Here is a 110,036-nt window from a genome sequence, read left to right on the forward strand (position 1 = left end):
CGCTCGACTTGCATGTGTTAAGCACGCCGCCAGCGTTCGTCCTGAGCCAGGATCAAACTCTCCAAACAATGAATGGTTTGATTCCCAACCAAAAAGGAATCCGTCAAAATATGACGGGGTTTGTGCATCATGCACTGGCTTTTAACACACTGTTGAGTTCTCAAGAAACGGACGCTTCGGGGCGTTTCGTTCCTTTTACATTCTCGCACCCCCTCGAATCCGTGTCAAATTGACTCGAACCCTTGAAAGGTGGAGGAATGTCGCCGGACCTCGCCGGCTCCATAAGATTAGCAGCGCCTCAGAGTGCTCACGCCGCCTTCACCCGACCGTGCAGGCCACAAATCGATCACGGCCGACCATAGACTCCCCACGTGAGCAGCTACACGCCGCCAGTGGCGAAGAAGATCCCGGCTGAGCGCGTTCATCACGGCGACACCGTGATCGACGAGTACGCGTGGCTGGCCGGCAAGGACGATCCCGACACGATCTCCTACCTGGAGGCGGAGAACGCCTACCTGGAGCAGGAGACCTCTCATCTGACGGAGTTGCGCGAGCGGATATTCCAGGAGATCAAGGACCGCACCCAGGAGACCGACCTGTCGGTGCCGAGCCGCAAGGGCGCGTGGTGGTACTTCACCCGCACCGAGGAGGGCAAGCAGTACGCGGTGTCGTGCCGGGTGCCCGCGGACAGCGAGACGCCGCCCGACATCACTCCCGGCGAGCGCCTCGACCAGGAGCAGACCCTGCTCGACGGCAACGAGCTGGCCGGCGACAGCCCGTTCTTCTCCATGGGCACCAGCTCGGTCTCGCCCGACGGCACGATGCTCGCCTACTCGACCGACTTCAGCGGCGACGAGCGGTTCACCCTGCGGTTCAAGGACCTGCGGACGGGCGAGCCGCTGCCCGACGAGATCGAGGGCATCTTCTACGGCGGCGCCTGGTCGGCCGACGGCTCGACGTTCTTCTACACGCGGGTGGACGACGCGTGGCGGCCCTTCCAGGTCTACCGCCACACCCTGGGCACCGGCGAGGACACGCTCGTCTACCAGGAGGACGACGAGCGCTTCTGGGTCGGCATCGGGCTGACCAGGAGCGAGCGCTACCTGGTGCTGGGCGCGGGCAGCAAGATCACCAGCGAGGTGCGGATCCTGGACGCCGCCACCCCGTCCGGCGAGTTCCGGCTGGTGCGGCCCAGGAAGACCGGCGTCGAGTACGGCGTCGAGCACGCCGGCGACTTCTTCTACGTGCTGCACAACGAGAACGCGCGCAACTTCGAGCTGGCCACCGCGCCGCTCGACGACCCGGGCGCGTGGACTCCCCTGATCCCGCACCGCGACGACACGCGCCTGCTGGAGATCGACGCGTTCGCCGGGCACGCCGTGCTGCACCTCCGCCGTGACGGTCTCACCGGACTGCGCGTGCTGCCGCACAACGGCGAGCCGCCGTACGAGATCGAGTTTCCCGAGCCGTTGTACGACGTGGGGCCGGCGGGCAATCCCGAGTTCGAGACGAACCGGCTCAGGCTGGCCTACACGAGCATGGTGACCCCGGCCAGCGTCTACGACTACGACCTCGTCGAGCGTCAGCTCATCCTGTTGAAGCGGCGGCCGGTGCTCGGCGGCTACGACTCCGACGACTACGAGCAGTTCCGCGAGTGGGCGACGGCCGAGGACGGCACCCAGGTCCCGGTCTCGATCGTCAAGCGCAAAGACTGCACGCTCCCCGCCCCGACGGTGCTCTACGGGTACGGCAGCTACGAGACGTCCATCGACCCGGCGTTCTCGGTGCCCAGGCTGTCGCTGCTCGACCGGGGGTTCGTGTTCGCCGTGGCGCACGTGCGCGGCGGCGGCGAGATGGGCCGTCAGTGGTACGAGGACGGCAAGCTGACCAGGAAGAAGAACACGTTCACCGACTTCGTGGCGGTGGCCGGGCACATGAAGCGGGTGGGCTGGAGCTCGAAGGTGATCGCCCGCGGCGGCTCGGCGGGCGGGCTGCTCATGGGCGCGGCGGTCAACCTGGCGCCGGAGGAGTTCGCGGGCGTGGTGGCCGAGGTGCCGTTCGTCGACGCGCTCACCACCATCCTGGACCCGTCGCTGCCGCTGACCGTGATCGAGTGGGACGAGTGGGGTGACCCGCTGCACGATCCCGAGGTGTACGCCTACATGAAGGGGTACACGCCGTACGAGAACGTCGACAGCAGGACGTACCCCCCGATTCTCGCGATCACCAGCCTGAACGACACCCGGGTGATGTACCACGAGCCGGCCAAGTGGATCGCGCGGCTGCGGGCGACCGCGGCCGGAGGGCCGTTCCTGCTCAAGACGGAGATGGGCGCCGGCCACGGCGGGCGCAGCGGGCGCTACGACGCCTGGCGGGAGGAGGCGTTCGCGCTCGCCTGGATCATCGAAAGGGGCACGGCATGACCTATCTGGCGGATCCGTCGCGTTACGAGCGCCAGCCGTACAACCGGAGCGGGCGCAGCGGGCTGAAGTTGCCGGCGGTTTCGCTGGGGCTCTGGCACAACTTCGGCGACGACCGCCCGGTGGCCGGCTCGCGGGCGATCCTGCGCCGCGCCTTCGACCTCGGCGTGACGCACTTCGACCTGGCCAACAACTACGGCGTGCCGTACGGGTCGGCGGAGCGGAACTTCGGCCAGATCTTCCGTCAGGACTTCGCCCCCTACCGGGACGAGCTGATCATCTCGACCAAGGCCGGCTACGACATGTGGCCGGGACCGTACGGCGAATGGGGCTCGCGCAAGTATCTGCTGGCCAGCCTGGACCAGTCGCTGCTGCGGATGGGCCTGGAGTACGTCGACGTCTTCTACAGCCACCGGCCGGATCCCGAGACGCCGCTGGAGGAGACGATGGGCGCCCTGGACCGGGCGGTGCGCTCGGGCAAGGCGCTGTACGCGGGCGTCTCCAACTACTCGGCCGAGCAGACCGCGCAGGCGGCCAGGATCATGCGGGAGCTGGGCACGCCGCTCCTCATCCACCAGCCGTCCTACTCGATGATCAACCGGTGGATCGAGGACGGGCTGCTGGACGTGCTGGAGGAGGCGGGCGTCGGCTGCATCGTGTACTCGCCGCTGGCGCAGGGCCTGCTGACCGACCGCTACCTGGAGGGTGTGCCGTCCGACTCGCGGGCGGCCACCAGCCGGTTCCTCAGCTCCGACCGGATCGACAGGGAGCTGGCCGGACGGCTGAACGAGCTGGCCGCCCAGCGGGGGCAGACACTGGCCCAGATGGCGCTGTCGTGGACGCTGCGGGACCCGCGGGTGACGAGCGTGCTGATCGGCGCGAGCAGCGTGCGTCAGCTGGAGGACAACGTGGCGTGCGTGGAGGGCCCGGCGTTCACCGAGGACGAGCTGAAGGCCATCGACGCGATCACAGGGCCTCGTGCCGCTGGAGGTAGGTGAACGACGCCCAGCCGGGCAGTACCGGCAGCCAGAACGTGAGCAGCCGGTAGAGCAGCACGGCCGAGGTGGCCAGTTCCCAGGGCACCCCGGCCACGGTCAGGCCCAGCGTGAGCGACGCCTCGACCGCGCCCAGGCCGCCCGGCGTGGGCGCGGCCGAGCCGATCGCGTTGGCGGTGAGGAAGACGACGGCGACCGTGGTGTAGCCGAGCTCCCAGTTGAAGGCCCGTACGCACGCGTACAGGCAGAGCACGAACGCGAGCGTGATCATGAGGGTGCCGATGGAGCCCTCGGCCAGCTTGCGCGGCGACTGGAGCACGTCCAGCAGCCGGGGCAGCACGTTGGAGAACAGCCGCCGCATCTGCCGGGTCACCAGCCGGCGCAGCGGCGGCACCCCCAGCAGCACCACGACCAGCAGCGCGACCGACAGCAGCGCCACCACCAGGCCGCGTGAGGGGGTGAACGTGCTGGCGGTGTTGGAGCCGGTGATGTAGGCGAACAGCAGCAGCAGCCCGATGTGGAAGGCCAGCATGACGAGCTGCGAGGCGCCCACGCTGGCCACCGCGAGGGCCGGCGCGATGCCGCGTTTCTGCAGGTAGCGGGTGTTGATGGCGACGCCGCCGACGGCGGCGGGCGCGACGAGCTTCACGAACGAGGCCGCGAACTGCACCAGCGTGGTCCGCCACAGCGGCAGCGTGTCGGGCACGAAGCCTCTGAGCATGAGCGCGGCGGCCACGAAGCTGACGAACGAGGCGGCCAGCGCCAGCACCGACCAGGCCCAGTTGGCCTGGGTGACGACCTGCACCAGGTTGACCTGGCTGAGCTGGGAGAGCAGGAAGTAGGCGGCGAGCGCGCTGGCGATGATGGTGACCAGGGTGCGCGGCCGGAACCGCTCCAGCCGGATCTCCTCGACCGTCACCTCGGGTTCGAGCGCGACGATCTGCTCACGGATGCCGCCGAGCAGGTTCTTGTCCTTGGCCAGGGCCGAGCGGGTCTCGCGGGTCAGCGCGATGCGCTGGAGCATCGGCATGGCCGCGGCCAGCGACTCGGTGCCCATGACCGCGTTCGCCGTGTGAACCGCCCGCTCGGGGCCGACCCGCAGCGACAGGTAGACCAGGAGCTGGGCGATGTCGAGCCGGAGCAGCAGGTCGCCGGCGGCGATCTCGCCGCTGCGGGCGTCGGTGAGCACGACCCGGCCGGCCTTGTCGAGGTGGATGCCCTCGCCGGTGAGGCGCCGGTGCGCGAGCCGCTGGATCTGCAGCAGCGACACCTGCTCCCAGATCTGGTGCAGGACGTCGTCGTCGATCTCCTCGGAGGGCACCTCGTCGAGCGGCCTGGTGTCGAGGTGCTCGTAGGCGAGCAGGGCCGCCTCGGTGCCGATCTCGCTGGTGCCGAGCAGCCTGGGGGTGCTGGCCCCGGCGGCCTGCGCGGCGTAGGCCATCAGGGCCTCGCGTTCCAGCTCGGCGCGGAGTGAGCGGATGGCCCTGCGCCGGGTCTCGGTGCTGAGCCGGAAGCGCCGCCACAGCCGGTACGGCAGGCCCGCCACCTGGCGGTCGCGGTCGAGCACGGTGACGTCGAGCCGGGCGCCGTCGGCGAGGCCGACGGCGTAGCGGCGGCTGCCCTGGTGGTCGTCCTCGATGCGGCGGGCGGAGACGGGCTTGAACGACAGCTTGCGCAGCGCCGCCACCACCGCGTTGCCCGGCGGCCTGGTGTTGGGGCTGCCGACCCCGTACAGGGTGGCGTAGCCGATGGCCATGCCGACCAGGACGGTGACGATGGCGCCCGGCAGGGTGATCTGCCTGCCCGAGAAGAGGGCGAGGACGTAGAGCGCGATCACCGTCCACATGAGGGCGCGCCAGGTCGGGCGGCGGGAGACGCGCACCGCGGTGGTGTAGGCGAGGACGGACGTGAGCAGCGTGTTGAGCGGCTCGATGTCACGGCCGCCGGTGAGGAGCTGGCTGAGGTCCTCTGCGTGGCCCGCGACCAGCCACTGCCCGATCAGGAACGCGCCCACCATGCCGACGATGGCGGCCACGAGCCCTTCGGCGACGCGCAGGCCGTCACGGTGGAAGACGCGCTCCACGGCGAAGGCGACCGGGACGATGAGCACGGCGGCGCCGCCGATGAAGGTGGCGACCCGGCTGAGCAGCGGCACCAGGGTGGTGCCCTCGGTGACGTCCCGCTCCAGCCCGTACAGGGTCTGCTTGGCGACCAGCGCCAGCAGGATCACAGCGGTCAGCGCCGCCAGCGTGGCGAGCAGGCGCAGCAGGTCGGAGGGGCGGCGCAGGCGCTGCGGCAGCAGCGGCTCCACCACGTACACGTCGAGGTCGTGGCGCGCCTCGGTGGCGGGCGGGTTCCCCTCGGGAAATCCCTCCGCATCTTCACGTTCTCTGATTTCGGCCACCGACAGCGATTCTGCACCTTCCACGCGAGACCGTACGTTCTTGCGGCCCTAGTGTCCCGAATCGTCACTCAAACGAGCGCACCGGGTAGTGAGCCTCTTGCCCGTAGTCTGGTGCTTATGCCAGGTGAACTGAGGGTTCTGGGAGCCTGCCCGCTCGATTGTCCTGACACCTGCTCCTGGGTGGTCACCGTGCGTGACGGCGAGGCCGTCTCGATGCGCGGTAATCCGGATCATCCTTACACCCGGGGCGCGCTCTGCGTAAAGGTCAATCGCTATCTGGAACATTCCAGGTCCGCGGATCGCATCCGCTACCCCATGCGGCGGGTGGGGCCGAAGGGGTCCGGCCGGTTCGAGCGCATCAGCTGGGACGAGGCTCTGGAGGAGATCTCCGTACGGCTGCGCGGCATCGTCGAGGAGCACGGCGGCCAGGCGATCTGGCCCTACCTCGGCACCGGGTCGCTCGGTTACCTCCAGGGCTGCGAGGGGGTGGCCGGACGGCGGTTCTGGAACATGCTGGGCGCGTCCCGTCACTGGCTGAACATCTGCTCGTCGGCCGGCAACAGCGGACTGATGCTGACCAACGGGACCCCGGGCGGCATGGACCCGGAGAACTTCGCGCAGGCCAAGCTGATCCTGCTCTGGGGCACCAACACGCTCACCAGCGGCCACCACCTGTGGAAGTTCATCCAGGACGCGCGGGCCGAGGGCGCGTACGTGGTGGCGATCGACCCGATCCGCACCCGCACGGCCGACCAGGCGGACGAGCACCTGGCCATCCGGCCCGGCACCGACGCGGCGCTCGCGCTCGGCCTGCTCAACGTGGTGCTGGCCGAGGGCGCCCAGGACGAGGAGTTCCTGGCCGCGCACACCGAGGGCTGGGAGGGTTTCCGCGAGGAGATCCTGGCGTACCCGGTCGAGCGGGTGGCGGAGATCACCGGCATCCCGGCCGAGGCGATCCACAGGCTGGGGACGCGCCTGGCGCGCACCCGGCCCACCGCGATCCGCGCCACCATGGGCATCCAGCGGCACGCGGGCGGCGGCACCGCCCTGCGCACGATCGCCGCGATCCCCGGCGTGACCGGCGACTGGCGTCACCCGGGCGGCGGCGTGGCCTACTCGACCAGCGGCCACGTGCACCTCGGCATCGACACCCGCGACGACCTGCTGCCCGGCCCGGTGCGCACCCTCACCATGACCCGGCTCGGCTCGGAACTGGCCGACCCGGACTCGGTCAAGTGCCTGTGGGTGTACGCGGCCAACCCGGCGGGCTCGACCTCCGACGGCAACGCGGTGCGGGCGGGCCTGGCCCGCGAGGACCTGTTCACGGTGGTGATGGAGCAGTTCCCGACCGACACCGTCGACTACGCCGACATCGTGCTGCCCGCCACCATGCAGACCGAGCACGTCGACCTGCACGCCGGCTACGGGCACCTCTACCTGCTCTGGAACGAGCCCGCGACGCCCCCGCCCGGCGAGTGCCTGTCCACCACCGAGACGTTCCGGCGGCTGGCCGCCCACATGGGGATGACCGAGCCGTCGCTGTTCGCCTCCGACCTGGAGCTGGCCGAGGAGCTGCTGTCGAGCGGCCACCCGTCGCTGGAGGGCGTCACGCTGGACCGGCTGCGCAAGGAGGGCTGGGTGCGGATGAACTACCCGGCGCCCTTCGCCCCGTTCGCCGAGGGCTTCCCCACCGGGTCGGGCCGGATGCGCTTCCCGCGGCCCGGCAAGGCGTACGTGCCGTCGCGGTCGTCCCAGGGCGGCGACGGGCTGGTGCTGATCACCCCGGCGGCGCACACGTTCCTGAACACCACGTTCGGCAACAATCCGGAGCTGCTGCGGCGCGCGAAGGACCCGGTGGTGCTGGTCAACCCGGCCGACGCGGCGGCGCGCGGGCTGGTGGGAGGTCAGCGGGTGCGGGTGCGCAACGCCGTCGGCGAGTTCCTCGCGGACGTGGAGGTCAGCGACCGGGTGGCGCCCGGCGTGGTGGCCTCGCCCAAGGGCCGCTGGCCCAAGCTCAGCCCCGGCGGCGCGAACGCCAACGCGGTGGTCGAGGAGCGCGACGCCGACCTGGGCAGGGGCGCGGTCTACCACGACAACCGGGTGGAGCTCATCCCCTGTGCCGCTCCATGAACGCCAGGATCCGGTCGATGACCTCGTCGCTGTAGGGGCTGCGGAAGAGCTCCGAGGCGTGCAGGCTCTCGCCCGCGATGACGTGGATCTGCCGGTCGGGGGCGAGGGTGGCGGCGTTGTGTGCGGCGTTGAGGTCGTCGGCGCCGCCGTAGGTGTCGTTCTGGCTGCCGACCTGCAGCAGCGGCACGGTCAGCTCGGCGGCGTCCCCGGCGTCGACCGCGCCTGACAGGGCGATCACCCCCGCCGTGCGGTCGCCGAACTTCGTCGCGGCGGGGACCGCGGTGGTGGCGCCGATCGAGCCGCCGACGAAGAACACCCGCTCGGGGCCTTTCTTGGCGAGCCTGCGCGCCATCGCCAGGGCGGCGTCCTCGGGGCGGGCGTCGAACTTCCTGGCGTAGAGCAGCACCTTGTAGCCGGCGGCGACGAGCCGGTCGGAGAGCGGGCGCCAGGTGCACACGTTGCCGTTGTTCTCGTAGGAGATGACCACGCCGGTCTCGCCGTCGCCGGTGATGACGCCCGGCAGGTCGTCGTCGCCGTACGTGAAGATCTCGCCGTCGTCGCGGGTGTAGCAGCCGCTCACGTTCGGCCCTTTGGCCTTGGTCTTCGTGGGGGTGGGGGTGGGGGTCGGCGTGGGCGTGGACGCCTGTGGCGCGGCTCCGACCGTGCTCCCGGCCGTGCCCCCGCATGCGGTCAGCGCCAGGACGAGCGCCACCGATCCCGCGATCCGCCGCATCATCACTCCTCGAACTATGTCTAAACTGACATAACTCTCGGGACAATACCCTGGGGAGACCATGACCTCAACGCTGGGATTCGCGATCCTCGCCGTGCTGGCCCGCGGTGAGCGCACCGGGTACGACATCGCCGCTTCCATGCGCCGGCCGGTGTCCTACTTCTGGACGGCCGGCCACAGCCAGATCCACGCCGAGCTGCAGAAGCTGCTGGCCGGCGGCCTGGTCGCGTACGAGACGGAGGCCGGCCCAGGGCCGCAGGACAAGAAGATCTACCACCTGACCGGCGCGGGCACGGCCGCGCTGCGCGGGTGGATCATCGAGCCGCCGCGTGAGCGGCCCGAGCGCGACGAGCTGGTGCTCAAGACGTACGCCGCCGCGCTGGCCGACCCGGCGGCGCTGCGCGACCTCTTCGCCGACCAGCTCGCCAAGCACGAGGCCCGGCTGGCCGAGTACGAACGCGAGGAGCGGGCCATCGGCGGGCCGCCCGGGTTCGGCGACCCGCGCTGGGGCAACTACGCGACGCTGCGCTGCGGCCTCGGGTACGAACGCCACCGGGCCGAGTGGTGCAGGTGGATGCTCGATCAGATCAGCGCGAGCTTGTAGCCCTCGTGGGAGGCGGTGAAGCCGAGCGAGTCGTAGAACCGGTGCGCGTCGGTGCGCGACTTGTCGGAGGTGAGCTGCACCATCGCGCAGCCCCGGGCGCGCGCCCGGTCGATCCCCCACTGGATCATCTTGCGGCCCAGCCCCTGCCCCCGGGCCGAGGCGGCGACCCTGACGGCCTCGATCTGGCAGCGCTCCGCGCCCAGCCGTGACAGCCCGGCCAGGTAGGTCAGCTGCATCGTGCCGACCACCTTGCCGTCGTGCTCGGCGACGATCAGCTCGTCGTACGGGTCGGCGTCGATGCGCTCGAACGCGGCCCGATAGCGCGGGTCACCGGGGTCGCCCTCGCGCTCGGCCCCCAGCGGGTCGTCGGCCAGCATCGCCACGATCGCGGGCACGTCCTCCGCGCGTGCCGGGCGGAACAGCAGGGACAGGACGTAGTGCGACTCGGGGATCTCCGGGCGGGACGGCAGGCCCATGGTCCTGCCGCTGGGCGTGAACCCCTTGCCCGCGTACAGCGCCCTGGCGGCCGTGTTGTGGTCGACGCACCACAGCTCGACCTCGTCCACGCCCACCTCACGGGCCCGCCCGATCGCGGCGTCCACCAGCCGGGAGCCGACCCCGCGCTTCCTGGCCTCCGGTGCGACCCACATGGCCAGCAGGTGGGCCCTGCCCTCCTCGACCCGCACGCAGACCAGCCCCGCGTCGCGGCCGTCCACCACGGCCACCCGCCACCAGGACCCGGTGAGCCGCTCGATCCACTTGTCGGGGGTGAACCGGCTCTCCCGCTCGTACGACGACCCGAACGCGTCGGGGGTGTCCCGCAGCGCCCGCAATCTGATCGTCTTCAGCCGTTCCCATGCGTCAGGGCCGAACTGCTCGATCGTGGCTTCTCCCATGGGGCGCATCATGTCAAGGACCTCGTACCAGGGTCGAAATCAGGGCTGCGCCCCTGCCAGTTGTGGGCGGGATTCCGTTCACGTTAGCCGCGTAGGCGGGAGCGTCTCCGAGACCCCGAGAGCCACCAGTCCGGGCGTAGGTGCCGGGCGGTGGCTCTCGTGCTGTCCGAGACATCACGGAGGGCCTCCCGTGGCTATCCGAGCAGGCGGGCGGGCAGGAATACCCGCACCTCGTCCACCGTGCCATCGCCGGGGAAGTGCCTGGCAACCACGCTCAGGGTGTGAGTGGGCGCGGTCTGGTACGACTCGATCTCAACATCGGGATCGGTGAGCAGGTCCGTGAGGATACGCAGCAGATCGGCTCGTCCGAGCCCGTGGTACGCGAGTGCTTTACCCATGCAATCAAGCTATCTGCGGCGGCTGGGCAGGGTGCGCACCAGCGTGGGGGGCCTGGAGGGTGCCCATGTGATGTCGTAGACCTGGACGTCGCCGTACTGCTGGTCGCCGATGTGACGGTCCAGCCAGCCGTACGCCTCGTCGATGTCGATTGTGAGCATCTGCTCGACCGGATCGACCTCGCCAATCTGGTAGACGCGCGCCAGGTAGGCCAGCGAGTGCATGAACTCGGCGACGACGAGCGTCGCACCGTCGATCGTGAGCTTCATCTGTGACGGGGGTCGGATCATAGGCCCAGGTTAGGCCCTCGTACATACTCGTTCAAGCTCGTTCATACTCGTAGCCGCATGATGATGCTCTGACCTGCTTGTCTACGGTTGAGCTGTGATCGAGTTGCGGGCTGACCAGCCGAAATGGAGGCAGGTCGCGAACATCCTGCGTGAGCGGATCGAGTCGGGCGAGTACAAGCGTGGTGTGCCGCTGCCGTCCGAGACCGCCATCGTGCAGGAATTTGGCATTGCCCGTGGGACAGTTCGGAAGGTGATCGCACACCTGCGTGATGAGGGCCTGATCTACACCGTTCCGCAGATCGGTTCATTCGTCGGCCCACCGCCCGAGGACTGATCTTTTGCCGTAAATCGGGGGCATGATCCACTGGGGGAGCACGCACCGTGCCGAGCGCACCAGGCTCACCCGGTGCTGATGCGGCCCCAACACAGCACCTCGAACCAGGCCGGACGCGGATCTGCTCGAAGCCGCTAGGGGAGACCTCACCACTCTCTTCTAGGAGAACACTGTTATGAATCCCGCAGAGCGCTACCACCAGGTCGTGAACCGCCTCAGGGACGTCGCCGCCGAGATGGAGCGACTGGGCGAAATCGAGAACCCCACCCTGTCGGACAGGGAGCGGTTCGACGAGCTGGTCGATGAGTTCGAGAGGCTCGACACCGAGCAGAAGAACATCCGACTGGAGCACATCCGCAGCGCTGGCCGAGGCGGCAGCGGCCTCAGGACGGAGCGCGGCGTGGCCGACTACGACGGCGACCAGCCGGGTGGCAGCACCCGCGACAAGGCCATGCGGGCGATCGAGCGATCGGACCTGCCCGCCGAGGCGCAGGAGAAGGCCGAGGGCCTGCTCCGCGAGGGCAACGCCGTGCACCGGAACCTCACCGAGCGATGGATCGCCACCACCGGCAACCCCGCCTACCTGGGCGCGTTCGCCAAGCTCATCAACGACCACGAGCGCGGCCACATGCTGTTCGACCGGGAGGAGCAGGCCGCGTTCACCGCCGTCCAGAATCTGCGCTCGGAGATGCGCGCCATGGGCGTCGGCACCGATAGCGCGGGCGGATTCATGGTGCCGTTCACCCTGGACCCCAGCATCCTGCTGACCAGCGACGGCAGCGTGAACCCGCTCCGGCAGATCAGCCGAGTCGTGCAGACCACCAGCGGCCAGTGGTCGGGCGTGACCTCCGCAGGCGCGACGGCGGAGTGGACCGACGAGCACGAGGAGTGGGCGGAGACCACCCCCGCCCTGGCGCGGCCGGACATCCCCACCCACAAGGGCAACGCGTTCGTGAAGTGGTCGTTCGAGCTGGCGCTGGACGCCCGGAACCTGGTGAGCGAGCTGCGCACCTTGGTGGTGGACGCTGCCGACCAGCTCATGGCCACGGCCTACACGACCGGTTCGGGCGTCAACCAGCCCAAGGGCATCATCACCGCCCTGAACGGGACCAGCGCCGAGATGGGCCCGGTCGCGGCTGAGACGTTCGCCGCTGGCGACGTGTACGCGGTCAAGCAGGCGCTCGCCCCGAGGTGGCAGCCGCGTGCCAGGTGGATGGCGGCTGGGTCGATCATCGACACGCTGGACCAGTTCGAGACCGCCAACGGCTCGAAGCAGTTCGAGGGCGTCGGCACCGGCACGCTGCTGCGCAAGCCGATCCACGAGAGCAGCAACATGGACGGCAACTTCGACCCGGCTGTCACGGAGGAGAACCACATCCTCGTGTACGGCGACTTCAGCAACTTCGTGATCGTGGACAGCATCGGCACCACGATCGAGATCGTCCCGGTCCTGTTCGGGCCGAACCAGCGGCCCACTGGCGAGCGCGGGATGCTGATGTGGTTCCGCACCGGATCGGATGTGGTCAATCCCAACGGGTTCAAGATGCTGAACATCGCCACCACCGCCTGATGACTTGGCGGGGGTGCGCTGACTCGCCCCCGTCAGGGCCAGGGGCTGGCTACCCCTGATGAGACCCCCTGGAGCCGGGGGTCGCTCTCCTTAGAGGGGGGCTCGCTGTGGTGGGCGGGTCTCCCTCGCGGGGGGGGTGATGGCTGACACCCACCCCCCGCCTCTTCCAGTCCTACGGTTACGGAGACACCATGAGAAACCAGCCCCACGAGCCTGGGGGCACCAGGCTCAGCTACCGGCCCAGCGGCATTCCGATCGCACGCGGAGACGCGGGCGCGTACCAGTCCGAGGCCCAGGCCGCAGCCGAGGCAGCCGCACTCATCAAGTTCGGTCGAGACACCGCGCCACACGCGCAGGCCAGCCCCGACTCCGTTGTGGTCGATGTCGGCTGCCTGACCGACGACGAGCTGACTGAGATGCGAAAGCTGATGGGCCGGATGGCAGGAGCCCCCTCGGCCCACCTCACCGGATTCGGGAAGTTCACAGCCCGGCTGGCGGAGTCGCTCAAGCTGGCCGAGGAGCGGCGCGCGTGGACGTGGATCGAGTTCCTGTACGACGAGGCCGCACCGCCCGACTGGGACACCGCCGTCGTAGCGCTGCTGGAAGGGGAAGGGGAGGGGTGACAACGGGTCAGGACGACCTTCGTTGGTAACCCCATGCAGTTCTTCTTTTTCTCTCGGGGACCGGGGGGATCACGACACGTTTGCCGGCCGCAACGACACGTGATCCCTCCGAAGCCGGAGCGGGTGCCGGAGGGCACTCCGTAACGGGCATGACCCCCGGTCAAGCGGGTTCCAGGTACTTGTGGGCAGGTAAACCGCCATGGTTCTATGGGTGGCGTAGCAGGGCAGCGACTGAGCCCCCTTGGGCCTGCAAACCGACTGTCATGGGGAGCCGCTAAGGCTCCAGGGCGACGAACGAGCGCGTGGTTCGTCAACACCAGGTCACCCGCTACCCCGTCGACCTCCGTTGAGATGACTCCGGAGGTACGTCGTGTCTACGACGCGGCTCGTGTTCTCGCCGTCCAAGTTCGCAAACATGCTCACCGAGACCGGTGCCACCAAGCTGGGGCTGGCTCGGAAACTGTGCGGCAGTTCCAAACGAACCACCATCTGCAACGCACGTAACCAGATCGCCTGGTGGGCCAACGGCAAGGTTACGCCGAAGCCCGCCACCGTCGAGCGGCTGGCCAAGCTCCTCGACTGCGACGTCAAGGACCTGTGCGTCGAGGTGGACCTGTGAGCGCCAACTGGACCTACGAGCCGGACGAGGCTCGGTATCGCGCGCTCCTCAGGGTCCTGTTTGCCCCGGAGTCAAGCGAGCAGGCCCCGGACACGGATCGGGGTGAAGCCGCGTGAATGCCCACCCGCGCAACTCCACCCCAACTGCCGTCGAGACCGCCGTAAGATCTCATGATCATTCCACCACGGCGGACGCCCCTGTGTCAACTCTGGTTGACGTCAGGTTGGCGCTCAAGAACTCCGCCAAGGACCTCGCCCGTCGAGGGATGTTCATCCTGACGGTCGGCAGACAGGCGGATGGCTCGCCCGACAAGAAGTCGTTCGGCAAGTGGAACAAGGACCAGTTCCCTGGGCCGACCTCGCTCGACACGATCGAGTACGAGATGTCGTTCGGCAACAAGTGCGGCATCTGGGTCCGCGTACCGGATGAGTGGGTGGTGGTCGATCCGGACTCCGACGAGGCCGTCGAGTACTGGACGGAGAGGCTCGGGAGCATCCTGGAGAAGGCAGCCGTCAGCCAGCCGCCCCACGGCAGGCCCCACTGGTGGTTCAAGCTTCCGGAAGGCTGCCAGGGCGTGTTCCGCTGGTCGGCTCCGAGCACCAACAAGAACAACATCCGGTTCGACGTGCTGGGTCAGCGCCGAGGCGGGGTCATGGCTCCGCCGTCCGAGCACCACAAGGGCGGCAACCGAGCGTGGATTCGCCCCCTCGACGAGGCCAAGGAACTGACGCACGACGAGGCCGCGTTGCTGTCCCGCCACACACTGCCGGGAGCCCCCGAACGTGCGGGCAAGGAAGTCACCCCGCTCGGGCCACCCCGCGCGCCGAAGTACACCAACACCGAAGGCAGCAGCTTCGGCAAGCGTCAGTTGGACGAAGTAATCAAGACGCTCAAGAAGGTGTGGAAGGCCGACGACGGCACGTTCAACAACACCCTCAACGCGTGCTGCTTCAAGCTAGGGCAGTACGTGGCTGGCGGCGAGCTGGCCCACGAGTACGCATACGACGCGCTGACCGACCTGCTCGATGAGCTGGGCGCACCCCGTAGCGAGTACCGAACCCGCGACTCGGGCTACTTCGACGGCTTCGACCGACCGAGTTCCAGCATCGCCTACGACTCGGACTTCTTCGGCTACCTCAATGGCGGGGACACGAAGCAACTCCTCGTCGCGACCCTGGCCGAGGCGATCGTCAAGGAAGGTCCGATCGGGGTGGGCGTCAACGGCCACCTCTGGGCCTACCGTGACGGCGTCTGGCGGATCGACAAGCACGCGGTCAGGACCCGAGCGGCCAAGCTGCTGGACGAGGCGTTCCGGGTCAGGCACGCGGTTGACGTCGAGGCGATGATTCGGGCCACCGCGCCTGAGATCACCTGCGACCCGGTTAGCGAGTGGATCAACTTCCGGAACGGGCTCCTCGACTGGCGGACCGGGACGCTGCACCCCCACTCGCCGGACGTGCTGTCCACGGTCCAGCTCCACACCGAGTGGGACCCGGAGGCGACCTGCCCAGAGTTCGACAAGTTCCTGGCGAGCGTCATCCCCGCCGACATGATCGACATGATGTGGGAGCTGATCGGTTACCTGATGTACTCGGGCAACCCGCTCCACAAGGCGGTCATGCTGCACGGCTCGGGTCGCAACGGCAAGGGCACCTGGATTCGGATGATCAAGTCGATCCTCGGAGTCGAGAACGTCACTGCGGTGACCCTCCAGGCCCTCAACATGGAGCGGTTCGCAGCGGCCAGCCTGTTCGGCAAGATCGCGAACATCGCAGGTGACATCGACGGCACCTACCTGGAGCAGACGGCCAAGTTCAAGGCGATCACGGGCGAAGACGTGATCACGGCGGAGTTCAAGAACAGGGACGCGTTCGACTTCACGCCCTGGGCGGTCCCGGTATTCAGCGCCAACAAGGTCCCTGGATCCGCCGACGTGACGACGGGCTACATGTCGAGGTGGGTCGTTATCCCGTTCCCCCACGACTTCACGGGTCGGGAGGACCGAGGGCTTGACGCCCGACTCCAGACGCCCGAGGAAATTCGCGGAATCGCGGCCAAGGCCATCCCCGCTCTCCAGCGGCTGATGCAACGGGGCAACTTCGACGAGCCACCGTCCGCCCATGACGCAATGCGCGAATTCAAGCGTCGGACAAACCAGGTTGAGACCTGGCTGGACGAGTGCTGCGAGCGGACTCCTGATGAATGGGCCGACCGGGTGTCGTTCTACGACGCTTACCGGAGGTGGGCCGAACACGGTCGTTACGGCGTCCTCAAGGCTGCCGAATTCTACGACCGGATGCGTGGCGCAGGGGTCGAAGAGGCCAAGCGGAAAGGCACCCGAGGATTCAAGGGCGTCAAGGTAATAAACGACCACGACCGCACCGCGCCTTATCGGAATACCTGGGAAGCCAAGCAGGCCACCCCCCGTGCCTAGGGGGCTGCCCCCCACTGCCCCCCGCGCAGTGTTCTCACCGGGCACGCTGCGGCTGGGGGGCAGGGGGGGCAGCTACGGCCCCTCCCCGCTACGTGTAGGGCGATCGGAGTAGCAGAGCCGCCCCGGACAGCCGGGGGTGGGCGGGGGCAGGCCCCCCCTGCCCCCCGCTGCCCCCCAGGCCCAAATCGTCATCAGGAGAAAAGCAAATGAGCGAAATAGACCGCGTAGTCGAAGCCGTCGATGGCTGGGTCGATTGGACCTGCGACAACAAGCCGTATGCATTCAGCCTTCAGGACCTGCTCGTAATCATCAGGAACCCGGACCTCGCCGAATACGTCGTCAATAACCTCGACGTAATCGACGACCCGGAAGTTCGCCGGAACGCCCCATCCACCCGGATATCCGCCCCGGATACCACGGATATCCATATGGATGATCCGGTGGATACCGCCCCGGACGGGGTGGCCAAGCTGGTCGAGCTAATTCGATCGGGCGAGACCCCCACAATCGCCGACGTGCAGCGCATGTTTGGCAAGCCGTATACGACGGCGCAGCGGTGGCTCGCCAAGGCCAAGAAGCAGGCAGCCGAAAACCAGCCCATCCCGCTCAGGAGGAAAGCGTAATGACCACGTACAAAGTCCGACCGCCGTTCGGCTGGTGGAACCCCATGAAGCCCCGGACCACCCTCACCGACGACAGTCACATTCTCGCCACCGTCACGCCAGGTGCCGGACAGAGCGATCTGCAAGACCTGCTGATTTCGTTCGCGGCCCGCCCGCTGAACTGCGTGCGAGGCCGATACCTGGTCCTCGAAAAGGCTCAGATGGAGCCGCTCATCAACGCGTTCGACTGCCTGGGCCGACTCAATCGGCTGGAATTCCGCAGGCTGCCCGAAAAGGCGTGAGCGAGGGGTGTGCCACCCCCTGTGCCTGGGGGTGTGCCCGGCACCGCCCCGGCACCCCCCGAGAGGCCCCAGGGCACAGGGGGTGGCACACTCCCAGGCCCAGGCCCACGGGAACCACTCCGCCCCCGGTCGGAGGGGGTAGCCCGCCGTATAGCCCAGCCCGTAGCCCGAGCAGTCCCCGCAGGCCCTCCCAGGCCCCACGGGCTAGGGGGGTGGCTACCCCCTGGGCTACGGCCTTATAACGGGCGATTTCAGAGAAATTGTGTGAGGCAAATTCGAAATATTTGGATGGGGATATGACGGAAAACGCGCGGGTTCGGCTCTCCTGGGGTCAGGGGTCCGTTCCCATTCAGCAAATCGACGGAGCCCGCGAGGCGCTCCAGGCGCTATTCGGATTCTGCCCTGAATTCGAGGCGACCGACACGCGCGGCGTGTGGCTCGTGGAGCTGCCCGCCGAATTCACCGGATTCCCGTTCCTCACCCTCACTGCTGGCGTCTTCACCCTCACCAAGGAGCACTGAAATGGCCAAGACCACCGCCCCCGCCAAGAAGGTCGTCGAGCCCACCCCGTGCCTGTGCGGCTGCGGCGAGAACAGCAAGGGCAAGTTCCGCCCCGGACACGACGCGCGGCTGTGCAGCCAGCTCGCCAAGCGGGTCGAGGCCAAGGAGCTGACCCGAGCCAAGGCGCTGGCCGAGGCGGGCAAGGCGAGCGACGCCCTGAAGAACAAGCTCGCGAGCATGCTCGACAACCAGGCCAAGCGGCTCAAGGAGAAGGGCGACCGCGCGGTGGCCCGCGCCCAGGCCAAGGCAGCTCGCGCCGCTGCCCGGAAGAGCGACGAGAACGTTGCGGAGTAGCCCCCACCCCCACCACCGGACCCCGGAGCCCGCGCGGCAACCGGGGTCCAGCCCTATGTCAGGAGGCAGAACATGAGGGCAGCCATCTACGCCAGGGTCTCGACCGAGGACCAGATCGACAACACGAGCCTGGACGACCAGATCCGCATCTGTCGGCGATACGCCGAGGAGCGGGGGTGGTCCGTCGTCGCGGTCTACCGTGAGGAGGGGTTCACCGGCACCCGTCAGCAGCGGCCCGAGTGGTCCCAGCTCATGAAGCACGCGGCGGCCCAGGCGTTCGACGTGGTGGTCGTCATGAACTGGAAGCGGTTCGCGCGCAACGCCCGGATCGGGCTGAACATCAGCTACGAGCTGGAGGAGCTGGGCGTCGGGCTGGCCGTGACCGAGCTGAACATCGACACCACCACCCCCCAAGGCAGGTTCCTGCGGCTCCAGTTCCTGGGGCTGGCCGAGCTGGACCGCGACAGCGTGGTTGAGCAGCTCGCCAAGGGCCAGCACGCCAAGGCGCGACGGGGGCAGTGGCCCGCGAGCCCGAGCGCGCTGCCGTACGGTTACCGGCTGGAGGGTCAGGGACGGGACAACCGGGTCGTGCACGACGAGGCCGAGGTCGCGATGCTGCGGATGGTGGTCGGCTGGATCGTGGACGAGGGGCTGACCCGAGGGCAGGCCGCAGTCCGGCTCAACGCCGAGGGCTACCGCCAGAGGAACGGCAACCCCTGGCACTACGACAACCTCAGGGACGTGCTGCGCAAGAACCGGGGGCTAGTCGGCGAACTGGTGTGGGGTCGGGGCAGCAAGTACGGCCAGCCGATCACGATCCAGGTCGAGCCGATCATCACCGAGGAACGGTGGGTGGCCCTGCAACAGGCGATGAGCCGACGCACCCGCCACTCGACCCAGGTGCGCCCGTACCTGCTCAACCGGGGACGGCTGGTGTCGCCGTGCGGACAGCCGTACGGAGGGCTGTTGCCGTCCGGCTGCAAGACGCGGGTCTACCGGTGCAAGGGCAGGAGATGGACGTCGCACGGTGCCGTGAAGTGCGATTGCGTCAACCAGGCGTGCGAGGCGATCGAGCAGCGGGTGTGGGCCGAGGTGCGCGACCTGCTCGGGCGACCGGAGCGGCTGATGCGGCTGGCCAGCGACTACTACGCCGACCGCGCCGACCGGGTGGAGGCCGAGCGGTCCGAGCTGGACCAGATCGAGACGCAGCTCGCCAAGCTGGAGCGGAGCCTCGTGGACGACGTGGCCGAGTACCTGAGGCAGCGCGTCCCGGCTGAGGTGGTCAAGGCAGCGGCCGATCGCATCCGCGAGGAGATGGCCGAGCTGCGGGGGCGCAGGGCGGAGCTGGTGGCCCGCGTGCAGGACGCCAACGGCGAGTCGGAGCGGATGCGTGCGCTGATCGAGCTGTCGGAGCGGGCAGCCGAGCGGCTGGCGGGCATGACCCCGGAGGAGCAGGCCGAGGTGGTCGAGTTGCTGGACGTGCGGGTGACCGTGCTGGACAACACCCGGACGCCCAGGCTGCGAATCGAGGGAGTCGTGCCGTTCCCGGACTCAACCACTGGGGGAACAATCAGGGTGCATCCCCGATGTGGACAAGGGACGCAGGACGGCACGCTGAGGACATGAACGAAATCACGCGACGCGACGAAGTGTCCCTGTCCGGCGCGGCGCTGCGCGGGGCGCCGTGGAAGGCCGCCGCCATCGGCGGCGGCGCGGTCTCCGCGGCGAGCTTCGGCAGCGGGCTGATCACCGGCGGCGGTGACCTGACCTGGGCGCTCGGTCTCGGCATCGCCCTGTTCACGCTGATCGCCGCCATCGGGGCGGTGGCCAAGCCGAACGAGGGCGACCGCGTGACCCGCCAGGCCCGTCAGTGGGGGCTGCGCCACCCGTGGAGGTTCGCGCTGCTGCCGGCCGGCATCGCCGCGGTCCTCGACTATCCGGTGCAGCTGGTCTTCGACGGCGACGGCGTCTTCGGGGCGGCCTTCGACGCCGGGTGGCACGGCCTGCTCGTGTACGTCATCGCGGCCATCCTGACGATGACCCTGAAGGGCCGCGTCCTGACCCGATGACGTCTCACGCCTCGCGCTCGGCCTGGCTCCGGCACACGCAGAATTCGTTGCCCTCCGGGTCGAGCATCGTGACCCAGCCGCGGCCCTGGGCGTCGCGGTGGTCCTCGTACACTGTCGCGCCGAGCCCGAGCAGCCGCTCGACCTCCTGCTCGCGGGTGCTCCCCGCGGTGGCGCTGACGTCGAGGTGCAGCCGGTTCTTCACCGACTTGCCCTCGGGGACCTGGATGAAGAGCAGGAACGGGTAACTCTCCGTCTGCAGCATGACCTCGTCGTCGCCCGGCTTGTCGCCCTCGCCGAGGGGGAGCCCGAGCGCCTCACCCCACCAGGTGGCGAGTCGGTACGGGTCGGCGCAGTCGACGCTCACACATTGGATCTCGATCACGGCGTCCACCCAATCGCGACACGGTCAAACCCGTCAAACGGGTTTAGTCCCACCAGATGGTGACCCAGCGGTCGCGGGGCAGCGGCCACATGCCCAGCTCCAGCGCCGTCCGCCCGACCTCCTCGCGCCTGGACGGATCGAGGCAGATGCGGTGGCAGGCGCTCGCCGCCAGCTCCTCCAGCGAGTCGAACCGCTCCAGCGGCGACTCCCGCTCCTCCACGTGGACGTCGAACCCGAGCGCGGCGGCCAGCGCCACGCAGTCTTCGGCGATGGGCCGCACCGGGCGCACGATGCCGTGGAAGTGCTCCCACAGCGGCGAGATCCAGCTCATCGGGTGGCGGTTGGGCAGCTCCAGCACCACCCTGCCGCGGGTGCGCTCGTCCAGGGCGAGCAGGAAGCGGTCGAGGTCGGGCACGTTGTAGACCACGTGGGCGGCGACCGTCACGTCCGCCTCGGGCACCCGATCCGCCACGTCGGGCCAGCGGCCCTCGATCGTGGTGACGGGCACGCCCAGCTTGTCGGCGCGGGCCGCGAGCTCCTCCAGCATCTCGCCCGAGAGGTCGACCGCGTACAGGTGGCCGATCCGCTCGCGCAGCGGCAGGGACACGGCTCCGGGGCCGGAGCCGACGTCGAGCAGGGTGCCGCCGGCGGGCAGCGCCTCGGCCATCCGGGTCAGCGTGGGGCCGTCGTCGGGCTCGGCCAGGGCCTTGTCGGTGCGGGTGGTGAAACGCGTCAGCGGATAGGACCAGGGATCCGCCGGGGCGGCGGCCAGGATCTCCTCCGGGATGGCCCAGGATTCCAGGCGCTCTCGCCAGAGCGCGGCGAGTTCATCGGCGTCCATGGAGTCGAGCATGCCATGCGTAGCACGGGTTACCCGCGGGTAGCATTCCTAGTAGGGTTACTGGCCAGTACATAACGCACCGGGTTCAAGGAGAGCTGCGACCATGGGCCACTACAAGAGCAACCTTCGCGACCTCGAATTCAACCTCTTCGAGGTCTTCGGGCGACGTGAGATCCTCGGCAGCGGCCCGTACGCGGAGATCGACGAGGACGTCGCGCGAGGCATCCTGGAGGAGGTCAACCGGCTGTCCACCACGGTGCTGGCCGACTCCTTCGAGGAGGGCGACCGCAACCCGCCCGTCTTCGACCCCGCGACCGGTTCGGTGACCCTGCCCGAGCGCTTCAAGAAGTCGTACCAAGCGCTGATCGACGGCGGCTGGGCCCACCTCGACCTGCCGCAGGAGCTGGGCGGCCCGGGGATCCCGCGTAGCCTCGCCTGGGCGGCGGCCGAGATGGTGCTCGGCGCCAACCCCGCGCTCTACATGTACGGCGCCGGCCCCAACTTCGCCTACACGCTGTGGAAGCTGGGCACCGCCGAGCAGAAGCGCTTCGCCGAGCTGGCCATCGAGCGCAACTGGGGCGCCACCATGGTGCTCACCGAGCCCGACGCGGGCTCCGACGTCGGCGCCGGGCGGGCCAAGGCGGTCCAGCAGCCCGACGGCACCTGGCACGTCGAGGGCGTCAAGCGCTTCATCACCAGCGCCGAGCAGGACATGACGGAGAACATCTTCCACCTGGTGCTGGCCAGGCCCGAGGGCCACGGCCCCGGCACCAAGGGCCTGTCGATGTTCCTGGTGCCGAAGTACCACGTCGACCTGGAGACCGGCGAGCTCGGCGAGCGCAACGGCGTGTACGTCACCAACGTCGAGAAGAAGATGGGCCTGAAGGTCTCCACGACCTGCGAGCTCACCTTCGGCGAGAAGCACCCGGCGATCGGCTGGCTGGTCGGCGACGTGCACGAGGGCATCAAGCAGATGTTCATGGTCATCGAGCACGCCCGCATGATGGTCGGCACCAAGGCCATCGCCACCCTGTCCACGGGCTACCTCAACGCCCTGGAGTACGCCAAGTCCAGGGCCCAGGGCGCCGACCTGACCCGGATGGCCGACAAGACCGCGCCCCGCGTCACCATCACTCATCACCCCGACGTGCGCCGCGAGCTGATGCTGCAGAAGGCGTACGCCGAGGGCATGCGGGCGCTGGTGCTCTACACGGCCACCTTCCAGGACGCCGTGCAGATCGACCCGGACGACCGGCACGCGCAGGAGCTGAACGACCTGCTGCTGCCCCTGGTCAAGGGCGTCGGCTCGGAGCGCTCGTACGAGCTGCTGTCGCGCTCGCTGCAGACCCTCGGCGGCTCCGGGTACCTGCAGGAGTACCCGATCGAGCAGTACATCAGGGACGCGAAGATCGACTCCCTGTACGAGGGCACGACCGCGATCCAGGGCCTGGACCTGTTCTTCCGCAAGATCCTGCGCAACCAGGGCTCGGCCGTCGGCAAGCTGCTCGCCGAGATCGACGAGTTCGCCGCCTCCGAGGCCGGCAACGGCCGGCTCAAGGAGGAGCGCAAGCTGCTCGCCGAGGCCGCGGCCGAGGTCAAGGCCATGGGCGACACCATGGCGGGCTGGGCGCTCGGCTCGATGGAGAAGCCCGAGGAGGTCTACAAGGTCGGCCTGAACACCACCAGGTTCCTGCTCGCGCTGGGCGACCTGGTCATCGGCTGGCTGCTGCTGCGCCAGGCCGAGGTGGCGCTGGCCAGGCTGGCGGACGGCGAGGACCCGTTCTACCAGGGCAAGGTGGCCGCGGCCGGGTTCTTCGCGCAGACCGTGCTGCCGCGCCTGGCCACCGAGCGCCGCATCCTCGACGGCACCGGCCTGGAGCTCATGGAGCTTCCGGAGGAGGCTTTCTAGCCGATCCCGCCCAGGCGATCACCCCGGACGCCCGTTCCGTATGCGGAGCGGGCGTCCGGCGTGTCGTGGCGAGGTAGTGATCGCCCATACTCGGGTATGACCGTGGGCGTACGCACTGTTTGCCACATGGAGGCCGTGATGGGTGTCGGGGTCAGCATCTTCTTCCTCACGCTCGGCGCCATCCTGAGGTTCGCGATCGAGCCCGACGTGTTCGGCGACAGCGTCCACATGGACGTCATCGGCCTCATCTTCATGATCGTGGGCGGGGTCGGCGTCGTGCTCAGCATCGTGCTGGCGCCCCGGCGCGGCCGCACCTCCGAGGATCGGCTGATGCACCGGGAGAACCACCCGCCGGAGATCTAGAAGGCGAACTGCACGGCGGCGCGGGTCCCCAGGATCGGCTTGATGTGGTCGGCGATCACGGCCTGGTGCGCCGGGTGGTCGCGGTAGACCACGTAGCCGGCCTCGTCGTCGAAGTCGGCCACGACGGCGAAGTCGTAGTTGCCGGCGTTGATGCCGGCGTCGGGGCCGAACCGGTAGGAGCGGATCTGCGGGATCTGACCGGGAAGCTCGCTCAGCTCGGCCGCGACGGCGGCCTTCTGCTCCTCGGTGGCCTCGGCTGACCAGGTGAACAGCACCACGTGACGAATCATGGGCAAACCCTATCGACAACGATCAGTCGTGCCGTTATTCTCAGATCGAGATTGACTCACTCTGAGAAAGACTTCGGTGCATGGAAGAGTTCCTCGCCTCGTACAACCCCAGGCTGTACGCGCCGGTCGCGGTGACCGTCGACGTGGTGGCGCTGACCATCCGCGACCGGCGGCTGCACGTGCTCATCGTCGAGCGCGGCGCCGAGCCGTACGCGGGATCGTGGGCGCTGCCCGGCGGGTTCATCAGACCCGACGAGGACCTCGCGGCGGCGGCCGTGCGCGAGCTGGCCGAGGAGACCGGGCTCGACACCCGGCCCGCCCACATCGAGCAGCTCGCCAGCTACGGCGACCCGGCACGCGACCCCCGCATGCGGGTCGTGTCCGTGTCCTACCTCGCCTTCGCCCCCGACCTGCCCGACCCACGGGCCGGCTCCGACGCGGCGGCGGCCGCCTGGCACCCCGCCGACGACCTGCCCACGCTCGCCTTCGACCACGCCCGGATCCTGGCCGACGGGATCGAGCGGGCCCGCGCCAAGCTGGAGTACACCCCGCTGGCCACGGCCTTCGCCGGTCCCACGTTCACCGTCTCCGAGCTGCGGCTGATCTACGAGACCGTGTGGGGCACCCGCCTGCACGCCGGCAACTTCCACCGCAAGGTGCTCTCGGTGCCCGGGTTCGTCGAGGGCACCGGCGAGACCACCGAGACCGGCGGCGCCCGCGGCGGCCCCCGCGCCAAGCTCTACCGCGCCGGCGACGCCCGCCTCCTCCACCCGCCGCTGCTCAGGCCGGCGAGGGAGGAGGAGATCCGCTGACCCGCGGATCGTCCCCCGCTCCGCCTTCGAGAAAGGACCCGACATGGGAAGCGGAATCTGGTCCACCGACGTCTACACCGCGGCCGCCCGCTACCGGGCCGCCACCGGCGCCAGCGCCTTCGCCTACAGCGACGGCGGCGCCACCACCACCCACCCCGCCCTCGACCCGTACGGCGTCGTGCGGGAGAGCCGCGACTCCGCCGAGCACCCCGACTCGCTGGCCATCGCGGTGCTCTTCGACGTGACCGGATCCATGGGCCACGTGCCGCGCACGCTGCAACGCAAGCTGCCCGGCCTGCTCGGGCTGCTGCTGCGCAAGGAGTACGCGCGAGACCCGCAGATCATGTTCGGCGCCATCGGCGACGCCTACTGCGACCGGGCGCCGCTGCAGGTCGGGCAGTTCGAGTCGGACAACCGGATGGACGAGCACCTCGGCCGGATCCTGCTGGAAGGCGGAGGCGGCGGCCAGAAGCGCGAGTCGTACGAGCTGGCCATGTACTTCATGGCCCGGCACACCTCGATCGACTGCCACGAGAAGCGCGGCAGGCGCGGCTACCTGTTCATCATCGGCGACGAGCTGCCCTACCGGAGGCTCGACGGGACGATGGCCCGCGACCTCATCGGCGACGAGAACCCCGGCGACCTCCGCGTCGAGACCATCGTGACCGAGGTGACCAGGAAGTACGACACGTACTACATCCTGCCCGCCGGGGCCAGCTACGCCGGTGACCGCGAGGTGCTGCGGGAGTGGCGCCGCCTGCTCGGCCAGAACGTGCTGGAGCTCGACGACCTCAGCGCCGTCTGCGAGACCATCGCGCTCACCGTCGGGCTCGGCGAGGACGCCGTGGACCTCGGCACCGGCCTGCACCACCTGGCCGACGTGGGCTCGACGGCCGGGCCGTCGGTGTCCAGGGCGCTGGCCGGGCGCGGCCGGGGCGGGCGACCGGCGCTGAGACCGTGACCGGGCACGTCATCGTCGTCGACCTCGGCCACGGCGACTGCGGCAAGGGCACGGTCGTCGACTGGTGGTGCGCCGAGCGGCGTGTGGAGGCCGTCGTGCGCTTCAACGGGGGCGCGCAGGCCGGGCACAACGTGGTGCTCCCCGACGGCAGGCACCACACCTTCGCCCAGTTCGGCTCGGGGACGCTGCGCGGCGTGCCGACGCACCTGTCGCGGTTCGCCGTGGTGGACCCGGTGGCGCTCTCCGCCGAGGCCGCCCACCTGGTCTCCATCGGCGTCCCCGACCCGTACGGGCTGCTCACCGTGGACCGCGACGCGCTGCTCGCCACCCCGTACCACGTCGAGGCCGGGCGGCGGCGGGAGCTGGCGCGCGGCGCGGACCGGCACGGGTCCTGCGGGATGGGGGTCGGCGAGACGATGGCGTTCGCGCTGGACCACCCGGACCTCGCGCCGGTCGTGGGCGACTGCGAACGGCCGCGCGTGCTGGCGGCCAAGCTGGCCGCGGTACGGGAGGCGCTCGGGTGCGCCGGGCCGCCGGTGGCCGAGTGCGTGGCGGTCTACCGCGCGTTCGCCGGGCGGGTGGCGCTGACCGGCGACGCGCACCTGGCAGGGGTGCTGCGGCGGGGGACGGTGGTGTTCGAGGGGGCGCAGGGCGTGCTGCTCGACGAACGGCACGGCTTCCACCCGTACACGACCTGGAGCACCACCACCTTCCGCAACGCGCTGACGCTGCTCGGCGGGGCCGGGGCGGTGCGCGTCGGCGTGCTGCGCACCTACACCACCCGGCACGGGCCCGGGCCGCTGGTCACCGAGGACCCGGCGCTCGGGCCGCCCGAGCCGCACAACCGGTTCGGGCCGTGGCAGGGGGCGTTCCGGACCGGCCACTTCGACGCGGTCGCGCACCGGTACGCGCTCCAGGCGGCCGGCGGGTGCGACGTGCTCGCGCTCACCCACCTGGACGCCCCGGTGACGCGGATGTGCGTCGGGTACGCGGGAGGTCCGCCCCCGGTGCTGGACGACGGGATCGGGGTGGCGGACGGGCTGGCTCGGCAGGCCGCGGTGGGGGCGCGGCTGCTGCGGGAACGGCCTGTGTACGGGGACGCGGTGGACGACTGGCCCGCGGCGGTGTCCGGGGCGCTGGGGGTGCCGGTGGGCATCGGGTCGTGGGGGCCGACCAGCGACGACAAGCGGGTCCTGGCCACGCTGCCCGGGTGACCGCCGGTCCGGGGCCGCCGCGGCGGCCCCGGAGGCCGGGTCAGCTCCAGGCGATCATGCGGAGCGGGTCCTCCAGCATGGCGCCGACGTCGCGCAGGAACATCGAGCCCAGCTCGCCGTCGACCACCCGGTGGTCGAAGGAGACGGCCAGCGTCGTCACCTTGCGCACCGCCAGCTCGCCGTCGACCACCCACGGCATGTCACGCACCTGGCCGAAGGCGAGGATGGCGCTCTCGCCCGGGTTCAGGATCGGGGTGCCGGTGTCGACGCCGAACACGCCGACGTTGGTGATCGTGATCGTGCCGCCGGCCATCTCCGCGGGCTGGGTGCGGCCCGCCCGCGCCGTCTCCGCCAGCTCGTTGAGCGCGCGGGCCAGGTCGGGGAGCGGGAGCCGGTGGGCGTTCTTGATGTTGGGCACCAGCAGGCCGCGCGGGGTGGCGGCGGCGATGCCAAGGTTCACGTAGCGCTTGACCACGATCTCCTGGCTCGCCTCGTCCCACGCCGAGTTGATCATCGGGTGCCGGCCGGCCGCCACCAGGACGGCCTTGGCCACCAGCAGCAGCGGCGAGACCTTGACCTCGGCGAAGTCGGGCATCGCACGCAGCCGCCGGACGGCGGCCATCGTCTCCGTCACGTCCACCTGGAGGAACTCGGTGACGTGCGGGGCGGTGAAGGCGCTGCCGACCATGGCCTGCGCGGTCATCTTGCGCACGCCCTTGACGGGGACGCGTTCCTCGTCCTGGACCGTCTCCTGGACGGGCGGCGTCTCTTCCCTGGCCGCGGCGGCGTGCACGTCCTCACGGGTGATCGACCCCTGGGGGCCGCTGCCGGTGAGGGTGGTGAGGTCCACGCCGAGGTCCTTGGCGAGTTTGCGGACGGGCGGCTTGGCCAGGACCGCCACCCGGGCCGGGACGTCCGGCGCCGGGGCGCTCACCGGCTCCGGCGCTCTTACCGGCTCCGGCGCGGGGGTGCTCACCGGCTCCGGCGCGAGGGGCCTCTCGGCGACGCCGGGGGCGCCGGAGGTGGCGGTCCTGTCGGGGTTGGCGACCGGCGTGGCCGCGATCGTGGCGGGGGCGGGCGTCTTGCGGGGGCGGCGCCGGGTCGTGCCGGTCTTGACGCCGTAGCCGACCAGGACCGCCTGGCGCTCCTCCTTCGGGGCGGGGCTGCCGTGCGCGCCGGGCTCGACCGCGCCCTCCTCGGGCGGGTTGGGGACGAGGTCCTCCGCCAGCGCCTCCTGGTGGCCGGGTTCCTCCTCCTCCGGCGTGTCGACGGCGATGAGCGGGGCGCCCACGTCCACCGTCTGGCCCACCTCGGCCAGCAGCTCCAGCACCACGCCGCCCCACGAGATCGGCAGCGCGACGATGGACTTGGCCGTCTCGACCTCGACGACCTCCTGGTTGAGCTTGACCTCGTCGCCCGGCTGGACCAGCCAGCGGACGACCTCCGCCTCCGTCAGACCCTCGCCGACGTCATGGAGCCTGAACTCGCGTCTCATCTGCACGGACCCCCTTTCAGTACGCGAAGGCGCGGTCGACGGCGTCGAGCACCCGGTCCAGGTCGGGGAGGTAGTGCTCCTCCAGCTTGGACGGCGGATAGGGGGTGGAGAAGCCGCCGGCCCGCAGCACCGGCGACTCCAGGTGGTAGAAGCACCGCTCGGTGATCCGCGCGGCCAGCTCGGCGCCGAACCCGTTGTTGACCGGCGCCTCGTGGACCACGACGGCCCGCCCGGTCTTGCGTACGGACTCCAGCACCAGCGGCTGGTCGAGCGGGTTGAGCGAGCGCAGGTCGACGACCTCCAGGGAACGGCCCTCCTCCTCGGCGGCCTGCGCGGCCTCCAGGCAGGTCTTGACCATCGGGCCGTACGTCAACAGCGTGGCGTCGGTGCCGGGGCGCACCACCAGGGCGCGGTCCATGGGGGTCCACCAGCCGGTGTCGCCGGTGTCGACGTCGGCCTTCTCCCAGTAGCGCCGCTTCGGCTCGAAGAAGATCACCGGGTCGTCGCTGCGGATCGCCTGCTGGATCATCGCGTAGGCGTCGGCGGGGTTGGAGCAGGCCACCACGCGCAGACCGGCGGTGTGGGTGAAGTACGCCTCCGGGGACTCGCTGTGGTGCTCGACCGCGCCGATGCCGCCGCCGCACGGGATGCGCACGACCACCGGCAGCTTGATCGCGCCCAGCGAGCGCATCGGCATCTTGGCCAGCTGGGTGATGATCTGGTCGGTGGCCGGGAACACGAACCCGTCGAACTGGATCTCGCACACCGGCCGGTAACCGCGCAGCGCCAGCCCGATCGCGGTGCCGATGATGCCGGACTCGGCCAGCGGCGTGTCGATCACGCGGTCCTCGCCGAAGTCCTTCTGCAGGCCGTCGGTCACCCGGAACACGCCGCCGAGCTTGCCGACGTCCTCGCCCATGATGAGGACCTTGGGGTCGTCCTCCATGGCCTTGCGCATGCCTTCGTTGAGCGCCTTGGACAGGCTCATCACGGTCATCTCTCGAACCCCTCCAGGTACGCGGCGTACTGGGCCCGCTCCTCGTCGATCAGCGCGTGCGGCTCGGCGTACACGTGCTCGAAGATGGCCGTCGGCTCAGGGTCGGGCATGGCCAGGCACCGCCGGCGCAGGTCGGCGCCGAGCTGGTCGGCCTCCGCCTCGACCTCGTCGAGGAACGCCTGGTCGGCCAGCTCGTTCTTGAAGAGGTAGGCCTTGACGCGCTCGATCGGGTCCTTGAGCTTCCACGCCTCCAGCTCGCTCGCCACGCGGTAGCGGGTGGGGTCGTCGGTGGTGGTGTGGGCGCCCATCCGGTACGTGAACGCCTCGATGAGCATGGGGCCCTGGCCCTCGCGGGCGTTCTTGAGCGCCTGGCGGGTGACGGCCAGGCACGCGAACACGTCGTTGCCGTCGACCCGGACGCCGGGGAAGCCGAACCCGGAGGCCCGGCGGTAGAGCGGGATGCGGGTCTGCTTCTCCAGCGGCTCGGAGATGGCCCACTGGTTGTTCTGGCAGAAGAACACGACCGGCGCGTTGAACACGCTGGCCCAGATGAACGACTCGTTCACGTCGCCCTGGGAGGTGGCGCCGTCGCCGAAGTAGACGATCGTGGCGGCCGTCGCGTCGTCGCGCTGGATGCCCATGGCGTAGCCGACGGCGTGCAGCGTCTGGCTGCCGATGACGATCGTGTAGAGGTGGAAGTTGTGCTCCTTGGGGTCCCACCCGCCGTTGTTGACGCCGCGGAACAATCCCAGCAGCTTGATGGGGTCGACGTCGCGGCACCACGCCACGCCGTGCTCGCGGTAGGTGGGGAAGGCCATGTCGGCGTCGGTCAGCGCGCGGCCCGAGCCGATCTGGGCGGCCTCCTGGCCGAGCAGCGAGGCCCAGATGCCGAGCTCGCCCTGTCGTTGCAGGGCGACGGCCTCCAGGTCGACGCGCCTGACGAGCACCAGGTCGCGGTAGAGGGACCTGACCTCTTCCGGCGTCAGGTCAATGTCGTAGTCGGGGTGCTGGACCCGCTCGCCCTCGGGGGTGAGGAGCTGGACGAGCTCAGGGGGTGCTTCGGCACCACGAGAGGCGTCGGTGGTCACGTGCCACTCCTGTGCGGTCGGGGCCGGATTCGGTGGGGTTGCCACCTGTGGCCGGCCTTCGGGTGCGCCGGACCATGTGATGGTGGTTCGGACGCGCTTGGGGCCATCGTGGCAGACGTCACAGCCCTTCGCGCAAGCCCCATGCCCTCCCCGTTCCCCGCGTTACGGGGGCGAACACGCGCCGGTAGGCTGTGGTTTGCCAACAACGCCGTACCCAGGAGGAACGCAGTGGCGCGCGTGATCGTTGACGTGATGCTGAAGCCCGAGATCCTCGACCCACAGGGCCAGGCCGTCGCCCGCGCGTTGCCCCGGCTGGGCTTCTCCGGGGTGTCGGCCGTGCGCCAGGGCAAGCGCTTCGAGCTGGAGCTCGACGGCCCGGCCGACGAGGCGGCCATTGCGGATGTCCGAAAGATGGCCGAGACACTTCTGGCCAACACCGTGATCGAGGACTTCACGGTCAGAGTGGAACAGTAGGACAGCACATTTCACATGTGCTTTGACGTGGATAAAGGCGGATTCCGGCGTGCCGCAATGCCACGGGCGGGCCAACAGTAAATAACAACCGCGTGATTTTGCGGTTAGCCCCGATTTCACGGGGAAACCTACTCCAGGTGACATTCCGGAGCCCGGAGGAGTCCGGTGGACATTGAGTTCTCGTTGGCACTGCCCCGGGATGCAATCGGCATCCCGATGGTCAGGCGAGTGCTCGGCGATGCGATGCGTTCGCTGAACGTGAGCGAGTCGTGCATCGCCGACATGCTGCTCGCTGTCTCCGAGGCCTGCTCCAACGCGGTCCGGCACGGCGGCCCCGCCAACCGCTACGAAGTGACCGCGTCGATCGGCTACGGCCGCTGCGACGTCCGCGTGGCCGACAACGGCGGCGGCCTGCCGTCGATGCCCCTCCGGTTCCCGCCCGCCGACACCGAGAACGGCCGCGGGCTGCTCATCATGCGCTCGGTGGTGGACGAGATCTCGTTCGGCATCACCCCCGGCCGCGGCACCACCGTTCACCTGCGCAAGCGGCTCGACTGGGAAGACGAGGCCGACACCCGCTCCCGCGAGCTCGCCGCGGTCTGAAAGATCGGCTTCGCGCCACCCCGGCTCAGGCTGTGTTTCCCGGCGTGCTCCGCCATCAAAGTATGGTCCTCGCTCCGCTCGGGCGTTCCACCGTGCCGGGCTGCGCCCGGCGGCTAACGCCGACCGGTCCGAGTCGTGAGCCTCGATGGAGTGGTCACCTCGTTGACCATGGCGCAGGCGGTCCCGAGAAGGGTTGGACCGGGACGTGGGCACACCCGCACGGCCCTCGTGGGATTTCGACGACCAGGTCGACTTCACGCTGATCCCCGCTCCATCGCTGCCGCACGCCCGGCAGGCCACCCCAGGCATGCCCATGGTTGACATGTGACCTTTTGGTCACCTATTTTGCCGTAGTGAGCGAGGACGACCTGGTTTTCAAGGCACTCGGCGATCCGACCCGCCGGTTCCTGCTCGACCTCCTGTTCGCCCGGGACGGGCGGACGCTGGGCGCGCTGGAGGCCGAGGTCGAGATGACCCGGTTCGGTGTCGCCAAGCATCTGCGGATGCTGGAGGACGCGGGGCTGGTGGTAGCGCGCCGATCGGGGCGGGAGAAGCTGCACTTTCTCAACCCTGTGCCGATCCGGTTGATCCACGACCGGTGGATCGACAAGTACACCGAGCGCTCCGCGGCGGCGCTCGCCGATCTCAAGCAGGAACTGGAGCGACGAACCGTGTCATCAACCACCGACACTCCGGACGACAGCGCGATCATCCAGGTCTACCAGGTGTACATCAAGGCGACCCCGCAGGCCATCTGGGAGGCCATCACCACACCCGGATGGACGGCGAAGTTCGGCTTCCAGTCACCCGTCGCGTACGAGCTGCGTCCCGGCGGCTCCTTCCGCGCCATGGCCAGCGACGCCATGAAGCAGCGCGGGGCTCCCGAGGTCGTGCTCGACGGCCAGGTCATCGAGGCCGATCCGCCCTGGCGGCTCGTGCAGACCTGGCGGGCGTTGTTCATGGGCGAGGACTTCACCCGCCTGACCTACGAGATCGAAGAGGACGGCGCAGGCGTCTCCAAGCTGACCGTCACCCACGACGTCACAGGCGCGCCCCGCACCGGGGACCAGAGTGCCGGTCGCATCCCCGAAGCCGGCGGCGGCTGGAACCAGGTCCTCAGCGACCTCAAGACCCTGCTGGAGACCGGCCGCTCCCTCTACGGCTGAGGCCCGGTGACTCCTTCCCATGACGACGACCACAGGAGCCCCCTTGTCCACTGACTCCCCCACCCCCGCCGTTCCGGCCCGTGCCCTTCTCGCCTGTGGCGTGGTGGCCGGCCCGCTCTTCGTCCTGATGATCGCCGGCCAGGTGCTGACCCGCGACGGGTTCGACGCCCGCCGTCATCCGCTCAGCATGCTGAGCCTGGGCGAGCACGGCTGGATCCAGACCGCGACGTTCGTGGTCTGCGGGTTGCTCGTGCTGGCCTCTGTCGCCGGCCTGCGTCGCGTGTTGGAACCTGGGACCTTGGGCCGGACCTGGGGCACCTGGCTCCTGGCCGGCTACGGGGCCAGCCTGATCTGGGCCGGGATCTTCCCCACCGACCCGGCTTACGGGTACCCGCCGGGAACCCCCGACAGCGCTCTCCAGGTGAGCTGGCACGGCCTGCTGCACTCCTTCGCCCCTGTCGGGATGGGACTGGCGCTGAGCGTGGCGTGCCTGGTGTTCGCCCGCCGGTTCGCCCGCGAAGGCCGGCGCGGCTGGGCGGCCTACAGTGTCGTGGCCCCCGCCACGTACCTGGTCCTGGGGTTCGCCGCTTTCCCCACGCAGGACTTCCGGCTCATGCTGGCCGGTGGCGCGGTGATCTGGACCTGGGCCGCCGCCCTGTGCCTCACCACGATGACCCGACGTCCCGCCCTCGCCGAGCGCGGACAGGAGTCGCGGACCCGATGAGCGAGCAAGCCGTGGACGAGTACGTCGCCACCAGGGTCCCCGTCACCCACCGGCCCACCGTCGAGGCCCTGCGCGAGCTGATGAGACAGCATGCGCCCGACGCCCGGGAGATGATCGCCTACGGATCGCCCGCCTGGCGGGGCGACAGGATCCTGGCGATCATCAGCGCCTGCAGCACGCACATCACCTTCGCCTTCGACCGCGGAGCCGAGTTCGCCGACGCCCATGGTCTGCTCCAGGGCGCAGGGAAGAGAACGCGGCACGTCAAGATCAGAACTCCGGAGGACCTCGACCACGACGCCCTGCGCGATTACATCCATCAGGCCGTCGAGCTCGACCGGCAGTAAGACCGCCGAGCGTGCTGCCGAAGGCTCCCAGGCTCTCTCAGGGTCGCGGGGTCCCGGGATGCACGGTGGCCCGCCCGGCCCGGTCGAGGGCGGCACGCGCGCGGATCGCGCCGTCATGGGTGAGCACGTAGTAGTGCCGGGCGCGGCGGCCCTCCGCCAGGCGCTCGGCCGGGGCCTCCTCGCGCCGTTCGAGCCAGCCGAACTCGCGCTCCAGGCGGGCGAGGATCGGGTAGACGGTGCCCGGGTGCTGACGTGTCTCCTCGCACAGTTCCAGCCCGTAACGGCGCCTGGCCGGATCCGCCAGCATCACTTCCAGCACGAGCATGGCGGGCAAGGTCATGCGCGGGCTGTCGGTCATCGTCGCATTCTGTACGCACAGCACGGGGTGTGCCAGGGGTGGGCCGGTGACATCCTCCTGTTCGGGCCGGAAGCGCGGAGGGTGATGAGGAGCATGGGGCCGTACCCGATAACCTGAGGTGACCGCCGCCCGCCATGGAGATGGCGGCTGCGCAACTCCTCGGAGGGGACAACAGTCATGAGCGCTGCCCGTGTGGGCGTAGTGACGTTTCCAGGCACACTCGACGACCAGGATGCCGCCAGAGCCGTGCGCCTCGCGGGCGGGGAGGCGGTGCCGCTGTGGCACGCCGACCGCGATCTGAAGGGGGTCGACGCGGTTTTCCTGCCGGGCGGCTTCTCGTACGGCGACTATCTGCGGTGCGGGGCCATCTCGCGGTTCGCGCCGCTGATGGAGGAGATCGTGCCCGCGGCGCGGGCGGGGCTGCCGGTGCTGGGCACCTGCAACGGGTTCCAGATCCTGTGCGAGGCTCACCTGCTGCCGGGCGCGCTGACGCGTAACGCCTCGCTCCACTATGTCTGCCGTGACCAGCGGGTGCGTATCGAGACGTCCGGCACGGCGTGGACGAACGCGTACGAGCCGGGCCAGGAGATCACCCTGCCCGTCAAGCACGGCGAGGGCCGCTACGTGGCCGACGCGGAGACCGTGGCCGAGCTGGAGGCTTCCGGTCGGGTCGTGGTCCGCTACGTGGGCGGCAACCCCAACGGCTCGCTCAACGACATCGCCGGGGTCCGCAACGAGGCGGGCAACGTCGTCGGCCTGATGCCGCACCCGGAGCACGCGGTCGAGGAGCTGGTCGGCGCGCCGGGCACCGACGGTCTCGGCTTCTTCACCTCCGTTCTCAAGAAGCTGGTGGACGCATGAGCACCGACTCCGTCAGCCGTGCGGCGGCCACCCCCGACGAGCCGATGCCCTTCGCCGAGCTGGGCATGAAGCAGGACGAGTACGACCGGGTCCGCGAGATCCTGGGCCGCCGTCCGACCGGCTCGGAGCTGGCCATCTACAGCGTCATGTGGTCCGAACACTGCTCCTACAAGTCGTCGAAGGTGCATCTGAAGCAGTTCGCCACCAAGGCGCCGCATTCCGACGCGCTGCTGGTGGGCATGGGCGAGAACGCCGGCGTGGTCGACATCGGCGACGGCTGGGCCGCCACGTTCAAGATCGAGTCGCACAACCACCCGTCGTACGTCGAGCCGCACCAGGGCGCCGCGACCGGGGTCGGCGGGATCGTCCGCGACATCATGTCGATGGGCGCGCGCCCGATCGCGGTGATGGACTCGCTGCGGTTCGGCGGCGCCGACCAGGTCGACACCCGCCGGGTGCTGCCGGGCGTGGTGGAGGGCATCGGCCACTACGGCAACTGCCTGGGCCTGCCCAACATCGGCGGGGAGGTGGTCTTCGACCCGTGCTACATCGGCAACCCGCTGGTCAACGCGCTCTGCGTGGGCCTGCTCCGCAAGGACCAGATCAAGCTGGCGACCGCGCCGGGGCCGGGCAACAAGGTGGTGCTGTTCGGCGCCTCGACGGGGCCTGACGGCATCGGCGGCGCGAGCGTGCTGGCGAGCGCGACGTTCGAGGACGAGTCGCAGGCCAAGCGGCCGGCGGTCCAGGTGGGCGACCCGTTCATGGAGAAGCTGCTCATCGAGTGCTGCCTGGAGCTGTACGCGGCCGACGTGGTCGTCGGCATCCAGGACCTCGGCGCGGCCGGGGTCTCCTGCGCCACCACCGAGCTGGCCGCCAAGGGCACCGGCGGCATGGACGTCGACCTCAACCTGGTCCCGCTCCGCGATCCCTCCCTGCGCCCGGAGGAGATCCTGATGAGCGAGTCGCAGGAGCGGATGATGGCCGTGGTCCGTCCGGCCGACATCCCGGCGTTCATGGCGATCTGCGAGAAGTGGGACGTCCCGGCCACGGTCATCGGCGAGGTGACCGACACCGGCCGGCTGGTGATGACCTGGGACGGCGAGGTCATCGTCGACATCCCGCCGGGCACCGCGGCCGACGAGGGCCCCGTCTACGAGCGCCCGTACCACGAGCCGTCGGGCCAGGCGGCGCTCAACGCCGACACCCCCGACCGCCTGGAGCGGCCGTCCGACCTGCGGGCGACGCTGCTGCGGCTGCTCGGGTCGCCCAACCTGGCGTCGAAGGAGTGGGTGACCAGCCAGTACGACCGGTACGTACGGTCCAACACGGTGCTCGCGCAGCCCGCCGACGCCGGCATGCTCCGCGTCGCGGAGGACATCGAGGGCGCCGAGCCGACCACCCGCGGCATCGCGCTGGCGACCGACGGCAACGGCCGTTACGCCAAGCTCGACCCGTACGCGGGGGCTCAGCTCGCGCTGGCCGAGGCGTACCGCAACGTGGCCGTCACCGGCGCCAGGCCGCTGGCCGTCACCAACTGCCTCAACTTCGGCTCGCCGGAGGACCCCGAGGTGATGTGGCAGTTCGCCGAGGCGGTGCGCGGCCTGGCCGACGCCTGCCGCGCCCTGGGCGTGCCGGTGACCGGCGGCAACGTGTCCTTCTACAACCAGACCGGTGCGACCGCCATCAACCCGACCCCGGTGGTCGGCGTGCTGGGTGTGATCAACGACGTGGCCAGGCGGGTGCCGACCGGCTTCACCGGCGAGGGGCTGCGGGTGGCGCTGCTGGGCGAGACGCGGGCCGAGTTCGGCGGCTCGGAGTGGGCGCACGTCGAGCACGGCCACCTGGGCGGCCTGCCGCCCGAGGCGGACTTGGAGGCGGAGCAGGCGCTGGGCCGGGTGCTGGTCGAGGCGGCCGGGCGGGGCCTGCTGGCGGGCTCGCACGATCTGTCCGACGGCGGTCTCGCGATCGCGCTGGCGGAGTCGTGCATGGCGCGCGGCGTCGGCGCCGAGGTGACGCTGACCGGCGACCCGTTCACCGAGCTGTTCAGCGAGTCGGCGGCCAGGGCGCTGGCCGTGGTGCGGCCGGAGGCGTTCGACGAGCTGGCCAGGCTCTGCGCCGAGCAGGACGTGCCGTGCTACGGGCTCGGCGTCACCGGCGGGACGTCGCTGGTGGTCGAGGGCGTGCTGGAGGTGCCGGTCGAGGAGCTGCGGGAGAAGCACGCGGCCACGCTGCCGGCGCTGTTCGGCTGACCCGTCGTACGAAGAAAGGGCCGGTACGCGCCCCGTACCGGCCCCTTCGGTGTGTCAGGAGCTCTTCTTCAGGCACACCACGAAGACGGTGCCGCTCGTCTGGCCCTGGCCCTGGATCGTGACGGTCCAGGTGCCGGAGCCGGTGGGGGCGCTGGCGATGACCTGCGTGCCCGAGCTGACGGCGAAGCCGCCGCCGGTCGCCAGGTCACCCTGGTTGCAGTTGGCGCTGGCGCCGCTGCGGGAGAACTGCTGCGTCTTGGTGTAGGTCGTCAAGGTGACGGAGCCCTTGCCGTCCTTGCCGTCCTTGCCGGGCTCGCCCTTCTCGCCCTTCGGTCCCTGAGGGCCGGTCTCACCCTTCGGGCCGGCCGGGCCCGTGTCGCCCTTGGGGCCCTGCTCGCCCTGCTCCCCCTTCGGGCCGGACGGCCCGAAGTCGCCCTTCGGGCCCTGGACGCCCTGCTTGCCCTGGGGACCGCGCAGGCCGCGCGGACCCTGGGCGCCGGTGTCGCCCTTGGGACCCTGCGGGCCGGTGTCGCCCTTCGGGCCGGAGGTGACCGCGGTCTGGGTCACGGTCTCGCCGCCGCCGATCTTCATGCGGATCTCGGTCGTCCGGCACTTGGCCGTCGGGTTGACGATCCGGACGTACCGCGTCTTCTTGTGCACGCAGGCGGTGACCTCTCCGGCCGCCGCCGCGGTGGTGGCAGAGGAGGAGGCGGCTGCGGCGCCGCCCACGGTCAGGAGCGAGGCGGCAAGCGCGCCCACCGCGGCCACGCGCAGAATCTTCATCGTTGGTCCCTCTCGGATACGGATTACTCGTGATTCACACGCTTCACACGTTCCACAGGATTACCTGTTCACATAACGTGTCGATTACGGAACAGAACGTGACATGGAGGGCTGACGTTACTTGACTCGTCAAGAATGTTGATGCCGGTAAAAGGACGCATTGGCAGGCCCCGTACCGCGTGGATAATCGGGGGGTGCCGACACCCGCGCCCTACCTTCCCCCCGCCACCCAGCCGGTGCGCGGGGTGGTCTGGGTGATCCATCTGTCGCTGCCCCTGCTCGGGTTCTGGCTGCTCATCGCGCAGCCGCACCTGAACGTCGAATGGCAGCACAACCCCAGCCACTTCTGGATGATCGTGATCGTCGCCGGGCTGAACGTCGGGCTCGGCACGCTCATCAGCGAGGCCTCGCGCCGGCGGCAGGACGCCCGCCTGTTCCTGGTCTCCATGGTGTTCATCAGCAGTGCCGGTTTCTTCTTCCTGCACGGCCTGGCCACCCCCAAGGTGATCCTGCCGACCGGGTCGCTCGGGTTCGACCTGGGGCAGGCGGTCGGGCTGACGATCGCCTCCGGGTTCGCGTTCGCCTCGGCGCTGCCGCTGGGCGAGCAGGCCGCGGGGCGCGTCTTACGTGCCCAGCACCTGATCCGGGGCGTGCTCTTCGGGTTCATGGCCCTATGGGGCCTGGCCTCGCTCATCCCCGACATCACGCCGCTCAGCCGGCCGCCGCTGACGGACCCGGTCGCCTGGCTGGTGTGGCTGTCGGTGCCGGGGCTCATCCTCTACGCGGCGGCCAGCATGATGATGTTCGCCCTCCACCGGCGGCGCCCGTCGCCCATGCTCATCAGCCTGATCACCGCCTACGCGCTGCTGGCCGAGTCCATGGTCGCCGGGATGCCGCAGCTCAACTGGCACCTGACGTGGTGGGAGTGGCACGTCCTGCTGACCTTCGCCTTCGCGTTCGTGGCCTACAGCGCCTACCTGCAGTTCAGGCGTGAGGGGTCGAGCGCCGGCCTGTTCGACTCGGTGGCGCTGTCGGCGACCGTCCGGCGCATCCAGCGCGACTACGACCGCGCGCTGGAGGAGCTGGTCGAGCACGTGCGCCGGGGCGAGCCGCTGGCCGCCGCCCGGCTGTCGGGCAAGTTCCGGCTGAGCGAGGGTCAGGCCGCGGTGCTCGACCGGGCGAGCCGGGCGCTGGCCGACGAACGCGAGCTGTCCGAGCGGCTCGCCGCGCTGGTGGACGTCAGCGCCCAGACCCGCGTCGGCCTGCCCGAGCAGGAGCTGCTGGCCACCGCGCTGGAGCGGGTCAGGCAGGCGTACGGGGACGTGCGGATCGGCCTGGTGGCCGACGGCCGGGCGCAGATCGGCTCGCGCACGTACGAGTTCGCCGGGCAGTCCCCCGTGCTGCGGGACGACCGGGTCGCGTTCCCGCTCACCGTCAAGAACCGGCTGGCCGGAGTGCTGGAGGTGCCGGTCGGCCGCACCGCGCAGGACGAGGCGCTGGCCGCCACCCTGGCCGGGCAGCTGTCCATCTCGATGGAGAACGCCCGGCTCTACGGTGAGCTCAACACGCTCTTCCGCCAGTACATGTCGCCCGACGTGGCCAACGCGCTGCTCGCCGACCCGTCGCAGGCCGAGCTGGGCGGCCAGGTCAAGGAGCTGACCGCGCTCTTCGCCGACCTCAAGGGGTTCACCACGTTCTCCGAGCGGGTGGCGCCGGGCGAGATCGTGGAGATGCTCAACCGCTACCACACGGCGGCGGTGCCGTGCATCCTCGCCAACGGCGGCACGATCGTGCAGTTCGTCGGCGACGCGCTGCTGGCCCTGTTCAACGCCCCGGCCACGCAGGCCGACCACGCCAAGGCCGCCTGCCGGGCCGCGCTGGCGATGCAGCGGGCCGCCGCCGAGGTGGCGGAGGAGATGGCGTGGAAGCGGGTCGACCAGGAGCCGTGGCCGACGTTCCGGGTCGGGGTCAACACCGGGCCGGCGCTGGTGGGCAACATCGGCAGCCCTGAGCTGCGCGGATTCAACGCGATGGGCGACTGCGTGAACGTGGCCTCCCGGCTGGAGTCGCTGGCCGAGCCGGGCACGGTGGTGATCGGGGCGGCCACGCTGAAGGCGCTCGGCGAGGGCGTCACCGTGCGGCCACTGGGCAAGCTGAGCCTGAAGGGCAAACAGGAGCTCGTCGAGGCGTACGTTCTCACGACAATGCGATAGCTACAGCGCTCTTCGTACGGACATAATCGGGCGCATGAAGGCAGAGTCCGGCGAGTTCCTCTCCATGCTCACCGACGATGAGATCGAGGCCCTGCGCGCGGCCGGCCGGCCGCGCAGGTGGGACCGCGGGACGACGGTCATGTCGGAGGGCGACACCTCCGACTGGGTGCTCGTGCTCACCGAGGGCCGGGTCAAGGTGTCCTCCCACACCACGAGCGGCACCGAGGTGGTGCTGGCCGTGCGCGGGCCCGGCGGGCTGCTGGGCGACATGTCGGCCATCGACGGCTCCCCCCGTTCGGCCACGGTGACCGCGCTGGAGCCCATCTCCGGCATCGTGGTCCGCGACTTCGCCGGGTTCCTCCAGGCGCACGGGCGGATCGCGGTGCTGCTCATGCAGATGGTCACCGGCAGGCTGCGCGACGCCGACCGCAAGCGCATCGAGTACGGCGCGTTCGACACCACAGGCCGGGTGGCCACCCGGCTGATCGAGCTGGCCGAGCGCTACGGCGAGAAGACCAACAGCGGGGTCCGGGTCGCGCTGCCGCTGTCGCAGGACGAGCTGGCCGGGTGGACCGGCGCGTCCAGGGAGGCGGTCAGCAAGGCGCTGCGCACGTTACGCGACCGGGGGCTGATCGAGACCGGGCGGCGCCGGGTCGTCATCCACGACCTGGAGGGACTCAAGAAACGCGCTCGGTGAACTGCATTCTAGAATAACCTTCACCCGGCTGACCGCAGGCGTACGTCGTACGTCATAGTGGAAGGCATGGTCGCCGTCACCCCCGATCAGGCCCGGTTACGTTACGCGTGGCGCGTGTGCTCGGTCACCAGTCTGGGGCTGATCCTCATCGGCATGGCCGGCAGCACGCTCAACGTGGCCCTGCCGACCGTCGTGCGGCACTTCCACGCCACCCCGTTCCAGTCGGGGTGGATCCTGCTGGCCTTCCTCCTGACCAACACCGCGAGCCTGCTGTTCTTCGGCCGGGTGGCCGACCTGATCGGCCGGCGGGAGGTCTACCTGACCGGGTTCGCCCTGTTCACCCTGGCCTCGCTGCTCGCCGGGTTCTCGCCCGACGTGTGGTTCCTGGTCGGCATGCGGGTGGTGCAGGCCGTGGGCGCGGCGATGATCCTGGCCAACGGCACCGTCATCATCACCGAGGCGTTCCCGCCCGACCGGCTCAGCCAGGGCATGGGCGTCTACATGGGCACCCTGTCGGTGGCGCAACTGGCCGGGCCCACGCTGGGCGGCCTGATCGCGTCCACCGCGGGCTGGCAGTGGATCTTCTGGGTGAACGTGCCCGCCGGGCTGCTGGCCCTCACCTGGGGGGCGATCACGCTGCGCAAGATGCCGCGCGGGCCCAGGCGGCCGGTGGACGCGCTGGGCAACGCGCTGGTGTTCGCGGCGCTCTCGGCGGTGCTGCTGGCCCTGTCGGAGGCCGGGTCGAGGGGCCTGGGCAGCCCGCTGGTCCTGGCCGGGGCGGGCGTGTTCGCGGTGCTGGTGCCGTTGATCGTGCTGGTGGAGCGGCGGGCCGCCCATCCGGTGCTGGACCTGCGGTTGTTCGGCGGGCGGATGCTGGCCTGCGCGAACCTGGCCTCCTTCTGCAACGCGATCGCCAGGGCCTCGCTGATCCTCGTGGTGGCGCTCTACTTCCAGGCGGCCCGGGGGCTGGACGCGTTCGAGGCCGGGCTGAGCGTGCTGCCGGTGCCGGTCGGCATGGGGCTCGCCTCGCCGATCGTGGGCGCGCTCGGCCGGAAGGTGTCACCGTACGCGCTGTCCATCGGCGGGGCGCTGATGAGCTCGGCCGGGCTCGGCGCGCTCCTGCTGGCGACCGACCCGGGCACCCCGTACTCGGTGATCGGGCTCGGGCTGTTCGTGGCCGGCTGCGGCAGCGGCACGTTCCTGACGGGCAACACCACGCAGGTGATGGGCGCGCTGCCGAGCGGGAGCCTGGGCGTGGTGAACGGGTTCAGGCTGATGGTGATGAACGTCGGGGTCGTGCTCAGCGTCGGCCTGTCGCTGAGCGTGCTCGGCAGCGCGGTCGGCCCGCAGGTGCGGGCCCAGGTGTACGCGGGCACCCTGTCACGGCTCTCACCGGTGGCGCTCGACCAGCTCATGGCCGGCTTCCAGCGGACGTACGCGGTGCTGTTCGCGGTGGCGCTGGCCGGCGCCGCGCTCGCCGCCCTGGCCCGCTCGCCTCGTTAGCGCCTGGCCGCCAGGGCCTCGACGCCGGCCAGGATCAGGTCGACGCCGAACGTGTCGTACAGGTGTGGCGAGTTCTGGACCATGGGACCGGCCATCGCCACGAGGTTGGGGTAGCGGTCGGCGGGGAGCGACTCGATGGCCAGCCGCTTGACCCGGACGATCTCCGCGACCTCTTCCGGCGTGCGACTGGCGTCGAAGTGGACCGGGGCGTCGGCGATGGAGATGGCGCCCTGCAGCAGGTATTTCGTGATCAGGCAGCTCTCCTCGGGCGTGAACCCGGCGGACGCGGCCAGGCCGAGCGTCTCGTCCCAGACGGCCAGGAAGGCCGGCACCTCGGTCTGGTTGATCTGCTCCAGCACGTTCTTGGCGCACGGGTGGGCGCGCAGGGTGCGGATCAGCCTCTCCATCAGGTCGCGCAGCCGGTCCTGCCACGGGCGGTCGTCGGCGGGGCGGAAGGCGAAGCCGGCGATGAGGTGGCCGGCCATGCCGATGAGCAGCTGCTCCTTGTTCTTGAAGTGCCAGTAGAGGGCCATCGGAGTGACGCCCAGGTCGGTGGCCAGGCGCCTGATGGTCACCGCGTCCAGCCCCTCGGCGTCACCGATCTGCAGGGCGCGCTCGATGATCGCGTCCGCGGAGAGTTTTCCCATCACGGTTGACAACTATACGCTGTACACGTTCTCCTATACGGCGTACAAGTACTACGTATAGGGGGCAGACGATGGAGCGACGATGGGTCGCGCTGGGCGCGGTGACGCTCGGCACCTTCATGACGTACCTGGACAACAACGTGGGGAACGTCGCGTTGCCGACGATCCAGCGCGACCTCGGGCTGACCCTGTCCGGGCTGGAATGGATCGTGAGCTCGTACATCCTGGTCTTCGCCGGGCTGATGCTGGTCGGCGGGCGGCTGGCGGACGTGTTCGGGGCGCGGCGGGTGTTCCTCGCCGGGCTGGCCGTCTTCACCGCGGCCTCGCTGGCGGCGGGGCTGGCCGCCTCGGGCGGGGCGCTCATCGCCGCCCGCGCCGTCCAGGGCGTCGGCGCCGCGCTGCTCACCCCGACGGCGCTGTCGCTGATCACCCAGCTCTTCCCCGAACCGGGCGAGCGGGGCCGGGCCGTCGGCGTCTGGAGCGCCGCGGGCGCGCTGTCCATGGCCCTCGGGCCCGTCACCGGTGGCTTCATCAGCGAGAACCTGCACTGGGGCTGGATCTACCTGATCAACGTGCCGATCGGGATCGCGACCTCCGCCCTGGCGCTGTGGGCGGTCCGGCCGGCCTTCGCCCGCGTCCGGCGTGGCCTCGACCTGCCCGGCCTGGCCACCTCGGCGACCGCGCTGCTCGCTCTCACGTACGCGCTCATCGAGGGCGAGGCGGCGGGCTGGACGTCGGCGCCGATCCTGGGCGCGTTCGGCCTGGCGGCGGCGGCCGGGCTGGCGTTCGCGGCGGTGGAGGCGCGGGCCGCGGAGCCGATGATCGACCTGTCGCTGTTCCGGTCGCGGCGGTTCACCGGCGGCACCCTGACCAGCGGCATCTGGTCGTTCGGCGTGTTCGGGATCTACTTCTTCAGCGCGCTGTGGCTGCAGAACGTGCTCGGCTTCACGCCCACCGAGGCCGGGGCCGCGTTCGTGCCGATGGCGCTGCTCATGGGCACGGTGGCGGTGCTGTCCTCGCGCGTCAGCGCCGCGCTGGGCATCGGGCGCACCGTGGCGCTCGGGATGGCGCTCAAGGGCGCCGCGATCTTCATGCTCTCCGGCATCGGCGCGGACGGGACGTACGCGGACGTGCTGCCGTGGTTCCTGATGTACGGGCTCGGCGGCGGCCTGCTGGTGCCGCTCACCGCGGCGGTGCTCGACGGGATGCCGGCGGGCCGCTCCGGCGTGGCCTCGGGCGTGCTGAACGTGTCTCGGGAGGTGTTCGGGCTGCTCGGCATCACCGTGCTGGGCGCGGTGCTGACCGCCAGACAGGCGGCCAGTGGCGGCGCGCCGCTGACCGCGTTCCTGGACGGCTACCAGTTCACGCTGGTGATCGCGGGAGGCGTGCTGCTCGCGGCCATCCCGGTCGCCCTCCACACGCTGCGCGCGGACCGTGCCGAGCCGCCCGTCGCCGAGCCTCAGGCGGCGACGGCGGGCTCGGCGAACTGAGTGCGGTACAGCTCCTCGTAGCGGCCCCCGGCCGCGAGCAGCTCGGCGTGCGTGCCGCGCTCGATCACCCGGCCGTCCTCGACGACCAGGATGACGTCGGCGGCGCGGATCGTGGACAGCCGGTGCGCGATCACCACCGCGGTCCGCCCGTCGAGCGCCTCGGCCAGGGCCTCCTGCACCGCCGCCTCGTTGGTCGAGTCGAGCGCGGCCGTCGCCTCGTCCAGGATGACCACCCGCGACCTGGCCAGCAGCAGCCGGGCGATCGTCAGACGCTGACGCTCGCCGCCCGACAGCCGGTAGCCGCGCTCGCCGATGACCGTGTCCAGCCCGTCGGGCAGGGCCTCCACCAGGGCGCCCAGCCTGGCGCGGCGCAGCGCGTCCCACAGCTCCTCGTCGGGCGCGTCCGGCCGGACGAACAGCAGGTTGTTCCTGATCGTGTCGTGGAACAGGTGGCCGTCCTGGGTCACCATGCCGAGCGTCTCCCTGATGGAGTCGGCGGTCAGGTCGCGCACGTCCACGCCGCCGATCCGGACCGCGCCCGCGTCCACGTCGTACAGCCTCGGGATGAGCTGGGCGATCGTCGACTTGCCCGCGCCGGACGAGCCGACCAGGGCCACCATCTGACCGGGCGCCGCGGTGAAGGAGACGCCGTGCAGCACCTCCACGCCGCCTCGGGTGTCGAGCGCGGCCACCTCCTCCAGCGAGGCGAGCGACACCTTGTCGGCCGACGGGTACGCGAACCGTACGTCGTCGAACTCGACCGACACCGGACCGTCCGGCACCGCCCGCGCGCCCGGCCTGTCCTTGATCAGCGGCTCCAGGTCCAGCACCTCGAAGACCCGCTCGAAGCTGACCAGCGCGCTCATCACGTCCACCCGGGCGCTGGCCAGGGCGGTCAGCGGCGAGTAGAGCCGGGTGATCAGCAGCGCCAGCGCCACCACCGAGCCCGGGTCCAGCCGCCCGACCAGCGCGTAGTAGCCACCGAGCCCGTAGACCAGCGCCAGGGCCAGCGAGGAGACCACCGTCAGCGCGGTGACGAACACCGACTGCGTCATGGCCGTGCGCACCCCGATGTCGCGCACCCGCCCGGCCCGCGCCGTGAACTCCGCCGACTCCCTGGCGGGCCGGCCGAACAGCTTCACCAGCGTCGCGCCCGGCGCCGAGAACCGCTCGGTCATCTGGGTGCCCATGGCCGCGTTGTGGTCGGCGGCCTCCCGCCGCAGCCGGGCGATCCTGACCCCCATCCGGCGGGCGGGCAGCACGAACACCGGGAGCAGCAGCAGCGCCAGCAGCGTGATCTGCCACGACAGCGAGATCATCACGCTGACCGCAAGCACCAGCGTCACCACGTTGCCCACGATGCTTGAGAGCGTGTCGGTGAACGCCCGCTGCGCCCCGATGACGTCGTTGTTGAGCCTGCTCACCAGCGCGCCCGTACGCGTCCGGGTGAAGAAGGCGATGGGCATGCGCTGCACGTGGTCGAAGACCGCCGTGCGCAGGTCCAGGATCAAACCCTCGCCGAGGCCCGCCGACAGCCACCGGGCCACCAGCCCCAGCCCGGCCTCGGCCAGCGCCAGGCAGGCGATCAGCCCGGCGAGTCCGGTCACCACGCCGATCGGCTCCCCCGCGCCGATCGCGTCGAGCACCCGGCCGGCCAGCACCGGCGGGGCCACCGCGAGCGCCGCCATCACCACGCTCAGGGCCAGGAAAACCGCGATTCTCCCGCGATGCGGCCGGGCGAAGCCCCAGACGCGGCGGAGCGTCGCCTTCGAGATCGGGCGACGCTCCAGTTTGTTGTCCAGTGAATACAGCTGATGCCAGGCGGTCACTTCCATGCTCATGGCATGGAGGCTAAGACCTAAAGTTATATTGAGGTCAAGAACCGATCTTCCTGCCGCGCTCGTGCCACACCACCGCCACCGACGGCCGCGGCTGACTGCCCTCCCCGTCCGGCCAGCGGCTGGCGGGCCGGTCAGGGGTCGCGCCGTCCGCCTCGCCCGGGTGCTGCACCGCGACCCAGACGCTCCGCCCGTCCTCGCTGATCAGCGGGCCGCAGGTCTCGGCGGCGACCGGCACGCTGAGGAACTGGCGTACGTGGCCGCGTTCCCGGCCCTGGACCGGCATCACGAACAGGCCGTCGTTGGCGCCGAGCGCGTTGCCGTCGGTCGAGATCCACAGGTTGCCGTCGGGGTCGAAGGCCAGGTTGTCCGGGCAGGAGATCGGCGACACCCGGCTCTTGTCGAACCCGGCGAAGTAGGTCGAGGCGTCCCCCGGGTCACCGCAGACCAGCGGGACCGACCAGGCGAACGTCGTGGCCGCCGCGTCGTCGCGCCGCTCGACCAGCTCAAGCACGTGGCCGTGCTTGTTGGCGGCGCGCGGGTTGGCCTCGTCCGCCTGGGCCGGGGTGCGGTTGGCGTTGTTGGTCAGCGCGACGTAGACGGCGCCGGTCACCGGGTTGCGCTCCACGTCCTCGGGACGGTCCATCTTGGTGGCCGCCACCTTGTCGGCGGCGCTGCGGGTGTGGACCAGCACCTCGGCGGCCGTCATGCCCTCGACGAACGACCTGTCGCCGCTGACCAGCGGGATCCACTCGCCGGTTCCGTCGAAGGCGCCGTCGGACGGCAGCCTGCCGGAGCCGTCGAGCTCCTGCTCCGGGCTGTCGCCGGTGAACCTCGCCACGTAGAGCGTGCCCTCGTCCAGCAGGCCGCGGTTGTGCCGGTCGTTCCCACGTACGTAGCGGCCCTTGGAGACGAACTTGTAGACGTACTCGAACCGCGAGTCGTCGCCCATGTAGACGACGAGCCGGCCGTCACGGGCCAGCGTGGTGGTCGCGGCCTCGTGCGCGAAGCGGCCCAGCGCGGTCCGCTTGACCGGCGTCGCGTCGGGGTCGAACGGGTCGATCTCCACGATCCACCCGAACCGGTTCACCTCGTTCGGATGCTTCTCCAGGTCGAAGCGCTCGTCCACGCGGTCGAACCGGCGGCCCGAGACGCCCGACGGGATGCTGTAGCGGGCGATGTACGGCTTCTGCGCCTCCGGGACCTTGTCACCGTTGACGAAGTACTGGTTGAAGTTCTCCTCGGCGGTCAGCACCGTGCCCCACGGGGTGGTGCCGCCTGCGCAGTTGTTCAGCATGCCGACCGGCCTGACGCCCGCGGGGTCGGCGGCCGTCCTGAGCAGGTCGCTGCCGGCGGCGGGGCCGGTGAACCGCATCGGCGTCGACACCGTGACCCGCCGGTTGTAGCGGCGGCGCCCCCGGGTGACGAGCCGCCACTCGCCAGTGCCGCGGACCCGCTCCACCTCGACCACCGAGCCGCCGTGTGCCGCCATCGCGATCCTGATCTGGTCCTCGGAGGCCGCGGCGCCGCCGGTGTAGCCGCGGAACATCAGGTTCTCGTCGGTGTACTCGTGGTTCACCCAGAGCAGGCCCCGGTCCCGGCCCAGCGGGAAGAACGTCACGAAGTCGCAGTTGTAGCCGAACTGCATGGCCTGGGCCTCGGGCGTCTGGTTGTCGAAGTCGAACTCCGGCGCGCCAGGCAGCACCGGGTCACCCCAGCGCACCACCGCCGCCGCCCGGTACCCGGCCGGCACCCGCAGCGCGTCGTCCGTGTTCGGCGCCACCGGCTCGAACCTGAGGCCCTTGCGTGCGCCGCCACGCCTGCCCGGGTCGGCCGCCGCCGGGGCCGCCCCCAACGCCGCCCCGGCCCCCGTCACCAGCGCGCCCAGCGCCCCGGCCCGCAGCACGCCCCGGCGCGACAACGCCCTCTCCACCACCTCGCCGAAGTACGGGTTGTCACTGATGTTGGCCACCTCGTGCGCGCACTGGTCGCCGCAACGGAACTGACAGGTCATCGCGGATCGGCCACCCTTGTGCGGGGTGGAAAGCAGCGGCAGCAGCCGGCGCGGCGACAGGTTCGCCACAAGGTCCTCCAAGGTAGTGCGCGGTTCTCCCGCCGGGACGCTACGGTCGCCATCCCAACCCCTGGTGAACGAACACCGCCTCCTCGATGAACGCTTTACCCTCCGCGCCCGACGGACCGTGGAGAGGAAGGCTTGGCACCCCGCACCCCTGGAAGATCGTTGAGAGGAACGCTTGGCACTCAGCTCCGGCGCCCGGAGGACAATGGAGCGGTGCCGCCACGCAAGCTCGACCCGGAGAAACTGAGAGCCGCCCTCGACGACCAGCTCGTCGCGCTCGACCAGCCGCCCTACGACGGGCCCGCCACGGCCCTCGCCGACGCGCTCGTCACCGCCGTGCGGGCCGCCTACGACCGCGGCCTCCAGCCCGAGCGCGCGGCAGCCAGGTTTGCCGTGCGCCACCTGCTCGACCGGCTCGCCACCATCGCGCCCGGCCGCACCGTCGAGGTCCGCGTCCCGCCGTACGCCGCCGTCCAGGCCGTCGCCGGCCCCCGCCACACCCGCGGCACCCCGCCCAACGTCGTCGAGACCGACCCACGCACCTGGATCGACCTCGCCACCGGCCGCCTCACCTGGTCCGAAGCCCTCGCCCAAGGCACCATCTCCGCCAGCGGCGCCCGCGCCGACCTATCAGACCACCTGCCGCTGTAGCCGGTCCTCCTGGGACACAGGCACAGGCCTGACGGCTTGCCTGTCTGGCGAGGTGCGGGCCCGGCGGGTCCGGTTGTCCGGTCCGGGTCTGCTCGGACGAGGCTGTCAGGGCATGGCCTCAGTTGGGGCCTCGCATCCAGGGGATTCGCTCTTCGAAGCAGCGGTCCGCCAGGCCGCCGGGCAGTTGGCCGCATTCCCGCACGATGTCCCAGAACCAGATGGCCACGGCGCCGAACAGCAGCAACGCCAGCACGCTGAAGGCGATCCCGGTGATCGCGCGGCCCTTACCCACCCGCCGCACCAGCGCCACGATGCCGAACACGATGGACAGGATCGCCGTGAGCAGCCCGGTGAAGCACACGAACACCAGGAACGGGCTCGCCACGCCCAGCACCAGTGACGCGGTCGCCAGCCCGCTGCCGGGTTGCGCCGCCGGCCATCCGCCGTACGGTCCTCCATAGGGGTATCCGCCGCCCGGCGGTCCCCCGTACGGGCTCGACGGCGACGTCCCGGGCACGGCCCCCTGCTCGCCGTACGGGGACCCCGCGCCTTCCGGCCCGCCGTAGGAGCCCTCCGGCCGGCCGTACGGCGAGCCTCCGCCCTCGGACCCGCCATAGGGCGACCCGCCGGATCCCGGAGGAGCCGAGGCCGCGCTTTCCGGCCCGCCGTAAGGCGAGGTCCCGCTCTCGGGATGGCCGTAGGACGGCGCCCCGCCCCCGGGCCCGCCATACGGCGAAGTCCCGCCCTCCGAGGGTCCCCCGTACGGCGAGGGCCCGCCGAAGGCGCTGGGGCCCCCTTCAGACCGCCCCCCATAAGGCTCGCCGCCTTCCGCATGCCCCCCGTGCGGCTCCCCCGACGGCCTCCCACCGGCCGCAGGCCCGCCGTAAGGCCCCCCGCCCTCCGTAGATGCCTCCGCCGGTCCTCTGGCCGACCCCTCAGGAGCCGCAGGCCCGCCGTGAGGCCCCCCGCCCTCCGTAGATGCCTCCGCTGGTCGTCTGGCCGACCCCTCGGGAGCCGCAGATCCGCCGTACGGTCCTACTGCCGCAGAGCCGCCGGGCGGGGTGGCGGTGGGGCTTTCGGGCTCGGGATGGGCTCCGTAGCGGTCCTGGTCGCCGCTTTCCTCGGGGGTGCGGGCACCCTCTTCGGCGCCGCTCTCGGGAGGTGTCCAGTCCTCGCCGTAGGTGGGGATGGTCTCGCCTGGTTGGTAGCGGTGGGCGCCGTAGGGTTGAGGGCTGCCTTCCGGGTGGTCGCGGTGGGCGCCGTACGTCTGAGGTCCGCTGGTCGGGAGCGTGCCGAACACCTGGGTCTCGTCCGCCCCGAGTTCCGGGCGGGTGCCGGAGGGCTCCTCGTAGCGCGAGGGGGGCGGGGCCACGTCAGGGGTGGTTTCGCCCTCGGAGATGTTCTCCCAGCCTGGGTAGGCCGGGGTGCCGCCCGGGGTGGGGTAGGCGCGGCCCGGGTCGCCGCGGCCCGGGATCTCGAACACCGCCGTCTGCTCGGCGTCGCGCTCGTCGGGCACCTGGGTCGGCGGCGGCGCCTCGGGCGACTCGGGCAGGTCCGGATGGCGCGGCTGCGCGGGCCGGACCTCGGGCGCGGGCCCGGGCTCCGGCTCTGGTCGGGGCTCGGGGCGCGGCATGGGCTCCGGACGCGGGGTGGGTTCGGGGCGCGGCGTGGGTTCGGGGCGCACCGGTCCTGGGCCGGGGGCGGGCTGGTCCGGGCGGGGGACGACGGGAGGCTTCGGGGCGAGAGGTTCCTCACCTTCGGCGGGCTCCTCCGTCCCTCCCTGGTCGCCGGACGCGCGAGGCGAGGCCGCCGACGCGTCGTCGGGCTCGTCCGGGGCGCCCTCGGCCCACCAGGGACGGTCCTCGGGGGGATCGGGGTGCTGGTTCGGGTCGCCAGGTGTGGTCACGTCTGCTCTCCCGACGGGGTCTGCATGCCGGATACTTCACCTTTTCGCGGGAGCGGGACTTGAAACCTGGCGACACGGGTAAGTCGGCGGTCATCCTTCTGCAAATGGACGCAGGCCAGCGGGTATGCGGACCCGGGTGTGCGAGCACGGAGTCGGCCGACCTAGACTGAAGCACGTGCTGAAGGGCGACGGCCGGCTCGGCCATGACCTGGACCCCCACGACCGCGCGCCGCAAGACGCCTGCGGCGTGTTCGGCGTTTGGGCGCCAGGCGAGGAAGTTTCCAAACTCACCTACTACGGGCTGTACGCGTTGCAGCACCGCGGCCAGGAGTCCGCGGGCATCGCGGTCAGCGAGGGCAGCCGCATCCTCGTCTACAAGGACATGGGCCTGGTGGCCCAGGTCTTCGACGAGTCGGTGCTCGGCACCCTCCGCGGCCACCTGGCCATCGGCCACTGCCGTTACTCCACCACCGGTTCCAGTGTGTGGGAGAACGCGCAGCCCACGCTGAGCTCGACCGACGTGGGCGGGCTCGCGCTGGCCCACAACGGCAACCTGATCAACACCCCGGTGCTGGCCGAGCGGCTGGCTCCGGGCTCGACCCGGGCGACCACCGACACCGAGGTGCTCACCACGCTGCTCGCGCAGGATCGCACCCGTTCCGTCGAGGACGCGGCGGCGGAGCTGCTGCCGCAGGTCAAGGGCGCCTACTCGCTGGTGTTCATGGACGAGAAGACGCTTTACGCGGCGCGCGACCCGCAGGGCATCCGCCCGCTCGTGCTGGGCAGGCTGGAGCGCGGCTGGGCGGTGGCGTCGGAGACGGCGGCGCTCGACATCGTGGGCGCGACGTTCGTCCGCGAGATCGAGCCTGGTGAGATGCTCACGATCGACGAGCGCGGCGTGCGGTCGCGGCGGTTCGCGCTGGCGGAGCCGAAGGGCTGCCTGTTCGAGTACGTCTACCTCGCCCGTCCCGACACCACCATCGCCGGTCGCGGCGTGCAGGTCACCCGGGTCGAGGTGGGCCGGGTGCTGGCCCGCGAGCATCCGGTGGAGGCCGACCTGGTCATCCCGACGCCCGAGTCGGGCACCCCCGCGGCCGTGGGCTACGCCCAGGAGAGCGGCATCCCGTACGGCCAGGGCCTGGTGAAGAACTCCTACGTCGGCCGCACGTTCATCCAGCCGTCGCAGACGATCCGCCAGCGCGGCATCCGGCTCAAGCTCAACCCGCTGCGCGAGATCGTCGAGGGCAAGCGCCTGGTCGTGGTCGACGACTCGATCGTGCGCGGCAACACCCAGCGGGCCATCGTGAAGATGCTGCGGGAGGCCGGCGCGAGCGAGGTGCACGTACGGATCTCGTCGCCGCCGGTCGCCTGGCCGTGCTTCTACGGCATCGACTTCGCCACCCGCGCAGAGCTGATCGCGGGCTCGCTGTCGGTGGAGGAGATCCGGGCCTCGCTCGGCGCCGACACGCTCGGCTACATCTCGCTCGAAGGGCTGACCAAGGCCACCACGATCCCCGCCGAGCGGCTCTGCCGGGCCTGCTTCGACGGCTCCTACCCGATCCCGATCGACGAGGACAACGTCGGCAAGTTCGTGCTGGAGAGCAAGGCGTGAGCACTTACGAGGCCGCCGGCGTCGACATCGCGGCGGGCGAGCGCGCGGTCGCGCTGATGAAGGACAAGGTGGCCAGGTCGCGCCGGCCGGAGGTGGTCGACGACGCCAGCGGCTTCGCCGGGCTGTTCGACGCCTCGGCGCTGCTGCGGTACCGGCGGCCGCTGCTGGCCACGTCCACCGACGGGGTCGGCACCAAGGTCATGATCGCGCAGCGTTACGGCAAGCACGACACGATCGGCGTCGACCTGGTCGGCATGGTCCTCGACGACCTGGTGGTGTGCGGGGCCGAGCCGCTGTTCATGACCGACTACATCGCCTGCGGCAAGGTCCTGCCGGAGCGCGTCGCGGAGATCGTCGGCGGGGTGGCCGAGGGCTGCCGGCTGGCGGGCGCGGCGCTGGTCGGCGGCGAGACGGCCGAGCATCCCGGCGCGATGGGCCCCGACGAGTACGACCTGGCCGGCGCCGGCACGGGCGTCGTCGAGGCCGACGCGATGCTGGGCCCCGACCGGGTGCGCGAGGGCGACGCGGTGCTGGCGCTGGCGTCGTCGGGCATCCACTCCAACGGCTACTCGCTGGTGCGCCACGTTCTCAAGGAGGCCGACCTCTCGCTCGACGCGGTGCTGCCCGAGCTGGGCCGGCCGCTGGGCGAGGAGCTGCTGGAGCCGACGCGGATCTACTCGCTCGACTGTCTTGAGCTGGCCCGTACGGTCGAGGTCCACGCGTACGCGCACATCACCGGCGGCGGGCTGGAGGGCAACCTGTCCCGTTCGCTGCCCGGCCACCTGGACGCGGTGCTCGACCGCTCGTCGTGGACGCCTCCGGCGATCTTCGAGGTGCTGGCGGGCCACGGCCGCATCGCCCAGGCCGACCTGGACCGCACGTTCAACCTGGGGGTCGGCATGGCGGCGATCGTGCCCGCCGAGGTCGCCGACGAGGCGGTCCGCCTGCTGGTGGGCCGCGGGCTGCCCGCGTGGGTGCTGGGCGAGGTCGTCGCCGGCGAGGGCCGCGCCCGCTACCGCTGACCGCTCTTGGCCCGCTGATAGTGGCGGGCGACGCGGACGCGGTTGCCGCACAGCTCCGGCGAGCACCAGCGGCGGCGCGGGTGCGCGGGCAAGAACAGCATGCGGCAGCCCGGCGCCTCACATGACTTGATCTTCGCCGTGTCGGGCCCGCCGAGCAGGGTGATGGCGGATTCGGCCAGTTCGGCGAGCAGCCGGTCCAGCGGCGGTGCGTCGCGGCGGGTCGTCACCCCTGCGGGGCCGAGTGCCAGGTAGGAGGGGGCGCGGCGGGCGGCCTCGTTCAGCGCGGCGACCGCGCCCGCGGGGGGTTCCGCGCCGTCGGCGGCGGCGGTGATCGCCGTCTCCATCTGCGCCCTGAGGCTCCTGACCGCCTCCGCCCCTTCGTCGGAGAGCGGGGGCACGGTCAGCCGCTCCGACTGCCGTCGCAGCCAGATCGCGAGCCCGTCGGTCGTCTCCAGGAAGTCGACGTCGCCCTCGGGCGTGTGGGCGCGGGTGTTGATCAGGTCGAGCGCCAGCGGCTCCCCGGTCAGTGCTTCCATGAACCTAACGCTACATCACCCGGTTGACCCATTAGGCACCGCGGTGTTACACCTAATGCATCTTCACATCAGAAGGGCATTAGCCATGGACATTCCCCAGGTACGGCACGGGTTCGCCGACGTCGGCGACGTGCGGGTCTTCTATCGGGAGACCGGGCCGGCGGACGGGGTGCCGGTGCTGCTGCTGCACGGCTTCCCCTCGGCCTCGCACCAGTACAGGCGCCTGATGGACGCGCTCGGCGGGCGGCACCGGCTGATCGCGCCCGACTATCCCGGATTCGGCCACACCGAGACGCCGGACGGTTTCACCTACACCTTCGACCGGCTCGCCGACGTGATCGAGGGGTTCGTGACGGAGCTGGGGCTGTCCCGGTTCGTGCTGTACGCGTTCGACTTCGGCGGTCCCGTCGGGTTCCGGCTGGCCACCCGCCATCCCGCGTGGATCGCCGGGCTGATCGTGCAGAACGCGAACGCGTACGAGGAAGGCCTGTCCGAGCAGGCCAGGGAGACCATCCAGGCGCCGGCCGAGGCGCTGGGGCCGTTGTTCACCCTGCCGGTCACGCGCGGCCAGTACGAGGGCGGCGCGGAGGACCCCGCCCTGGTGGCGCCCGACGGATGGACGCTCGACCAGCACTTCCTCGACCTGCCGGGACGCAAGGAGGCGCAGCTGGCGCTGGCCCTCGACTACCGGTCCAACGTGGCGCTCTACCCGCGGTGGCAGGCGTGGCTGCGCGAGCACCGGCCGCCGGCGCTGATCGTGTGGGGCCGCCACGACCCGTTCTTCCCGGAGCCGGGCGCGCACGCCTACCTGCGTGACCTGCCCGACGCCGAGCTGCACGTGCTCGACACCGGCCACTTCGCGCTGGAGGAGAAGCTGCCGGAGATCGCCCCGCTGATCGCGGGCTTCCTCGACCGGCACGCCGGCCTGCGCATCGCCGTCATCGGCGGCACGGGGAACCTGGGCGGCGCGGTCGCCCGCGAGGCGGCCCGGCGCGGCCACCAGGTCAGCGTCCTGTCGAGCGCCGACGTGGACGTGCGCGACCCCGAGGCGATCCGCGCCGCCGTGAGCGGGCACGACGCCGTGGTCGCCGCCGTCAAGGGCGCGGACAAGCTCGTGCCCGCGGCCGCCGCCGCCCTGATCGAGGCGCGCGTCGGCAGGCTGGTGTTCGTCGGGGGCGGAGGCAGCCTGCTGGGTCCGGACGGCCGGCGCTTCGTGGACGCGCCGGACTTCCCCGGGCAGTACCGCCAGACGGCCCTGGACCAGGCCGAGGCGCTGGACATCCTGCGCCGTGACGGCTCGGACGTCGACTGGTCGTACGCCAGCCCGCCCCCGGTGCACCTGGTGCCGGGCGAGCGCACCGGCGGTTACCGGGCCGTCGCGCAGGAGGAACCCGTCGTGGACGAGCACGGCGAGAGCCGGTGCAGCGTCGGCGACTTCGCCTCGGCCGTGGTGGACGCCCTGGAGAGCGGCGCGTTCGTCCGGCAGAGGTTCACCGTCGCCGGCACGACGCGAGCGTGACGAAGCCCCACGGTCACCCGTGGGGCTTGCCCGTTCGGGCGGGGAACCCGGCGTACGCCGGCCACCCCGCCACGGTCAACGAGGAGAGGAAGGACGCCTAACGGCCGCCGGACGCGCGGCCGTCGTCGTCCCCGTAGTCGTCGGCGTAATCGGCGTACCGATCCGCCAGCTCGTCGTTGAGGTCGTCGGCGTCGTCGTTGCTGGAGTCCCCGACCCCGAGTTCGTCGCGAAGTCGGTCAAGATCCGTGCCACCGCTGTTGTACTTCAGCTGGCGAGCAACCTTGACCTGCTTGGCCTTTGCTCGGCCGCGCCCCATTGGCTCGACCCCCTCGTGTGGGGTCTCCCGACCCCTCGTCGCTAACGCACCACACGCTGACGCCGCCCTGACTTCGGGCGTCAGCCTATCGTTCGCCTATTACCGTACCTGTTTTGTGCCCAGCTCGGTACGTCGTATGACCTCGGGGCGTCAACGCCCTAGCCATATGCCCCTAATCCGCCCGACTTCCGACATTCTGCGCTCGGCTAGCCTATCCGCTGCGACCGCCGGCGGTACGCCTTCCTCGGCCGCTATCGCGAAGATCTTCAAGGTCGTGTCGTAGATCTGCGCCGCCTTGGACCGGGCGCGCTCCATGTCGAAGCCGCCGATCTCGTCGGACACCTGGATCACGCCGCCGGAGTTGACCACGTAGTCGGGCGCGTACAGGATGCCGCGCTCGTCGAGCTGCTTCTCGACGCCGGGATGGGCCAGCTGGTTGTTGGCCGCGCCGCAGACGATCTTGGCGCGCAGCCTGGACACGGTCGCGTCGTCCAGCGCGCCGCCCAGCGCGCACGGCGCGAACACCTCGATGTCGGCCCCGGTCAGCTCGCGCGCGTCGGCGACCACGTCGACCTCGGGGTGACGCCGCTTGACGCGCTCGATCGCCTGCTCGCTGACGTCGCAGACCACCACCTCGGCGCCGTCCTCGCGGAGCAGGTCGACCAGGCGGTGGCCGACCTTGCCGACCCCCTCGACGCCCACCCGCCTGCCGCGCAGCGTCGGGGCGCCGAAGACCCGCTCGGCCGAGGCGCGCATGCCCTGGAAGACGCCGTACGCGGTCAGGATCGAGGAGTCGCCGGCGCCGCCGTGGGCGAGCGTGCGGCCGACGACGAAGCGCGACTCGCGGGCGATGAGGTCCATGTCCTCGCTGAAGGTGCCCACGTCGCAGGCGGTGATGTAGCGGCCGCCGAGCGACTCGACGAACCGCCCGTACGCGCGCAGCAGCGGCTCGCTCTTGTCACGGGCGGGGTCGCCGATGATGACGGCCTTGCCCCCGCCCAGGTCGAGGCCGGCCAGCGCGTTCTTGTAGGCCATGCCCTTGGCGAGGCTGAGCACGTCGGCCAGGGCCGCCTGCTCGCTCTCGTACGGGTAGAACCTGGTGCCCCCGAGTGCGGGGCCGAGCGCGGTGTTGTGGATGGCGATGATGGCACGCAGGCCGCTCTGCTCGTCGGCGCAGAAGACGACTTGCTCGTGGACGTCCTTGTGGGACGAGCCGAAGACGTCGGTCACGGTAGTGACTCCCTGTCCGGTCCGCCGCCCCTTTGCGGCGGAGATCACTCCAGCGTAGTAGGCACGACGATGCACGGCGGGTTGGCTTCATGACACGATGCCTCCGTGCTGCCCTATGCCGCCTACCTCCGCGTCTATGAGCCGCTGACCGCGTTCTCCGAATCTGAGCGCAAGGTCTGGGCCGACTACGCCGACTCGCGCGATCGTCCGCGCCGGGCCAACGCGCTCCAAGCCGAACACGGGGAATCGGTCAGGCGCCTGCTCGGCATGCCTCCTCATCCCGTACCCGCGCAGGAGAGCCCCAACGCCTACCTGCGGCGTGTCGAGGATCGTCTGTACGTCTGCCCCTGGCAGACCCGGTTGCGTTCGTGGCTGGCCTTCTCACGGCTGCGGGGCAGCATCCCGGTGAAGCTGATGGACCGGTTCGTACCGAACGCCATCGCCGAGCAGACGGCCGACGACTTCGACCGCTACAAGCGCACCGCCGGCGCCGACGCGCTGCGCACGCACATCCGCACCACGGCCTGGCACGTGCCGCCGTCCTGGTTCGTGCCGTTCGACGGCAACGAGCGCTGGCTGGTGCTCGGCGCCTCCGCGCCGGGGCAGGACGTGACGACCGCCACCGGCCGCAACCTGATCTACGTCACGTCCATGGCGCAGGCCAGGCGGCGGGCCGCGCGGGCGCTGCAGGTGCTGCGGCGCAACCTCGGCGACGCCGCTCCCAACCTGGACGTCGAGGACGTCGCCAGGTGGCTGGAGGAGTTCCATCCGCACTCGCTGGTGGAGCTCGACTACGGCGGGCTGGTGCACCTGATGGACGACGAGGCGCTGCAGGCCGACCAGTCGGTGGCGGAGCTTTCCGCGGCCCTGACGGGGCTGGACACGGGTCAAGAAGAGCTTGCCTATGCCATGTACCAGAGGGTCATCCTGCGTTGGAAGTCAATGCAACTTCTGGAATCGTCCAACTGAACCCCAATACGGCCGTCTGACCTGCATGAGTAGGTCATGACTCGCGGCTGCTCACTTCTGCGAACTGAGTAGTTTGCCGTTTTCACTGCGATACCACGAAACGTGTCGCTAGAATCACCGAGCGTGACATCGCCGCAGGGGCGGGCAGTTGGGTCAAAGAAGGGCTCGCCAATCGCTCTGCGTGGCGGTATGGTCACATCGGGTGATGCCGCATATGGCCCAGGAATGCCGCACGCTCTGGGCCATAGAGGGACATCCGTGACACGCGCAAAGGCAGTCGCAGGATCGCGAAGCCGGTCCACACGGAGGAGAGGCCGCAGAAATGTCAGCTCGTACACCCGAGGCCGAGCCGCTGCTCACGCCCGCCGAGGTCGCCACCATGTTCCGGGTCGACCCCAAGACCGTCACCCGGTGGGCCAAGGCGGGCAAGTTGACGTCGATCCGCACCCTCGGCGGTCACCGGCGCTACCGGGAGACCGAGGTTCGCGCGCTACTGGCGGGGATTCCGCAGCAGCGCTCGGAGTGAGACCGGAGTCGTCACCGGTCCCAGGGGGGTTCTCACGGTGGGCCAGGCCGACCCGGCCCGGTCCACCCCAGTGACGACTCGGACGTCATACAGGGGAGTTGGCGCCGCCCGCCCGGCGCCATCCTTCCATCGCCTCACCCTGCTTGCCTTCCCATCGCCTCACCCTGCTTGAACAACCCCGCAGGCGCGCCCCGTAGTCGCGCGTGAACGGTCCTCGCGGCCCGTCGAGCCTCTGAGCGCTCCGGTCCCGCCCACCTGTGACCTGCGGATGCACGCCGATTCCCGGGCTTCCCGAACCGAAGCCGTACCCTGCGGCGAACTCGATCGTTTGGTGGTACAGGTGCCCCAACTTCGCAACGCGGGGGAGACACATGCCAGGACCGCCAGTCAAGACATCGACCATCACCGAGCTGAGAGAGGTAGACGCGCTGCCTCGACCAAGGCCCACCATCCGCAACGTCGCCGAGAGAGCCGGCGTCTCGAAATCGCTGGTCTCACTCGTGCTGCGTGGATCCCCGCACGTGAGCGAGCACCGGCGCCAGGCCGTGCTGCAGGCGGCCCGAGAGCTCGGCTACCGGCCGAACGCCGTCGCGCGCAGCCTGGTGGAAGGCCGCACGCACCTCGTCGGCGCGCTCGTCGCCGACCTGCACAACCCGTTCTACGCCGAGTTCCTCGACGGCCTGCAGGAGAGCCTGCACGGCGACGGGCTGCGCATGCTGATCGGCAACAGCCAGTGGGACCCCGCGTTCGAGGACGAGGCCGTGGAGGCCTTCCTGGAGCTCCGGGTCGACGGGCTGGTGCTGTTAGGGATAGCGCCCACCAGCGAGACCCTGATCGAAGCGACCTCGTACACCCCGACGGTCGTCGTCGGGGAACGTGACATCGAGCTCGACGGCGTCGACATCGTGGTCGACGACGACCAGCACGGCGCCCGTCTGGCGATCGACCATCTGGTCGCGGCCGGGCACAAGCGCATCGCGCACATCGAGGGGCCGCGGCCTTCCCGCTGTGAGGGCTATCTCGTGGCCATGCGCAGGCACTCGCTGGCGCCGTACATCATGGTCGAAGCGGCGGACTCGTCGGAGGACGGCGGCAGGACGGCGGCACTCGCCCTGCTGACCCGGGAGCCCCGGCCCACCGCCATCTTCGCGGCCAACGACGTGCTCGCGCTCGGCGTGCTGACCGCCGCCGCCGAACTCGGCCTGCGGGTGCCTGACGAACTCTCCGTGGTCGGCTACGACAACACCCACCTGGCCGCGTCGGAGCACATCGCCCTGACCTCGGTCGACCAGCCTCGCCGCGCGATGGGACGGACGGCGGCCACACTGCTGAGCGACCGCATCTCCGACCCGGCCAAGACCGCCCGGCTACGCGAGGTGACCCCGGAGCTGATCGTGCGGCGCAGCACCGGCCCTGCCTAAGAGGAACCCAAAGCTGGGTCAACACGCTCCGTGACGCCCCCGCCCGGCGGTTTACTCGCCAGGGTCATGCTAATTGTGGCCGGACTTGCGGTCCGGCCACGATCTGATCCGGGGGGACAGCCATGCGTGATCCGGAACTGGTGTCGTGCGCCCAGCGTGCCGCTGCCGAGCTCGAGCGGGCCTGGGCGCAGTGGCGCGCGGGGCGCGGCCGGGGCACCGACGTCGGTGCGGAGTCCGTCGCCAGCTACGTCGCCCACTCGCTCGACCACCCGTGGGGCCGGCCCCGCGTCGTCCTCGGCCTGGACGCCGAGGACGCGCGGGAACTGGCCGCCCTCCTCCAGCGCCAGGAGGTCGGCGAGCACGTCTGGTAGGCGGGGGTTCGGCCGAGAAGACACTTGGGGAGCCCGCTTGACGTATTTTTGAGGCCATGCGTGTTCCGCCCGTCTCCGTCCTCGCTCTCTGCGGCCTGATCGTCTCCTCCGCGTGCGGCACCGTCTCCGGTGCCACCGCCGACGGTCAGGCCGCCGAGCCGACATCGAGCGCCGCGGCGTCCGAGCCGGCCGGGGCCGTGGAGAAGGCCCCCGCCGTCCGGCCGCTCGACGGCAAGGTCGTCGTCGTCGACCCAGGACACAACGGGGGCAACTACCGCGCGCCGAAGGCCGTCAACCGCAAGGTGAACGTGCTGACCCAGTGGAAGGCCTGCGACACCACCGGCACCGCGACCAACGACGGCTACACCGAGGCGGCGTTCACCTGGGACGTGTCCAAGCGCCTGACCAAGATCCTGCGGAGCCGCGGCGCGACGGTGAAGCTCACCCGGTCCGGCAACGACGGCGTCGGCCCGTGCATCACCGAGCGGGCGGCGATCGGCAACCGCGCCAAGGCCGACGCCGCGATCTCGGTGCACGCCGACGGCGCTGGCGCCGGCCACCAGGGCTTCCACGTCATCATGCCGAAGAAGATCGGCGGCCCGGTCGACCCCGTCGTGGGCGCGTCGGCCAAGCTGGGCAAGTCCGTACGCGACGCCTTCCGCAAGGGCACCGGCCTGCCGTACTCGACCTACATCGGCGCCAAGGCGCTCAACTACCGCAACGACCTGGGCGGGCTCAACCTGTCGACGGTGCCGAAGATCTTCATCGAGTGCGGCAACATGCGCAACGCGGCCGAGGCCGCCAAGTTCCGCGACCCGCGCTTCCGCCAGAAGATCGCGCTGGCGCTGGCGAACGGCTTGCAGCACTATCTGAAGGCATGATCCCTCGTCCGAAGCTCTGCCGTGCCCTGTCCGCCTCCTATGACCTGACCGCCGGGGCCACCGTCTCCGGTCCGGCCGAGCTGGCCGGCGCCGTCCGCACCGCGCTGCCGGGGCTCGACCTGCTTCCGGGCGACCACGGCGCGATCGACCTGCGGCTCGACCCGGAGCTCGGGCCGGAGGCGTACCGGATGACGGTGGGCTCGCGCGGGGTCGAGATCGCCGCGGGCGGCCGGGCGGGCGCGCTCTACGCCGCCCAGTCGCTGCGTCAGCTCCTGCCCGACGAGGCCTTCCGGTACGGGGCCGCGACCTCGTGGACCGTGCCAGGGGTGCGCGTCGAGGACGAGCCCCGCTTCCCGTGGCGCGGCCTGCACCTCGACGTGGCGCGCCACTTCTTCCCCAAGCGGGAGGTCATGCGGCTGGTCGACCTGATGGCGATCCACAAGCTGAACCGCCTCCACCTCCACCTGGCCGACGACCAGGGCTGGCGGGTGGAGAGCCGGGCCTATCCGCTGCTGCACGAGGTGTCGTCCCACCGGCCGCGCTCGGCCGTGCACCCGTACGGCCGGCCCGAGGCGTACGACGAGGTGCCGCACGGCGGCTACTACACGCTGGCCGACCTGGCCGAGATCGCCGCCTACGCCAGGGCCAGGGCGGTCACGGTGGTGCCGGAGATCGACGTGCCGGGGCACGCCTCGGCGATCCTGGCCGCCTACCCGTCGCTGGGCGCCACGGGCGAGCCGCACGACGTGCTCGACCGGTGGGGCATCTCCCCCGCGATCCTGTCGCCGCTGCCGCCCACGGTGGAGTTCCTCACCACGATCTTCGACGAGCTGCTGGGGGCGCTGGGCGAGACCCCGTACGTGCACATCGGCGGCGACGAGGTGGTGCTCGACCAGTGGGCCGCCTCCGCCGAGATCAACGCCTACCGCGAGTCTCTCGGCCTGGCGACGGTCAACGACCTGCAGGCGTGGTTCCTGCGGCGGCTGGCCGACGCCCTGGCCGAGCGCGGCAGCCGGGCGGTGGTGTGGGACGAGGCGTTCGTCAGCGGCGGCCTGCGGCAGGACACCGTGGTCATGCCGTGGCGCGGCCAGGGCGTCGGCCGCCGCGCCGCCGCCGCGGGCCACGACGTGGTGGCCACCTCGGTCTTCCCGCTCTACTTCGACTACGCAGAGGCGGCCTCGCCGGACGAGCCGCTGGCCATCGGCGAGACCGTCACCGTGGCCGACGTGGCGGCGTTCGACCCGGCCCCGGCCGGCTGGGCGCCGCAGGAGCGCGAGCGGGTCATCGGCGTGCAGGCGCAGCTCTGGACCGAACGGGTGCCCGACCCGCGCACCCTCGACTACCGGATGTGGCCCAGGGCGTGCGCCCTGGCCGAGATCGCCTGGGGCGGCCAGGACGACTTCGCCGGGCGGCTGGAGGCGCACCTGGGGCGGCTGGACGCGCTCGGCGTCGAGTATCGCCCGCCCGCCGGGCCGCACCCCTGGCAGCGCCGCCGCCCGCACCTCCCCGGCGGCATCCGGCTCGACGAGGTGATGGAACGCATCGAGGCCATGACCCTCGACCCCGAGTCGACCCGGCCCAGCATGTGACCTACCGGGCCAGGGCGAGGGCCAGGCGCTGCGGCAGCGCGGTGTTGCGCCTGCGGCCGAGGGTGTGCACCGCCATCTCCAGGGCCTCGCGCCGGCCCACCAGCACCACCCACGCCTTGGCCCTGGTCACCAGCGTGTAGAGGAGGCTGCGGCGCAGCATGATGCCGCCCGACTCGATGACGATCGGGGCGACCACGAAGGGATACTCGCTGCCCTGGGCGCGGTGCACGCTGATCGCGTACGCGTGGGTCAGCTCGTCGAGCTCGTCGAAGGCGTACTCGACCGTGCGGCCGTCGTCGGTGCGCAGCTCCACCAGCCGCTCGCGCGGGTCGATGGCGGTGACCGTGGCGGTCTCGCCGTTGAAGACGCCCTTGTCGTAGTTGTTGCGGATGGGCAGCACCCGGTCGCCGGCGCGGTAGACCGAGGAGCCGTACCAGTGCTCGTCGACGCCCTCGCCCGGCGGGTTGAGCTTGTCCTGCAAACGGCGGCCCAGCTCGACGGTGCCGGTGACGCCCTTGCGCATCGGGCACAGCACCTGCACCTGGTCGGGGCGGATGCCCTGCTTGCGTGGGATGGCCTCGGTGGCGAGGTGGATCACCCGGTCGGCCACCTCCTGCGGGTCGTCGAGCTCCTCGAACCAGAAGCCGCCGCCGCCGGGCAGGGCGGGCAGCTCGCCGGTCCGTACGCGGTGGGCGGCCCGGACGATGCCGCTGTCTTGCGCCTGGCGGAAGATGTGGGTGAGGCGGACGCGCGGGATCTCCTCGACGCTCAGCAGGTCGGCCAGCACCCTGCCGGGGCCGATGCTGGGCAGCTGGTCGCTGTCGCCGACCAGCAGCAGATGGCTGCCCGACGGGACGGCCGCCACCAGCCGGGTGGCGAGCTGCAGGTCGAGCATGGACGCCTCGTCGACCACGATGAGGTCGGCCTCGACCGGCCGCTCCTGGAACAGCGCGCCGTCGTCCTCCGGCTGCTGGGCGAGCATGCGGTGGACGGTCATCGCGGGCAGCCCGGTCAGCTCCGACAGGCGTTTGGCGGCCTTGCCGGTGGGCGCGGTGAGCGTCACCCGGCCGCCCATCGCCCGCACGGTGGACGCGATGGCCGACACCGTGTGGCTCTTGCCGCAGCCCGGGCCGCCGGTCAGCACCGAGACCGTGCTGGTCAGCACCAGGTTGACCGCCGCCCGCTGGTCGTCGTGGAGCCGGTCGTCCTCTTGGTAGGGACGCAGCCGCAGGGTGGACGGGGCCCGCGCGAGCCGGGCCAGGTGACCGGCCAGCGCGACCTCGCGGCTGTGCTCCTGCTTGCCGTAGACGACCAGGCGGGACGGGTCGTCGGGGGCGGCCTCGACCACCACCCGGCGGTCGGCGTGCAGCGCGTCGACGGCCTGCCTGATCTTCGGCTCGTCCTGCTCGACCAGCGCGGCCACCTGGGCGACGAGCACGCGGAGCGGCAGGAAGCAGTGGCCGCCGCCGGCCGCGGCCGCCTCGATGCGGTCGACCACGGCCGCCTTGACGCGCTGCGGGCTGTCCTCCGGGACGCCGGAGCGCAGCGCGATGCGGTCGGCGCTCTGGAAGGCGATGCCGCGCACCCGGCCGACGAGCTGGTAGGGATCGGTGGTCAGCACGTGCAGCGACTCGTCGCCGTACACCTGGTAGATCTTGGCGGCGAGCAGCGGGCTGATGCCGAAGCCCTGCAGGGCGACCATGAGGGCGGCGACGGCCTTCTGCTCGGCCCACGCCTCGACGATCTGGGCCTGGCGGATGGCGCCGATGTTGACCACCTCGCGCAGCCGGGCCGGCTCGGTGTCGATGACCTTCAGCGTCTCCTCGCCGAAGTGGCTGACGATGGCGTGGGCCAGCCGCGGCCCGACGCCCCGGATGAGGCCGGAGCCGAGGTAGAGGGCGATGGCGCGGACGGTGGACGGCGCGACCCGCTCGGACCGCCGGACCTGCAGGCGGGCGCCGAAGCGGGGGTGATCGCCCCACTCGCCGGAGAGCAGCAGCCGCTCCCCCGGCTGCACCCCGACCAGCGCCCGGCCGGCGGCGACGAAGGCGGGCCGGTCGTCGGCGCTGACCCGGGCGACGGTGTAGTCGTCGTCGCCGACGTGCACGAGCTGCTCGACCGTGACCTCGACCGTGGTCTCGGCCCCGTCGGGTCTCGCGCGCGCCACCACTCAACTCCCGGCCGTCGTGTCAGGCATCCGACGCTCGGACCCTAGTCTCCCGCGCCGACAGTCCTACCGGGGCGGGCCGTCGTGCAGGATCTTCTCCCAGAGCAGGTGGTCGCGCCACTCGCCGTCGATGTGCAGGTAGGCGCGGGCCACGCCGATCTCCTGGAACCCGCAGGAGCGCAGCACGCGCTGCGAGGGCTCGTTGTCAAGGATGGTGGCCGCCTGGACGCGGTGCAGCCCCAGCGACTCCGCCGCGACGGAGCAGACCGCGCGCACCGCGCCGGAGACCAGGCCGCGGCCGGTGTAGCCGGCGTCGATCCAGTAGCCCAGGTGGGCGTTGCGGAAGGGGCCGAGCACGATGTCGTTCAGGTTGAGTATGCCGACGATCAGCGGGCCGTCGGCGAACACCCAGGGGAACGTCCGGCGCTCGTCGCGGGACTTGAGCGTGTCCGACACCCGCGCGACCTGCCCGGTGGCGGTGAAGAACTCCGGCGCGCGGCGCGGCTCCCACGGGCGCAGGTGGTCGCGGTTGCGGACGTAGGCGTCGGCGAGCGCCTCGGCGTCGTCGGGCGCCAGCGGGCGGAGCACGACTCCGCCGCCGAGCTCGATCTCCTGGATCTCCCAGGCGTCGCGGGTCATCGGGGAGCCGTCCGGCCGATCGCCTCGCCGATGGAGGTCAGCCCGTGCAGCCGGACCCGCCGGGCCAGCTGCCGGTGGATGCGCGCCGCCCACAGCGGCCCGCCGTAGATCCAGCCCGTGTAGCCCTGCACCAGGGTGGCCCCGGCCAGCAGCCGCTCCCACACGTCGTCCACGTCCTCGACGCCGCCCACGGACACCAGCGTCAGCCGGTCGCCGACGCGGGCGCGCAGCCGCCGCAGCACCTCCAGCGAGCGGGCCTTGAGCGGGCGGCCGGACAGCCCGCCGGTGGGGCCGTCGTGCGCGATCGTGGTGTTGGTCGCGATGACGCCGTCGAGCCCGAGCTCCAGTGCCAGGTCGGCGACCGCGTCGACGTCCTCGTCGGCGAGGTCGGGCGCGATCTTGACGAGCAGCGGGGTGCGCCGGGGCGTGCTGTCGCAGACCTCCTTGACCGACGTCAGCAGCGGGCGCAGCAGCGACACCGCCTGCAGGTCGCGCAGGCCGGGCGTGTTGGGCGAGCTGACGTTGACCACCAGGTAGTCGGCGAGCGGCGCCAGCTCCTTGGCGCTGGTGACGTAGTCGGCGGCCGCCTCGGACTCGGGCACCACCTTGGTCTTGCCGATGTTGACGCCCACCACGACGGGCACGCCGCGGGTGCGGCGCAGGCGGTGGGCCGCGGCCGGGGCGCCGGCGTTGTTGAAGCCCATCCGGTTGACCACCGCGCGCTCGCGTACGAGCCGGAACAGCCGCGGGCGCGGGTTGCCCGGCTGCCCGTGCGCGGTGATCGTGCCGACCTCGACGTGGGAGAAGCCGAGCGCGGCGACGGCCTCGGCGCAGGCGGCGTCCTTGTCGAAGCCGGCGGCCAGCCCGAGCGGGCCGGGGAAGTGCACGCCGAACGCGGTGATCCGCAGCGCGGGGTCGTGGGGGGCGAGCGCCCGGTGGAGCAGGCGCTTGAGCAGGGGCAGCCGGGCGAGCAACGCCAGGCCCCTGACGGTCCGGTGGTGCACGGTCTCGGCGTCGAGCCGCCGCAAGACCTGCGAGAACAGGAGGCGATACATCACGTGTCAGGCTACCAACCCGGCCTCGTAGGCGATGATCGCCGCCTGGACCCGGTTGCGCACGCCCAGCCGGGTGAGGATCGAGCTCACGTAGGCCTTCACCGTGCCCTCGACGATGTGCAGGCGACCGGCGATCTCCGCGTTCGACAGCCCGCCGCCGAGCAGCGCCAGCACCTCGCGCTCGCGCTCGGTCAGCGCCGCCACCTGGTCGCGGGCCTGCGCGCCGCGCGTCATCCGGCCGCCGGCTAGCTGGGAGATCACCCGCCGGGCCACCCCGGGCGACAGGTAGGCGCCGCCGCCGGCCACCGCGTGCACGCCCGCGATCAGCTCGCGCGGGTCGCCCGACTTGAGCAGGAACCCGCTCGCGCCCAGCTCCAGCGCCTTGGCGATGTAGTCGTCCTCGCCGAACGTGGTCAGCATCACCACCCCCGTGCCCGGCGCCGCCCTCCGCATCTCGGCGGCCGCGGCCAGCCCGTCGAGGCGCGGCATCCGGATGTCGAGCAGCGCCACGTCGGGGTGGTGGCTGATCGCCAGGTCGACCGCCTCGCGCCCGTCACCGGCCTCGGCCACCACCTCCAGCGTGGGGTCGGATGCCAGGATGGCCCGGACACCTGCTCGGATCATGGTCTCGTCGTCGGCCAGGAGGATGCGGATCACGCGTTCTATAGTGGCCGACATGGCTCAGGTGAAGGTCTACGGACGGCGTGACGTGTGGGCGGGGCGGCAGCGGGAGGTCTCCGACCTGCTCCACGGCTGCCTGGTCGAGGCGTGGGGGCTGCCGGAGGGCAAGCGGTTCCACCGGTTCCTGCTGCTGGACGCCGACGACCTGATCTGCCCGCAGCGCTCCGACTCCTACCTGATCATCGAGATCGTCTGCTTCACCGGCCGCAGCGACGACGCCAAGCGCGCGCTCATCCGCGCGATCTACGAGCGGCTCCCGTACGACCACGATGACGTGGAAATCACCATCGTCGAAATGCCGCAGGTCAACTGGGGTATTCGGGGCAAGGTGGCCGACGAGCTGACGCTGTCGTACCGGGTCGACGTATAGCCGGTCCGGCGCGCTCCCCGGCGAGCGGTATGGTCCGACTCATGAGCACTCACTACGACGTCGTGGTTCTGGGCGCGGGTCCGGGAGGATACACGGCCGCCGTCCGCGCCTCCCAGCTCGGGCTGCGCACGGCGGTCATCGAGGAGAAGTACTGGGGTGGCGTCTGCCTGAACGTGGGCTGCATCCCGTCCAAGGCGCTGCTGCGCAACGCGGAGCTGGCCCACATCTTCACCAAGGAGGCCAAGACCTTCGGCATCCAGGGTGACGTCACGTTCGACTACGGCGCCGCCTTCACCCGCAGCCGTAAGGTCGCGGACGGCCGGGTCAAGGGCGTGCACTACCTGATGAAGAAGAACTCCATCACGGAGTACGACGGCCGGGGCACGTTCCTCGACGCCAACACCATCCAGGTGAACGACGAGACGATCACGTTCGACCACTGCATCATCGCCGTCGGCGCGACCACCCGGCTGATCCCCGGCACGTCGCTGTCGGAGCGGGTGGTGACCTACGAGGAGCAGATCCTCTCGGAGGAGCTGCCCGGCAGCGTCATCATCGCGGGCGCGGGCGCCATCGGCGTGGAGTTCGCGTACGTTCTGCACAACTACGGCGTCAAGGTCACGATCGTGGAGTTCCTCGACCGGATCGTGCCGCTGGAGGACGAGGAGATCTCGGCCGAGCTGGCCAAGCGCTACAAGCGGCTCGGCATCGAGGTGCTCACCTCCACCCGGGTGGAGAACATCGACGACACCGGCTCGTCCGTCAAGGTGACCGTGTCGCGTGACGGCCAGCAGCAGGTGCTCGAGGCCGACAAGGTGATGCAGGCCATCGGCTTCCAGCCGCGCGTCGACGGCTACGGCCTGGAGAAGACCGGCGTGGCGCTGACCGACCGGGGCGCGATCGCGGTCGACGGCCGCCTGCGCACGAACGTGCCGCACATCTACGCGATCGGCGACGTCACGGCCAAGCTCATGCTGGCGCACGCGGCCGAGTCGATGGGCATCATCGCCGCCGAGACCATCGCGGGCGCCGAGACCATGGAGCTCGACTACGTGATGATCCCGCGCGCCACCTACTGCCAGCCGCAGGTGGCCAGCTTCGGCTACACCGAGGCGCAGGCCCGCGACCTGGGCCACGACGTCAAGGTCGTGAAGTTCCCGTTCACCGCCAACGGCAAGGCCCACGGCCTGGGCGACGCCAACGGCTTCGTGAAGCTCATCAGCGACAACCAGTACGGCGAGCTGCTCGGCGCCCACCTGATCGGTCCCGAGGTCACCGAGCTGCTGCCCGAGCTGACGCTGGCCCAGCAGTGGGACCTCACGGTGCACGAGGTGGGCCGCAACGTGCACGCGCACCCGACCCTGGGCGAGGCGGTCAAGGAGGCGATCCACGGCCTGGCCGGCCACATGATCAACATGTGAGCCGAGGCATCCCGCCCGGCGGCGGGCCGCGGCCCGCGCAGTGGCCGCCGGACGCCGCGGGGAAACGCCGGTAACGATGGCGGTTCCCGGACCACTTCCTGGTGTCGGAAAGAACGCATCAGGGACGAAGGGCGGGGCGGTGACGGACGACGAACAACGGTTCACCGACGTGTACGACCGGTGCCGGCAGCGGGTCTGGGCCTACGTGGTCAGCCGCGCGGGCCGGCAGGTGGCCGACGAGGTGGTGAGCGAGACGTTCGCGATCGCCTGGCGGCGGCTGGACGACGTGCCGGAGCCCGCGCTGCCGTGGCTGCTGGGGGTGGCGCGCAACGTGCTGCGTGACAGCATCCGCGCCGAGGCCCGGCGGGAGGCGCTGCGCGCCGAGCTGCACGCCTGGACCGAGGGCGACACGGCCGATCGGGTGGCCGATCAGGTGGCCGACCGGTTCGCCGTGCTCAGGGCGCTGGCCGAGCTGACGGACGAGGACAGAGAGGTCCTCGTCCTGGTCGCCTGGCAGGGCCTGGCGCCGCGGGAGGCGGCCGGGGTGGTCGGCTGCTCGCCGGCCGCGTTCCGGGTGCGCCTGCACCGGGCCAGGAAACGGCTGGCACGCGCGATGGAGTCACCCGGCCCGGCCCCCGCCCGGATGCCCAGCCTCACGGAGGAGTGGTCATGAACCCCATCGACGAGCTGCGCGCCGCCCGCCCCGCCCATCTCGGGGACGCAAGGGTCGATCCGGACACCAGAGAACGCGAGCTGGCCTGGGCCATGGCGGTCCCCCGGCCGGCTCGGCGCCGCCGGCCGCGCGTGCGCGGGTTCGGGCTCGCCACGGCCGCGGCGCTGGCGGCGGCCGCCGCCGCGGTGGTGATCGTCGCGCCCGACGGCGCCGCTCCCCGGGCGCCCGCCGCGGAGCCGTCCGTCTCGGTCCCCGGTGCGACGGCCGATGCGACGGCCGGTGCGACGGCCGGTGCGACGGCCGGGGCGACGGCCGGGGCGACGGTCCGGCTGTCGGCGCGCGAGGTGCTGCTGGCCGCCGCCGCGAACGCGGGCCGCCAGCCGGAGTCCACCGGCCGCTACTGGCGTACGGTGACCGTCACCCGCAACCTGTTCACCGCCGAGGACGGCTACGTGGTGGCCGAGCGGTCCCGAGCCGAGATGTGGACGCCCCGGGCGACCGGCAGTGAGCAGTGGAGCCGCAGCCAGTCCTTCGGCGTCCGCCCGTTCACCGCCGAGGACGAGCGAGCCTGGCGGCAGGCCGGCTCCCCCGCCGAGATCCCGATCAGCAAGGGTCTCAAGCCCGTGCCCACGCCGTCCGACGGCGGGCCCGTGCGGATGCCGACCTTGTCCACCGCCCCCGGGAAGCCGCACACGAGCAGCCAGCCGCTGGTCGACGGCGACAAGGTGTTCTGGCTGGGCCGCAACGTGACCATGGAGGACCTGCGCGGCCTGCCGTCCGACCCTGACGAGCTGAAGAAGTGGCTGCTGCGCTCGTACGCGGGACACTCCACCGAGGCGGAGGGCGTGCCGATGGCGGAGGACCCGTGGCTCTTCACCGTGAGCGCCGGGCTGATCACCGACATGCCGGTGACCCCCCAGGTGCGCGGCGCGGCGTTCCGGATGCTCGCCGGGCTCGACACGGTCAAGGTGATCGAGAACGTCGCCGACGCCGAGGGCCGCGAGGGCACGGCGGTGGCGATCCGGGAGCGGCTGAAGTCCGGTGTGCTGGAGAAGCGGCTGATCTTCGACCCGGCCACCGGGCGCGCCCTGGCGGGTGAGAGCGTGGTGGTGGAGCCGGGCGGCGCTCAGGCCGGCTTCGAGCCCGGCACGGTGTGGAACTCGACGGTCACCCTCGAAGCCGGCTGGACAGACGAAAAGCCTTCGTAAACCCCTGGCCCGGGGCGTGCGGGCGGCTACGGTCGTGCCATGGACCAAGCCACCCCCATGCCCCGGCCGGTGCGGACCGCCGTGATCCTGCTCTGGATCGACATCGCGCTGATGGCGCTGGCCGTCGTCATCCTGCTGCTCATCGCCCCCGCCGTGGCAGGACAGGCCCCGCAGTCCGTGCGGTTCTACCTGATCATCGCGTGGAGCGTGGTCCTGCTCGCGCTCACCGTCTTCCTGACGATCAAGCTCATGGCGCGCAGGCGCTGGGTCCGCGTCGGGCTGATCACGATCATGGCGCTGAACGTGCTGGGCTACGTCGTCAACCTGTTCTCCGACGGCGGGCTCGGGCTCGGCGCCATCCTGGGCCTCTGCCTGGCGGTCGCCGTGATCGGCTGCCTGCTCCAGCAGGACAGCAGGGCCTATCTCGACAAGTAGCGGTCCATCCTGATCGCCATCTTCCTGGCGTCCGCCCGGTGCCTGGCCAGCGTGCGCAGCGGCTTGGCGTCGTTGTGCATGTCCCAGTAGAGCGCCACGGCGGAGCCCTCCCGCACGGCGACGAACTTCTGCGTCTGCGGGATCGGCGACTTCTTCGTGGCCTTGATCGTCCGAGCGGCCTGCATCGCCTCGTCGCCGATGCGCAGCCGCTTCGACTTGACCGTCTTGCCGCACTGCTTGATCAGCGCCCGCATCCTGGCCATCATCTTCTCCGCGCCCTTGGCGCTGCCGAACACGAACACCTGCTCGCCGCGCCTGCGGTCGGTGCGCTCACCGCCGCCGATCTGGGTGTCGTACGAGGCGTCGCGCCTGGCCTTCCACCCGGAGAGCGTGACGGGGGCGCACTGGATGTTCCACACGTCTTCCATGTCGTCCTGGCTGACGAACCAGTGGTCCTGGTCCTGCCGGGCCTGCTTCTCGTACAGCAGGAAGTTCTTCGGGATGGTGGGCGCCTGGGCGGGCGCGAGCAACGCACCCGCCACCACCAACGCGATCGTCTTCAGCATGCGCCGACGGTATCGGAGTTTGTCGACATACGTCCGCGGGGTCCGTCGGCAAGGAAGTTGAAAGTGACGTATTCCACCTGGCAAGGGGCTTGAAAGCGATGCGACGGACAGTGCGGTCAGGAACCTCCGGAAAGGAACCGCACCGATGTCGCTCTCCCGCCCCGTCGCCGCTCTCGCCCTCGCCGCCGGCGCCCTGCTCGTGATCGCCCCCACCGCCCAGGCCGCGACCGTCGCCGCCCCCACCGGCACCGTCTCGGCCGGCACCGAAGCCGGCGCCGCGACCGCCTTCTGGGGTCCCCGCTACGCCCCCGGCAAGAAGGCCAAGGCCCTCGGCACCCTGACCGCCAAGGGCGAGGATCACGCCGACCTCCCCACCGCCGACACCGTGAAGATCACCGGCAAGGTCTACGACCACGCCGCCTCGTCCAAGGTCTGCGGCTGGGCCGTGTTCCGCATCACCTACCGGGCCGGGAACCAGCTGCCGTTCAAGCACCGCAGCATCCGTGACTGCACGTACCGGACCGCCAAGAACTTCTCGTTCACCTACCGCGACGTCTACCAGGTCGAGCTCAAGGTCTGCTCCGAGGGCAAGCGGTCCAAGCCGTCCGACGTCTGCCTGTACGCCGGCACCTGGAAGACCCTCTACCTGTCCAAGTGAGCCCGCTCGTCCCGCACCCGCACGCCCGAGCCGGCGGCGACCGGGACGGCGTGGCCGGGCACCCGGACGGTGACGCGGGTGCCGTCGGAAAGCCGCAGGGTGACCGTGGCGTCGTGGCCGTGGAAGGTGTGGCCGGTCACGGTCGCCTCGACGCCCGGCCCCGCCGCGAGCACGATCCGCTCGGGCCACACCATGACCGTCAGCGCGCCGGGGCCGCCGGGGACCTCGTCCGCGGCGACCGGGCCGAGCGGCGTGAGCAGCCCGGGGCCGGTGACCGGGAGGAACACGGCCTCGCCCACGAACGCCGCCACCCACGGGTCGACCGGCCGCCGGTAGACCTCGACGGCGGGTCCGCTCCGCAGGACCCGGCCGTCGCGCATCACCGCGACCTGGTCGGCGACGGACAGCGCCTCGTTCTGGTCGTGGGTGACCCAGGATGCCGGTCGCCTTGTCGGCCCGCAGCGCGCCGCGCACGTCCGCGCGTAGCCCTGCGTCGAGCGCGCTGAACGGCTCGTCGAGCAGGATGACCGAGGGCCGCGGCGCCAGTGCGCGGGCGACGGCGACGCGCTGCTGCTGACCGCCGGACAGGCGGTGCGGCATCCGGTCGCCGTGGCCGGCCGGCCCGACCAGGTAGAGCACCTCCTCGGCCCGGCCTGAGCGGCGTTCCTCGCGGGTCAGCCCGTACGCGACGTTGTCCCGTACGGACAGATGGGGGAAGAGCGCGCCCTCCTGCGGGACCGTGACGACGTGCCGCCGCTCGGGCGGCGTGTGCGTGCCCGGCCCGGCGACCACGCGGCCGTCCACGAGGATCTCGCCGCCGTCGAGCCGTTCGAAGCCCGCCAGGCAGCGCAGCAGGGTGGTCTTGCCGCAGCCGGACGGGCCGAGCACGGCGGTCAGCGTGCCTTCGGGGACGGTGAGGTCCGCCCCGCGGAGCGCGGCCACCCCCGCCGAAGCGCTTGACGAGTCCCCGCAGTTCCAGTCGGCTCATCGTGCGGTCTCCGCGGTGAGAACGCCGGTGCGCGCGGTGAGCAGCCACGCGGGCAGTGACGAGAGCAGCACGAGCAGCGCCGCGTACGGGGCCGCCGCGGCGTACGCCCGGTGTCGATCGGTCCGGCGCCGTCAAGTGCCGGGAAGCAGCCGCTGGAGGCGCTCCGGGTCGGCTATCACGTCGATGGCCGCGATCCGGCCGTCCGTGACCGTGAACGCCATGATGGACAGCGGCCGGTCCTTGGCCACGACGACCACGCCGGCCGTGCCGTTGACGAGCGCCGGGCGGGCGAACGGCGAGAGCCGCCCGAACGTGACCGCCTGCTCCGCGACCGTTCGCGCGCCGTGGAAGACGACGGTGTGGCGGGCACGCGTCACGCCGCCGTCGGAACGGAGCACGACCTCGGGGTCGAGCACGGAGACCAGCGCGTCGAAGTCGCCGTCGCGGGCGGCGGCGAAGAACGCGTTCACCGCGTCGCGCCGGCGGGCCGGATCCGGGTCCGGCACCGGGGCGAGACCGCGCACCCGGCGCCGCGCCCGGCTGGCGAGCTGGCGCGACGCCGCCGGTGACCGGTCGAGCAGCGGCGCGACCTCCTCGAACGGCACCGCGAACATGTCGTGCAGCACGAACGCCAGCCTCTCGGCCGGCGACAGCGTCTCCAGCACCACCATCATCGCCAGGCCGACCGAGTCCGCCAGCAGCGCCTCGTGCTCGGGGTCCACGCCCGCCTCCGGGTCGATCACCGGATCGGGGATGCCCGCGCCGAGCGGCTCCTCGTCACGGCGCTGCCGCGAGCGCAGCACGTTGAGACACACGCGGCCCACCACCGTGGTCAGCCACGCCGCCAGGTTGGCCACCTCACCGGTGTCGGCGCGGCTCGCCCGCAGCCACGTCTCCTGGACCGCGTCGTCCGCCTCGCTCAGCGAGCCCAGCATCCGGTAGGCCACCGCGCGCAACCGGCCGCGTTCCTCCTCGAAACACGCCGTCATCGACTCGCGCTCGTTCACCGTGTCACATTCCTTCCTCGCGAGGTGTCGGCGTAGTGGACCCACTCGATGGACTACGGGAGCACACCCATGACATCTCTCATTCTGGTCACCGGCGGTACCGGCACTCTCGGCCGCCTCGTCGTCCCGCTCCTGCGGGCCGGCGGCCACCAGGTGCGCGTCCTCGGCCGGCGCGGCGGCGACGTGACCGCCGACCTGCGCACGGGCGAGGGCGTGCAGGCCGCCGTGGACGGCGCCGGCACCGTCCTGCACCTGGCCGGCGGCGCCAAGGACGACGACGTGCTGGCCCGCAACCTGACGCGGGCCGCCGCGCGCGCCGGGGTGCGGCACCTGGTGCACATCTCGGTGATCGGCGCGGACCGGGTGCCGCTGACCTGGTTCCGCTACCAGCGGGACGCCGAGCAGGCCGTGATGGACTCCGGCGTCCCGTGGACCATGCTGCGCGCCGCCCAGTTCCACGACCTCGTGCTCAAGGCGGTGACGCAGCTGGCCAAGCTGCCCGTGGTCCCGGTCCCCGGCGGGCTCAGGTTCCAGCCGGTGGACGCCCGCGACGTCGCCGCCCGCCTCGCGGACCTGACCGCCGGCCCGCCGTCCGGCCTGGCGCCCGAGCTCGCCGGGCCGAAGGTGTACGGGATGGGCGAGCTGGTGCGCGGCTACCTGGAGGCCAGGGGCAGGCGGCGGCCGCTGCTGCCGGTCCGGATGCCGGGCAAGGCGGGCCGCGCCTATCGGGCGGGCGAGAACCTGTCGCCGGAGGCCGACCTGGGCAAGCGCACGTGGGAGGAGTTCCTGGCCGAGCGGGTGCGGTGAAAATCGCTGGACAACGCAGGCACCCTCGGGACATCGTGGGCCGGATGCTGCAGGAAGACGTCTGGGACGCCGATACCGCCCGGCGCTACGACACGCCGGGCTCCGGCATGTTCGCGCCCGAGGTCCTGGGGCCGACGGTGGAACGCCTCGCGGAGCTCGCCGACGGAGGACGAGCGCTCGAGCTCGCCATCGGGACCGGCCGGGTGGCCGTGCCGCTCGCCGAACGGGGGGTGAGCGTCACCGGCATCGAGCTTTCCCGCCCGATGATCGATCAACTGCGGACGAAAGCCGACGAGGCGACGATCCCGGTGGTCGAGGGCGACATGGCGACGGCCACCGCCCCCGGCACGTACACGCTGGTCTACCTGGTCTTCAACACGATCTCCAACCTGTTGACGCAGGCCAGGCAGGTCGAGTGCTTCCGCAACGCGGCCCGCCACCTGTCGCCCGGCGGGCGGTTCGTGATCGAGCTCTGGGTGCCCGAGCTGCGCAAGCTCCCTCCCGGGCAGCAGGCCATCGTCTGCCAGTCCGAACCGGGCTACATCCTCGTCGACACCTACGACGTGCTGAACCAGCACGTGGTCTCGCATCACTTCGGGTTCGACGACGGCAGGCAGGCCGAGCTGTTCCGCAGCCCGCACCGGTACATCTGGCCGGCCGAGCTCGACCTCATGGCGCAGCTGGCCGGGTTCGAGCTGGAGAGCAGGCACGCCGACTGGTCCGGGGCGGAGTTCACCGCCGCGTCGTGGTCCCACGTGTCCGTCTACCGCCTGCCCGGCTGACGTTCAGCGGCGGGCGGCCGCGGCGACGCGCTCGGTGAGGGTCGTGAGCAGCGCCGGGGAGACGAGGTCGAGCGCCGGATCCCGGCGGAGCACCGCCTCGTGCAACCGGCGCAGCTCCCGCCCCGGCTCGATGCCCAGCTCGCCGACCATGACCCGGTGGGTGTCGCGGTAGACCGCGAGGGCGTCCGACGACCGGGAGGCCCGGTACAACGCCAGCATGAGCTGGGCCCGGGGCCGTTCCCGCAGCGGGTGGGACCCGGTGTGGGCGGTGAGCACCGCAACCATCGCGCGGTGGTCGCCGGCCGCCAGGCGGATGTCGACGTGGTCCTCCACGGCGGTGAGACGCTCCTCCTCCAGGCGGGCGGCCTCGACCAGGGCCCACGGGGCGGTCAGCCCGGCCAGCGCGCTGCCCCGCCACAGCCCCAGCGCCCGCTGGAACAGCCCGTCGGCCGTCGCGACCTCGCCCCGGGCCCGCGCCGCCCCGGCCTGGCGCACCAGCAACGTGAACAGGTGCGCGTCGACGTCCTCCCGCGCGACGTTCAGCCGGTATCCGCCGCGGACCGTCGTGATGACCTCGTCGTCCCGGTGGCGTGAGAGCAGGTCGCGCACCTTCGACACCACGATGTGCAGCTGCTTGCCCGCCGTCGCCGCCGCGCTCTGCCCCCAGACGTCGGCCAGGAGCTGCTCGGCGAGCACCGGTCGGCCCGCGTCCAGCGCCAGCCGGGCCAGCAGCCCGGTCCGCCGCTCACCGGCCACCCTGACCGGCTCGCCGTCCACCGTGATCTCCCATGGTCCGAGGACGTTGATCGCCAGTCCCATCCAGGCCCCCCGCGTATCGGCCGTAGCTGACCACCACCCTAGGGAGAGGACCTGCTGGCCGGTGTCCGGCGAATGCCCTACACCTGGGCGTCTGTCTCGTTGAGCTCGGCAAGCGTGATGATCCCGTCGTCGAGTGCGCGGCTGACGAGCTCGCTCTTGGTCCTGGCCGCCCTCCCGGCGTTGGCGTACTTGACGCGGACCCGGGTGATGTACGTGTCGACGGTCTTGACGGTGATGTTGAGCTTGGCGGCGACGAGATCCTTGGAGGAGGAGACGAACCAGGCCCGCAGCACCTCGGTCTCGCGCTGGGACAGCCGGGGCCGGTCCGGCGACTCGTCGGCGGCCAGCGCCCCGGACAGCGACGGCGGGGTGTAGGGCGCGCCGCGCGCGGCGGCCCGGATGGCGGGCACGAGGTGCTCGGGGCCCTCCCTCTTGGTGAGGTACGCGAGAGCGCCGAGGTCGACGCACTTGATCGCGGTGGCGTCGTCGGTGTGCTGGGAGTAGACGATCACCCGGCGGCCGCTGCTGACGAGCCTGCGCAGCTCGCCGAAGTCCGGCCGGCCGGGCACGAGCTCCAGGTCGAAGATCACCACGTCGGCGTCGGCCCCCGGGCCGGTCCACACGTCGGCCAGCCGGTCCCCCGCGTCGATGAGCTCGATGGGCGGCTCCGCCCGAGCACACCAGGCGCTGACGCCCGCGGGGATCGCGGCGTGGTCGTCGACGATCACCGCGGTGATCACCCCGTCGGCTGCCATCGCACCTCCATCCATACCGTGTCGTCGTTCGTCAGCGTCTCGATCCGCACGCTCGGCAGGGCGGGGTCCGGCAGCTCCACCTCGCCGCTGTCGGCCACGACGCTCACCGACACCTCGCCGGAGCCGCCCACGACGGTGACCCTGGCCCGGGAGGCGGCGGTGGCGAGCACGGTCAGCACCGGCTCGGTGAGGTCACGCCGGACCGCCACGGGCGGCGTCGGCCAGCGTCCCCGCGCGTCCAGCTCCACCTCGACGCCCTTGCGGTCGGCGACGTCGGCGCAGTGGCGCAGCTCGTGCAGCAGCGGGTCGGCGACGGTGTCGGTCTCCGCGAACAGCCGCCGCATCCGGGCGGCCTCGATCGCGCAGGCCCGCTGGACCTCGGGGTCCTCCGGCCGGAGCTCCCGGCGGGCGAGCCCCTCCAGCAGCGGGATGGTGGTCGCCGACAGCTCGGCGAACCGCTGCCGCCTGCGCCGGTGCGACTCCTCGGCGACGGCCTCGGCCACCCGCACCCGTTCGAGCTCGTCGCGGGCGGCGTCGGCGGCGGCGCCGAGCCGGCCGAGGACGGCCGCGCCCACGGCCACGCAGAGCGGGAAGCCGATCACGGTCACCGAGCCGGTGGCGAACCGGGCCAGCGCCTGCCGGCTGGGCTCGTCGAGCAGGAGCAGGTGGAGCAGGGCCGTGGCCTCGTGGGCGGCCAGGAAGCCCGCCGCCGCCCGGGTCGGGCGGTCGAGCAGGACGACGAGGCCCGCCCAGTTCGCCGCGCCGAAGACCCAGTCGACGGTGGTCGACGTCCGGCCCTCGGGCAGTGTCACGTACGAGAGCGCGGAGGCGGCGAGGACGACGGCCACGGCCGCCCACCGCCACCGGCCCCACGAGCGTCCGCGCAGCAGCAGCGCCGCCTCCCCGGCGAGCACGGCGGCCAGCAGCGCGAGGACCGCCGCCTGCGCGCAGGGGGCGGGGTACCCGTCCCAGTGCCGCAGCATGTTCGTGCCGCCGAGCCCGCACCCGATGGCCGCGGCGACGAGCAGCACCGCCACCCGCAGCCCCCGCCGCAGCTGGACGCCGGTCCGCCCGGCCTCAGCCATCGCCGGCCCGCCACTCCAGCCGGACGAGGGTGCCCTTGCCCGGCGCGGAGACGACCTCGGCCGTGCCGCCGACCCGGGCCATGCGGCCGCGCACGGACTCGCGCAGCCCGCGCCGGGTCCCCGGTACGTCCTCCGGCGAGAAGCCCCGGCCCCGGTCGGCGACGTCGAGCCGCAGCCCGCCGCCGTCGCCGGTCAGCCGGAGGGCCGCCCGGTCGGTGCCGGCGTGGCGGCGCACGTTGGTGAGGGCCTCGCGCGCCGCGTCGGCGACGGCCACGGCCACGCCGGACGGCAGCCGCAGCTCGGGCGGCAGGTCGCACGCCACGGTGAGCTGGACGGCGCCGAGGTCGGCGCGGAGCAGCTCGACCAGGTCGGCGTGCGGGTCCGCGCGCCTGCTGTCGGAGCGCAGCCGGTCGAGGTCGCGCCTCGCCTGGGCGGCCAGCAGGCCGGGGTCGGCGCCCGTCCGGCCGGTGCCCACCATGAGCAGGGTCGTCGCGGCGGTGTCGTGCAGCGCGTTGGCGAGCTCGCGCTCCTCGGCGCGGGCGGCGGCCGCGGCCTGGGCGGCGGCGCGGGCCTCGGCCGCCTCGGCGGCCATCCGGTCGGCGCGGTCGGCCGCGCGGCGCAGCAGCTCCCAGGCGGCGCGGGACAGCGCGGCGGCCGGGATCGCCCACAGCGTCCCGGTGACGAGGCCGCTGTCCAGCCGCATGGCGTCCGCCGTGACCAGCAGCCCCGCCGCCCCGCCCCCGGCGACCAGCGCGGCGGCGCCGCCCGCGAGCAGCGGGGTGTGCCACTGGCAGGTCACGCAGGCGAAGGTGACCAGCAGGCGCAGCCAGCCGGTGTTGCGGTCCTCCACGGCGCTGGTGAGCAGGACGCTCGCGCACAGGGCCAGCAGGGCGAGCACGTCCAGGGCGACGGGCGCGACGCCCCGGCCCGCGTCCAGCCACCAGGCATAGCCGCAGGTCCACGCGGCAGCGGCGGCGACGACCGGGACCGTCGCGACTATGGCGTCCGGCGGCGCCCGGAGCAGGGCGATGGCGCAGATCGGCGCCAGGGTGGCCAGCCGCACGGCGGCCGCGTACCGGCGGCCGAACAGCACCAGCAGCCGTCCAGCCTCCTCCACTCCCCGTCACCCCGTCCCGCTGCGGCCGTGCCCCTCAGGCAGCCTAACGATCGACCCACCGGACCGGGGAAAGATCAACACAAGTGTCAGGATTCGTGCAGAATCCTTTCCAGCCCGTCGAGGACCAGGTCGAGCCCGAACCCGAACTCGTCCCCGTAGGCGTAGCCGGGCTGCCGGGCTGTCGATCGCGGAGAACGCGTGCGCGGCCAGCGCGACCGAGAACCCGCCGGCAGGTCGGCGACCCGGTCCTGGCGACCAACCGCACCCGCCGGGTGGACTTCACGCTGTTCATGGTGCACGCCCTCACCGACGACTCACTCGTCCAGGAGGCCCCCGCGATCGTCGGCTGCAAGACCCCCTCCGCGCTCGCCCACGCCGCGACGCGCAGCGCCACCGGGCCGCGCGGATCGGCCTGCTCACCCAGGAGTCGTCCCCGCCGTCCCGGCGCAGGGCCGTGGAGGTGTACGAGGCCGCGATCGGCCGGCTCGTCACCTCCGGCGCGCTGCGGGAGCCCGACCAGGTCGGCCTCTCCCAGCTGGGCCTCCTGCCCGCCGAGGCCGCCCGGCGGCCGGTGACGGAGCTGTCGGTCGGCCAGCGGCGGCGGCTCGACCTGGCCGTGGTGCTGGCCGCGCGCCCGCACGTCGTGCTGATGGACGAGCCGACCAACCATCTGTCGATGACCCTGGTCGAGGAGCTGACCGAGGCGCTGGGCGCGACCGCCGCGGCGGTGGTGCTGGCCACGCACGACCGGCAGCTGCTGCGGGACACCGAGGGCTGGCCGCGGCTACGGCTCTGACCGCGCCTCGGTCTCCCGTACCGGCTCGGCGGCACGCGCGGCCGGCCTCGGCGGCAGGGCGGCGATCAGGAAGGGGATGACCAGGAAGGAGGAGAACGCCCACACGCTGTGGAACTGACCCCACCACAGCCCGGTGAACGGCTGCACCCGCAGGTAGCCCGCCGCGGCCCAGGCGCCGGTCGCGACGATCAGCGGCCAGGTGCCGCGGCGGGGACGGGCGAGCAGGTAGGGCACCGGCCACATCAGGTACTGAGCGCCGAGCCGGTACGTCAGGATCAGGAAGACGAGCAGCAGCACCAGCGTGAGGTCGAGCGGATCGGCCCCCCGCCACCACCAGGCGGCCGCGAGCAGCCCGGCGACCAGCACGAGCGTGCCGATCCGGCCGAGGGTGACCGAGACCGTCTGGTCGCCGCCCGTCACCAGGGCGGTCCAGCCCCAGTCGCCCACCACCGGGCGGGTCGACATGATGGCCCGCCCGAGGTCGACCAGCCCGGTGACCGGCGTGTCGAGGAACACCGAGCTGCTGAGCAGCCAGAGGGCGGGCACGGCCGCGGTCCAGCCGAGCGCCACCAGGCGGCGCGCCCCGGCGACGGCGAGCACCACCCCGGGCACGAGCAGCACCGACCAGTTGGTGCAGGACACGGACAGGCCCATCAGCAGACCGGCCCAGTGGGCCCGGCCGGCCCGGGCGACGACCAGCGCGGCCACCCCGAACACCAGGGTGAGCGGCGGGAACTGGCCGTGCAGTCCGCTGACCATGATGCCGATGGGCACGCACGCGTACTGGAAGCCGCGCAGCGCCCCGCGCTCGTCGGCGAGCCTGGCCACCAGCGGGATCAGCGCGAGGTCGGCCAGCACCGGGATGATCCGGCCCGACACGTTCCAGGAGAGCCCGAGCAGGTCGCCCAGCTCCCTCTGGCCCGCGAGCACGTAGGCGAGGAACGGCAGGAAGTGCCAGCCGCCCTCGCGCATGTGGGTGGTCGGGTTGCGCCCGGCGAGCACCTCGTCTGCGGCCATCGGGAAGTCGACGCCGAAGTCGTACGGCTGGACCGGCTCCTGCGCGGCCCAGGCCATGGCCACGATCCGCAGCACGGCTCCGACGCCCAGCGCCGCCCACAGCGGCGGCGCCCAGCCGCGCCGCTGCGCGACCAGGGCCAGGACGAGGCCGGCCACCAGCGGAGGGCCCACCACCAGTGCTGGGCTCACTGCGCATTCCTCCAACTGCTTCGCGGTCGGTCGTCAGGACGGGAGAGACGGTAGCTTACGCAGCGAGCCCAAGGGTTTGCTGGGAATGACCTTCCCGGGGCCGGACAAAGCGGGTGCGCCACCGGGATGCCGGTATCGTCGCTGGGACCCGAGTGAAAGGAATGCCACGAGATGCCGGAGGTGGCCGGAGCCCGCGTGCTCGTGACGGGCGGTTCGGGGTTCATCGGGAGGCGGCTGGTGTCCGCGCTGCTCGCCGAGGGGGCCGCGGTGACCGTCGCCGACCTGCACGCCCACCCGGATGCCCAGGTCACGTCCGTCGTGGGCGACCTGCGCGATCCCGGGGTGCGCGAGCGGGCGGTCGTCGGCGGGCTCGACGCGGTGGTCCATCTCGCCGCCGTCACGTCGGTGCTCCGTTCGGTCGAGGACCCTGCCGGGACCTACGCGACCAACGTCGAGGCCACCGCGGGACTGCTGGAGCTGGCCAGGGAGCGCGGGGTGCCGCGGTTCCTGCTGGCGTCGACCAACGCGGTCACCGGCGACGTGGGCGGCGCCCGCATCAGCGAGGATCTCGCGCTGCGCCCGCTCACGCCGTACGGCGCGACGAAGGCGGCGGCGGAGATGCTGCTCAGCGCCTATTCCGGGGTCTACGGGATGCGCACGGGCGCGCTGCGCTTCGCCAACGTGTACGGGCCGGGCATGCTGCTCAAGGACAGTTTCGTCCCGAGGCTGATGAGGGCGGCCGCGGCGGGTAGTGGGGTCCAGGTGTACGGGGACGGGGGCCAGCTCCGCGACTACGTCCATGTCGACGACGTGGTCCAGGCGATCCTGCTCGCCTGGCGCGCGGACCACGACGGTCCGCTGATCGTCGGGTCGGGCGTGTCGGTGAGCGTGAACGATCTGATCGACGCCGCCAGGAAGGCCACGGGGGCGGCGATCCCGGTCGAGCACGTCCCGGCCAAGCAGGGCGAGATGCCGGCGGTGGTGCTCGACATCTCGGCGGCGCGGGCGCTCGGGTATCGGCCGCGCCACGACATCACGTCGGGGATGGCGACGGTCTGGCCGGACTTCCGGCCCGCACAGCCGACAAGAAGCGATACGACGGAGGATGACGCATGACGAGCCCGGAGACGCCGCCGGAACTCGACGCCGCCGCGCTGGCGGAGTTCACCGCCCAGCACGGCTCGGACCTGCCTCCCGTCTCGGTCGTCATCGCCGCGTACAACGAGGAGCGCAGCATCGGCGCCACGGTGAACGGCATCCCCGCGATCGTCGACGGGCTGGAGACGGCGACCATCGTGGTCGTCGACGGGTCCACCGACCGGACCGCCGCGGAGGCGCGCAAGGCCGGGGCCATGGTCTGCGACCTCCCGGTCAACCGGGGGCAGGGGGCGGCGCTGCGGCTCGGTTACCGCCTGGCGCGCGAGGGCGGCGCCCGCTACATCGTCACCACGGACGCCGACGGGCAGTACGATCCGGCCGACATCGCGCGGGTGCTCGCCCCGGTCCGGCGCGGCGAGGCCGACTTCGCCACCGGCTCGCGGGTGCTCGGGCGGCAGGAGACCCACGACCGGGTCCGCCGCCTCGGGGTGCACGTGTTCGCGTGGCTGATCAGCCGGTTCACCGGGCAGCGGATCACCGACACCTCGTTCGGCCTGCGGGCGATGCGGGCGGAGGTCACCGGGGCGGTGACGCTCACGCAGCCGCAGTACCAGTCGTCCGAGCTGCTGATCGGCGTGATCTCGCGCGGGTTCCGGGTCGTGGAGGTGCCGGCCACGATGCGGCTGCGCGCCGCCGGCACCACCAAGAAGGGCGGCAACTTCGTCTACGGCTACCGCTACTCGCGGGTCGTGATCGGCACCTGGCTGCGTGAGCGTCGCCGCCCGGTGTCGTCCTCCTCGTCGGCGCCCGCGCGCTCCTCCTCGGAGCCGGAGCCGGTGCCTGAGCCGGAGCCGGCGAAGACGAAGTAGTGGAACAGGAAGAACTTCGCCACGAACAGCAGCCCGTAGATCCCCAGGAAGACGGCTCCCACGAACACCACGCGGGGGCCGTCGGTGGCGAAGATCTGGTGACCGATCCGGTCGGCGACCCCGGTGCCCCAGGAGGCGATGACCAGCCCCGCCACCGCGGTCAGCCAGTACGGGAGCAGCTCGCGCAACGGCTTGGGCCGCCCGCGCACGTTCCAGGCCCACCACCGGTTGAGCACGTAGTTGACGACCGCGCCGAGGCCCCAGGCGACGACGGAGGCGGCCGACGGGCCGAGCAGCTTCAGCCCGTACACCGTCAGGAGCGTGACCTCGCTGACCACGCCCGCCGCCACCGACCCGAGCGCGTAGCGTCCGAAGATGCGCGGCATGGCGCCGCGCAGGAACTGTCGGATCCTGTTCACGGCGCCGCGTGCCCCCGGCTGGACGGCACCCGGAAGACGCCGAGGATCGACTGGCCGAACGGGATCGGCAGGACCCGGTCGAGCACCCGGGTGACCGGGACGAGGATCCGGTCGTACAGGCCGACGGCGCCCGCCTTGGGCGAGCCGGCCTTGCCCAGCCGCACCGCGGCCCACCAGGCGAGCCCGCCGAGGAGGTTGACCGGGCGGGCCAGCTCCACCTCCAGGCCGGCGCGCACGGCGGCGTCGCGCAGCGTGGCAGGCGTGTAGCGGCGGAAGTGGCCGACCTTGCGGTCGAAGTCGCCGTACAGGCTCATGTAGGCCGGCACCCACAGGACCAGGGTGCCGCCGGGGACGACGGAGCGGGCCAGGAGGGTGAGGAGGGCCGCGTCGTCCTCGAAGTGTTCGAGCACGTTGATGGCGATGGCGGTCTCGACCGGGCGGTCCAGGGTGGCGCCGCAGGAGAGGTCGAACTGCGCCGCCTCGACCTCCTCGCGGCCGGCGAACCCGGCCTTCATCACCTTGACCGCGTCGGGGTCGACGTCCGTGACCACCAGCCGGTCCAGGCCGGTGAACTGGCTCGCGAACTCGCCCAGCCCGGCACCCACCTCCAGCACGCTGCGCCCGCAGTGCGGGGCGATCAGGTCGAACTGGTAGCGGCGGTAGCGCGGCTTGTCGTGGCCGCCTTCCTCCCGCTCGGCGGTCCGGCCGGTGGCGCGGGCGAACGCGCCTTCCTCGGCGCTCACCGCCGCGGCCCGCTCACGGCGCCCCGCCAGTCGACACGCGGCCGCATGGCGTCGAGGTCGACCCGGTCGGCGTAGCGCTTGGCCACGTCGAACAGCGACGTGATCAGCGTGTCGGAGAGCAGGTGGGGTTCGAGGCCGAGCTCGACCAGGCCGCTGTGGACCACCTTGTAGTAGTGCTCCTCCTTCTCCACGCGCGGGTTGTCGAGGTGGTCGACGACCACGTCGTCGGGGAAGCTGCGCGCGACGGTCTCGGCGATCTCGGCGACCGACAGCGACTCGGTCATCTGGTTGAACACCCGGAACTCGCCGCGCTCGGCGGGGTTCTCGCAGGCGAGCTGGATGCACCGGACGGTGTCGCGGATGTCGATGATGCCGCGCGTCTGGCCGCCCGTGCCGTAGACGGTCAGGGGGTGGCCGAGCACCGCCTGGACGACGAACCGGTTGAGCACGGTGCCGAACACCGCGTCGTAGTCGAACCGGGTGGCGAGCCGGTCGTCGAGCGCGGTCTCGGGGGTCTGCTGGCCGTAGACGACGCCCTGGTTGAGGTCGGTCGCGCGCAGGCCCCAGATCCGGCAGGCGAACTCCATGTTGTGGCTGTCGTGCACCTTCGACAGGTGGTAGAAGGAGCCCGGCCGCTTGGGGTAGAGCACCCGGTCCTTGCGACCCTTGTGCTCGACCTCCAGCCAGCCTTCCTCGATGTCGATGTTGGGGGTGCCGTACTCGCCCATGGTGCCGAGCTTGACCAGGTGGATGTCGGGGTCGGTCTCGGCGATCGCGTAGAGCACGTTGAGCGTGCCGGCGACGTTGTTGACCTGTGTGTAGACCGCGTGTTTGCGGTCGATCATCGAGTAGGGGGCGGCCCGCTGCTCGGCGAAGTGGACCACGGCCTCCGGGCGGAAGTCACGGATCATGTCGTACGTGAAGTCGGCCTCGGTCAAGTCGCCGATGTACGCCTTGATGGTCTTGCCCGTCAGCCGCTCCCAGGTGGCGATCCTGGTGTGCAGGGATTCGATCGGCACCAGGCTTTCGACGCCGAGTTCGAAGTCGTACTGCCGTCTGACGAAGTTGTCGGCGACGGCGACCTCATGCCCGCACTGCGAGAGGTGGAGCGCGGTGGGCCAGCCGAGATAACCGTCACCGCCGAGGACCAAGATCCGCATTGACCTGACTTTCTGACTACGATGCGACAGGGGCGAGGGCATACCATGCGCGTACGGGGTGTAGCGCGCCGGATGTGAGAGTGTTCCCCCCGCTGTACTCATCACACTCGTACCACATGACTGATCCTCGCCTTCCTATCTCGCGGCAGTTCACAGCAGGTTGACAGGCATGACAGCCGCCTCGGAGTGACGGTGGCGCACGTCACAGCTTCGCCCTGGCTGCTTGACCGGTGCTGGGACCTGCTGCCACCATCAGCGAAACAGCGTTCCGGCAAGCGGAACCGCGGTATCCCCCCAAGGACGACGCGATGCGCCTCAAGTCCTGTATCGCCATAGGTACGTTTCTTGCCCTGTCTCTGACCGCTTGCGGCGGTTCGGCTCCCCAGGGGGCTGCCGCACCTGACACAGCGGACACGTCGGGCACCATCAAGATCGGATCCATTCACCCCCTCACCGGCGCGCTGGCCTTCGACGGCCAGCAGATGTCCAAGGCGATCAAGTTCGCCGCCGAGGAGATCAACAACGCCGGCGGCATCAAGTCGCTCGGCGGCGCCAAGCTGGAGATCCTCGACGCCGACAGCCAGGGCAAGCCCGAGGTCGGCCAGAGCGAGGCCCAGCGCCTCACCCAGGCGGGCGCCGTCGCGCTCGTCGGCCCCTACCAGAGCGCGGTCGCCGCGCAGGTGGCGACGGTCGCCGAGCGCAACAAGGTGCCGTTCGTCATCGACGTGGGCTCCGCCGACGACATCCTCAAGCAGGGCTATACGTATACCTTCCGGCTCCAGCCCTCCTCCGACGCGCTCGGCCGGTTCGGCGCGCGTTACCTCAAGGAGCTGGCCGACCGCACCGGGCAGAAGATCACCAAGGTCGCCTACCTGCACGAGCAGACCGACTACGGCACCTCGACCTACGCGTCCTTCAGCGACGAGGCGGCCAAGCTCGGCCTGGAGGTCGGCCCGCAGATCACCTACGACGCGTTCAAGGCCGCCGACCTGACGACCGAGCTCACCAAGGTCAAGGCCGCCGGGGTCGACGCGCTCGCCGTCACCGGCTACTACCGTGACGGCCTGCTGACCGCCAAGGCCATCGCCTCGGTCCAGCCCGGGGTGAAGGTCGTGTTCGGCGTCTCGCACGGCGCCTTCAGCTCGCCCGTCTTCCCACGTGACGGCGGAGCGGTGGCCGAGGGCATCTACGACTCCAACTTCAACTACGACGCCACCAAGCCGGAGTCGAAGGCGGTGCTCGACGCCTTCCAGGCCAAGCACGGCGAGGAGCTGCGGTTCATCCCGTTCACCTCGTACGAGTGCGTCCGGCTCCTCGCCGCCGCGCTGGAGAAGGCCGCCAGCCGGGACCCCGCGAAGATCCGTGAGGCGCTCGCCGGGATCTCCTTCGACACCCTGCTGGCCTTCGACGGTCCCGTCCAGTTCGACGAGACCGGGCAGAACAAGAACGCGACTCCCGTCGTCCTCCAGGTCCAGGACGGCAAGGTCGTCCCGGTGCACCCCGCGGCCAAGGCCGTGGCCGAGCCGAGGCCTGCCGCGGAGTGAATCGCCTCATCTCCCGCGCCGGTGTGACCGCTGTCGTGGCGGTCGCCGTGATCGCGGGCGCATGGGCCCGCTCGGGCAGCGGGACGGTCACCGCCCAGGCGGTGCTGACCGGCCTGCTGCTCGGCGGGGTCTACGCGCTCGTCGCGATGGGCCTGACGCTGATCTTCGGCGTGCTCGACATCGTGAACTTCGCCCACGGCGCGTTCATGACGCTCGGCATGTACGCCACCGCGCTGCTCGCGGCCGGGGCGGGGGTGAACCCCTACCTGTCGCTGCTGGTGAGCGTGCCGCTGCTGTTCGGCCTCGGCTATGTCGTGCAGCGCCACATGGTGAGCCGGACGATGGGCGGCTCGCTGGCGGCGCAGCTCCTGCTGACGCTGGGCATCGCGATGCTGCTGGAGAACAGCCTCATGCTGGCCTTCACCGGCGACACCAGGACGGTCGCCGTCTCCTTCGACACCCCGCTGCGCCTGCTGGGTGCGGTGGCCGACCTCAGCCGGGTGCTGGCGTTCGCCGGCGCGATGGGCCTGGCCGGCGCGGTGTGGCTGCTGCTGACCAAGACCAGGCTGGGCACCGCGATCCGGGCGGTGGCCACCAACCCTGAGGGCGCCTCGCTGGTGGGGCTCGACGTGCGGCGGCTGCACGCGCTGACGTTCGCCGCCGGCACCGCCTGCGCCGGGGCCGCGGGGACGCTCGTGACGCCGCTCATCACGGTCGAGCCGACCGCGGGCGAGCTGTTCAACATCATCGGGTTCGTCGTCGTGGTCCTCGGCGGCCTGGGCAGCGTTCCCGGGGCGGTGGCCGGCGGGCTGATCGTGGGCCTGACCGAGCAGCTCGGCGGCATCTACCTGCCGGGGCAGAGCCCCCTGCTGGCGGTGTTCGCGGTGTTCGTGCTCGTCCTGCTCTGGCGCCCGCAGGGCCTGTTCGGGAGGCCCGCATGACCAGAAGGCTCGTGGTGCTCGCCGTGATCGGCGTGGCACTGGCCCCGCTGCCGCTGCTGCTCCCGCCCGCTCAGGAGGCCGTCGCGGTCCGCGCGCTGCTGTTCGCGATGATGGCCGTGGCCTGGAACCTGATGAGCGGGTTCGGCGGCCTGTTCAGCTTCGGGCACGCCGCCTACTTCGGGCTGGGCGCCTACACCACCGCGCTGCTGACCATCGAGCTGGGGCTCTCGCCCTGGCTGGGACTGGTGGCCGGGATGGCGGTGGCCGCCGTCTTCGGCGTGATCACCGGTTACCTGGCGGTCCGCTACCGGTTGAAGGGCGCCTACTTCGCCCTGGCCACCTTCGCCTTCGCGGAGATGCTCAGGCTGATCGCGCTCAACTCCGACCTCGTGGGCGGCGCGGTGGGCCTCACCCTGCCCGTCACCGGCGAACAGGGGTGGTGGACGCTCCGGTTCGACGTGGGCGATCCCGCGTACTTCTGGGTGGCGCTGCTGCTCACGCTCGCGTGCGTGGCGACCGTGATCGTGCTGCTCAACTCGCGGGCCGGGCTCAACCTGCTGGCCGTGCGCGAGGACGAGACGGCCGCCGCGGCCGCCGGGGTCGCGGTGATCCGGCACAAGATCATGGCCATCGGGGTGTCGGCCGCGCTGACCGCGGTGGCCGGCGGCTTCTACTCCGTCTACTACCTCTTCGTCAGCCCCGACCTGGCCTTCGGGCCGTCCGTGTCGATCCAGGCCATCCTGCCCGCGGTGATCGGGGGCGTCGGCACCGTCTGGGGTCCGCTGATCGGCGCCGCGGTGCTGGCCCCGCTCTCGGACGTGGCCGCGACCGTGGTCCGCACCCCGCCGGAGTTCCTTTCCTTCCTGCAGGGCCGCAGCGGGCTCGACGTGGTCATGTACGCGATCCTGCTGATCGTCGTGGTCCTGGCCATGCCACGCGGGCTGTACGGGAGATTCTCCAGGAGGCCACGGTGATCCTGCGATTGACGGACGTGAGCAAGGCGTTCGGCGGCCTGCAAGCGCTGAGCGGCGTGACCTTCGAGGTCGAGCCGAGCACCATCCACGCGGTCATCGGGCCCAACGGGGCGGGGAAGACGACGCTGTTCTCGGTGATCTCCGGGGAGCAGCGGCCGGACAGCGGCCGGATCGAGTTCGACGGTGAGGACGTCACCGCGCGGCCCACCCACCTGCGGGCCAGGACCGGGCTCGTCCGCACCTTCCAGCTCACCCGGCCCTTCGCCGCCCTGTCGGTCCTCGACAACGTGGCCGTGGCCGCCGGCGCGCACCACCGGGCGCGCAAGGACGCCGTCGCCGCCGCCACGGAGGCGGTCGAGAGGGTCGGGCTCGCCGCCTACCTGGCGCGCCCCGCCGGTGAGCTGCCCGCCGCCGCTCGCAAGCAGCTGGAGCTGGCCAGGGCGCTCGCGCTCCGGCCGAAGGTGCTGCTGCTGGACGAGGTGCTGGCCGGGCTGACCCCGTCCGAGCGGGAGCCGCTGGTCACCCTGCTGGCCGACCTGCGGGCGGAGGGCATGACGCTGGTCCTGGTGGAGCACGTCATGCCGGCCGTGATGCGGCTGGCCGATCAGGTGGTCGTCCTGGAGCGCGGAAGCGTGCTCGCCGAGGGTGAGCCCGCGGCCATCGCCCGCGACCCCCGCGTCATCGCCGCCTACCTGGGAGAGAATTCCGATGATGCTCTCGCTTGACGGCATCGAGGCCGGTTACGGCGGCCTGCGGGTGCTCCACGACCTGTCGCTGGAGGTGGCCGCCGGGGAGATCGTCGCCCTGGTCGGGGCCAACGGCGCCGGCAAGTCCACGACGCTCAGGGTGGCCTCGGGGCTGCTCAGGCCGTCCGCCGGCCGGGTGGTGTTCGACGGGGATGAGCTGACCGGGCTGCCGGCCCACACCGTGGTGCGGCGCGGGCTGGTCCAGGTGCCCGAGGGCCGCGCGCTGTTCGGCCCGCTCACCGTGGCGGAGAACCTCGCGATGGGCGCCTTCCACACGGGCGAGCCCGCCGACCGGGTGCTGGAGCTGTTCCCGCGACTCGCGGAGCGGATCGACCAGCGGGCCGACACCATGAGCGGCGGGGAGCAGCAGATGCTGGCCATCGGGCGGGCGCTGATGACCCGGCCGAGGCTCCTCATGCTCGACGAGCCGTCGGTGGGCCTGGCGCCCCTCATGGTCCGCGCGGTCTTCGACGCGCTCGAACGCATCCGTGACAGCGGCGTCGCGATCCTGCTCGTCGAGCAGAACGCGGCCCAGGCCCTGGCGCTGGCGGACCGCGCCTACGTCCTGGAGAACGGGGTCATCACACTCTCGGGCACCGACCTGGCCGGTGACGAACGGGTGCGCCGGGCCTATCTGGGCCTCTGAGCCTCAGGAAGGCCCGGGCGCCTTTCAGCTAGTTTCCGACATTTTCGGGGGTCGTACCGGCATCTCACCAGCCCCTTCCGGCGGACGACGCCGAAACATTTCGATGCATCGTTGACATGTTTCGGCTCGATTTTCAGACTGATCACCACCCCCACCGGAAGGGAGAGCTCTGGTGATCATCCGTACGAGAGCCGTCGCGCTGGCGGCGGCCGTGATGCTCGCGGCCGCCGGGGCCGTGGCGCTGACCCCCGCCGCGGCCGTCGCGGCCCCCGGCGTCGAGGACGAGGGCGCCGACTGCGCGGTGACCGGCCTGCCCGGCGAGGGCTCGCTGCCCACCGTCTCCAGGCTCCCCGACCCCTTCATGAGGCTGAACGGCACCCGCGTCACCGCCGCGTCCGACTGGCGGTGCCGCCGGGCGGAGATCAAGGCCCTGGCCGAGCGGTTCGTCTACGGCCAGAAGCCGGCGAAACCGTCCGGCGTCACCGGCACCGTCTCCAGGACCGGCATCACCGTGAACGTGTCACACAACGGCAGGACCGCCTCCTTCACCGCGGGCGTCGACCTGCCGAGCGGCACCGGGCCGTTCCCCGCCGTCGTCGTGCTGGGCGGGCTGGGCGCGGACACGGCCACGATCAAGGCCGCAGGCGCCGCCGTCATCAGCTACGACCCCCTGGCGGTGGGCCGGGAGGGCACGCCGCGGACCAGCAAGCAGGGCGCCTTCTACACCCTCTACGGCTCGTCCAGCGGCACGGGACTGCTGGCCGCCTGGGCCTGGGGCGTGAGCCGGATCATCGACGTCATCGAGCAGTCGGGCGGCAGCGTGCTCACCGCCGACGCGACCGGCGTCACCGGCTGCTCGCGGTACGGCAAGGGCGCCTTCGTGGCCGGCGCGTTCGACCAGCGCATCGCGCTCACCATGCCGATCGAGTCGGGCAGCGGCGGCGTCGCCGCCTTCCGCGTCATCCCCACCGACAGCGGCGCCCAGCCGCTGAGCAGCGCGTACGGGGAGCAGCCGTGGCTGGGCGACGCGTTCGGCTCCTTCACCGGCAACCCGGCCAGGCTGCCGGTCGACACCCACTCGGTCGTCGCCATGATCGCGCCGCGCGGGCTGCTCGTCATGGACAACCCGCACATCGACTGGCTGGCCGCCACCTCCGCGAGCGTCGGGGCCCTGGGCGGCGCGGAGGTCTACAAGGCGCTCGGCGCGGAGGCGAACATCACCTACTGGTCCGACGTCCAGGACGGCACCCACTGCGCCACCCGGTCCGAGTGGCGGGGCCCGCTCCAGCAGTACATCCAGAAGTTCCTGCGGAACTCCGGCAGCTCCACCGGGTCGATGCGGATCTCGGCGAACGCGCGCGGCAACCTGGCCGAGTGGCGCGACTGGCAGACGCCGGTGCTCGGCGGCGGGTCCGGCGACACCTCGCCGCCGACCGCCCCCGGCGGCCTGGCGGCCTCGGGCACCACGGCCACCGGCACCACCCTGAGCTGGACCGCCTCGACCGACGACACCGGCGTGACCGGCTACGACATCCTGCGCGCCACCGGCCCGAGCGGCGGCACGTTCACCCAGGTCGGCACCTCCGGCACGACCTCGTACGCCGACACGGGCCTGACACCGGAGACCACCTACCGCTACCAGGTCAGGGCACGCGACGCCGCGGGCAACACCTCGCCGGTGTCCGACACCGCGCAGGTCACCACCGGGTCCGGCCCGTCCGGCGGCGGGACCTGCACGGCCGTCCCGACCGTGCAGACGCAGTGGGGCACCGGGTACGTCGTGCAGCCGCTGACCATCACCAACACCGGCAGCTCGACGATCACCGGCTGGACGGTCACCTTCACCCTGCCCGCCGGCCACACGCTCACCGGCTCGTGGAACGGCACCGTCACCACCAGCGGGCAGACCGTGACGATCAGGAACGTGAGCCACAACGGCACCCTGGCCCCCGGAGCCGCCACGACCAGCGTCGGCTTCCAGGTGAGCCGCCCCGGCGGCGACGCCCTGCCGTCCGGCTACACCTGCGCCTGACACCTGGCTTGTCTGACTGAGGGGAATCTGTTCAGGGGGCTTTTACCCGATTAGTGTCCCTGATCGAGATCGTACGCGGCAGATTCCCCTCAGAAGCGGCAACCGGCGCCCCGGGCGGGCGGAAGGCGGTCTGGCATGAAGATCGTGGTGATCGGCGGCACCGGCCTGATCGGGTCGAAGGTCGTGGCGGGGCTCGCCGGGCAGGGGCACGAGGCGGTGGCGGCGGCGCCGAGCACCGGCGTCGACACGCTCACCGGCGAGGGGCTCGCCGAGGTGCTGACCGGCGCGTCCGCGGTGGTCGACGTGTCCAACTCGCCGTCCTTCGAGGCCGACGCCGTGCTGGCGTTCTTCGAGACCTCCACCCGCAACCTGCTGGCCGCGGAGGCGGCGGCCGGCGTCGGCCACCACGTCGCGCTGTCGGTCGTGGGCACCGACCGGCTGGCCGACAGCGGCTACTTCCGGGCCAAGGTGGCCCAGGAGAAGCTGATCGAGAACGGGCCGATCCCGTACTCGATCGTGCACGCCACCCAGTTCTTCGAGTTCACCCGGAGCATCGCCGACTCCTCCGCCGACGGGGGCATGGTCCGGATCGCGCCGGTGCTCTACCAGCCCATCGTGAGCGACGAGGTCGCCCGGGCGGTCGCCAGGGTCGCGGTGGGCACCCCGCTGAAGGGCAGGGTCGAGGTCGCCGGGCCCGAGCGGGTCCGGATGGACGCGTTCTTCCGCGACGCGCTGGCGGCCTGGGACGACCCGCGCGAGGTGGTCGCCGACCCGCACGCGCGCTACTTCGGCGCCGAGCTGGACGAGCGGTCGCTGGTGCCAGACGACGGCGCGATCCTCGGCGAGGTCCGCTACGCCGAGTGGCCGGGCCGGACCGCGCCGGGCAAGTAGCCTCCTCTAGAGTCGTGCTCACGACTCCAAGGTCGTCCCCCGGCCCCGCGAGCGTCCTCACGCCTCTGCGGCCACCCTCACGACCTTGAGGTCGTCCCTACGACCTTCAGGAGGCGCGGGCGTTGGACGGCAGGCTCGCGGTCGCCGCCGCCGTGGCGGGCGGGATCGCGCTGCTGTGGCTGCTGGCCCTGGCCGCGCTCGCGGTCGCCCGGCCGCGCGGCAACCTGCTCACCGAGGCGGTGCGCCTGCTGCCCGACCTGCTGCGGCTGATCCCGCGCCTGGCCCGCGACCCGGGGCTGCCCCGCGGGGTCCGGGTCCGGCTGTGGCTGCTGCTGGGCTATCTGGCGCTGCCCGTCGACCTGGTGCCGGACTTCGTCCCCGTGCTGGGCTACGCCGACGACGCCATCGTGGTCGCGCTCGTCCTGCGCGCCGTGGTGCGGGCGGCCGGGCCCGGGGCGCTGGAACGCCACTGGCCCGGCACCCCGGACGGCCTGGCCGCCGTCCGCCGCCTGTCCGGCCTGCCGGCCGCCTGACCCGTACGGTTCAGGAGCTCGTGAGGATGACGAGCTGCCCGGTGGCGCGGGTCATGGCGACGTACCGGTCGACCGCGCCTTCGATGCCCGCGCCGAACTCGTCCGGGTCGACGAGGACGACCAGGTCGAACTCCAGCCCCTTCGACAGCTCCGGGGTCAGCGACCGGACGCGCGGCCTCTCCTGGAACGCCGGGTCGCCGATGACGCAGGCGATGCCGTCGGCGTGCGCGGCGAGCCAGGCGTCGAGGATCGAGCCCAGCTCCGAGACGGATCCGCGGCCGACGGGCAGGCCGGTGGCGCGGATGGACGTCGGCACGTTGGCGTCCGGGATCGCGGCCCGGATGACCGGCTCGGCCTCCGCCATGATCTCCTCCGGCGTCCGGTAGTTGACCGTCAGGGAGGCCAGGGTCATCCGGTCGAGCCCGATCCGCGCCAGCCGTTCCCGCCACGACTCGGTGAACCCGTGCCTGGCCTGAGCGCGGTCGCCGACGACGGTGAAGCTCCTGGACGGGCAGCGGATCAGCAGCATCTGCCACTCGGCGTCGGTCAGCTCCTGGGCCTCGTCCACGACGACGTGCGCGAACGGCCCGGCGAGCCGGTCAGGTTCGGCGCCGGGGAGCGCGTCCTCGTCGACCAGGGCGTCCCGCAGGTCCTGGCCGTGCAGCATCGTCATGACGCCTTCGCCGTCGTCGTCGGCCTCCAGCAGGTCGTCGACGACCTTCTCCATGCGCTCGCGCTGGGCGGCGACGGAGGCGGCGCGCAGGCGCTCGCGCCGCGCGTCCTCCGGGTCGCCGAGCCGCTGCCGCGCCGCGTCCAGGAGCGGCAGGTCGGACACCGTCCAGGCCTGGGCGTCCGCGCGGCGCAGCGTGCGGATCTCCTCGGGGCTGAGCCAGGGGGCGCACAGCCGCAGGTAGGCGGGCACGGTCCACAGGTCGCCGACGAGGTCGGCCGCCTCGATCAGCGGCCACGCCCGGTTGAAGGTGGTGAGCAGCTCGCGGTTGCGCAGCAGCGACTTGCGGAGCTGGTCGGCCGAGACCTCGCCCTCGTGCTTGTCGGCCAGGATCGTGACGAGCTCTTCCCAGATCTGGTCGCGGGCCTCGTTGTGCGGGGTGCCGGGGGCCGGCGCGTCGAACGCCTCGGCCCAGTCGTCGGGGCTCAGCCGGATGTCCTCCCAGGGGGTCTTGACCGTCATCTCCTCGGTGGGCGGGTTCTCGTAGAACCTGACGGCCGGCTCGATCGCCTTCACCAGGTCGGCGGACGCCTTCAGCCGGGCCACCTCGGGATCCGTCTCGGCCGTCGCCGCCGCCCCCTCGGCGACGAGGTCGCGCAGCGTACAGGTCTGCACACCCTCCTCGCCGAGGCTGGGCAGCACGTCGGCGACGTAGGCCAGGTAGGGCTGGTGCGGGCCGACGAACAGCACGCCGCCCCGGCGGTGACCCAGCCGCGGGTCGGAGTAGAGGAGGTAGGCGGAGCGGTGCAGGGCGACGACGGTCTTGCCGGTGCCCGGGCCGCCGTCGACGACGAGGGCGCCGCGGGATCCGGCCCGGATGATGGCGTCCTGGTCGGCCTGGATGGTGCCGAGCACGTCCCGCATCCGCCCGGACCGGGTGCCGCCCAGGCTGGCGATGAAGGCGGACTGGTCGTCGAGCGCGGCGTGCCCCTCGATCCCCTCCGGGGTGAACACCTCGTCCCAGTAGTCGCTGATCCGGCCCCGGGTCCAGCGGTATCTGCGGCGGCTGGCCAGCCCCATCGGGCTGGCGTGGGTGGCGCCGAAGAACGGCTCCGCCGCGGGCGAGCGCCAGTCGAGCAGCAGCCGGCGGCCCTCCCGGTCGGTGAGGCCGAGGCGTCCGACGTAGACGGGCTCGGCGCCGTCCGCGCCGACCATGCGGCCCAGGCACAGGTCCAGGCCGAAGCGGCGCAGCGCGCGCAGCCGGGCGGTGAGCCGGTGGACCTCCAGGTCCCGGTCCAGCGCCGCCCGGCCGATGCCGCCCGGCGACCTGCGCGCGGCGTCGAGGCGGTCGGACAGGTCGGCGATCGTCTCCTGGAGACTCTCCGCGATGGCGATGAAGTGCTGCTCGTCACCGCCGATCAGCTTCGGGTCGGCCTTGGCCGAGAGGTTGGCGGGAAGATCAAACGCGCTGGTGGTCAGCGGGTTCACGTACGCAGCTCCGATCTGAGGTCCGTGACGGCCGTCGCTCGCGGCAGGCGTCAGGACCGGTATGGCGAGGGCGGTTCGCTCGGCTTGTCCGCATGCCGAGCCTTCCCCGCCCCCCGCGGCAACACGCACCACGCGTCCCCCGTTTCCGCAGCATCCGGCCTTCGGCCGTCGATTCTGCGGCACGACCCGGGGCTTGCCGCAAGCCCCCGGGTCCGCTATAGGTTGAAAGTGGAGGGGAGGAACACTCCACTCACGAGGGGGTCAGCAGCGCCGGCTCCCCGGGGACGAGCCGCCCCCCGAGGAAGAGCAGCGGCGCGCTCCGCTCGTCGTCCGCCACGCAGTGCGCCACCTCGCCCACGACCAGCTCGTGGTCCCCGACGGGCAGGATCGACCACAGGTGGCAGGCGAACACCGCGATGCAGTCGGGCACGACCGGCACCCTCGGCGACCGTCCCGTCAGCGTCAGCTCCACGAGCGCGGTCTCGCCGCCGCGGGCGCGCTCGGCGTAGTGCCGGGCGTAGTGCTCCTGGCCGGCGCCCAGGACGCTGACCCCGAAGGCGCCCGCCTGCTCCACCGCCGCCCGCATCCGGCCGCTCCTGGTGAGGGCGACGCCGATGAGGGCGGGGCGGAGGGACAGGGTGACGAAGGAGTTGGCGGTCATCGCGTGCCTGCCGGTGGGGCCCTCGGCCGCCATCACCGTCACGCCTGTGGCGAACCGCCTGGCCGCACCGCGCAGGGCCGCCGCTATCTCGGAGTTCATCGTGCCCCGTGCAGCCGGCGCAGGAAGTCGTGATGGGTCGGCAGGGTGGCGAGGAGGTGGTCCTGCTTCTCCTTCACGGTGTCGAAGAGCGACGCCGCCTCGGCGATCGAGTCCTGCTTGTACGACAGCGCGGGCATGGGCTGGTCGGGCAGGACACCGAGTCCGGAGAAGATGCAGTAGTAGCTGCCGTTCGTCCAGAAGTTACGGAACTCCGCCTCGAAATTGCCGTAATAGGTGGACTCATCGGAGATCGGGGGATTCACCGCGAGCCCCGCCTTGTACATCGCCAGCTTCTCGGTGATGTTGTCCGGCAGCGTGAGGTTCTTGTTCTCCTTCCAGAACGGCGTGTCCGTACGCGGCGAACAGAAGAAGTGCGCCTGGATGAAGTCGCGCGTGTCGTCGAACATCTCCTCGATCTCCCGGTTGAACCGGTCGATGAGGACCTCGTCGAACCGCTTGTCCGGGAAGTGCTTGGCGAGCTGGTAGATGGCCGCGGTGATGAAGTAGATGCCGGTCGACTCCAGCGGCTCCAGGAAGCAGGAGGCCAGGCCGATGCTCACGCAGTTCTTGACCCAGGCCCGGCGGTTGCGCCCGACGCGGAAGCGGATGTTGTTGAACTGGGTGGTCTCGGGGTCCAGCCCCCAGAGCCGGCTGAACTCCAGCGTCGCCTCGTCACGGGAGGTGTGCGCGCTGGAGAAGACGTAGCCGGTGCCGAACCGGCCCAGCATGGGGATCTTCCAGCTCCAGCCGGAGCTCATGGCGATGGCCGAGGTGTAGGGCTCCACGCCGTGCGCCTCGTCGTCGTGCGGGACGGCGGTGGCGACCGCGCTGTCGCACATGAGGTGGTCGCTCATGTCGACGAACGGCTCGGCCATCGCCTGGTTGATGAGCAGCCCGCGGAAGCCGGAGCAGTCGATGAACAGGTCGCCGGAGAGCGTGCGCCCCTCCTTGGTGACCAGGCCGGTGATGTAGCCGCGCTCGTCGCGCAGCACCTCGGTCATCTCGTCGCGGACGTGCACCACGCCCTGCTTCTGGGTGGCGAACCGGCACAGGAAGTCGGCCACGAGATGGGCGTCGAAGTGCCAGGCGTAGCGGGTGGCCGGGCTGCCGTCGGCGTGCCTGGGCGCCAGCTTGGCGTCCATCACCGGCGGCTCCCTGAAGCAGGCGTAGTCGAAGGGCCGGTCGTCCAGGCCCGCCTGCCTGCGCTGCAGCCAGTAGTGCGAGATCGGGATCTGGTCGTGGTCCGGCAGCAGCCCGAAGGGGTGGTAGAAGTGGTCGCTGGTCCCGTCGGCGAGCGTGCGGGGAGAGCTCTCCCCCGCGCCGGGAGTGCGCCAGTTGACGAACCTGACCGCCATCTTGAAGGCGGCGTTGCACTCGCGCATCCACTCGTCCTCGGGGATGCCGAGGTAGTGGAAGAAGGTCTTGTGGAGGTTGGGGACGGTCGCCTCGCCCACACCGATCCTGGGCACCGTCGGCGCTTCCAGCACCGTGATGCGCACGCTTCCCTGGAGGAACTTCCCGAGGTACGCCGCGGTCATCCAACCGGCGGTTCCTCCGCCGAGGATCACGACGTCCTTGATGCGGGGATCCATTGTGCACGCCTCCTCATCTCGCTGCCAGGCGAGAGCTGACACCGGCAGGCTCATCCTGCAAAGGCGCGGCCGATCCGGTAATCCCGATCCGGCGTCACCGGAGGGCATGACCATCTGGCCTGCCCATCACGGCCGGGGCGGCGGGCACGCGGATGCGGACTTCCAGCCCCCGGGGCCGGCCCGCCGCCATGATCACCTGGCTGCCGCTCTCCTCGGCCAGCCGTCTGATGATCGCCAGCCCGAGCCCGGTGCCGGGGACGTTCTGGTGGCGGGCGCTGCGCCAGAACCGGGCCCCGACGAACTCCAGCTCCTCCGCGGGCAGGCCCGGCCCCTGGTCGCGCACCACCACGTCGATCATGTCGCCGCGGCGCTGGACGATCACCCGTACCGGCGCCTGCTCGCCGAACTTCAGCGCGTTGTCCAGCAGCGCGTCCAGGCCGTGCTCGATCAGCTCCGGCAGGCACACCGTACGCACGCCGTCGGGGATGTTGGTGATGAGCGGCACGCTGTTGCGGTCGTAGGCGGACCGCCACGCGTCCACCCGCTGCACGACCGTGGCCGACACGTCCACGACGACGGGCGGCGCCTGGCTGTTCTCCGACTTGGCCATCAGCAGGAGCGAGTCGACGATGGCGCACAGCCGGTCGACCTCGCTCAGCGCCAGCTTGAGATCCTCGCTCTGGTACGGCTCGCTGCCCAGCTCGAAGGCGTTCTCCACGCACAGCCGCAGCGCGGTGATGGGATTGCGGAGCTGGTGGGAGGCCTGGGCGACGAAGTCACGCTGCCGGGTGGCCAGGGTCAGCACGCAGTCGGCCATCTCGTTGAAGCCGCGGACCAGGCGGCGGATCTCGGGCGGGCCCGTGGCCTGCGGCACCCGGGCGTACGTGACGCCGGACCGCACCTGCTCGGTGGCGTCGGCGAGCAGCCGGACGGGGTTCATCACCCACCGCACCAGCGGGCCGATCACCAGTTCGGCCGCGGCCAGCACGACCAGGCCCGCGATGACCGCGAGCACCAGCAGCCGCACGCCGACCGCCGATCTGACGCCGTCGGTCGGGGACATCGTCACCGCGGCGCCCAGCAGCAGCCCGTCCCGGCGGACCGCGGTCCCGAGCACCAGCGGCGCCGAGTCCCACGGCCAGATGACGGACGGCGGCTCGGCGGCGGCCCCGGCCACGGCGGCGGACGCGGCGGCCCGGTAGTCCCCGCCCGGCGCGCGGTCCATCCCTGCGGCGGCCACCACCCCGCCGTGGTCGAGGACGAGCGCCGCGCACCCGCACGCCCGCGCCCGGCCGGCGACCTCCCGCCGCAGGGCGGTCAGATCCCGCCCGGCCAGGGCGGACTCGGCCAGCTCCGCGAGCTCCCACGTACGCCGCACGGCCTTGTCGTGCAGTTCGCGGGACACCCCGGCGGCGGTCCCGATGCCGAGCGGAACGGCGAACCCGCACGTGAGGACGGCCACCATGAGTACCAGTCGTAAATACACGCAGATCGCTCCCGATCTACGGCACGGCCAGTCTGTACCCGACGCCCCGGACTGTTTCGATCAGTTCTGGTGATGCCAGTTTCCTGCGCAGCGTGGCCACGTGGACGTCGAGCGTCCTGAAGTTGCCGTCACGCCGCCGCCACACGCTCGACATGAGCTGGTCGCGGGTGACCACCGTGCCGGCGGCCCTGGCCAGTGCTTCGACGATCTCGTACTCCTTGCGGCTGAGCGGCACGTTCTCCCCGCGCACGGTGACCTTCCTGCGGCCCAGGTCGATGAAGAGATCGCCGACGGCGATGACGCTCTCCGCCGAGGAGACGCGGAACGCGTTCCTGCTCCGGCGCATGACCGCCTCGATGCGGGCCTTCAGCTCGGCCAGGCCGCACGGCTTGACCACGTAGTCGTCGGCTCCCAGGCGAAGGCCGCGGACCCTCGCCTCCGACTCGGCGCGGGCGGTGACCGCGATGATCGGCACATCGCTCCTGGCCCGGAACCGCCGGCAGACCTCGAACCCGTCCATGTCGGGCAGGCACATGTCCAGCAGGACCAGATCCGCGTCGTCCTCGGAGCCGAGGGCCTCGCTGCCGGAGACCGCACACCGCACCTCGTAGCCGTGGCGCACCAGCGCGGAACATAACGCTCCCGCCACCCGTAGGTCGTCCTCGACCAAGAGGATCTTCATTCCCGTTCCCCATTTCAGCGAGCGAAGGGTTACACGAGACCGTCCCTCATGGCCACGGCGACCGCCAGGGTGCGGTTGGGGCAGTTGAGCTTGGCCAGCACGTTCGCGACCAGTCGCTTGACGCCGTGCTGGGAGATGTCCAGCCGCCGGGCGATCTGCTTGTTGCTGAGACCCTCCACGAGCAGCGCGAGCACCTGCTGCTCGCGCGGGGTGAGATAGGGATTGCGCTCACGGCCGGCCACCGCGTGGCGGCGGACGCTGGCGAGCAGATGGGTGGCGAGCCCGCCCGGGATGGGCACCTCGCCGTTGCGGACCCCGTTCAGCGCTTTCTCCAGCGATTCGGCGGTGAGGTCGTGCAACGTCAGGAAGCCGTTGCTCGGTATCGACGCCGCCGTTTCGAGGGATTCTTGTTGATTCCCGTCGAAGAGCAGCAGCACATTCGTGCCGAGTGATTGGGCGCGGGCCGCCAAACTCACCGCCTGTTCGCGCGAGATATCACTGCACGAAAGAATGAGCGTGTCGAATACCTCGTGACCGTCGGCAGCCAGCAACATAGGTGGCGCCATTGCCCTGCATCGGGATACCGAGGATAATTTCGTCAGCATGGCGCGTAAGCCGTGCCGGTGTACTTCGTTGGCCGCCACCACAACGACGGAATGGCGGACGGACGGACAGTCGACAATACTCCGGGTGGTTTCCGGTGCGTACATTCTTCCTCCGGGTAACCCTGTTCGAGGAAACGCGCATCCGGTGGTGACAGTACCGAGGCTCCGGTGAGGCGACAAGAGAACTTGATGTACATTTAACCTCCGCCTAGGACAGCAGTTGACTCTGCTGAGTTGCGCTCATCTTCTTCCCGGTCGGCCTGCCCGAACGGGCCGTTCCATCGGGCTCCCCGCGCCGCCGCCGGCCGTAGTTCGCTGAGGACATGACGACTCCGGTGAGCCCGCTCCGCCCGCGGCGCGCCGCTTCGGCCCTCGCCGAGATCACCACCCGCTGGTCCGCCCCGGGCGCGATCGGCGAGGTGCGGGCCGGTGAGGAGCACTGGCCCGGGGCCGCCGGGCACGCCGACGTGGCCACCGGGCGGCCGCGCCGCGCCGACGAGCGGTTCCGGGCGGGCAGCGTCACGAAGATGTTCGTGGCCGCCACGACGCTCCTGATCGCCGCCGACGGCGGGCTGGGCCTCGACGACCCGGTCGCGCGATGGCTGCCGGAGCTGCCCCCGCGCAACGGCAACGACCTGTCCCTCGTCACCGTCAGGCATCTGCTGGGCCACACCGGCGGCCTGTTCGACTACACCCGCGAGCCGGCCATGCACCGGCGGCTCACCAGCGAGTTCCCCCTGCACCGCACCACCTCGTACCGGCCGATGGAGCTGGCCGGGACCGCGTTGGACCAGCCTCCGGCGTTCCCGCCCGGCGCCGGCTGGGCCTACTCCAACACCGGCTACGTCCTGGCCGGGCTGGTCGTCGAGCGGGCGACAGGCCGGGACTTCCGGCACGAGGTCCGCGCCCGCGTCATCGAGCCCCTGGCGCTGACCGGCACGTCCTTCCCCGGCGAGGCCACCGGCCTGCCGGAGCCGCACGCCCGCCACTACTCGCGGCTGTCGCTGCCCATTCCCTTCCGCGGCACCCTGGACGTGACCGAGCTGAACCCGTCGTTCTGCGGCGCGTCAGGCGAGCTGATCTCGACCGTGGGCGACCTGACGCGGTTCCTCCAGGCGCTGCTGCGCGGGCGGCTGCTGGCCGCGCCCGAGCTGGCCGAGATGCTCACCCCGGTCGAGGGCTCCGGCGGCGGGCACGGGCTCGGCGTCAAGTTCCGCCGGGTGGCCGGCCGGCTCGTCGCCGGCTACGACGGCGCCGTCCACGGCTCCATCACCTCGGTGTTCGGCGCGCTCGACGGCTCACTGACGGCCGCGCTGAACGTCAACTCCGACTGGCAGGACGAGACCGCCATGACCACCACCCTCATGACCGCGGCCCTGGACGAGGAGGATCGATGACCGCGCACGTCCCGACCCTGGACGACGCACACCGGCTCGACGCCGAGGACCCGCTGGCGTGGCTGCGCGACCGCTTCGCGCCCGCCCTGCCCGGCCGCGTCTACCTCGACGGCCACTCCCTGGGCAGGCCGCCCGCCACCGCCCGGCACACCGCCGACGCGCTCATCTCCACCGAGTGGGCGCACGACCTGGTGAACTCCTGGTTCTCCCGCTGGATGAGGCTCCAGCACGACCTGGGCGACCTGCTCGGCCGGCACTTCCTGGGCGCCGCGCCCGGCCAGGTGGCCGTCACCGACTCCACCGGCGTCAACCTCTACAAGCTCGCCGAGGCAGCCGTCTCCGCCCGGCCGGGGCGCCGGGTGGTCGTCTGCGATCGCGACATCTTCCCCACCGACCGCTACATCCTGGAGGGCGTGGCCGCCGAACGCGGGCTGGTGCTGCGGCTGGCCGACTTCGACGAGATCACCGGGCCCACGCCGGACGCCGTGGCCCGGGTGGTCGACGAGCGGACGGCGCTGGTGTGCCTGTCGCACGTCGACTACCGTTCGGGGGCGATCGCGGACCTGGCGGGGATCAGCGCCGTGGCCCGCTCGGCGGGCGCGCTGACGCTCTGGGACCTGTGCCACTCCGCGGGCGTCGTGCCGGTCGAGCTCGACGCCTCCGGCGCCGACCTGGCCGTCGGCTGCACGTACAAGTACCTGTCGGGCGGTCCAGGGGCGCCGGCTTTCCTGTACGTACGGCACCAGCTGCAGGATCGGCTGACCCAGCCGATCTGGGGCTGGTTCGGCCACCGCGACCAGTTCGGCATGGGGCAGGGCTACGAGCCGGCGCCCGGCATGCGGCGCTTCCTCGTGGGCACCCCGCCGGTGGTCAGCCTCGCCCTCGTCGAGGACGGCGCCGGGCTGCTGGCCGAGGCGGGCATCGCGGCCCTGCGCGCCAAGAGCCGGGCGCTGACCGGCTTCCTCGTCGAGCTGTACGACGCCTGGCTGGCCCCGCTGGGCGTCCGCCTGGCCGGCCCGCGCGAGCCGGGGCTGCGCGGCGGCCACGTGGCGTTCGCGCACCCGGCGGCGGAGCGGTTCGGCAAGGCGCTGGAGGCCGAGGAGGTGATCGTGGACGTACGGCCGCCCGACCGGCTCCGCTTCGGCCTGGCCCCCGCCACGACGTCGTTCACCGAGGTGTGGACGGCCGCCTCCCGCTTCCGCCACATCGCCGCCCAGCTGGGCTGAGCGGGGCTCAGGTGAGGTCGAGCGCCTTGGACAGGCGGTCCCAGGTGGCCGACCAGGCCGGCGTGGCCGGGTCGATGACCATGAAGTGGTCGCCGTCCGGCAAGGTGATCAGCTCGCACTCGTCGCCGGCGGCCCGCCCGTAGCGGACGCTCATCTCGTACGGCACCGCGTCGTCGGCGGTGCCGTGCACGAGGACCTGCGGGACGCCCAGCGGCAGCAGGTCGGCGGGCGAGGCCAGCCGGTACAACTCGGGCGCCTCCGCCTCGGAGGCGCCGACGAGCTCGGCGGCCGCGTCGTCCGACAGCTTCCAGGCGTGCGCCAGCCGCAGGTCCGCGACCGGCGCGAGCCCCGCCACCAGGCGCAGGCGGACCCGGCCGCCCGCGCCCCAGGGCGTGCGCGTCCTGGCGGCCAGCCACAGGGCCAGGTGGCCGCCCGCCGAGTGGCCGGCGACGGCCACCCTGTGCAGGTCGAGCGGGTGCGCGCCGGCCAGGTCCGTCAGCGCCTCCAGGCCGGCGGCGACGTCGGCGAACGTGCCAGGCAGGCCGCCGCCGGGGTCGCCCACCCTGCGGTACTCCAGGTTCCAGGCGGCGGCCCCGGCCGCCGCCACCGCGTGCGCCAGGGCGTGCATCAGATCGGCGCGGTAGCGGCTGCGCCAGTAGCCGCCGTGGACGAGCACCACCACCGGGTACGGCGGCCGGCCGGTCACCGGGAGCCACAGCTCGCCGTACTGATCGGGTTCGGGACCGTACGGCACGCGCAGGCCGCCGTCGGGGACCGTGAAACGGGCCAGCTCGGGCGGGTACGGCGGATGGACCTGGTCAGAGGCGGCCACGAAGGCTCCACAGCTCTTCGAAGAACCGTTTGGACAGCGTCGACCGCAAGTAGCCGACCCCCGAGGAGCCACCGGTGCCGCAGCGCCCGCCGATGATCCGCTCGACCATGCTCAGGTGCCGGTAGCGCCACTGGGAGAAGCCCTCGTCGTGGTCGATCAGCGCCTCGGCGAGCCGGCCCAGCTCGTCCTCGACCACCTCGTGGCGCAGGATGCGGGCCAGGTCGGGCGAGCCGCGCCGGGCCCACAGCCTCTCGAACGCCTCCATGAGGCTGGGCTCGGCGAGCCGGCGGGCCAGCCGGTCGCGTTCGGTCTCCGTCAGGCCCTCCCTGGCCAGGTGGCCGGGGTCCTTCAGGCCGGACAGGAACTCGATCTCGCGGAACTGCGCCGACTGCAGCCCGCTGGAGCTGTAGAGGCCGCCGCGGACCTGCTTGAAGGCGCCGGGGCTGATGGTGGCGAGCACGTCGACCTGCTCGCACAGCACGCGCTCGATGACCCGGACGCGCCGCAGGCAGTAGAGCGCCCGGGGCACGTCACCGGCGAGCACCGCGTCCCTGGCGCCTTCGAGCTCGTGCAGCAACACCTTGAACCACAGCTCGTAGATCTGGTGCGCGGTGAAGAACAACATCTCGTCGTGATGGCCCGAGGGCGACTCCTGCAGAGAGAGCAACTCCTCCAGGTGCAGGAATCCGCCGTAGGTCGGTGCCACGCGTTCCGGAGCTGAGTGCATTCCCCGACCATACGATCCGGCCGCCGGGCCGCCGAAGACCGGCTGGGCTCGCCGATCGGTGAGGGCATGCACGGCTGGCGCGGCCCGGCGGCCGGCCTAGCGTTCGAGTATGGACACGCTGCCCCGTCTGTTCGAAGCACAGGTGGCGAGGACCCCGGCGGCCACGGCCGTCGAGTCGCCGCTCGGCACGCTGAGCTACGCCGAACTCAACGCGCGGGCCAACCGGCTCGCCCGTCACCTCGTCCGGCTCGGGGCCGGGCCGGAGGACCGGGTGGGCGTGGCGCTGCCGCGCTCACCCGGCGCGGTGGTCGCCATGCTGGCCGTGCTGAAGTGCGGCGCGGCCTACCTGCCGCTGGATCTCGCGCTGCCGGAGGCCCGCCGCGAGGCCCTGATCCGCGACGCCGCCCCGCTCACCGTCATCGCCGACCAGCCGGACGACACGGGACCGCCCGGCGGGCCGTCCGACGGTGATCTCGCCGACGCGGAGCTGATCCGGCCGCTGCTTCCCGGCCATCCGGCGTACGTCATCTACACCTCGGGCTCCACCGGGACGCCCAAGGGCGTGGTGGTGCCCCACGGCGCCATCGTCAACCTGGCCCGCGACCACATCAGGCGCTGCCGGCTCGACGGGACCAGCAGGGTGCTGCACCTGATCGCGCCCGGCTTCGACCCGGCCGTGGCCAACGTCGCGATGGCGCTGCTCTGCGGCGCGACGCTGGTCCTGCCCGGCCCGTACGACCGGCTGTCGGGCGAGGACCTGGCCGAGGCCTTCTACCTGTCCGCGGCGACCTTCGCCCAGATGCCGCCCGCGCTGCTGGCCACGCTGCCCGACGACGATCTGCCCGCGCTGCGCACGCTCATCGTGGGCGGCGAGCGGGTCAGCCCCGACCTGGTCGCCCGTTTCGGACCAGGGCGGCAGATGCTCAACGCGTACGGTCCCACGGAGACGACGGTGGCGGCCACCGTCAGCGACCCGCTCGACCCGGGCAGGCCGCCCTCCATCGGGCGGCCGATCGACGGCGCGCTGGTGTACGTGCTGGACGAGCGCCTCGACCCGGTGCCGCCCGGCGAAGAGGGCGAGCTGTACATCGCCGGGGCCGGGGTGGCCAGGGGCTATCTCGACCGGCCCGGCCTGACGGCCCTGCGGTTCCTCCCCGACCCCTTCGGCGCGCCAGGCGAGCGGATGTACCGCACCGGCGACCTGGTCAAGGTCGGGCCGGACGGCGACCTGATGTTCCTCGGCAGGACCGACGACCAGATCAAGCTGCACGGCAACCGCATCGAGCCGGCGGAGATCAGCGCGGCGCTGGAGCGGCACGACGGCGTCGCCCAGGCCGTGGTGGTGCTCAGGAAGGACGGGCAGCCGCGGCTCGTGGCCTACGTGGTGCCCGCGGAGCAGCACGCCGACGGGCCCGGCGCCACGGAACTCCGCAGGCACCTGGCGGGGCTCCTGCCCGCCGGGATGGTGCCCGCGGAGTTCGTGACGCTGGCGGCGCTGCCTCTCACGCCCAACGGCAAGGTCGACACCCGGTCGCTGCCGTACCCGGTGGCGTCAGGACGATGAGCCGTCGTCCCAGCGGAAGATCCGCACGGCGATGGCGCCGAGCGCCAGCGCGGCGCCCCCGCTGATCGCCCAGGCCACCCACTCGGGGTGCGCGGGCTCCATGCCGACCATCTCCCAGCGCAGCGCGCCGGTGATGAGAGCCGGGGGCAGCCACTGCAGGATGTCGCCCACGCCGGCGGGCAGCATCCGCAGCGGGACGACGGCGTCGCCGACGAAGATGACGGCGATGATGATGATGGTGAGCACGGTCTCGGCGGTCTCTGCCGAGGTGAGCACGGCCGCGAACATGAAGCCCAGGGCCAGCAGGAAGGCCAGCCCGATCACGCTGGTCAGCAGCAGCGCGGGCAGCCGCGGCACCTGCAGATAGCCGTACGCCGCCGCGACCGCGCAGTTCAGCACGAGGAACGCGGCGGCCAGCGCCAGCCGGAGCGGGGCCAGGGAGAACAGCAGGCCGCGCCGGGTCAGCGGCGTGGTGCTCAGCAGCCGGAGCGTGCCCCTGCGGCGCAGCTCGGCGGCGGGCAGCACGGTGCCGTACAGGGCGATGGCGGCCAGCGCGGTGAACAGCGCGCCGGGCAGCTGGAACCGGCTGATGTCGCCGGAGCCGACCGGGCCCACCATGGCCAGCACCAGGAAGATCAGCGGGAAGCCGAGCACGCCCATGGCCGCCCGGCGGTCCCTGGTGAGCTGACGGGTGTGCGCCAGAGCGAGAGTCCAGTTCATACCTTCACCTCGGAGAACGCTCGGCCGGTCAGTTCGCGGTAGACCTCGTCCAGCCCGGGGGCGCGGACCACGACGTCGCGCACCGGCGGATCGACGCCGCGCAGCAGCGCCGCGACGGCCTCGGACTCGGAGGTGGAGACGTGCACCTTGGTGCCGCGCACGTCGACCGAGAACACGTCGGGACGGCCGGCGAGCAGGTCTCTGGCGTGGCCAGGGTCGCGGGAGAAGGTGACCAGATGGTGGGGCGCGTGGCGGTTGATCAGCTCCGCCGGGGTGCCCTCGGCCAAAAGCCTCCCGTGGTCGACGATGGCCACCCGGTCGCAGAGCGACTGGGCCTCGTCCATGGAGTGCGTGGACAGCATCACGGTGCCGCCCTCGTCGCGGAAGCGCAGCAGCACCTCCCACAGCTCGGCGCGGGCGTTGGGGTCCAGGCCGGTCGAGGGCTCGTCCAGGACGACCATGCGGGGCCGGCCGATCAGGGCGCAGGCGATGAGCAGGCGGCGTTCCTGGCCGCCGGACAGGTTGCGCACCTGGATGCCGGCGCTCTCGGTGAGGCTCACCGCGGCCAGCAGCTCGGCCACCTCGCCGGGCCGCTCGTAGAAGGTCCGCCAGAGGGTGAGCGTCTCCTCCGCGGTCAGCAGCGGGAAGAGCTGGGCCTGCTGCGGCTGCACGGCCAGGACCCGCACCAGCTCCCGCCGCTCGGCCCGGGGGTCGAGACCGAGGACGCGGACGGTGCCCGACGTGGGCGCGCGTAACCCGGCGATCATCTCCAGCGTCGTGGTCTTGCCGGCCCCGTTCGGGCCGAGCAGCCCGAAGATCTCTCCCCGGTCCACCTGGAGGTCGAGACCGTCGACGGCTTTCTTGTCGCCGTAGCGTTTGGCGAGCGAGACGAGCCGGACCGCCGGGTCTCGCGAATGCGTGGTTGACAAATCACACCTCCAACACGGTTCACCGGGCACGCTACCAATTTGTCAGCACGGAGTTAAGCAGGAAAACGGCCTGGTCAAATGGTCAGGGTCGGTGGCGGGACAGCGCGTTATCGTGTCGCCACCGCACCGATATTCACACAGGGAATGCCGAATGTTATTCCGTTTACTCACCGCGTTCCTGGTCGCTTCCCCGCTGACCCCGTTGTCCGCCACCGCCGCGTCCGCCACGCCCGCCGAGATCACCTGGGAGACCTGTACGGATCCCGTGCTGGCGGCGCTGGGACTCGACTGCGCCAAGGTGGACGTCCCGCTGAACC

At 71.5% G+C, this 110,036-nt stretch carries 108 protein-coding genes, 1 rRNA gene and 3 pseudogenes (1 of these 112 running past the window's edge); 64 read left to right on the forward strand and 48 right to left on the reverse strand.

The window, feature by feature from the left end; genetic code table 11:
* Window positions 1-68 (reverse strand): 16S ribosomal RNA (locus ACGFI7_RS21775); the annotation flags it as partial.
* A 303-nt stretch (window positions 69-371) separates the two neighbouring features.
* Here ACGFI7_RS21775 and ACGFI7_RS21780 point away from each other — a divergent pair.
* Complete coding sequence (locus ACGFI7_RS21780; protein WP_393407180.1) at window positions 372-2,423, forward strand: S9 family peptidase; 2,052 nt, start codon at window positions 372-374, stop codon at window positions 2,421-2,423.
* A complete protein-coding gene (gene mgrA / locus ACGFI7_RS21785; RefSeq protein WP_393407183.1) occupies window positions 2,420-3,418 on the forward strand; it encodes an L-glyceraldehyde 3-phosphate reductase in 999 nt (332 codons plus the stop codon). Before ACGFI7_RS21780 ends, mgrA begins: the two co-directional genes overlap by 4 nt.
* Here mgrA and ACGFI7_RS21790 read toward each other — a convergent pair.
* Window positions 3,387-5,819 carry a flippase-like domain-containing protein gene (locus tag ACGFI7_RS21790; protein WP_393407185.1) on the reverse strand — a complete coding sequence of 811 codons (2,433 nt, stop codon included), beginning with the start codon at window positions 5,817-5,819 and terminating at the stop codon, window positions 3,387-3,389. The genes mgrA and ACGFI7_RS21790 overlap by 32 nt on opposite strands.
* 117 nt (window positions 5,820-5,936) lie before the next feature.
* Here ACGFI7_RS21790 and ACGFI7_RS21795 point away from each other — a divergent pair, with 117 nt between their 5' ends.
* On the forward strand, window positions 5,937-7,949 hold the full coding sequence (locus tag ACGFI7_RS21795) for a molybdopterin-dependent oxidoreductase (protein ID WP_393407187.1): 2,013 nt from the start codon (window positions 5,937-5,939) through the stop codon (window positions 7,947-7,949).
* Here the strand turns inward: ACGFI7_RS21795 and ACGFI7_RS21800 are convergent.
* On the reverse strand, window positions 7,927-8,685 hold the full coding sequence (locus ACGFI7_RS21800) for an alpha/beta hydrolase (protein ID WP_393407189.1): 759 nt from the start codon (window positions 8,683-8,685) through the stop codon (window positions 7,927-7,929). The two genes, ACGFI7_RS21795 and ACGFI7_RS21800, sit on opposite strands and share 23 nt — an antisense overlap.
* A gap of 58 nt (window positions 8,686-8,743) precedes the next feature.
* On the opposite strand from ACGFI7_RS21800, the gene ACGFI7_RS21805 reads away from it, so the two are divergent.
* Window positions 8,744-9,286 carry a PadR family transcriptional regulator gene (locus tag ACGFI7_RS21805; protein WP_393407191.1) on the forward strand — a complete coding sequence of 181 codons (543 nt, stop codon included), beginning with the start codon at window positions 8,744-8,746 and terminating at the stop codon, window positions 9,284-9,286.
* On the opposite strand, the gene ACGFI7_RS21810 is transcribed toward ACGFI7_RS21805, so the two are convergent.
* The 4 genes and pseudogenes from ACGFI7_RS21810 to ACGFI7_RS21825 form a co-directional block, all read right to left on the reverse strand.
* Entirely contained in the window at window positions 9,265-9,663 is a 399-nt protein-coding gene (locus tag ACGFI7_RS21810) for a GNAT family N-acetyltransferase (protein ID WP_393408578.1), read from the reverse strand. The two genes, ACGFI7_RS21805 and ACGFI7_RS21810, sit on opposite strands and share 22 nt — an antisense overlap.
* A 114-nt stretch (window positions 9,664-9,777) precedes the next feature.
* Window positions 9,778-10,194: pseudogene (locus ACGFI7_RS21815) on the reverse strand (GNAT family N-acetyltransferase); the annotation flags it as partial.
* A gap of 182 nt (window positions 10,195-10,376) precedes the next feature.
* Window positions 10,377-10,580, reverse strand: coding sequence for a hypothetical protein (locus ACGFI7_RS21820; protein WP_393407193.1), 204 nt, complete (start codon window positions 10,578-10,580; stop codon window positions 10,377-10,379).
* A gap of 9 nt (window positions 10,581-10,589) precedes the next feature.
* Window positions 10,590-10,868: a hypothetical protein gene (locus tag ACGFI7_RS21825; RefSeq protein WP_393407194.1), complete on the reverse strand. Its 279-nt coding sequence runs from the start codon at window positions 10,866-10,868 to the stop codon at window positions 10,590-10,592.
* A gap of 94 nt (window positions 10,869-10,962) precedes the next feature.
* On the opposite strand from ACGFI7_RS21825, the gene ACGFI7_RS21830 reads away from it, so the two are divergent.
* The 11 genes from ACGFI7_RS21830 (at window position 10,963) to ACGFI7_RS21880 (ending at window position 20,276) form a co-directional block, all read left to right on the forward strand.
* On the forward strand, window positions 10,963-11,202 hold the full coding sequence (locus ACGFI7_RS21830) for a GntR family transcriptional regulator (protein WP_393407196.1): 240 nt from the start codon (window positions 10,963-10,965) through the stop codon (window positions 11,200-11,202).
* Between the two features lie 175 nt (window positions 11,203-11,377).
* The gene (locus tag ACGFI7_RS21835; protein ID WP_393407198.1) at window positions 11,378-12,772 is read left to right on the forward strand and encodes a phage major capsid protein; all 1,395 of its coding nucleotides are present in this window, start codon (window positions 11,378-11,380) and stop codon (window positions 12,770-12,772) included.
* Window positions 12,773-12,963: 191 nt separating this feature from the next.
* Window positions 12,964-13,395 carry a hypothetical protein gene (locus ACGFI7_RS21840; protein ID WP_393407201.1) on the forward strand — a complete coding sequence of 144 codons (432 nt, stop codon included), beginning with the start codon at window positions 12,964-12,966 and terminating at the stop codon, window positions 13,393-13,395.
* Window positions 13,396-13,810: 415 nt separating this feature from the next.
* Window positions 13,811-14,014: a helix-turn-helix domain-containing protein gene (locus ACGFI7_RS21845; RefSeq protein ID WP_393407203.1), complete on the forward strand. Its 204-nt coding sequence runs from the start codon at window positions 13,811-13,813 to the stop codon at window positions 14,012-14,014.
* 199 nt (window positions 14,015-14,213) lie between these two features.
* Window positions 14,214-16,448, forward strand: coding sequence for a phage/plasmid primase, P4 family (locus ACGFI7_RS21850; protein ID WP_393407205.1), 2,235 nt, complete (start codon window positions 14,214-14,216; stop codon window positions 16,446-16,448).
* 206 nt (window positions 16,449-16,654) lie between these two features.
* Window positions 16,655-17,071 (forward strand): hypothetical protein, encoded by a 417-nt coding sequence (locus ACGFI7_RS21855; RefSeq protein WP_393407208.1) that lies wholly within the window; start codon window positions 16,655-16,657, stop codon window positions 17,069-17,071.
* Complete coding sequence (locus tag ACGFI7_RS21860) at window positions 17,071-17,352, forward strand: hypothetical protein (protein ID WP_393407210.1); 282 nt, start codon at window positions 17,071-17,073, stop codon at window positions 17,350-17,352. The genes ACGFI7_RS21855 and ACGFI7_RS21860 overlap by 1 nt, the downstream gene beginning before the upstream one ends.
* A 296-nt stretch (window positions 17,353-17,648) precedes the next feature.
* Window positions 17,649-17,873 (forward strand): hypothetical protein, encoded by a 225-nt coding sequence (locus ACGFI7_RS21865; RefSeq protein WP_393407212.1) that lies wholly within the window; start codon window positions 17,649-17,651, stop codon window positions 17,871-17,873.
* A gap of 1 nt (window position 17,874) precedes the next feature.
* A complete protein-coding gene (locus tag ACGFI7_RS21870) occupies window positions 17,875-18,207 on the forward strand; it encodes a hypothetical protein (RefSeq protein WP_393407214.1) in 333 nt (110 codons plus the stop codon).
* A 72-nt stretch (window positions 18,208-18,279) separates the two neighbouring features.
* Entirely contained in the window at window positions 18,280-19,833 is a 1,554-nt protein-coding gene (locus ACGFI7_RS21875; RefSeq protein ID WP_393407216.1) for a recombinase family protein, read from the forward strand.
* Complete coding sequence (locus ACGFI7_RS21880) at window positions 19,830-20,276, forward strand: hypothetical protein (protein WP_393407219.1); 447 nt, start codon at window positions 19,830-19,832, stop codon at window positions 20,274-20,276. The genes ACGFI7_RS21875 and ACGFI7_RS21880 overlap by 4 nt, the downstream gene beginning before the upstream one ends.
* Window positions 20,277-20,280: 4 nt before the next feature.
* On the opposite strand, the gene ACGFI7_RS21885 is transcribed toward ACGFI7_RS21880, so the two are convergent.
* Entirely contained in the window at window positions 20,281-20,658 is a 378-nt protein-coding gene (locus ACGFI7_RS21885; protein ID WP_393407222.1) for a VOC family protein, read from the reverse strand.
* A 43-nt stretch (window positions 20,659-20,701) separates the two neighbouring features.
* Window positions 20,702-21,499, reverse strand: coding sequence for a class I SAM-dependent methyltransferase (locus tag ACGFI7_RS21890; protein ID WP_393407224.1), 798 nt, complete (start codon window positions 21,497-21,499; stop codon window positions 20,702-20,704).
* A 103-nt stretch (window positions 21,500-21,602) separates the two neighbouring features.
* Between ACGFI7_RS21890 and ACGFI7_RS21895 the strand changes: the two genes are divergently transcribed.
* A complete protein-coding gene (locus ACGFI7_RS21895) occupies window positions 21,603-23,408 on the forward strand; it encodes an acyl-CoA dehydrogenase (RefSeq protein WP_393407227.1) in 1,806 nt (601 codons plus the stop codon).
* A gap of 138 nt (window positions 23,409-23,546) precedes the next feature.
* Complete coding sequence (locus tag ACGFI7_RS21900; protein WP_393407230.1) at window positions 23,547-23,771, forward strand: DUF6458 family protein; 225 nt, start codon at window positions 23,547-23,549, stop codon at window positions 23,769-23,771.
* Here the strand turns inward: ACGFI7_RS21900 and ACGFI7_RS21905 are convergent.
* Window positions 23,768-24,061, reverse strand: coding sequence for a Dabb family protein (locus tag ACGFI7_RS21905; protein ID WP_393407233.1), 294 nt, complete (start codon window positions 24,059-24,061; stop codon window positions 23,768-23,770). The genes ACGFI7_RS21900 and ACGFI7_RS21905 overlap by 4 nt on opposite strands.
* A gap of 80 nt (window positions 24,062-24,141) precedes the next feature.
* Between ACGFI7_RS21905 and ACGFI7_RS21910 the strand changes: the two genes are divergently transcribed.
* Genes ACGFI7_RS21910 through ACGFI7_RS21920 form a run of 3 tightly spaced genes read left to right on the forward strand, consistent with a single transcriptional unit; the run spans window position 24,142 to window position 27,048 of the window.
* Window positions 24,142-24,873 carry an NUDIX domain-containing protein gene (locus tag ACGFI7_RS21910; protein WP_393407235.1) on the forward strand — a complete coding sequence of 244 codons (732 nt, stop codon included), beginning with the start codon at window positions 24,142-24,144 and terminating at the stop codon, window positions 24,871-24,873.
* 43 nt (window positions 24,874-24,916) lie between these two features.
* Window positions 24,917-25,834, forward strand: a complete 918-nt coding sequence (locus ACGFI7_RS21915; RefSeq protein ID WP_393407238.1) for a hypothetical protein — start codon at window positions 24,917-24,919, stop codon at window positions 25,832-25,834.
* On the forward strand, window positions 25,831-27,048 hold the full coding sequence (locus tag ACGFI7_RS21920; RefSeq protein ID WP_393407241.1) for an adenylosuccinate synthetase: 1,218 nt from the start codon (window positions 25,831-25,833) through the stop codon (window positions 27,046-27,048). Before ACGFI7_RS21915 ends, ACGFI7_RS21920 begins: the two co-directional genes overlap by 4 nt.
* A gap of 40 nt (window positions 27,049-27,088) precedes the next feature.
* Here the strand turns inward: ACGFI7_RS21920 and ACGFI7_RS21925 are convergent, their stop codons facing one another.
* The 3 genes from ACGFI7_RS21925 to pdhA are packed head-to-tail and all read right to left on the reverse strand — an operon-like array spanning window position 27,089 to window position 30,628.
* The gene (locus ACGFI7_RS21925) at window positions 27,089-28,543 is read right to left on the reverse strand and encodes a 2-oxo acid dehydrogenase subunit E2 (RefSeq protein ID WP_393407243.1); all 1,455 of its coding nucleotides are present in this window, start codon (window positions 28,541-28,543) and stop codon (window positions 27,089-27,091) included.
* A gap of 16 nt (window positions 28,544-28,559) precedes the next feature.
* Window positions 28,560-29,540: an alpha-ketoacid dehydrogenase subunit beta gene (locus ACGFI7_RS21930; RefSeq protein WP_393407246.1), complete on the reverse strand. Its 981-nt coding sequence runs from the start codon at window positions 29,538-29,540 to the stop codon at window positions 28,560-28,562.
* Window positions 29,537-30,628 (reverse strand): pyruvate dehydrogenase (acetyl-transferring) E1 component subunit alpha, encoded by a 1,092-nt coding sequence (gene pdhA / locus ACGFI7_RS21935; protein ID WP_393407249.1) that lies wholly within the window; start codon window positions 30,626-30,628, stop codon window positions 29,537-29,539. Before pdhA ends, ACGFI7_RS21930 begins: the two co-directional genes overlap by 4 nt.
* Before the next feature lie 228 nt (window positions 30,629-30,856).
* Here pdhA and purS point away from each other — a divergent pair, with 228 nt between their 5' ends.
* From purS to ACGFI7_RS21960, 5 genes are all read left to right on the forward strand, one after another.
* Window positions 30,857-31,102: a phosphoribosylformylglycinamidine synthase subunit PurS gene (gene purS / locus ACGFI7_RS21940; protein WP_270154519.1), complete on the forward strand. Its 246-nt coding sequence runs from the start codon at window positions 30,857-30,859 to the stop codon at window positions 31,100-31,102.
* Window positions 31,103-31,267: 165 nt separating this feature from the next.
* Window positions 31,268-31,705: an ATP-binding protein gene (locus tag ACGFI7_RS21945; protein ID WP_393407251.1), complete on the forward strand. Its 438-nt coding sequence runs from the start codon at window positions 31,268-31,270 to the stop codon at window positions 31,703-31,705.
* Between the two features lie 353 nt (window positions 31,706-32,058).
* Window positions 32,059-32,871, forward strand: a complete 813-nt coding sequence (locus ACGFI7_RS21950) for an SRPBCC domain-containing protein (RefSeq protein ID WP_393407253.1) — start codon at window positions 32,059-32,061, stop codon at window positions 32,869-32,871.
* Between the two features lie 43 nt (window positions 32,872-32,914).
* Window positions 32,915-33,595 carry a DUF998 domain-containing protein gene (locus ACGFI7_RS21955; protein WP_393407256.1) on the forward strand — a complete coding sequence of 227 codons (681 nt, stop codon included), beginning with the start codon at window positions 32,915-32,917 and terminating at the stop codon, window positions 33,593-33,595.
* The gene (locus ACGFI7_RS21960; protein WP_393407259.1) at window positions 33,592-33,942 is read left to right on the forward strand and encodes a DUF1801 domain-containing protein; all 351 of its coding nucleotides are present in this window, start codon (window positions 33,592-33,594) and stop codon (window positions 33,940-33,942) included. The genes ACGFI7_RS21955 and ACGFI7_RS21960 overlap by 4 nt, the downstream gene beginning before the upstream one ends.
* A gap of 37 nt (window positions 33,943-33,979) precedes the next feature.
* Here the strand turns inward: ACGFI7_RS21960 and ACGFI7_RS21965 are convergent, their stop codons facing one another.
* Window positions 33,980-34,300 carry a PadR family transcriptional regulator gene (locus tag ACGFI7_RS21965; protein ID WP_393407261.1) on the reverse strand — a complete coding sequence of 107 codons (321 nt, stop codon included), beginning with the start codon at window positions 34,298-34,300 and terminating at the stop codon, window positions 33,980-33,982.
* A gap of 177 nt (window positions 34,301-34,477) precedes the next feature.
* Here ACGFI7_RS21965 and purQ point away from each other — a divergent pair, with 177 nt between their 5' ends.
* Both purQ and purL read left to right on the forward strand, forming a co-directional pair.
* A complete protein-coding gene (gene purQ / locus ACGFI7_RS21970) occupies window positions 34,478-35,161 on the forward strand; it encodes a phosphoribosylformylglycinamidine synthase subunit PurQ (protein ID WP_393407263.1) in 684 nt (227 codons plus the stop codon).
* A complete protein-coding gene (gene purL / locus ACGFI7_RS21975; RefSeq protein WP_393407266.1) occupies window positions 35,158-37,410 on the forward strand; it encodes a phosphoribosylformylglycinamidine synthase subunit PurL in 2,253 nt (750 codons plus the stop codon). The genes purQ and purL overlap by 4 nt, the downstream gene beginning before the upstream one ends.
* 54 nt (window positions 37,411-37,464) lie before the next feature.
* Here the strand turns inward: purL and ACGFI7_RS21980 are convergent, their stop codons facing one another.
* A complete protein-coding gene (locus ACGFI7_RS21980) occupies window positions 37,465-38,193 on the reverse strand; it encodes a hypothetical protein (protein WP_393407269.1) in 729 nt (242 codons plus the stop codon).
* 194 nt (window positions 38,194-38,387) lie between these two features.
* On the opposite strand from ACGFI7_RS21980, the gene ACGFI7_RS21985 reads away from it, so the two are divergent.
* The 3 genes from ACGFI7_RS21985 to ACGFI7_RS21995 all read left to right on the forward strand — a co-directional run bounded on the left by ACGFI7_RS21985 (window position 38,388) and on the right by ACGFI7_RS21995 (window position 42,606).
* On the forward strand, window positions 38,388-40,406 hold the full coding sequence (locus ACGFI7_RS21985) for an adenylate/guanylate cyclase domain-containing protein (protein WP_393407271.1): 2,019 nt from the start codon (window positions 38,388-38,390) through the stop codon (window positions 40,404-40,406).
* A 34-nt stretch (window positions 40,407-40,440) separates the two neighbouring features.
* Window positions 40,441-41,103 carry a Crp/Fnr family transcriptional regulator gene (locus ACGFI7_RS21990; RefSeq protein WP_393407274.1) on the forward strand — a complete coding sequence of 221 codons (663 nt, stop codon included), beginning with the start codon at window positions 40,441-40,443 and terminating at the stop codon, window positions 41,101-41,103.
* 66 nt (window positions 41,104-41,169) lie between these two features.
* Window positions 41,170-42,606, forward strand: coding sequence for an MFS transporter (locus ACGFI7_RS21995; protein WP_393407276.1), 1,437 nt, complete (start codon window positions 41,170-41,172; stop codon window positions 42,604-42,606).
* Here the strand turns inward: ACGFI7_RS21995 and ACGFI7_RS22000 are convergent.
* Window positions 42,603-43,253, reverse strand: coding sequence for a TetR/AcrR family transcriptional regulator (locus tag ACGFI7_RS22000; RefSeq protein WP_393408581.1), 651 nt, complete (start codon window positions 43,251-43,253; stop codon window positions 42,603-42,605). The two genes, ACGFI7_RS21995 and ACGFI7_RS22000, sit on opposite strands and share 4 nt — an antisense overlap.
* A gap of 71 nt (window positions 43,254-43,324) precedes the next feature.
* Here ACGFI7_RS22000 and ACGFI7_RS22005 point away from each other — a divergent pair, with 71 nt between their 5' ends.
* On the forward strand, window positions 43,325-44,743 hold the full coding sequence (locus tag ACGFI7_RS22005; protein ID WP_393407279.1) for an MFS transporter: 1,419 nt from the start codon (window positions 43,325-43,327) through the stop codon (window positions 44,741-44,743).
* Here ACGFI7_RS22005 and ACGFI7_RS22010 read toward each other — a convergent pair.
* Together ACGFI7_RS22010 and ACGFI7_RS22015 are read right to left on the reverse strand one after the other, a co-directional pair.
* Window positions 44,713-46,584: an ABC transporter ATP-binding protein gene (locus ACGFI7_RS22010; RefSeq protein ID WP_393407282.1), complete on the reverse strand. Its 1,872-nt coding sequence runs from the start codon at window positions 46,582-46,584 to the stop codon at window positions 44,713-44,715. The genes ACGFI7_RS22005 and ACGFI7_RS22010 overlap by 31 nt on opposite strands.
* A gap of 34 nt (window positions 46,585-46,618) precedes the next feature.
* The gene (locus tag ACGFI7_RS22015) at window positions 46,619-48,664 is read right to left on the reverse strand and encodes a PhoX family protein (RefSeq protein WP_393407284.1); all 2,046 of its coding nucleotides are present in this window, start codon (window positions 48,662-48,664) and stop codon (window positions 46,619-46,621) included.
* Between the two features lie 210 nt (window positions 48,665-48,874).
* On the opposite strand from ACGFI7_RS22015, the gene ACGFI7_RS22020 reads away from it, so the two are divergent.
* Entirely contained in the window at window positions 48,875-49,312 is a 438-nt protein-coding gene (locus ACGFI7_RS22020) for a sterol carrier family protein (RefSeq protein ID WP_393407287.1), read from the forward strand.
* A gap of 118 nt (window positions 49,313-49,430) precedes the next feature.
* On the opposite strand, the gene ACGFI7_RS22025 is transcribed toward ACGFI7_RS22020, so the two are convergent.
* A complete protein-coding gene (locus ACGFI7_RS22025) occupies window positions 49,431-51,218 on the reverse strand; it encodes a hypothetical protein (RefSeq protein WP_393407289.1) in 1,788 nt (595 codons plus the stop codon).
* 175 nt (window positions 51,219-51,393) lie between these two features.
* Here ACGFI7_RS22025 and purF point away from each other — a divergent pair, with 175 nt between their 5' ends.
* Both purF and purM read left to right on the forward strand, forming a co-directional pair.
* Window positions 51,394-52,830, forward strand: a complete 1,437-nt coding sequence (gene purF / locus ACGFI7_RS22030; protein WP_393407291.1) for an amidophosphoribosyltransferase — start codon at window positions 51,394-51,396, stop codon at window positions 52,828-52,830.
* A complete protein-coding gene (gene purM / locus ACGFI7_RS22035; protein ID WP_393407293.1) occupies window positions 52,827-53,852 on the forward strand; it encodes a phosphoribosylformylglycinamidine cyclo-ligase in 1,026 nt (341 codons plus the stop codon). The genes purF and purM overlap by 4 nt, the downstream gene beginning before the upstream one ends.
* Here purM and ACGFI7_RS22040 read toward each other — a convergent pair.
* Window positions 53,843-54,388: a CGNR zinc finger domain-containing protein gene (locus ACGFI7_RS22040; RefSeq protein ID WP_393407296.1), complete on the reverse strand. Its 546-nt coding sequence runs from the start codon at window positions 54,386-54,388 to the stop codon at window positions 53,843-53,845. The genes purM and ACGFI7_RS22040 overlap by 10 nt on opposite strands.
* 85 nt (window positions 54,389-54,473) lie before the next feature.
* Between ACGFI7_RS22040 and ACGFI7_RS22045 the strand changes: the two genes are divergently transcribed.
* The gene (locus ACGFI7_RS22045) at window positions 54,474-55,907 is read left to right on the forward strand and encodes an alpha/beta fold hydrolase (protein ID WP_393407299.1); all 1,434 of its coding nucleotides are present in this window, start codon (window positions 54,474-54,476) and stop codon (window positions 55,905-55,907) included.
* 97 nt (window positions 55,908-56,004) lie between these two features.
* Here ACGFI7_RS22045 and ACGFI7_RS22050 read toward each other — a convergent pair whose 3' ends face one another.
* Window positions 56,005-56,223 (reverse strand): DUF3073 domain-containing protein, encoded by a 219-nt coding sequence (locus ACGFI7_RS22050; protein WP_393407301.1) that lies wholly within the window; start codon window positions 56,221-56,223, stop codon window positions 56,005-56,007.
* A 150-nt stretch (window positions 56,224-56,373) separates the two neighbouring features.
* Complete coding sequence (locus ACGFI7_RS22055) at window positions 56,374-57,453, reverse strand: Glu/Leu/Phe/Val dehydrogenase (RefSeq protein WP_393407304.1); 1,080 nt, start codon at window positions 57,451-57,453, stop codon at window positions 56,374-56,376.
* A gap of 105 nt (window positions 57,454-57,558) precedes the next feature.
* On the opposite strand from ACGFI7_RS22055, the gene ACGFI7_RS22060 reads away from it, so the two are divergent.
* The 6 genes from ACGFI7_RS22060 to ACGFI7_RS22085 all read left to right on the forward strand — a co-directional run bounded on the left by ACGFI7_RS22060 (window position 57,559) and on the right by ACGFI7_RS22085 (window position 63,210).
* Window positions 57,559-58,422 (forward strand): hypothetical protein, encoded by an 864-nt coding sequence (locus ACGFI7_RS22060; protein ID WP_393407306.1) that lies wholly within the window; start codon window positions 57,559-57,561, stop codon window positions 58,420-58,422.
* A 322-nt stretch (window positions 58,423-58,744) separates the two neighbouring features.
* Window positions 58,745-58,948 (forward strand): developmental transcriptional regulator BldC, encoded by a 204-nt coding sequence (gene bldC, locus ACGFI7_RS22065; protein WP_013133571.1) that lies wholly within the window; start codon window positions 58,745-58,747, stop codon window positions 58,946-58,948.
* A gap of 371 nt (window positions 58,949-59,319) precedes the next feature.
* Window positions 59,320-60,369, forward strand: a complete 1,050-nt coding sequence (locus ACGFI7_RS22070) for a LacI family DNA-binding transcriptional regulator (protein ID WP_393407309.1) — start codon at window positions 59,320-59,322, stop codon at window positions 60,367-60,369.
* Between the two features lie 122 nt (window positions 60,370-60,491).
* A complete protein-coding gene (locus ACGFI7_RS22075; RefSeq protein WP_049572779.1) occupies window positions 60,492-60,740 on the forward strand; it encodes a hypothetical protein in 249 nt (82 codons plus the stop codon).
* 56 nt (window positions 60,741-60,796) lie between these two features.
* Window positions 60,797-61,621 carry an N-acetylmuramoyl-L-alanine amidase gene (locus tag ACGFI7_RS22080; RefSeq protein WP_393407311.1) on the forward strand — a complete coding sequence of 275 codons (825 nt, stop codon included), beginning with the start codon at window positions 60,797-60,799 and terminating at the stop codon, window positions 61,619-61,621.
* Window positions 61,618-63,210 (forward strand): beta-N-acetylhexosaminidase, encoded by a 1,593-nt coding sequence (locus ACGFI7_RS22085; RefSeq protein ID WP_393407313.1) that lies wholly within the window; start codon window positions 61,618-61,620, stop codon window positions 63,208-63,210. Before ACGFI7_RS22080 ends, ACGFI7_RS22085 begins: the two co-directional genes overlap by 4 nt.
* A 1-nt stretch (window position 63,211) precedes the next feature.
* On the opposite strand, the gene ACGFI7_RS22090 is transcribed toward ACGFI7_RS22085, so the two are convergent.
* The 4 genes from ACGFI7_RS22090 to ACGFI7_RS22105 form a co-directional block, all read right to left on the reverse strand.
* Complete coding sequence (locus tag ACGFI7_RS22090; protein ID WP_393407315.1) at window positions 63,212-65,377, reverse strand: ATP-dependent RecD-like DNA helicase; 2,166 nt, start codon at window positions 65,375-65,377, stop codon at window positions 63,212-63,214.
* 66 nt (window positions 65,378-65,443) lie between these two features.
* Window positions 65,444-66,016, reverse strand: coding sequence for a GNAT family N-acetyltransferase (locus ACGFI7_RS22095; protein ID WP_393407318.1), 573 nt, complete (start codon window positions 66,014-66,016; stop codon window positions 65,444-65,446).
* Window positions 66,013-67,071 carry a quinone-dependent dihydroorotate dehydrogenase gene (locus ACGFI7_RS22100; protein WP_393407321.1) on the reverse strand — a complete coding sequence of 353 codons (1,059 nt, stop codon included), beginning with the start codon at window positions 67,069-67,071 and terminating at the stop codon, window positions 66,013-66,015. Before ACGFI7_RS22100 ends, ACGFI7_RS22095 begins: the two co-directional genes overlap by 4 nt.
* Window positions 67,072-67,077: 6 nt before the next feature.
* Entirely contained in the window at window positions 67,078-67,728 is a 651-nt protein-coding gene (locus ACGFI7_RS22105) for a response regulator (protein WP_393407323.1), read from the reverse strand.
* Between the two features lie 19 nt (window positions 67,729-67,747).
* Between ACGFI7_RS22105 and ACGFI7_RS22110 the strand changes: the two genes are divergently transcribed.
* The 5 genes from ACGFI7_RS22110 to ACGFI7_RS22130 all read left to right on the forward strand — a co-directional run bounded on the left by ACGFI7_RS22110 (window position 67,748) and on the right by ACGFI7_RS22130 (window position 71,859).
* Window positions 67,748-68,122, forward strand: a complete 375-nt coding sequence (locus ACGFI7_RS22110; RefSeq protein WP_393407325.1) for a tautomerase family protein — start codon at window positions 67,748-67,750, stop codon at window positions 68,120-68,122.
* A 41-nt stretch (window positions 68,123-68,163) separates the two neighbouring features.
* Window positions 68,164-69,543 carry a dihydrolipoyl dehydrogenase gene (gene lpdA, locus ACGFI7_RS22115; protein WP_393407327.1) on the forward strand — a complete coding sequence of 460 codons (1,380 nt, stop codon included), beginning with the start codon at window positions 68,164-68,166 and terminating at the stop codon, window positions 69,541-69,543.
* A 139-nt stretch (window positions 69,544-69,682) separates the two neighbouring features.
* Window positions 69,683-70,216 (forward strand): RNA polymerase sigma factor, encoded by a 534-nt coding sequence (locus tag ACGFI7_RS22120; RefSeq protein ID WP_393407330.1) that lies wholly within the window; start codon window positions 69,683-69,685, stop codon window positions 70,214-70,216.
* Window positions 70,213-71,424: a CU044_5270 family protein gene (locus tag ACGFI7_RS22125; RefSeq protein WP_393407332.1), complete on the forward strand. Its 1,212-nt coding sequence runs from the start codon at window positions 70,213-70,215 to the stop codon at window positions 71,422-71,424. The genes ACGFI7_RS22120 and ACGFI7_RS22125 overlap by 4 nt, the downstream gene beginning before the upstream one ends.
* Before the next feature lie 39 nt (window positions 71,425-71,463).
* A complete protein-coding gene (locus tag ACGFI7_RS22130) occupies window positions 71,464-71,859 on the forward strand; it encodes a hypothetical protein (protein WP_393407334.1) in 396 nt (131 codons plus the stop codon).
* On the opposite strand, the gene ACGFI7_RS22135 is transcribed toward ACGFI7_RS22130, so the two are convergent.
* Entirely contained in the window at window positions 71,844-72,425 is a 582-nt protein-coding gene (locus tag ACGFI7_RS22135; RefSeq protein ID WP_393407337.1) for a hypothetical protein, read from the reverse strand. The genes ACGFI7_RS22130 and ACGFI7_RS22135 overlap by 16 nt on opposite strands.
* Window positions 72,426-72,570: 145 nt before the next feature.
* On the opposite strand from ACGFI7_RS22135, the gene ACGFI7_RS22140 reads away from it, so the two are divergent.
* On the forward strand, window positions 72,571-73,083 hold the full coding sequence (locus ACGFI7_RS22140) for a hypothetical protein (protein WP_393407339.1): 513 nt from the start codon (window positions 72,571-72,573) through the stop codon (window positions 73,081-73,083).
* Here ACGFI7_RS22140 and ACGFI7_RS22145 read toward each other — a convergent pair.
* The 3 genes and pseudogenes from ACGFI7_RS22145 to sigJ form a co-directional block, all read right to left on the reverse strand.
* On the reverse strand, window positions 73,068-73,463 hold the full coding sequence (locus ACGFI7_RS22145; RefSeq protein ID WP_393407342.1) for a TOBE domain-containing protein: 396 nt from the start codon (window positions 73,461-73,463) through the stop codon (window positions 73,068-73,070). The genes ACGFI7_RS22140 and ACGFI7_RS22145 overlap by 16 nt on opposite strands.
* 184 nt (window positions 73,464-73,647) lie before the next feature.
* Window positions 73,648-74,025: pseudogene (locus ACGFI7_RS22150) on the reverse strand (ATP-binding cassette domain-containing protein); the annotation flags it as partial.
* 177 nt (window positions 74,026-74,202) lie between these two features.
* Complete coding sequence (gene sigJ, locus ACGFI7_RS22155) at window positions 74,203-75,078, reverse strand: RNA polymerase sigma factor SigJ (protein WP_393407345.1); 876 nt, start codon at window positions 75,076-75,078, stop codon at window positions 74,203-74,205.
* 69 nt (window positions 75,079-75,147) lie between these two features.
* On the opposite strand from sigJ, the gene ACGFI7_RS22160 reads away from it, so the two are divergent.
* Together ACGFI7_RS22160 and ACGFI7_RS22165 are read left to right on the forward strand one after the other, a co-directional pair.
* A complete protein-coding gene (locus ACGFI7_RS22160; RefSeq protein ID WP_393407347.1) occupies window positions 75,148-75,885 on the forward strand; it encodes an SDR family oxidoreductase in 738 nt (245 codons plus the stop codon).
* A gap of 44 nt (window positions 75,886-75,929) precedes the next feature.
* Window positions 75,930-76,667: a class I SAM-dependent DNA methyltransferase gene (locus tag ACGFI7_RS22165; protein ID WP_393407349.1), complete on the forward strand. Its 738-nt coding sequence runs from the start codon at window positions 75,930-75,932 to the stop codon at window positions 76,665-76,667.
* A gap of 3 nt (window positions 76,668-76,670) precedes the next feature.
* Here ACGFI7_RS22165 and ACGFI7_RS22170 read toward each other — a convergent pair whose 3' ends face one another.
* The 4 genes from ACGFI7_RS22170 to ACGFI7_RS22185 form a co-directional block, all read right to left on the reverse strand.
* Window positions 76,671-77,486, reverse strand: coding sequence for a BTAD domain-containing putative transcriptional regulator (locus ACGFI7_RS22170; protein WP_393407351.1), 816 nt, complete (start codon window positions 77,484-77,486; stop codon window positions 76,671-76,673).
* A gap of 77 nt (window positions 77,487-77,563) precedes the next feature.
* Window positions 77,564-78,241: a response regulator gene (locus tag ACGFI7_RS22175; protein WP_393407353.1), complete on the reverse strand. Its 678-nt coding sequence runs from the start codon at window positions 78,239-78,241 to the stop codon at window positions 77,564-77,566.
* Window positions 78,223-79,326: a hypothetical protein gene (locus tag ACGFI7_RS22180; RefSeq protein ID WP_393407355.1), complete on the reverse strand. Its 1,104-nt coding sequence runs from the start codon at window positions 79,324-79,326 to the stop codon at window positions 78,223-78,225. Before ACGFI7_RS22180 ends, ACGFI7_RS22175 begins: the two co-directional genes overlap by 19 nt.
* Window positions 79,319-80,443 carry a sensor histidine kinase gene (locus ACGFI7_RS22185; protein WP_393407357.1) on the reverse strand — a complete coding sequence of 375 codons (1,125 nt, stop codon included), beginning with the start codon at window positions 80,441-80,443 and terminating at the stop codon, window positions 79,319-79,321. The genes ACGFI7_RS22180 and ACGFI7_RS22185 overlap by 8 nt, the downstream gene beginning before the upstream one ends.
* Between ACGFI7_RS22185 and ACGFI7_RS22190 the strand changes: the two genes are divergently transcribed.
* Window positions 80,355-81,239 carry an ATP-binding cassette domain-containing protein gene (locus ACGFI7_RS22190; RefSeq protein ID WP_393407360.1) on the forward strand — a complete coding sequence of 295 codons (885 nt, stop codon included), beginning with the start codon at window positions 80,355-80,357 and terminating at the stop codon, window positions 81,237-81,239. The two genes, ACGFI7_RS22185 and ACGFI7_RS22190, sit on opposite strands and share 89 nt — an antisense overlap.
* Here the strand turns inward: ACGFI7_RS22190 and ACGFI7_RS22195 are convergent.
* Entirely contained in the window at window positions 81,228-82,445 is a 1,218-nt protein-coding gene (locus tag ACGFI7_RS22195; protein WP_393407362.1) for a hypothetical protein, read from the reverse strand. The two genes, ACGFI7_RS22190 and ACGFI7_RS22195, sit on opposite strands and share 12 nt — an antisense overlap.
* 171 nt (window positions 82,446-82,616) lie before the next feature.
* Between ACGFI7_RS22195 and ACGFI7_RS22200 the strand changes: the two genes are divergently transcribed.
* On the forward strand, window positions 82,617-83,561 hold the full coding sequence (locus tag ACGFI7_RS22200; RefSeq protein ID WP_393407365.1) for an NAD-dependent epimerase/dehydratase family protein: 945 nt from the start codon (window positions 82,617-82,619) through the stop codon (window positions 83,559-83,561).
* The gene (locus ACGFI7_RS22205) at window positions 83,558-84,412 is read left to right on the forward strand and encodes a glycosyltransferase family 2 protein (protein WP_393407367.1); all 855 of its coding nucleotides are present in this window, start codon (window positions 83,558-83,560) and stop codon (window positions 84,410-84,412) included. The genes ACGFI7_RS22200 and ACGFI7_RS22205 overlap by 4 nt, the downstream gene beginning before the upstream one ends.
* A 47-nt stretch (window positions 84,413-84,459) precedes the next feature.
* On the opposite strand, the pseudogene ACGFI7_RS22210 reads toward ACGFI7_RS22205, so the two are convergent.
* From ACGFI7_RS22210 to ACGFI7_RS22220, 3 genes and pseudogenes are all read right to left on the reverse strand, one after another.
* A pseudogene (locus ACGFI7_RS22210) lies at window positions 84,460-84,798 on the reverse strand (GtrA family protein); the annotation flags it as partial.
* A gap of 29 nt (window positions 84,799-84,827) precedes the next feature.
* Entirely contained in the window at window positions 84,828-85,574 is a 747-nt protein-coding gene (locus ACGFI7_RS22215; protein WP_393407370.1) for a class I SAM-dependent methyltransferase, read from the reverse strand.
* Window positions 85,571-86,734, reverse strand: a complete 1,164-nt coding sequence (locus tag ACGFI7_RS22220; protein WP_393407373.1) for an NAD-dependent epimerase/dehydratase family protein — start codon at window positions 86,732-86,734, stop codon at window positions 85,571-85,573. The genes ACGFI7_RS22215 and ACGFI7_RS22220 overlap by 4 nt, the downstream gene beginning before the upstream one ends.
* A 308-nt stretch (window positions 86,735-87,042) precedes the next feature.
* Between ACGFI7_RS22220 and ACGFI7_RS22225 the strand changes: the two genes are divergently transcribed.
* From ACGFI7_RS22225 to ACGFI7_RS22260, 8 genes are all read left to right on the forward strand, one after another.
* Entirely contained in the window at window positions 87,043-88,278 is a 1,236-nt protein-coding gene (locus tag ACGFI7_RS22225) for an ABC transporter substrate-binding protein (protein WP_393407376.1), read from the forward strand.
* 23 nt (window positions 88,279-88,301) lie between these two features.
* Window positions 88,302-89,219 (forward strand): branched-chain amino acid ABC transporter permease, encoded by a 918-nt coding sequence (locus ACGFI7_RS22230; RefSeq protein WP_393407378.1) that lies wholly within the window; start codon window positions 88,302-88,304, stop codon window positions 89,217-89,219.
* Window positions 89,216-90,193, forward strand: a complete 978-nt coding sequence (locus ACGFI7_RS22235; RefSeq protein WP_393407380.1) for a branched-chain amino acid ABC transporter permease — start codon at window positions 89,216-89,218, stop codon at window positions 90,191-90,193. Before ACGFI7_RS22230 ends, ACGFI7_RS22235 begins: the two co-directional genes overlap by 4 nt.
* Window positions 90,190-90,918 (forward strand): ABC transporter ATP-binding protein, encoded by a 729-nt coding sequence (locus ACGFI7_RS22240; protein ID WP_393407382.1) that lies wholly within the window; start codon window positions 90,190-90,192, stop codon window positions 90,916-90,918. The genes ACGFI7_RS22235 and ACGFI7_RS22240 overlap by 4 nt, the downstream gene beginning before the upstream one ends.
* On the forward strand, window positions 90,905-91,585 hold the full coding sequence (locus ACGFI7_RS22245) for an ABC transporter ATP-binding protein (RefSeq protein WP_393408583.1): 681 nt from the start codon (window positions 90,905-90,907) through the stop codon (window positions 91,583-91,585). Before ACGFI7_RS22240 ends, ACGFI7_RS22245 begins: the two co-directional genes overlap by 14 nt.
* A gap of 172 nt (window positions 91,586-91,757) precedes the next feature.
* A complete protein-coding gene (locus tag ACGFI7_RS22250) occupies window positions 91,758-93,617 on the forward strand; it encodes a cellulose binding domain-containing protein (protein ID WP_393407383.1) in 1,860 nt (619 codons plus the stop codon).
* A gap of 135 nt (window positions 93,618-93,752) precedes the next feature.
* Window positions 93,753-94,508 (forward strand): SDR family oxidoreductase, encoded by a 756-nt coding sequence (locus ACGFI7_RS22255; protein ID WP_393407385.1) that lies wholly within the window; start codon window positions 93,753-93,755, stop codon window positions 94,506-94,508.
* Window positions 94,509-94,630: 122 nt separating this feature from the next.
* The gene (locus ACGFI7_RS22260; protein ID WP_393407387.1) at window positions 94,631-95,041 is read left to right on the forward strand and encodes a YkvA family protein; all 411 of its coding nucleotides are present in this window, start codon (window positions 94,631-94,633) and stop codon (window positions 95,039-95,041) included.
* A 10-nt stretch (window positions 95,042-95,051) separates the two neighbouring features.
* Here ACGFI7_RS22260 and helR read toward each other — a convergent pair whose 3' ends face one another.
* The 6 genes from helR to ACGFI7_RS22290 form a co-directional block, all read right to left on the reverse strand.
* A complete protein-coding gene (helR, locus tag ACGFI7_RS22265) occupies window positions 95,052-97,199 on the reverse strand; it encodes an RNA polymerase recycling motor ATPase HelR (protein ID WP_393407390.1) in 2,148 nt (715 codons plus the stop codon).
* 250 nt (window positions 97,200-97,449) lie between these two features.
* Window positions 97,450-97,959 (reverse strand): flavin reductase family protein, encoded by a 510-nt coding sequence (locus tag ACGFI7_RS22270; protein ID WP_393407392.1) that lies wholly within the window; start codon window positions 97,957-97,959, stop codon window positions 97,450-97,452.
* Window positions 97,956-99,551, reverse strand: coding sequence for a tryptophan halogenase family protein (locus ACGFI7_RS22275; protein ID WP_393407394.1), 1,596 nt, complete (start codon window positions 99,549-99,551; stop codon window positions 97,956-97,958). The genes ACGFI7_RS22270 and ACGFI7_RS22275 overlap by 4 nt, the downstream gene beginning before the upstream one ends.
* 94 nt (window positions 99,552-99,645) lie before the next feature.
* Window positions 99,646-101,037 (reverse strand): sensor histidine kinase, encoded by a 1,392-nt coding sequence (locus tag ACGFI7_RS22280; protein WP_393407397.1) that lies wholly within the window; start codon window positions 101,035-101,037, stop codon window positions 99,646-99,648.
* Between the two features lie 16 nt (window positions 101,038-101,053).
* Entirely contained in the window at window positions 101,054-101,719 is a 666-nt protein-coding gene (locus ACGFI7_RS22285) for a response regulator transcription factor (RefSeq protein ID WP_393407399.1), read from the reverse strand.
* Window positions 101,720-101,748: 29 nt separating this feature from the next.
* Window positions 101,749-102,273 (reverse strand): response regulator transcription factor, encoded by a 525-nt coding sequence (locus tag ACGFI7_RS22290; RefSeq protein WP_393407401.1) that lies wholly within the window; start codon window positions 102,271-102,273, stop codon window positions 101,749-101,751.
* Between the two features lie 374 nt (window positions 102,274-102,647).
* Here ACGFI7_RS22290 and ACGFI7_RS22295 point away from each other — a divergent pair, with 374 nt between their 5' ends.
* Window positions 102,648-103,721, forward strand: a complete 1,074-nt coding sequence (locus ACGFI7_RS22295) for a serine hydrolase domain-containing protein (protein ID WP_393407403.1) — start codon at window positions 102,648-102,650, stop codon at window positions 103,719-103,721.
* On the forward strand, window positions 103,718-104,947 hold the full coding sequence (locus tag ACGFI7_RS22300; RefSeq protein ID WP_393407405.1) for a kynureninase: 1,230 nt from the start codon (window positions 103,718-103,720) through the stop codon (window positions 104,945-104,947). The genes ACGFI7_RS22295 and ACGFI7_RS22300 overlap by 4 nt, the downstream gene beginning before the upstream one ends.
* A 7-nt stretch (window positions 104,948-104,954) precedes the next feature.
* Here ACGFI7_RS22300 and ACGFI7_RS22305 read toward each other — a convergent pair whose 3' ends face one another.
* Entirely contained in the window at window positions 104,955-105,779 is an 825-nt protein-coding gene (locus ACGFI7_RS22305; RefSeq protein WP_393407407.1) for an alpha/beta hydrolase, read from the reverse strand.
* Window positions 105,766-106,506 carry a tryptophan 2,3-dioxygenase gene (locus tag ACGFI7_RS22310; RefSeq protein WP_393407409.1) on the reverse strand — a complete coding sequence of 247 codons (741 nt, stop codon included), beginning with the start codon at window positions 106,504-106,506 and terminating at the stop codon, window positions 105,766-105,768. The genes ACGFI7_RS22305 and ACGFI7_RS22310 overlap by 14 nt, the downstream gene beginning before the upstream one ends.
* Before the next feature lie 109 nt (window positions 106,507-106,615).
* Here ACGFI7_RS22310 and ACGFI7_RS22315 point away from each other — a divergent pair, with 109 nt between their 5' ends.
* Window positions 106,616-108,070 (forward strand): amino acid adenylation domain-containing protein, encoded by a 1,455-nt coding sequence (locus ACGFI7_RS22315; protein ID WP_393407412.1) that lies wholly within the window; start codon window positions 106,616-106,618, stop codon window positions 108,068-108,070.
* Here the strand turns inward: ACGFI7_RS22315 and ACGFI7_RS22320 are convergent.
* On the reverse strand, window positions 108,059-108,790 hold the full coding sequence (locus ACGFI7_RS22320) for an ABC transporter permease (RefSeq protein ID WP_393407414.1): 732 nt from the start codon (window positions 108,788-108,790) through the stop codon (window positions 108,059-108,061). The genes ACGFI7_RS22315 and ACGFI7_RS22320 overlap by 12 nt on opposite strands.
* Window positions 108,787-109,719, reverse strand: coding sequence for an ABC transporter ATP-binding protein (locus tag ACGFI7_RS22325; protein WP_393407416.1), 933 nt, complete (start codon window positions 109,717-109,719; stop codon window positions 108,787-108,789). The genes ACGFI7_RS22320 and ACGFI7_RS22325 overlap by 4 nt, the downstream gene beginning before the upstream one ends.
* Before the next feature lie 151 nt (window positions 109,720-109,870).
* Here ACGFI7_RS22325 and ACGFI7_RS22330 point away from each other — a divergent pair, with 151 nt between their 5' ends.
* A protein-coding gene (locus tag ACGFI7_RS22330) for an alpha/beta hydrolase (protein ID WP_393407418.1) crosses the window boundary here: on the forward strand, window positions 109,871-110,036 show its beginning. It continues 1,406 nt past the right edge of the window; the window shows 166 of its 1,572 coding nt (coding positions 1-166); the start codon lies at window positions 109,871-109,873; the stop codon falls past the right edge of the window.

The organism is Nonomuraea sp. NPDC048826, from assembly GCF_043198225.1.
In the GTDB taxonomy this organism is placed as follows: Bacteria; Actinomycetota; Actinomycetes; order Streptosporangiales; family Streptosporangiaceae; genus Nonomuraea.

Excerpts from the sequence above, each read along its gene's own strand:
- ACGFI7_RS21840 (WP_393407201.1), top strand. The coding sequence starts at position 12,964 with ATGAGAAACCAGCCCCACGAGCCTGGGGGCACCAGGCTCAGCTACCGG.
- ACGFI7_RS22270 (WP_393407392.1), bottom strand. The coding sequence starts at position 97,959 with ATGAACTCCGAGATAGCGGCGGCCCTGCGCGGTGCGGCCAGGCGGTTC.
- ACGFI7_RS22135 (WP_393407337.1), bottom strand. The coding sequence starts at position 72,425 with ATGCTGAAGACGATCGCGTTGGTGGTGGCGGGTGCGTTGCTCGCGCCC.
- ACGFI7_RS21855 (WP_393407208.1), top strand. The coding sequence starts at position 16,655 with ATGAGCGAAATAGACCGCGTAGTCGAAGCCGTCGATGGCTGGGTCGAT.
- ACGFI7_RS21795 (WP_393407187.1), top strand. The coding sequence starts at position 5,937 with ATGCCAGGTGAACTGAGGGTTCTGGGAGCCTGCCCGCTCGATTGTCCT.
- ACGFI7_RS21860 (WP_393407210.1), top strand. The coding sequence starts at position 17,071 with ATGACCACGTACAAAGTCCGACCGCCGTTCGGCTGGTGGAACCCCATG.
- ACGFI7_RS22125 (WP_393407332.1), top strand. The coding sequence starts at position 70,213 with ATGAACCCCATCGACGAGCTGCGCGCCGCCCGCCCCGCCCATCTCGGG.
- ACGFI7_RS21800 (WP_393407189.1), bottom strand. The coding sequence starts at position 8,685 with ATGATGCGGCGGATCGCGGGATCGGTGGCGCTCGTCCTGGCGCTGACC.
- ACGFI7_RS22290 (WP_393407401.1), bottom strand. The coding sequence starts at position 102,273 with ATGTTGCTGGCTGCCGACGGTCACGAGGTATTCGACACGCTCATTCTT.
- ACGFI7_RS22190 (WP_393407360.1), top strand. The coding sequence starts at position 80,355 with ATGGCGCAGATCGGCGCCAGGGTGGCCAGCCGCACGGCGGCCGCGTAC.
- ACGFI7_RS22220 (WP_393407373.1), bottom strand. The coding sequence starts at position 86,734 with ATGCGGATCTTGGTCCTCGGCGGTGACGGTTATCTCGGCTGGCCCACC.
- ACGFI7_RS21980 (WP_393407269.1), bottom strand. The coding sequence starts at position 38,193 with ATGAAGATTCTGCGCGTGGCCGCGGTGGGCGCGCTTGCCGCCTCGCTC.
- ACGFI7_RS21810 (WP_393408578.1), bottom strand. The coding sequence starts at position 9,663 with ATGCTGGCCGACGACCCGCTGGGGGCCGAGCGCGAGGGCGACCCCGGT.
- bldC (WP_013133571.1), top strand. The coding sequence starts at position 58,745 with ATGTCAGCTCGTACACCCGAGGCCGAGCCGCTGCTCACGCCCGCCGAG.
- ACGFI7_RS22255 (WP_393407385.1), top strand. The coding sequence starts at position 93,753 with ATGAAGATCGTGGTGATCGGCGGCACCGGCCTGATCGGGTCGAAGGTC.
- ACGFI7_RS22140 (WP_393407339.1), top strand. The coding sequence starts at position 72,571 with ATGTCGCTCTCCCGCCCCGTCGCCGCTCTCGCCCTCGCCGCCGGCGCC.
- mgrA (WP_393407183.1), top strand. The coding sequence starts at position 2,420 with ATGACCTATCTGGCGGATCCGTCGCGTTACGAGCGCCAGCCGTACAAC.
- ACGFI7_RS22005 (WP_393407279.1), top strand. The coding sequence starts at position 43,325 with ATGGAGCGACGATGGGTCGCGCTGGGCGCGGTGACGCTCGGCACCTTC.
- ACGFI7_RS21995 (WP_393407276.1), top strand. The coding sequence starts at position 41,170 with ATGGTCGCCGTCACCCCCGATCAGGCCCGGTTACGTTACGCGTGGCGC.
- ACGFI7_RS21915 (WP_393407238.1), top strand. The coding sequence starts at position 24,917 with ATGGGAAGCGGAATCTGGTCCACCGACGTCTACACCGCGGCCGCCCGC.
- ACGFI7_RS22320 (WP_393407414.1), bottom strand. The coding sequence starts at position 108,790 with ATGAACTGGACTCTCGCTCTGGCGCACACCCGTCAGCTCACCAGGGAC.
- ACGFI7_RS22225 (WP_393407376.1), top strand. The coding sequence starts at position 87,043 with ATGCGCCTCAAGTCCTGTATCGCCATAGGTACGTTTCTTGCCCTGTCT.
- ACGFI7_RS21910 (WP_393407235.1), top strand. The coding sequence starts at position 24,142 with ATGGAAGAGTTCCTCGCCTCGTACAACCCCAGGCTGTACGCGCCGGTC.
- ACGFI7_RS22180 (WP_393407355.1), bottom strand. The coding sequence starts at position 79,326 with ATGGCTGAGGCCGGGCGGACCGGCGTCCAGCTGCGGCGGGGGCTGCGG.
- ACGFI7_RS21895 (WP_393407227.1), top strand. The coding sequence starts at position 21,603 with ATGGGCCACTACAAGAGCAACCTTCGCGACCTCGAATTCAACCTCTTC.
- ACGFI7_RS22110 (WP_393407325.1), top strand. The coding sequence starts at position 67,748 with ATGGCTCAGGTGAAGGTCTACGGACGGCGTGACGTGTGGGCGGGGCGG.
- ACGFI7_RS22000 (WP_393408581.1), bottom strand. The coding sequence starts at position 43,253 with ATGGGAAAACTCTCCGCGGACGCGATCATCGAGCGCGCCCTGCAGATC.
- ACGFI7_RS21930 (WP_393407246.1), bottom strand. The coding sequence starts at position 29,540 with ATGACCGTGATGAGCCTGTCCAAGGCGCTCAACGAAGGCATGCGCAAG.
- ACGFI7_RS22050 (WP_393407301.1), bottom strand. The coding sequence starts at position 56,223 with ATGGGGCGCGGCCGAGCAAAGGCCAAGCAGGTCAAGGTTGCTCGCCAG.
- ACGFI7_RS22075 (WP_049572779.1), top strand. The coding sequence starts at position 60,492 with ATGCGTGATCCGGAACTGGTGTCGTGCGCCCAGCGTGCCGCTGCCGAG.
- ACGFI7_RS21880 (WP_393407219.1), top strand. The coding sequence starts at position 19,830 with ATGAACGAAATCACGCGACGCGACGAAGTGTCCCTGTCCGGCGCGGCG.
- ACGFI7_RS21805 (WP_393407191.1), top strand. The coding sequence starts at position 8,744 with ATGACCTCAACGCTGGGATTCGCGATCCTCGCCGTGCTGGCCCGCGGT.
- ACGFI7_RS22085 (WP_393407313.1), top strand. The coding sequence starts at position 61,618 with ATGATCCCTCGTCCGAAGCTCTGCCGTGCCCTGTCCGCCTCCTATGAC.
- ACGFI7_RS22245 (WP_393408583.1), top strand. The coding sequence starts at position 90,905 with ATGCTCTCGCTTGACGGCATCGAGGCCGGTTACGGCGGCCTGCGGGTG.
- ACGFI7_RS22315 (WP_393407412.1), top strand. The coding sequence starts at position 106,616 with ATGGACACGCTGCCCCGTCTGTTCGAAGCACAGGTGGCGAGGACCCCG.
- ACGFI7_RS22170 (WP_393407351.1), bottom strand. The coding sequence starts at position 77,486 with ATGGGACTGGCGATCAACGTCCTCGGACCATGGGAGATCACGGTGGAC.
- ACGFI7_RS22130 (WP_393407334.1), top strand. The coding sequence starts at position 71,464 with ATGGACCAAGCCACCCCCATGCCCCGGCCGGTGCGGACCGCCGTGATC.
- ACGFI7_RS21925 (WP_393407243.1), bottom strand. The coding sequence starts at position 28,543 with ATGAGACGCGAGTTCAGGCTCCATGACGTCGGCGAGGGTCTGACGGAG.
- ACGFI7_RS22160 (WP_393407347.1), top strand. The coding sequence starts at position 75,148 with ATGACATCTCTCATTCTGGTCACCGGCGGTACCGGCACTCTCGGCCGC.
- ACGFI7_RS21870 (WP_393407214.1), top strand. The coding sequence starts at position 17,875 with ATGGCCAAGACCACCGCCCCCGCCAAGAAGGTCGTCGAGCCCACCCCG.
- ACGFI7_RS22200 (WP_393407365.1), top strand. The coding sequence starts at position 82,617 with ATGCCGGAGGTGGCCGGAGCCCGCGTGCTCGTGACGGGCGGTTCGGGG.
- ACGFI7_RS22070 (WP_393407309.1), top strand. The coding sequence starts at position 59,320 with ATGCCAGGACCGCCAGTCAAGACATCGACCATCACCGAGCTGAGAGAG.
- ACGFI7_RS21905 (WP_393407233.1), bottom strand. The coding sequence starts at position 24,061 with ATGATTCGTCACGTGGTGCTGTTCACCTGGTCAGCCGAGGCCACCGAG.
- lpdA (WP_393407327.1), top strand. The coding sequence starts at position 68,164 with ATGAGCACTCACTACGACGTCGTGGTTCTGGGCGCGGGTCCGGGAGGA.
- ACGFI7_RS21900 (WP_393407230.1), top strand. The coding sequence starts at position 23,547 with ATGGGTGTCGGGGTCAGCATCTTCTTCCTCACGCTCGGCGCCATCCTG.
- ACGFI7_RS21865 (WP_393407212.1), top strand. The coding sequence starts at position 17,649 with ATGACGGAAAACGCGCGGGTTCGGCTCTCCTGGGGTCAGGGGTCCGTT.
- ACGFI7_RS21835 (WP_393407198.1), top strand. The coding sequence starts at position 11,378 with ATGAATCCCGCAGAGCGCTACCACCAGGTCGTGAACCGCCTCAGGGAC.
- ACGFI7_RS22300 (WP_393407405.1), top strand. The coding sequence starts at position 103,718 with ATGACCGCGCACGTCCCGACCCTGGACGACGCACACCGGCTCGACGCC.
- ACGFI7_RS21845 (WP_393407203.1), top strand. The coding sequence starts at position 13,811 with ATGCTCACCGAGACCGGTGCCACCAAGCTGGGGCTGGCTCGGAAACTG.
- ACGFI7_RS22295 (WP_393407403.1), top strand. The coding sequence starts at position 102,648 with ATGACGACTCCGGTGAGCCCGCTCCGCCCGCGGCGCGCCGCTTCGGCC.
- ACGFI7_RS22095 (WP_393407318.1), bottom strand. The coding sequence starts at position 66,016 with ATGACCCGCGACGCCTGGGAGATCCAGGAGATCGAGCTCGGCGGCGGA.
- ACGFI7_RS22010 (WP_393407282.1), bottom strand. The coding sequence starts at position 46,584 with ATGAGCATGGAAGTGACCGCCTGGCATCAGCTGTATTCACTGGACAAC.
- ACGFI7_RS21990 (WP_393407274.1), top strand. The coding sequence starts at position 40,441 with ATGAAGGCAGAGTCCGGCGAGTTCCTCTCCATGCTCACCGACGATGAG.
- ACGFI7_RS22275 (WP_393407394.1), bottom strand. The coding sequence starts at position 99,551 with ATGGATCCCCGCATCAAGGACGTCGTGATCCTCGGCGGAGGAACCGCC.
- ACGFI7_RS22045 (WP_393407299.1), top strand. The coding sequence starts at position 54,474 with ATGGACATTCCCCAGGTACGGCACGGGTTCGCCGACGTCGGCGACGTG.
- ACGFI7_RS21960 (WP_393407259.1), top strand. The coding sequence starts at position 33,592 with ATGAGCGAGCAAGCCGTGGACGAGTACGTCGCCACCAGGGTCCCCGTC.
- purQ (WP_393407263.1), top strand. The coding sequence starts at position 34,478 with ATGAGCGCTGCCCGTGTGGGCGTAGTGACGTTTCCAGGCACACTCGAC.
- ACGFI7_RS21890 (WP_393407224.1), bottom strand. The coding sequence starts at position 21,499 with ATGGACGCCGATGAACTCGCCGCGCTCTGGCGAGAGCGCCTGGAATCC.
- ACGFI7_RS22310 (WP_393407409.1), bottom strand. The coding sequence starts at position 106,506 with ATGCACTCAGCTCCGGAACGCGTGGCACCGACCTACGGCGGATTCCTG.
- ACGFI7_RS22040 (WP_393407296.1), bottom strand. The coding sequence starts at position 54,388 with ATGGAAGCACTGACCGGGGAGCCGCTGGCGCTCGACCTGATCAACACC.
- ACGFI7_RS22165 (WP_393407349.1), top strand. The coding sequence starts at position 75,930 with ATGCTGCAGGAAGACGTCTGGGACGCCGATACCGCCCGGCGCTACGAC.
- ACGFI7_RS21825 (WP_393407194.1), bottom strand. The coding sequence starts at position 10,868 with ATGATCCGACCCCCGTCACAGATGAAGCTCACGATCGACGGTGCGACG.
- ACGFI7_RS22235 (WP_393407380.1), top strand. The coding sequence starts at position 89,216 with ATGACCAGAAGGCTCGTGGTGCTCGCCGTGATCGGCGTGGCACTGGCC.
- ACGFI7_RS22205 (WP_393407367.1), top strand. The coding sequence starts at position 83,558 with ATGACGAGCCCGGAGACGCCGCCGGAACTCGACGCCGCCGCGCTGGCG.
- ACGFI7_RS22175 (WP_393407353.1), bottom strand. The coding sequence starts at position 78,241 with ATGGCAGCCGACGGGGTGATCACCGCGGTGATCGTCGACGACCACGCC.
- ACGFI7_RS22285 (WP_393407399.1), bottom strand. The coding sequence starts at position 101,719 with ATGAAGATCCTCTTGGTCGAGGACGACCTACGGGTGGCGGGAGCGTTA.
- ACGFI7_RS21875 (WP_393407216.1), top strand. The coding sequence starts at position 18,280 with ATGAGGGCAGCCATCTACGCCAGGGTCTCGACCGAGGACCAGATCGAC.
- ACGFI7_RS22080 (WP_393407311.1), top strand. The coding sequence starts at position 60,797 with ATGCGTGTTCCGCCCGTCTCCGTCCTCGCTCTCTGCGGCCTGATCGTC.
- ACGFI7_RS22145 (WP_393407342.1), bottom strand. The coding sequence starts at position 73,463 with ATGCGCGACGGCCGGGTCCTGCGGAGCGGACCCGCCGTCGAGGTCTAC.
- ACGFI7_RS22100 (WP_393407321.1), bottom strand. The coding sequence starts at position 67,071 with ATGTATCGCCTCCTGTTCTCGCAGGTCTTGCGGCGGCTCGACGCCGAG.
- ACGFI7_RS21965 (WP_393407261.1), bottom strand. The coding sequence starts at position 34,300 with ATGACCGACAGCCCGCGCATGACCTTGCCCGCCATGCTCGTGCTGGAA.
- purL (WP_393407266.1), top strand. The coding sequence starts at position 35,158 with ATGAGCACCGACTCCGTCAGCCGTGCGGCGGCCACCCCCGACGAGCCG.
- ACGFI7_RS21820 (WP_393407193.1), bottom strand. The coding sequence starts at position 10,580 with ATGGGTAAAGCACTCGCGTACCACGGGCTCGGACGAGCCGATCTGCTG.